The sequence below is a fragment of the Nocardia arseniciresistens genome (genome assembly GCF_046764875.1).
In the GTDB taxonomy this organism is placed as follows: domain Bacteria; phylum Actinomycetota; class Actinomycetes; order Mycobacteriales; family Mycobacteriaceae; genus Nocardia; species Nocardia arseniciresistens.
In genome coordinates this window covers 173,015-288,357 of the sequence record NZ_JBKORD010000003.1, presented here as the reverse complement: position 1 = coordinate 288,357, position 115,343 = coordinate 173,015, and the positions used below count along the sequence as shown (strand labels likewise).

The following is a 115,343-nucleotide window of genomic DNA, read 5'->3' as shown; positions in this document are numbered from 1 at the left end:
AGCGCGCCGAGGTCGGAGAGCTTGGCCATGAACCAATTGCTGTCCGGGCTCTTCTGATCCCATTGCTCGGTCAGCGCGGCGCGCAGGTTGGCCATCCAGCCGAGACCGGTGTAGAGGCCGGTGAGCAGCCCGAGGATGCCTACGGTGCCCCTGGAGCGGACCGCCTGATCGATGAGGTCGTTGAGTTGATCGCCGAGCGAGCCCGGCATGTTGTCCACGATCTTGCCCTGGAGTTCGGTGAGCAACTCCGGGTGGCTCGACAGCACGAATCCCGCGACCGCGAAGGCGACCATCAACAACGGAAACAGTGACAGCACCGTGAAATACGTGATCCCCGCCGCGTAGTAGTCACCCCGCTGCTGCTGGTATCGCCCGCCGGCGCGAACCAGATGGTCCAGCCAAGGGCGCCGGTGAATCCGCCGCTCGAGCCACGCCTTGACGTTGTCGATCACCTGCACCGTTTCGTCCCTTCACAGAGACCTCGTGTTGTTTCGACCGACCTGCGAGCAGTGTTGTTCCACCGACCTGCAAGCAGTCGCCAGCGGCGGACACCACGGCTCAGCGGGGCAGAAAGCCCACCCGGTCGTATACCTGCGCGAGGGTGTTGCCGGCGATCTCTCGCGCGTGCTCGGCACCGGCGGCGAGAATACGGTCGAGTTCGCCCTGATCCGACATGTACTCTCCCACCTTGGCCTGCAACGGCGTGACAAATTCGACCAGCGCGTCGGCGACATGGGACTTCAGGTCGCCGTAGCCCTTGCCCTCGTAGTCCTTTTCCAGCGTGACGATCGGCGTGCTGCTCAACGAACTCAGGATCACCAGCAGGTTGCTGACACCCGGCTTCAGCTCCGGGTCATAACGGATCTCGCGTTCGGTGTCGGTGACCGCGGAGCGGATCTTCTTGGCGGTGACCTTCGGGTCATCGAGCAGACCGATCAGCCCGGCGTCGGAGGAGGCCGACTTGCTCATCTTCGAGGTCGGGTCCTGCAAGTCGTAGATCTTGGCGGTGCCCTTGGTGATGTGCGCCTCCGGCACTACGAAGGTCTTCTTGAACCGAGTATTGAAGCGCTGGGCCAGGTTTCGGGTCAGTTCCAGATGCTGGCGCTGGTCCTCGCCGACCGGAACCTGATGCGGGCGGTAGAGCAGGATGTCGGCGGCCATCAGGACCGGGTAGGTGAACAGGCCGACGGTCGCGTTCTCCGCGCCCTGTTTGACCGACTTGTCCTTGAACTGGGTCATCCTGCTCGCCTCGCCGAACCCGGTGAGACAGCTGAGCACCCAGGTCAGCTCGGCGTGCTCGGGCACTTGGCTCTGCACGAACAGGGTGGAGCGCTTCGGGTCGATACCGAGCGCGAGCAGCTGCGCGGCGGCTCCCCTCGTACGTGCGCGTAGCTCCTTCGGCTCCTGCGGCACCGTGATCGCGTGCATATCGGGAATGAAGTACAGCGCGTCGTAATCGTCCTGCATGGTCACCCAGTACTGGAGCGCCCCAAGGTAGTTGCCGAGATGAAAGGAGGAGCTGGTCGGCTGGATCCCGGAAAGCACCCGCTGTTTGCGTTCGGCGGCCGGGGTCGTCTGCGCAGGACTGGACATACTCCGATCTTCGCACGCTGATCAAGCGGAATTTCGAGCCGCCCAGTTCCGCGGATCGACGCCGGGCATACTCGGGCGCCCGGTGCGCGCCAATTCGTGTTCGCGCCGGGAAACCAGCTTGTAGACCGGTGCGCTCGGCCCTGCCAGGGTGCCGCGCAATACCGGCGGCACCAGTGGCGGTGCGATATGCGCGGCACGGACGGCCTGGGCAAGCGTGCGGTAGGCGAGCTGCTCGGGTATCCCCCATCGCATGCCGTACATGTCGCGGATCCGCGGCGGCAGACTGCCCTGCACCAGCAGGAAGAACGCGGAGGTGACCTGCTGCAACGGCATTCGCTGCGGATACGGCACCCGCTGCCCGGCCAGATATGAGCCGACCAGCCTGGCCTCGTCGGTGAGGAACAGCTCATCGGAGCCGAGATAGGTGTCGAAGTATTTGCGGAACAGCGGGTAGCTACCCGGCGCAGCCTCGCGCGGCATGCCGAAAAGTTCGGCCCAGCGCACGTAGTCCTGGTAGAGCGCCTCGCGTTCGCCGTCGGTCAGCCGACGGACAAGCAGGTCGTACATGACCTCGGCGGAATCGAAGGTGAATGCCATCGTCATGAACATCAAATGCGGGTCGGCCGCGGAGTAGCCGGTGCCAGCAGGGTAGTGCGAACCCGCGTCTTCCGGCAGCGCCCCGCGCACCTTGCCATGCTTCTTGTGAGTGAAAGCCAGCGCCAGGTCCGCTTCGGCCTTGCTGCCGAGGAACACCGCCTCGAACAGTTTGCCGGTGAGCGCGAGCCGGGCGTATGGGGTCAGCCGGTGCTCGGTGTTCTCCGCGGTCCCGACGTAGAGCAGCGGGTGGACGGCACCGACAACGAGGGCCCGCTGCCCATAGGTGAGGCCGACCGCGCGCTTGCTCATGACCCGACGTGCCATGGAATTGTCGGCGAAATAACCGGGTGCGGACATTGGTGCCTCCTCGTCGAGCCATCTGGCAACAGCATCCACCAGAATGTCAATTCTGGCAATGCCCCATGCCAGAATTGTGACCGGGCAGATTCCCTACCGAAGCTCTGCCGATCCGGCACTGGTTGCCGCGCGACCGATCCGACACTGACAGAATCGAGCGGTGGCACAGCGGACCTACGGCGGCATCTCCGCGGACGAGCGGCGCGCGCAGCGGCGCGTGGCGCTGCTGGACGCCGCGCTCGAGATCATCGGCACCGACGGCCTCGCCAAACTCACCGTCTCAGGGCTGTGCGCGCAGGCCGGGCTCAACGAGCGGTACTACTACGAGAGCTTCGAAAGCCGCGACGCGGTTCTGACCGCGCTGATCGACGGGATCGCCGAGGAATTGGCGGGCGCGATCGTCACGGCGTTGCGGGCGGCGCCACCGGACACTCGCGGCAAAGCGCACGCCGCGATCACCGCGGGAATCCATCTACTCACCGATGACCCGCGCAAGGCCAAGGTCGCGCTCGTCGCGGGCATGGCGACACCGGAACTGCGCGCCAGGACCAACCACACGGTGCGCGTCTTCGCTCGACTCGTCGCCGCCGAGGGCATCGACTTCTACGGCGTCGCCGACCCGCCGGATCCGCTGATCGACTTCCGCGCGACCTATCTCGTCGGCGGACTCGTCCAAACCATGACCGCCTGGCTACAGGACGACCTGCCGCTGACTCGCGACGAGCTCATCGAGCACACAACCGATGTCTTCGTATTGCTCGGCGAAGACCTCGCGCGGCGACTGACATAGCCGAGACCTTTGCGGAGCTCGGGTCAGAGCATCAAAGGCACTGCCTGCGTAAACACCTGCTCGCCTTGGAGAATCACCCGAAAGGCGATGTCCCGTTTCGACCAGTAGTCGGCACAGTCGTTTACGGCCTCGACGAACCAATCGCGCTCAGCGGGCTGATCGACAAGTAGATCAGCCGAATCTCGGACCACCGCAACATATCCGGCCGCCTCGCCGACGAAATCATCCAAGTCGCGCAGACATTCGTCGAAGGCGTCCTTGTTCTCGCCGAAGTAGTAGGGGAACTGGAAAGCGGCGGCGAACTCGTCGAAGACACCACCGGTGGTAGTCATCTTCGGACCGCGCAGTTCGCGCACCACATAGCCCGACGGGGCACGATAACGCAGCGCGCTCAGCTCGGCGGAGTCGACGGCGAGCGCGCCGAGCGCGGGCAGGGACGCTCGACGTGCAGCCGGTCGGGCGGTGCGCCGGGATGTGCCGGATTCGGCGCTGCCCGGGCGGGCGAGAAACTGCGACAACGGGATCGGCTCGGTCATCAGCGCATCCTCGTGAAGGACTCGTAGTGGTCACCGGTGTACCAAGCGGAGCCGTCACTGCCGGTGACGATGCGCTCGGCGTCCCGAGATCGGTTGCGCTGCTTGGGGTTCACGTCCCATTCCTGGTAGGTGATCGACCTGCCCGCGGCGTCCTTGGCGGCCAGGGTGCCGCCACGGTTCATCCACCGATCACCGCCTTTGGTGCCCTGCGCGTTCGCCGAGCCGGGCCAGCGGCCAGCGTCGATCTCCACCAGGGTCACGTACGCGCGGTCGGGCACGCCAGGAGCGCGTGCGGCCACCGGTGCGGTGGTCCTGCCGAGCAGTGGTGTCGCGGTACTGCCGACCGGCGGTTCGGCCGCGGTCGCGCTGCGGGCCGTTGTGGTCGCCGAACCGAGAACCGAGCCACCGTCGCCGCCACGATTGAGCGCGATGAGCCCGACGACCGCCAGCAGCACGGCCAGAACGCCGAACACTGTGAAGCTGCTTCGCTTGCCCGCGATCATCGCCGCCACCCACCGGTCGAAACGGATTCGCGGCGCACACCGGGTCCATCCGCGAGAAAAGCGTCGAGGCACATGTTCCGGTCGCTCATCGGTACTGCACCGTGACCGGCGCGTGGTCGGACCAGCGCTGATCGTAGGCGGCGGCCCGCTCGACGACGGCTTGCTTGGCCCTTGCGGCCAGGTCGCCGCGGGCCAATTGGTAGTCGATGCGCCAGCCCGAGTCGTTGTCGAAGGCGCGGCCACGGTAGGACCACCAGCTGTAAGGCCCCTCTACTCCCGGATGCAGCCTGCGCACCACGTCGACATAGCCCGCGGCGAGCAGCTCGTCGATCCAGGCGCGCTCCTGCGGCAGGAATCCTGCCGACTTCAGATTTCCCTTCCAGTTCTTGATGTCGAGCTCCGACGGTGCGATGTTCCAGTCGCCGCTCACCACGAATTCACCGCCGCGGCCGGTCAGATACGCGCCGAGCTCGGCCATGAAGCGGTACTTCTCGTCCTGGCGCGGGGTACCGACATCACCGGAGTGCACATACACACTGGCCACGGTGACGTCGTCGAAGTCGGCCTCCAGATAGCGGCCGGAGGCATCGAATTCCTTGCTGCCGAAGCCGATTCGCACTTCCTGCGGCGCACGCCTCGACAGGATGCCGACACCGGCCCTGCCCTTGGCCTCCGGTTCGGCAAGGGCCAGCGACCAGCCGTCGGCAAGTGCGGGCGCCAGCGCCGCTCTGGTCTGCTCGTCGGTGGCGCGGGTCTCCTGTAGACAGACGATGTCGGCCTCGGTGGCCGCGAGCCAGGCGAGCATGCCTTTGCCCGCTGCGGCACGAACCCCATTGACGTTGACGGTTGCGATGATGGTCGGCACCTACCGACCGTACAATGCTGGTCAGATGAATTTCCCCGGACACTGCCGTCCAGGAAGGGGTGTCGACGATGACGTCTCACACCGCCACGTCCTCCGTCGCCAAGTCCGCGACCACTCCCCAGCCGATCAAAGCCCTGCACCTGGGTTCCGGCGACCCGGTGCTGTTGCTGCACGGCTTCCTGCTGTCGCCGCACTGTTGGGAACAGGTGGCCGTCCGGTTGTCCTCGAACTGTGAGGTGTTCGCGCCCGCGTTCGCCGGGCACTGGGGTGGCGGCCCGGTGGACGGCTGGTCGGTGGATGTGCACACCCTGGCCGACCGGATCGAAGACCAGCTCGACGAGCTCGGATGGCGCACCTGCCACATTGCGGGCAACTCACTCGGCGCCTGGGTCGGCTTCGAATTGGCCCGACGCGGCCGGGCGCGCACACTCACCGCGATCGCGCCCGCGGGCGGCTGGAACTCACCGTCGCTCACCCAATTGCGGGTCGGTTTGAAGTTCCTGTCACTGGTTCCGATCGTCGAAATCGGCAAACGCCTCGGCGACTTCGCGGTGCACAACATACTCACGCAACGATTCGCGCTGCTGGCACTGAGCAAGAACGCCTCGGCGGTTCCCCGCCGCGATATCGCCGCGATTATCGCGGCGGTGCTGCACTGCGACGCCATGCTGCCCTTCATTATCGGCAACCTGCGGGCCCCCGCGCTGGATAACCTCGCCACCCTCACCACCCCGGTGCGCCTGCTGATGGCCGAATACGACCGGGTGATCCCCAATCGCGTCTACGCCCGCCGCTTCCTGAGGGAACTCCCCGACTCCGCCGACCGCATCCTGGTCAACGGCGTCGGCCACGTCCCGATGCTGGAAGCCCCCGACCGCATCGCCACCCTCATCGCCGAACACATCTACGCCAGCCGCTCCCACCTGCGAGCGGTCTGAATCGGCAGATATTCACAGGTCAACGCCCGGGGGCGCGGCCGTGGTCACGCACCCGGGTCGAGATGCCTACTGGGCCAGCAGGCCCTTCGCGATGTGGGTCACCTGGATCTCGTTGCTGCCCGCGTAGATCATCAGCGACTTCGCGTCGCGGGCGAGCTGTTCCACGCGATATTCGGTCATGTAGCCGTTGCCGCCGAACAGCTGCACCGCTTCCATGGCCACCTCGGTGGCGGCCTCGGAGGCGTACAGCTTGATGGCAGAGGCCTCGGCGAGGGTGGGCGACTTGCCCGCCCTGCCCCGCTCCAGCGTGTTGAACACCATGTTCTGCACGTTCATTCGGGCGATCTCCATCTTGGCCAGCTTGAGCTGAACCAACTGGAAGCGTCCGATCTCCTGGCCCCACAGCTTGCGGTTCTTGGCGTAATCCAGGCACAGCCGATGGCATTCGTTGATGATGCCGAGTGCCATGAAGCCGACGCCGATGCGTTCGGCGGTGAAACTGGAGCGCGCGCTTTCCCTGCCGTCGCCACCCTTGTGCTCCTCGGTCTCGCCGAGCAATCGGTCCTTTGCCAGCCGGACGTTGTCGAAGAACAGCTCACCGGTCGGTGAGGCGTGCAGTCCCATCTTCTTGAACGGCTTGCCTTGGGTGAGACCATCCATGCCCGTGTCTAGGACAAAGGTGAGCACCTTGCGGTCGCGCTTGTCGACGCCTGCCCGCCCGTCGCCCGACCCCCACCCCTCATCGGATCGCTGCGCGATGCTGCGTTCGCCCTCATCGAGCTTCGCGTAGACAATCATCACATCGGCGAAGGGACCGTTGGTGATGAAGGTCTTCTGGCCGTTGAGGATGTAGTCCTCGCCGTCGCGCCGAACGTAGGTCTTCATGCCGCCGAAGGCATCCGAACCCGAGTCGGGCTCGGTAATCGCCCAGGCCGCAACCTTTTTCAAGGTCACGATGTCAGCGAGCCAACGCTCCTTCTGTGCCAGCGTGCCACGCGACATGATGGTCGTCGCACCGAGACCGATGCTGACACCGAGTGCGGTCACGATGCCCATGCAGACACCGGACAGCTCCCCGATCAGCACCGCCATCATCGATTCCTGACCAGCGAACGGGCTACCGCCGGAAGACTTCTCCGTCTTCTCCGGTAGCGGCTCGCCTGCCGCGATCGCGGCTTCGCGCGTGCGCTGCTTCGCGAGCAACTTCTCGATCGCTTCGCCGCCCATGGCGTCGATGCCGAAGGCGCTGAACAGCTTCCGGATGATGGGATACGGCGACATCGCACCGCTGTCGAGCGCGTCGAGGTTCGGCCGGACCTCCTTGTCGATGAAGGCGCGCACCGCCTCGCGGATCATCTCGTCGGTCTCGGACCATTCGAACATCGTCGTTCTCCTAATGTGATCAGCTGAGCGCAGTCCGTCCTCAGCCCGCGCACGGCCGGAGCGAAGGCGCAGGTGAGTTCCGTAAGTCAGGGCAGCCGGGCGGCGATATCGTCGATGAGCCATGGGCCCTCGGTCTCGATGGTCTTCACGTCATGCCAGCCTGCCAGTTCAGAGATGGCTTCGCCCTGAACCGCGAAAACCTTGCCGGTGACCTGGCACTTGTCCGAGGCTAGGTAGGCGACCAGCGGCGAGATATTGGCCGGGCTGAAGGAATCGAATTCGCCATCCTCGACCTCGACGCCAAGGATGGCGCCCATGCCGGGAGTGGCGAGAGTGAGCCGGGTGCGGGCGATCGGCGCGATCGCGTTGACGCGCACGCCGTAGCGTTCCAGCTCATCGGCGGCAACCAGGGTCAGCGCCGCGATCCCCGCTTTGGCGGCGCCGTAGTTGGCCTGACCGGCGTTCGGCACGGTGACACCCGAGGCGGACGCGGTGTTGACGACCGCGGCATTGGGCTGGTTGCCCGCCTTGGACTGCGCCTTCCAGTACGCGGCGGCGTGATGCAGCACCGCGGCATGACCCTTGAGATGCACGGCCACGACGGCATCCCACTGGGACTCCTCGAGACCGGCGATGAAGCCGTCACGCAGGATGCCCGCGTTGTTGATGACGATGTCGAGCCCACCGAGCTCCGAAACCGCCAGCTCAATGAGGTTCCTCGCGCCATCCCATGTCGCGACGTTGTCGGTGTTGGCGACGGCCTTACCGCCTGCGGCGACGATCTCGTTCGCGACGTCCTGCGCGGGGCCGACATCCGTGCCTTCACCGTCGTTGCTGCCGCCGAGATCGTTGACGACGACCGCCGCGCCCTCGCGGGCGAACAGCAGGGCGTGCTCACGGCCGATGCCGCGGCCCGCGCCGGTAATGACGGCGACCCGTCCTTCTAATGCACCCATGGAGTGCCTCCTGTCCTCGTCCCCCGCCATTCGGTATCCGCTTGTCCCCCAGCGATTCCGGTCGAAGCCGCAATCGCTTGGTCAGTCCGCGATTTCCGCCAGACCGTCGCTGAGCACGACGTCCTCGCCGCGCACGGTTTCGAAGGCGTAGGTGCTCATGCCGCCGGCCGAGCCGACCTTCCAGATCCGGGTCTCCAGATCGTCACCGGGGAAGACCATCTTGGCGAAGCGCACCGCGAATCGCCTCAGCCGGTGCGCATCCGAACCCGCGACCTCGGTGAGCACGGCCCACGAAGCGAAAGCCATGGTGCACAGGCCGTGCGCGATGATGCCGGGCAGCCCAGCGTCCTCGGCAACCTGCTTGTCCAGGTGCAGTGGCACCGGATCACCGGAGGCCGGTGCGTAGCGGAAGGTCTGGTCGAGGTCGACATGTTGCGGCACCACCGCGACCGGGTCCTGAGCCCGCAGGTTCTCGTCGAACTTGTGCGCGGGCGCCCCCGCACCGACCGTCTTACCGGCGTCGATATTGCGGAAGAAGGCGGTCAGATACTGCTCGTTGACCAACTCGCCTTCCTCGGTGCGGCATTCGACGAGGATGGTGATGGCGGTGCCGTTCGAGCGGCTGGTGTAGCCGGTCGCCTTGGCCCGTGAGACCAGCCGGTCTCCGGGCAGGATCGCGCGATGGAAGTGAAAATCCTGCTCCCCGTGCACGACTCGGCCGAAGATGTCCATCGGCGCCACGTCGATGACGGGCATCATCATGGCCTCGAAGACCGGCACGATGCCGAAGATCGGCGAGGCCACCTTCCCTGCCAGGTGTGCGTCGATCGGATCGTTGGTCGCGGCCGCGTACTGCGCGATCCGCTCCTGAACCACCTCGAATCGTTCATCGTCACACCATGTTTCGAGTCCGCTGTCGTCGAACTCCACCAACCGGGTCGCGGCGGCTTTCGCTGTCATCGCGCTCTCCTTCGTTCGGCTTGCCTCGCCTGGATTCGAGATCAGACCGAGGCCAGCGCGTCGAGCTGCTCGAGGGACTTGTCCAGCTGCTTCAGGCCGTCCTTCTCGACCGCCTTGCCGAGCGCGCCCTTGATCAGTGCGCCTTCGAAGTCACCGGAGACCAGGATGGTACTGCCCTCGCCCTTTGGCTGGATGTCGAAGGTGAATTCGGTCTTCACACCTGCCATTCCGGTGCCGCCGAGGGTGAGCCTGCTCGGCTGCTGCACAGAGACGACCGTCCATTCCAGCTTGTTCGCCATGCCTAGCATGACGATCTTCGCGACCAGCTTGGCGCCTTCGGTCAGGACGGCGGGCGGCTCCTCCATGAAGCGCTCGTGGATGGTGAACCACTTCTCCCAGCTGTTCGGGTCGGAGACGACGGCCCACAGTGCGTCGGGGGTGGCCTCGACATCCTTGGTTGCTTCGATGTGGCCCATGGTTTACTCCTCGTCGAGTGATGAAAGCTGTAGGTGTGCCCCGACTTTCGCGGGGCGAATGATCAGATCAGCGGTCGGCGCGCTGGTATGCGGTGACGACCGCGGCACCGCCGAGGCCGATGTTGTGCTGTAGCGCGGCGGTGATGTTGTCGACCTGACGCTTGGCGGCGGTGCCGCGCAGCTGCCAGGTGAGCTCGGAGCACTGCGCCAAACCCGTTGCGCCAAGGGGGTGTCCCTTGGAGATCAGACCACCGGAGGGGTTCACGACCCACTTGCCGCCGTAGGTGGTCTGGTCGTCGTCGATGAGCTTTCCCGCTTCGCCCTCGCCGCAGAGACCGAGTGCTTCGTAGAGCAGCAGCTCGTTGGCGGAGAAGCAGTCGTGCAGCTCGATGACCTGGAAGTCCTCGGCGCCGAGCCCGGCCTGTTCGTAAACCTTGCGCGCGGCTCGGACATTCATGTCGTAGCCGATCAGGTTCTTGGCGGTGTCGTCGAAGGTGGAGGCGAAGTCGGTGGTCATCGCCTGGCCGACGATCTCCACCGCCTGCGCGGCGAGATCGTGTTTGTTCACGAAGTCTTCGCTGGCCAAGATGACCGCGCCGGAACCGTCGGAGGTCGGCGAGCATTGCAGCTTGGTGAGCGGGGCGTAGATCATTCGCGAGCCGAGGATGTCGTCGAGCGAATACTCGTCCTGGAACTGTGAATACGGATTGTTCACCGAGTGCTTGTGGTTCTTGTACCCGATCTTCGCGAAATGCTCCGCGGTGGTGCCGTATTGCTTCATGTGCTCGCGGCCCGCGGCGCCGAACATCCACGGCGCGACGGGGAAGAGCACTTCGGAGATCTCGGCGAGCGCCATGATGTGCTTGGCCATCGGCTGCTCGCGGTCGTCCCATGTGGAACCGAGCGAACCGGGCTGCATCTTCTCGAATCCGAGTGCCAGCGCGCACTCCGCGAGCCCGCCCCGAATCGACTGTGCCGCAAGGTAGAGCGCGGTGGAGCCGGTCGAACAGTTGTTGTTGACGTTGACCACCGGGATACCGGTCATGCCGAGTTCGTAGACCGCGCGCTGCCCGGAGGTGGATTCGCCGTAGACGTACCCGACGTAGGCCTGCTCGACCTCGCGGTAGTCGATTCCGGCATCGGCGAGCGCCTTGGTGCCCGACTCGCGGGCCATGTCCGGGTAGTCCCAGTCGCTGCCGTCCTCGTTCTTGCGACGGCCCGGCTTCTCGAACTTCGTCATGCCGACGCCGACGACGTAGACCTTGTTCGCCATCGAACTCCTCACATAGTGTGCGCCTCGATCAAAAACAAACATACAGAGCTGTATGTAATGACGCAAGGCCGTCCGGTCGACCTGCGAATACATCCGCTCGACGAACTCCGACGGGATCGCCGCGGCGAAGGAAACCCTCGAGGACTACACGTTGCGCTTCGCGCCGCGTAGCTACCGGCTATCGGGCCGCACGCTCGGTGAGCGCGGCGGCCACCGCCGCGGAGGCGATCTGACGCAGGTGCACCGAGGCCCGCTGCCAACGACGGTGTGCCCGCTCGCGGTCCGGATCGATGAAGTTCGACACCAGGATGCCGCGCAGCGCGTCCATGGCGGTGTAGATGAAATCGCGAGTCTCCTTGCGGCGCATCTCATCCGGCACGAACCGTGCGACGGCCATCAGCACCGCGTTGTTGACGAACGGCTCGACCTTCTCCATCGCGGAGGCGAGCACCGAATCGGTCCGCCCCGCCACCCACAGCTCGACGGTCGCGATGAACAGCGGCCCCTGATGCAGCTCCCACAGGAACTCCAGCGCCACCGCGACCGGATCGTCGCCACCCTCGACCTTGACCATCTCCCGCATCGCCGTCTCCGCGCGCAGCTGGGCAAGGTGGCTGATGGCCGCGACGACCAGGTCGGTCTTGGATCCGAAATGATGAACCTGGGCGCCACGGGTAACACCCGCCCGCTCCGCGACGCGTGGTGTCGTCGTCCCCGCGTACCCGTATTCGACCAGGCAGTCGATCGTCGCATCGAGCAGGCGCGTGCGCATCTCACTGCTACGCTGCTCCTGCGTACGGCGCTGCTGTTTGGGCGCTACGGGGCTGGTCATTCCGGCGATTCTACACTTACATACAGATCTGTATGTTCAACCGATGCGACGAGCCCGCTTCTACCGACGTAGGCGAGCAACCGCAGGTGGGCGGCAGCCTCCGGTGCGGCGGCACATTCCGGCCCGAACATGCCGGGGCGGCGGAAATTATCGAAGTCCATCCCGTGCATGATCGCGAGCAATTCCTCGCAGAGTCGCTGGTCGAGGAGATCCTCCAGGCCCGAGGCGACAGCGATATCGAGGCCGTGCACGACGAGTTCGGTGAGGTGGATGATCGCGGCGAGCGAACCGGGAACCGCACCGAAGCCGAGGCGCACCGTCCGCTCGAGCGCGTCGGGGCGATGCCATGCCGCACGGTCGGTGATGGCGGCGTCGATATAGGCGCCATGGGGATCGGCCCCGAGCCAGTCGTCGTGATGATCGCGCCCCGGGTCAACGCCATGGAGTTGCGCCGCGAAGATGTTCATCCCACCGACCAGGTGATTGAGCAGCTCGCGCAGATCCCATTCCAGGCACGGCGTCGGCGCGTTCATACGGTCGGCGGGAACAGCTTCGACAATAACGGCCGTCATATCGATTGCCCGGTCGATGCGGTTGATCATGGCATTCATGTCTCGCTCCAGAAAGTGTTGGCGGCCAAGAGGATTGGTCCAGGACCGCCCAGGGAAGAAGAGCGGTTCATTGCGATCCTAAAAGCAGTTTGTAGCGGCGTTAATGCGAGATTAGCGCCCCGCCGCCATAAACGCAAGCGTGCGCTGCGTTAAGATGTTCGACATGGATGACCAATCCCGCGTCCGTCGCCCCGGCGGCCGCAGCGCCCGTGTCCGGGCGGCAGTGCACAAGGCCGTCACCGAGTTGGCCGCCGAACGTGGCTACGGAAACTTCACGGTCGCGGAGGTGGCGGCCAGGGCGGGTGTCGCCGATACGAGCATCTACCGCCGCTGGGGCAACCTGGAAGCGCTGGCCATGGACCTGGCCATCGACCGCCTGACCAGCCAATCCTCGATGCCCGACACCGGAACCCTCGACGGAGACCTGCGGGCCTACGCGGCAAAAGCCGCCGCCGACGTGAGCGGTCCCGATGGACTGGCCTTCCTTCGAACCATTCTGGCGCTCTTGGATACCGGCGAGGCTGGGGCACAAACGCGCGACCGCTTCCTTTCCGAACGCGGCGAGCAGATCCAGCGGATGCTCGCCAGCGCGGTCGCCCGCGACGAGAAGGTCCCTGAGGTCCTCGAAGTCGTCGACTTCATCCTGGCTCCGATGTACACCCGCACCTTGTTCGGAACCGGACCCCTCACGGCCGAGTATGTGGACACACTTGTCGATCGCCTGCTCACCGCGACGAACCGGCCGAATCACACCGGCTGACCGCTCGGGTGGCAAGCTTCCCGCGCTGCGTGCGGCCATGCCCAGCCGTCACGACGGAAGGCTCAGGAGGGCTGGGTGCGGCGGGAGGTCCAGACGGTGAAAGTGAACAGCACGACGCCTAGTACCGCGAGACCCGCGCCGACGGTGGCGGGAGCCGTGTAGCCGAGGCCCGCGGCGATGACGAGGCCGCCCAGCCAGGCGCCCGCGGCGTTGGCGATGTTGAGGGCGGCGTGATTGAGGGCGGCGGCGAGGGTTTGCGCGTCGGCGGCGACATCCATCAGGCGAGTTTGCAGGCCGGGGGCCAGTGCCGCGCCGGATGCGCCGATGAAGAAGGCACCGAGACCGGCGGTGTACGGATTGTGCGCGGCGGCAATGAATCCCGCGAGGATGACGACCATCGCAACGAGTGCGGCGAAGATGGCGAGGTCGACGCCACGGTCGGCGAGCACGCCGCCGATGATGTTGCCGACCACCATCCCGACGCCGAACAGCGCGAGCACCAGCGGGACCAGCCCCGCTTGCATACCGGAGACATCGGTGAGGGTGGTGGTGATGTAGGTGTAGACGGCGAACATGCCGCCGAAGCCGACCGCGCCGACGAGCAGGGTCAGCAGGACCTGCGGGCGACGCAGGGCGCCGAGTTCGGTCATCGGGTTGGTGGTCCGGAAGCCGGTGAGCTCCGGCACGTAGCGAATCAAGGCGGCCACGGTGGCCAATCCGATCACCGCGACCACGACGAAAGCGTTGCGCCAGCCGAGATGCTGGCCGAGCCAAGTGGCACTAGGAACGCCGACAACGTTGGCGGCGCTCAACCCCAGCATAACCGCGGCTACAGCTTTGGCCCGCTGCCCTACCGGGGCGAGGGTCGCGGCGGCCAGCGAGGCCACGCCGAAATATGCGCCGTGTGGCAGACCGGCAAGGAACCGCGCGACCACGAGGGTTTCGAAGCTCGGCGCGATTACGGTCAAAACATTTCCGATGGTGAACGCCACCATCAGCACGATAAGCAGTCGCTTGCGCGGCACCCGCGCGCACAATGCGGCGATCAGTGGAGCACCGACGACGACGCCGAGCGCGTATGCCGACACCGCATGCCCGGCCGTCGGCTCCGACACACCCATGGCACTCGCGATATCTGGCAGCAAACCCATCGTGACGAATTCGGTCGTCCCGATCCCGAACCCGCCGAGCGCGAGCGCGAGCATCGCCGGAATATGCCAATCCGTCCGCTCGGCCTCGACAAGTGCGGTGGGCGGCGCGGCTACGGTACTGGTCACGTATCCATGTAACCGTCGGCCACCAGGTTCCGCTTCCCGAGCCGACGTGAGTTCGCCCACGTCAGCACAAAGAAATCGAGTTCGGCATCCCGCAAGTACCCTATTCGGGCAGTCGCCGAGCGACTCCGGAAAACAGTGCGGGCACCCGTACCTCTGGCCGATTCCGGCGATCTGCAAGCAGTCGCCGACAGCAGGGTGCGGGTGCCCGTATGTCGCGCCGGCGCCGGAAGGTTCCGGCGCCGGTATCCACAGTCTCTAACGCAGTGCGCGGGCCAGGTTGGCGTCGAGCGCACCGAGGAATTCCTCAGTGGTGAGGTAGCCCTGGTCGCCGCCGACGAGCGCGGCCAGGTCCTTTGTCATCTGGCCGCCTTCGACGGTCTTGATGACGACGTCCTCGAGGGTCTGCGAGAAGCCGATCACCTCGGGGGTGTTGTCCAGCTTGCCACGATGCTCGAGGCCGCGGGTCCAGGCGAAGATCGACGCGATCGGGTTGGTCGAGGTCGGCTTGCCCTGCTGGTGCTGACGGTAGTGCCTGGTGACAGTGCCGTGTGCGGCCTCGGCCTCACAGGTGCGGCCGTCCGGGGTCAGCAGCACCGAGGTCATCAGGCCGAGCGAGCCGAAGCCCTGCGCGACCGTGTCGGACTGCACGTCGCCGTCGTAGTTCTTGCAGGCCCAGACGTAGCCGCCCTCCCATTTCATGGAGGAGGCGACCATGTCGTCGATCAGCCGGTGCTCGTAGGTGAGGCCCGCCGCGTCGAACTGGGTCTTGAACTCGGCGTCGAAGACCTCCTGGAAGGTGTCCTTGAACATGCCGTCGTAGGCCTTCAGGATGGTGTTCTTCGTGGAGAGATACACCGGATAGTTCTGCTGCAGGCCGTAGTTGAACGAGGCTCGCGCGAAATCGATGATCGACTCTTTGAAGTTGTACATCCCCATGATGACGCCGCCCGCTTCGGGCATCTTCACGACTTCGTGCTGGATCGGCTCGCTGCCGTCTTCCGGTGTGAAGGTCAGCGTGACGGTGCCCGCCTCATAGACCTTGAAGTCGGTGGCGCGGTACTGGTCACCGAAGGCGTGACGGCCGATGATGATCGGCTTGGTCCAGCCCGGCACCAGGCGCGGGACGTTCGAGATAATGATCGGGGCGCGGAAAATCGTGCCGCCGAGGATGTTGCGGATGGTGCCGTTGGGCGACCGCCACATCTTCTTCAGGCCGAACTCTTCGACGCGCGCCTCATCCGGGGTGATGGTGGCGCACTTGACGCCGACGCCGTGCTGCTTGATGGCGTTGGCGGCGTCGATGGTGACCTGGTCGTCTGTCTTGTCCCGGTACTCGATGCCGAGGTCGTAGTACTCGAGATTCAGGTCGAGATACGGATGGATCAGCTTGTCCTTGATGAACTGCCAGATGATCCGGGTCATCTCGTCGCCGTCGAGTTCGACGACAGTGCCTTCAACCTTGATTTTGGACATGGATCTTCGTGTCCTCCTAGGATGGTGCCCTCATTGCACGGCCAGGCGAAAACGCTTGTGAGCGGACCCCAGCTGTTTCAACAGACAACGTATATGCCCCGCGTTGTCCGCGAGACGTGTGGTGCAAACAAGACAAGCGTACTGCTGCTAATAATCTCGCCGCTCGGGCAGCCCCCCGATTTTGTGCGCCCGAAATAGTTACCGGCAAGTAGGTAATGAGTGGCTCGGGTCACTCGCACGCCGATGGCAACCGAGGCGTAGCGGCCGTCACCACGGCAAGCCGAAAAAAAGCCCGCGTACCCCACCCGAGCGGATGCGATACGCGGACTTCGTTTGTCGTGAGAGGAAGATCTCAGACCCCGACGTGGACCCGAGCCCCGTCCTCCGAGCCCTCGATCAGGTTCTCCGGCTTGTCCCTGATCATGAACGCGATCACGGGGACGGCGGCGAGGAAGAAACCCGCACCGACATAGAAGGCCACGTCGTAGCTGTGGATCGAGGCACGGGCGACCAGATTGTCGAGCGTCGAATTGCCCTCGGCGAACGACTTGGCCGTCTGCACCGAGATGGTGGTCAGCAGAGCGGTACCGACCGCGCCGCCGACCTGCTGCGCCGCGTTGAGCAACGCACTGGCCACACCCGAGTCCGCTTCCTCGACCTGATGCAGCGCGACGGTCTGCATGCCGACGAACAGCGGGCCCATGCCGAGCGCGATCAGCACCTGAGCGGGCAGCACACTCACCGCGTAGCTGTCGCCGAAGCTCAGCTGCGCGAGCCACAGCAGACCGAGGACGCCGAGCACCGAGCCGACGAGCATGAGCGGACGCGGGCCGATCTTCGGCAGCAGCGCACTGGTGACGCCCGCGCCGACCGCGATTCCGACGGGGAAGGGCAGGAAGGCGAATCCGGCCTTCAGCGACGAGTAGCCGAGCGTGACCTGGAAGTAGTAGCTCAGGAACAAGAACATCGCGAACATTGCGATCGGGACGAGCAGCGCGGCGAGGAATGCGCCACCACGGTTGATCTCACCCGGGATATGCAGCGGCAGCAATGGATTCGATGAGCGACGCTCGATCGCGACGAACGCGATCAGCAGTGCGACACCCACGACGAGCAGCCCGAGGGTGCTGCCCGCCAGCCAGCCGTCGTCGGCGGCGCGGCTGAAGCCGTACACGATGGCGATCAGTCCGAGGGTGACGGTGAACGCGCCCGGCACGTCGTAGCCGCCGGTGCGCGAAGTCGGTATGTCCTTCGCCACAAACGCCAGCGCGCCGAGCAGGGCCAGGATCGCGATCGGGGTGTTCACCAGCAGGCACCAACGCCAGGAGGCGTACTCGGTGAGTGCGCCACCCGCGATCAGGCCCAGTGCCGCTCCACCCGCCGAGATTCCGGCGAAGATACCGAACGCGGTCGCGCGCTCCTTGGCCTCGGTGAAGGTCACCGACAACAGCGAAAGTGCCGCGGGCGCAAGCAAAGCCGCGAACGCACCTTGAAGCGCGCGGCCCGCGAACAACTCGGCGCCGTTCTGCGCGAGCCCGGCAAGCGCGGAGGCCGCGGCGAATCCGATGAGGCCGACAATGAAGATCCGACGCCTGCCGAGGTAGTCGGCAAGGCGACCGCCGAGCAGCAACAGGCCACCGAAGATCAGCGTGTAGGCGGTCAGCATCCATTGCTTGTTGCCATCACTGATATCGAGATCACGTTGCGCGAATGGCAGCGAGATGGTGACGATGGTGGCATCCAGCACCACCATGAGCTGGGCCAATGCGATCACCCCCAGGGCCAACCAACGCGCCGAACTGCTCTGCTTTTCGGGAACGTCCACCGCTGTCGCAGTCTCGGTCATCGTGCTCTCCTCGTAACTCGAAGTAGTGCGATCATCTTGTCATCATCAGACATTTGTCGTCAAGGGAAAAATGTCGCAATACGACATTTGGCTGCTAACGACACAAAACGGCCCGATTGCGATAGAATGGCAGAATGCTCGAGTCATCAACGCCGACCGGCGCGAGCGCCGCAGCGGACTCCCCTGCCAGCGCCGAGGCGAACCAGGACCATGCCGCGAACCCGGTGCCCGCCGGCCTGCGTGAGCGCAAGAAGCAGCAGACGCGGCTGCGCATCATCGAGGTCGGACTCGACCTCTGCGACGCGCGCGGCTTCGATGCCACGACTGTCGAGCAGATCGCCAACGCCGCGGACATATCGCCGCGCACGATCAACCGCTACTTCGACAGCAAAGAGGACATCGTCCTCGGCCCGATCAAAGACTTCGGCGCCACTGTCGCCGAAACTCTGCGCGGACTCCCTGTGACCGGCAACGAGCTGGATACGCTGCGTCAAGCCTTCCTGCGGACCATCGACCGCGCGATCGACGGAAATGATGAGCTGGTCTCGTTCCGGCAGTTCCAGCAAATGCAGCGCATCCTGCGCAGCAGCCCGTCGGTCAGTGCGCGCAGCCTCGAACATGCCGACCACAAGTCCATCGCGATCGCCGAGGTGATCGCCGAACGACTCCACACCGAACCCGAATCGGTGCAGGTGCGGCTGATCGTCGGCGCCTGGCAGCTGATCGGGCAGCTCGGTATGGAGTGCTCGGTCGAGATGTTCGACGAGGGCGACCCGACGGCCGCGGCCATGGCGGGCCGCGCCGCGTTCCTCTCGACCTACGACGAGTTCGTGCGCATCGTCTGTATCCCCCAGGCCAGCGAAACCCACTGAGTTCGGCAGCAGATTCGATCATCGCCCGACCGCCAGCTATGATGCCGATCAGGTCATGAGTGCCAGCGCGAAGCCCCGGCTTGCTGGACGGCAACCCTCCAGCAGCGGTGGGGTGCTCCGGGTGATGACCGGGCTCTCGAAAGCCGAGAGCAAGCGCGCACTTCAGGAGGTACCCCCAATGTGTTGTTGTCCGTCGCCCCCACCCCGTTAGCAAGTAGTTCTGGCGAACAACCCTTTTGGAGCAAGACATGAGTGACCCCATCGCGTCCGCAGCCGATATCGATCCGACCGTTCCGTCCGATCCGGCTGCTCAGTCCGATCCGACGCAGTGGTCCTTCGAGACCAAGCAGGTCCACGCGGGACAGGCCCCCGACGAGACCACCGGCGCACGTGCCCTCCCGATCTACCAGACCACCTCCTACGCCTTCCGCGATACCGATCACGCGGCGGCGCTGTTCGGTCTCGCCGAGCCGGGCAACATCTACACCAGGATCATGAATCCGACCCAGGACGTGGTCGAGCAGCGCATCGCCGCCCTCGAGGGCGGTGTCGCCGCGCTGCTGCTCGCCTCAGGGCAGGCCGCGGAGACCTACGCGATCCTCAACCTGGCTTCGGCCGGTGATCACATCGTTTCCAGCCCGCACCTGTACGGCGGCACCTACAACCTCTTCCACTACACGCTGCCCAAGCTCGGCATCGAGGTCTCCTTCGTGGCCGACCCCGACGACCTGGCGCAGTGGCGAGCGGCCATCCGGCCGAACACCAAGGCGTTCTACGGCGAGACCATCGCCAACCCGAGCAGCGCCATTTTCGATATTCGCGGCATAGCGGACATCGCACACGCGGTCGGACTGCCGCTGATCGTGGACAACACCGTCGCGACCCCGTACCTGATCCAGCCGTTCGCGCACGGCGCGGACATCGTCGTGCACTCGGCGACGAAGTATCTCGGCGGCCACGGCACGGCGGTCGCGGGCGTGATCGTCGATGGCGGGGCGTTCGACTGGGCTGTCCGTGATGAGAACGGCCAGGCGCGGTTCCCCGGCTTCACCACCCCTGACCCGAGCTACCACGGTGTCGTGTTCGCCGATCTCGGCGCGCCCGCCTACGCGCTCAAGGCGCGCGTGCAGCTGCTGCGCGACCTCGGCGCTGCGGTATCGCCGTTCAACGCGTTCCTGATCAGCCAGGGCGTCGAGACGCTGAGCCTGCGCATCGAGCGGCATGTCGCCAACGCGCAGGCGGTGGCCGAGTTCCTGACCACGCAGCCCGGCGTCGAGTCGGTGGCCTACGCGGGCCTGCCGTCCTCACCGTGGCACGAGCGCGCCAAACAGCTCGCACCCAAGGGGCCCGGCGCGATCATCGCGTTCGAACTGAGCGGCGGTGTCGATGCGGGCAAGAAGTTCGTTGACGCATTAGCCCTGCACAGCCATGTCGCTAACATCGGTGATGTGCGTTCTCTCGTGATCCATCCCGCCTCGACCACGCACTCACAGCTGACACCCGAGGAGCAGTTGACCTCCGGTGTCACGCCGGGGCTGGTCCGGTTGGCGGTGGGCATCGAGGGAATCGACGACATCCTTGCCGATCTACGCGCCGGTTTCGCGGCGGTAGCGACGTGAGCGTGAGCGCCGAACCGAGTACCGTGCGATCCGCGTCGGCGGTGGCCCTGCCACCGCCGGACGGGCGCCTCGGCATGATCGCCATCGGGGAAGTGCGGCTGGAGAACGGCGCGGCTGTCCCCAACGTGCACCTTGCCGTGCAGCGCTGGGGTGAGCTCTCCCCGACGCTGGACAACGTCGTGCTCGTCGAACACGCGCTGACCGGCGACTCGCATGTGATCGGCCGTCCGGACGACATCCATCAGCTACCGGGTTGGTGGGACGGCATGGTCGGCCCGGGCGCGCCGCTCGATACCGACGAGTGGTGTGTCATCGCGACCAACGTGCTCGGCGGCTGTAAGGGCAGTACCGGTCCCACCTCGCTGGCTCCGGACGGAAAGCCTTGGGGTGCACGGTTTCCCGACGTTTCGATCCGAGATCAGGTGCATGCGGAAGTAGCACTGATGGACCTGCTCGGCATCGAAAGGCTCGCCGCCGTTGTCGGCGGGTCCATGGGCGGCATGCGGGTGCTGGAGTGGATGGTCGGCGCACCGGATCGGGTCGCTGCGGCACTGGTGCTCGCCGTCGGCGCGCGCGCGACCGCCGACCAGATCGGCACGCAGACAACGCAAATCGCCGCCATCAAGGCCGACCCCGACTGGCAGGGCGGCAACTATCACGACACCGATCGCGCGCCGATGGTCGGCATGGGCATCGCACGGCGCATCGCGCACCTGACGTATCGGACCGAGTCCGAGCTCGACCATCGGTTCGAGAACAGCGCACAGGGCGACGAGGATCCCAGGCGCGGCGGCCGTTACGCGGTGCAGAGTTATCTGGATCATCAGGCGAGCAAGCTCTGTAGCCGTTTCGATCCGGCTACCTATGTGCTGCTCACCGAGGCGATGAACAGGCACGACATCGGGCGGGGGCGCGGCGGCATCGAGGCCGCGCTCGCCGCGACGCCGGTGCCGTGCGTGGTGGGCGGCGTCGATTCCGATCGGCTGTATCCGCTGCGCACCCAGCAGGAGTTGGCCGACGGGCTGCCCGGCTGCGACGGGCTGGAGATCGTGCATTCACGTGACGGCCACGACGGCTTCCTCACCGAGGCGGCCGCGGTGTCGAAGCTGCTGACCGAGACGATGCGGCTTGCCAGGGTGCACCGCGAGGCCGACTGAGACCCACTCCTGGGAGCAGGGCGAACACCCTGCTCTCGAGGCCTGCCCTCAGCTCGCCGCGATACGCCTTGCCTGCTCAACGCGATTGATATTGGTCTCGATCCACTCGCGCAGCGCCGCGATCGGGGTGCGCAGGCTGTGGCCGAGCTCGGTCAGGTCGTAGTCGACGCGCGGCGGAATGGTGGGATGCACTGTGCGCGTGACAAATCCATCCGTTTCCAGCTGGCGCAACGTTTGCGTCAGCATCTTCTGCGAGACGCCATCGATGCGACGGTGCAAGTCGGTGTAGCGCATCGTCCCGTCGGCGAGCGCGTCGACGATCAGCACTGTCCACTTGCCCGCGACATGGTCGAGAAGTTGCCTGGTCGGGCATTTGGCCGAGTAGACATCGGCAGGCAGACCACTGGCCTCATGGATCGTACTCATTTTTCCGAGTGTAACGCACTTTTAAGTGCCGTCTTCCCATTGGAGAGTAACTCTCCGATAGTAAGAATTATGAAAGCACAGACACTTTCGGTTCCCGAAGCTATCCGGACCCGACGCACCACCCGCCATTACCGCCCCGATCAGGTCCCACAGGTACTGCTCGACGAACTGTTGGATCTGACCGTCGAGGCACCGACAGCCTGGAATATGCAGGACCGTTCGATCGTGGTGGTGACCAGCGAATCCGGGCGCCGCGACCTGTCGAACGCCGCCTTCGGCCAGCCGCAGCCACTGGAGGCGCCGGTCGTGCTCGTCTTCGTCGCCGAGACCGCGGCGTGGGAGTCGAGCAATGCCGACATCGCCGAACTCGCGGGCCGCAACGGCGCATGGGACGCGGAGTTCACTGCGATGTTCGACTCCCGCACCGAATTCCACTCGCTGCGACAGCGCGGACTGATCCGCGAGAACGCCGTGAAGAACGCGATGATCGCGGCGACCTACACCATGCTCGCCGCCACCAGCCTCGGCCTTTCCTCAGCGCCGATGAACGGCTGGGACCCGGACCTGGTCAAAAAAGCCATCGGCATCGACGATCGCCCCGACCTCGCCATCACGGTCATGGTCGCCGTCGGCTACAGCGACGCCGCCCCGCCGCACCCCGGTCGCCGCCCGCGCGAGCACACCGTATTCACCGAACGGTATCCCGCGGACCGGTGACATCGGCCGAGGAGCGCTCGCCCGCGCCACCACATCGGTGCGGGCGAGTACTTACGCGAGTTGATGCACCCGTCAGCCGACACCGAGGGTGTTGATCGTTGCGGCGATGAGGACGATCAAGGTGCCGAGCAGGCTCAAGGTGGCGACGTCGAAAGGCTTGCTGCGCACCGCGAGCAGGCCGACGCGCGCGGTCGGCAGGCATAGCCGGAAGGCCGCCGCGAGCAGGGCGGCACCGCCGAAGAACAGCGCACCGCGACGCCACCGGTCCGAGGCCACGAAGATCACCGCAAGCACGATCACCACGGCCACGATCACCATCGGCAGATGACAGCGCAGGAACTGCTTACCCCGGCTAGTACCGGACTGCCGTTCGGCGGCAGAGGCATCCACATCGGTCATGACTTCAATTCTAGAATGCAATCGATTGATTAGAATCTAGTCATGACCGCAGCGCACGACTACGACGATCTGCACAGCCTCGTCGACCGGCTCACTCCGGACCAAGCACATGCGCTACGTGCTGTCGCGCTGCAGTTGGTCGTCACCGACTCCGCCGGGCGGGGCGCGACGAGCGAACTGACCGGCGAACGGCGGAGGCGGCTTTCCTTCGCGGGTTTGATGCACGCCGAATCAGATCTGGCCGCCAGGTCGGAGGAAATCTTCCGCGAGGAGCGTAGTAGGAAAGCCGAGTGATCGTCTGCGACACAGGGCCACTCGTTGCCATACTCAATAGCAACGACGCGGACCATCGGCGTTGCTTGGACCTGCTCGAGCGACATCCCGGACCGCTGCTCATACCGAGCCCGGTGCTCGGAGAAGTCTGCTATTTCTTAGAGACCCGCGTCGGGCCCGAGGCCGAGGCCACATTCCTGGAGTCGATCGCAAACGACGAGATCAAGCTCGTTGATCTCACCCAGGCCGATCTCCTGCGGATGGCCGAGCTTGTCCGGAAATACGCGGACTTCCCACTGGGGGCCGTCGATGCGTCTGTCATCGCCGTCGCGGAGCGCCTCGACGTAGGCGAAGTCGCGACCCTGGACCGACGGCACTTCAGCGCCGTCCGCTGTCGCCGCCGGGAACCTTTCCGCTTGCTACCCGACTAACCGGACTCCGCTGATTCTGCGGCTGGCAACGGCGACGCCGACAACGCGGCTTTGCCAGCACCTGATTGACTGGCATGGTGTTCCGATTGATGTTCCATGAGCCCGCCATCCCGGGGAATACCGGCAACGCGATTCGGCTGGTCGCCGGGGCCGGGTGTGAGCTGCATCTGGTCGAACCGCTCGGGTTCGACCTTTCGGAGTCGAAGCTGCGGCGGGCCGGGTTGGATTACCACGATCTGGCTTCGGTGACCGTGCATGCGAATTTGGCGGCGGCATGGAAAGCACTGCGGCCCGAGCGGGTGTTCGCGTTCACCACGCATGCCGAGACGCATTACACCGATGTGGCGTACCGCGAAGGTGACGTGCTCTTGTTCGGCACCGAGCCGTCCGGCCTGCCCGACGAGGTGCTCGCCGACGCGCACATCACCGCGCAGTTGCGCATCCCGATGCTGCCGGGGCACCGGTCGATGAACTTGTCCAACGCGGCCGCGGTCACCGTGTACGAGGCTTGGCGGCAGCTCGGTTTTCCCGGGGGTGTGTGAACGCCTCGTCGGCGACACCCAGGCACATCGAGAAGTGCCGCACGGGAGCGTGTTTCAGAGGTCGACCTCGAAGCGCTCGAGGCGGGAGGTTGCGCCCGCGGCGAGGCGGACCGCGCTCTTGGGGACGCCGTAGTGGTCGGCGAGAAGTTCGATGGCGGCCTTGTTCGCCTTGCCTTCGACGGCGGGGGCGCGGACGTACAGCTGAAGGGTGCCGTCGTCGAGGGTCTCGACGAGCGGGCCTTTACGGCTGTTGGGTTTTATCGTCGCCCTTACCACTGTCGGCACCTGCCGCTCCCGTCCCGGCGGCCTTCGATGTGTCCGGCTCGGGTGCCGATTTCGTCTCGGCGGCCGATTCCTTCTGCGCAGCCGATTCTTCCGCGGTCGTGGCGCCCGCCGTAGTGGTAGCAGGTGTCGTACTCGCGGCACCTGTTTCCTTACGCGGCCGTCGCACGATGCGAACGATGCCCCAGACCACGGCAACGATCACCACGAGGAAGCCGAGCCACGGAACCGCCTTGCCGGTGAAGACGACCGCGTCCTTCAACCAATCCACCAGCGAGTGCCAACCCGAGACGATGCCATCCCAGAAATTGCTCGGGCCGTCGTCGGATTTCTTGTCCGCGGTGGTGATGTCGATGGTCAGTGTGGACAGCGCGACCTGATCGTCGAGGTGGCGCTTCTGCGCGGTCAGGCTGTCGAGTTCACCCTGACGGCTCGACAGCGCGTTTTCCGCGGCAATGAGATCGGCGGTATTGCTTGCTCCGGCGATGAGCGCGCGCAACCGGTCGACCGTGGTCTGCAGCGCCTTGATCCTGGCGTCCAGGTCCTGCCACTGCATCGTGACGTCGTCCCGGTTGGTGCTCACTTGGGTGATACGGCCGAGGTCGCCGAGGACATCGATGAACTTGTCGGTCTTGTCCGCAGGCACTCGCACGGTGAGTGTCGCGCTCGGGTCGATGTCGTCGGTCCCGGGCTGTTCACTGCGGCTATCGACGCGGCCGTCGAGCAGTCGCACCTGATCGGCGACCTTGCCCGCAACACCGACCGGGTCACCCGCGGTGAGGGAAACGCTGCCGGTGACAACTTCCTTCCGCAGCGTGATCGGCTCGCTGCCCTGACCTCGGTTGTCCTGCTTCGGAACTGGGGTCTGTTCGCGAAAACCCGGCGGCGCGATCGCGGGTGCGGCGGCGGTGGCCATGGACGAACCACCTCGGGCCGAGCTCCCGCTGTCGTCGTCACCGCACCCGACGAGCAACGTCAAACCCAGCAGGCCGGTCAACACGACAGCAAGCTTGCGCATGATCGAAAGAGTAGCCGCTGCGGTGAGATCGGTCACCGTGCTCGCTTGGCGGATTTTCTCATCGGTGCGACGCCGACCAGTTTGCCGAGGAACCGCTCGATCTGATCATCGAGCGGAGGCCACGGCTGGTCCGGCTGGTTGAGTCGCATAGATACCGCACCGTGGACCGCCGCGCGCAAATCGAGCGCGACCGAGTGCGCGTCGTCGTCGGGTGCCAGACCGGCATCCATGCAGCGTTGGATCACGGCGACAGTGCGTTCTGTCAGTTGCTGTTTGAACGGCATCGCCGTGCGCTGGTTCAGGGTGCTTTCGTGCAGCACCTTGTACAGGCCGGGATGGCGCTGGGCCCAGGCGCCGAGGACACGAATGCGCGCGCGCAGTTTGTCGACGGGGTCGTCCGAGGCGGCTTCCGCCGCATCGATCGCCCGCACGAGGTCTGCGTGGTACTGCTGGAGCGCGGCGAGCACCAGCGCGTCACGGTCGGCGAAGTGCAGATAGACCGATGTTGCGGCACTGCCGATTTCGCGAGAGACCGCGCGCATCGATAGCGCCTGGTCATCGCCGAGGGTGTCGAGAAGTCCTATCGCGGCGGCGACGATCTCTTCCCGCAGTCGGCCGCCTTGACCACGCGGGTTACGACCGCGCTGGGTCATCGATGGCGGGGTCGTCGAGTCGGCTTTCATCTCCGGATTGTACCCAGACGCACGTAGCGCTACAGTTGTAACGCTACAGCTGTTCACATAAGTGAGGATTACTCCATGACCAGCACTTCCTGAGTTCATAACGGCTCCGCCGACCCGACGCCGGAATCGAACAAACGAACCGTGCTCGCTTTCTACGAGGCCGCCTTCAACGCAAAGGATTTCGCGGCCGCGGCCGCATTGATCGGCGATCGGTACGTGCAGCACAACCCGGAGATCGCCGACGGGCTCGAGGGGCTGCTCGCTCGACTCACCCAACTGAAGCAGGTCGCGCCCGCACTGCGCGTCGAGGTGAAACGCCTTGTCGCGGAGGGTGATTACGTCTGCGCGCAGGTACACGGAGTGCGCGAGCCCGGAGAGCGCGGCCTGGCGATCATGGACATCTTCCGGCTCCACGACGGAAAACTCGTCGAACATTGGGATGTCATCCAGCCGGTCCCGGAAACGGCCGTCAATCAGAACGGGATGTTCTGAGTATCAACGGAAGTCGCGAGATTTTGCTTCTATGCGCAGGTCCATACGCTGCAAATGTTCGGCGACGACACTCACCGCGCCTTCGGCGTTTTGGACGCGGCCACGGATGAGGAGGGCGGGGGCGCTTTGCGCGAGGCGACGGTAGCGGGTCCACAGGCCCACCGAGCAGACCACGTTCACCATGCCGGTTTCGTCTTCCAGGTTGAGGAAGGTGACACCCGCGGCGGTGGCGGGACGCTGACGGTGGGTCACGGCACCGCCGACCAGGACTCGGGAGCCATCGGGGACGGCGAGTAGGCCGGAGGCCGGAATCACACCGAGGGCGTCGAGTCGAGGACGGAGGAATTCGGTGGGATAGCTGCCAGGGGAAACGCCGGTGGCCCAGACGTCGGCGGCGGCGAGTTCGAGCTCGCTCATGCCGGGCAGCGCGGGGGCGGTGGTGGCGGCACCGGTGCCGGGGAGGCGGTCCGAACGCTCACCGGCGGCGGCGCCCGCTGCCCAGAGTGCCTCGCGGCGGGTGCTGCCGAGGCTGCCGAGCGCGCCCGCGGTGGCGAGTGACTCCGCTTGGGCGACAGTCAGTTCCACGCGGCCGGTGAGGTCGACGAACGAGGTGTACGGTGCCGATCCGCGGGCCGCGACGATGCGTTCGGCGAGGTCGGCGCCGATGTGGCGGATCGTCGCGAGGCCGAGGCGCACCTGCGTGCCGTTGTCCTCGAGGTCGGGTTCGGCGCGACTGGCGTTGATGTCGGGGCCGTGGACCAGCACGCCGTGCCTGCGCGCGTCGGCGACAAGCGACTGCGGCGAATAGAAACCCATCGGCTGGGCGCGCAGCAGACCGGCGCAGAAGGCCGCCGGGTGGTGCAGTTTGAACCAGGAGGAATAGAACACGATCGAGGCGAAACTCTGCGAATGACTCTCCGGGAAACCGAAATTCGCGAAGGCATAGAGTTTTTCGTAGATGCGGTCGGCGACCTCGCCGGTGATGCCGTGCAGCTCGCGCATCCCCTGATACAGCCGATCCTTGAGCCGTTCCATGCGTTCCGGGGAACGTTTGGAGCCCATGGCACGGCGCAGCTGGTCGGCCTCGGCGGCGGTGAACCCGGCGACATCGACGGCCATCTGCATGAGCTGCTCCTGGAACAGTGGAACGCCGAGGGTGCGCTCGAGCGAATTCCGCAGGGACTCATGGTCGTAGGTCGCCTTTTCGAGCTTGTTGCGGCGGCGGATATAGGGGTGCACCGAGCCGCCCTGGATCGGACCCGGTCGAATCAACGCCACCTCCACGACCAGGTCATAGAAGTTCCTCGGCTTCAAACGAGGCAGCGTGGCCATCTGAGCGCGCGATTCCACCTGGAAGACGCCCACCGAGTCGGCGCGCGAGAGCATTTCGTAAACGGCGGCTTCCTTCAGGTCGAGCTTGTGCAGCTCGACCGTCTCCCCCTTGTGCTCGCGCACCATATCGATCATGTAGTGCAGCGCGGAGAGCATGCCGAGGCCGAGCAGATCGAATTTCACCAGATCGACCGCGGCGCAATCGTCCTTGTCCCACTGCAACACGCTGCGTCCCGGCATGCGCGCCCACTCCACCGGGCAGACATCGGCGATCGGTCGGTCACAGATCACCATGCCGCCGGAGTGGATGCCGAGATGCCTTGGCAAACCCTCGATTTCGGTGGCGAGCTCGAGTACTTCACCGGGGATTTCGGTGTCGGTCTCGGCGCCGACACCGGTCCAGCGGCTCACCTGTTTACTCCACGCGTCCTGCTGTCCCGGCGAAAAGCCGAGTGCGCGTGCGGCATCGCGCACTGCGGACTTACCTCGGTAGGTGATCACATTGGCCACCTGAGCGGCGTAGTCACGACCGTATTTGGTGTAGACGTGCTGGATCGCCTCCTCACGGCGATCGGACTCGATGTCGACATCGATATCGGGCGGGCCGTCGCGCGCCGGAGAGAGGAACCGTTCGAACAGCAGATTGTTGGCGACCGGGTCGACATTGGTGATGCCGATCGCGTAGCAGACCGCCGAGTTGGCCGCCGAGCCACGACCCTGGCACAGGATGTCGTTGTCCTTGCAGAAGGTGACGATGTCGTGCACCACCAGGAAGTAGCCGGGGAATTTCAGCGTGCCGATCACGGCGAGCTCGTGCTCGATCTGGCGGTACGCCTGCGGGTTTCCCGCGGGCGGGCCGTACCTGGCCGCGGCGCCCGCGAGCGTCAACTCGCGCAGCCACGACTCCTCGTCATGTCCCGATGGCACCTCGAACGGTGGTAGCTTCGGCGCGATCAACCGCAGATCGAAGGCGCATTCACGAGCCAGTGTCGCCGCGTTCGCCACCGCCTGCGGGCAGCTGGCGAACAGCTGCGCCATCTCCGCGCCGGAGCGCAGGTGCGCACCGCCCGCGGGGGCAAGCCAGCCCGCGATCTCGTCCAGACTCTTGCGCGATCTGATCGCCGCGAGCGCCATGGCGCGGCGACGCTGTGCCGGTCCGGCGAAATGCGCTCCGGTGGTGGCGAGTACGGGTAGGTCGAGCCGCTCGGCCAGCGTGACGAGGTGGGCGTTGCGCTCGTCGTCCTCCGGAATGCCGTGGTGGGTGAGTTCCACGCTCACCCGGTCGGCGCCGAACCGTGCCGCCAGGTCGCGCAGCGCCGCTTCCGCCCCGGCGAGGCGAGTGTCACCCGCACTCAGATCACGCTCGAGCGCTTGACGCACATGACCTTTGCGACAGCCGGTCAGAATGTGCCAGTGCCCGCCCGCGGCCGCGGTGAGCACGTCGAGGTCGTAGCGGAGGATGCCCTTCTCCCCCGCGGCCATGTGCGCGGCCGCGATCTCGCGCGATAGTCGCCGGTATCCCTCTTGTCCTCTGGCGAGTACGAGCAGATGCGGACCGGCCGGATCCGGCGAGCCGGTGCGCGGCGCCGAATCCGGGGCACCGGTCCCCTGCGGCTCCACCGACTGCGCACCGAGTGACAACTCCGCGCCGAACACCGTGAGCATCCCCCATTCCTTGGCCGCCTCCGCGAAGCGCACGGTCCCGTAGAAGCCGTCGTGGTCGGTGAGCGCGATCGCCGCCAGACCGAGCCGTACCGCCTCCTCCACCAGCTCCTCCGGCTGGCTCGCGCCGTCCAGGAAGCTGTAGGCCGAATGCGCGTGCAACTCCGCATACGGCACCACGGGCCCATCGGCGGCTTCGACAGATTCGGCCTGATAGGCGCCGCGCTTGCGCGACCACGCCGGACTGTCGCCACCGTCGCCGGGGTACATCGCGTCCGGGTTCGTCCTGCCCGGACGCCCGGAAAGCACGCGCTCCAGCTCTGTCCAGGTCGGCGGACCGTTGCTCCAACCCATGACACATCACCTCCTCGAATATCGAACATACATTCGAAAGATCAAGGAGTTGCAACGGGCCGGTGATATCGGGGATTTCCCCGCCATCGCAGGTCAGGCGGCCGGTAGCGGCTCCATCGACGCGACGGCGAGCGCGGTCTCGACATTGTCGAGCTTGGCTCGAATCAGGGCGCCGTAGGCGTCGTCGGCGAGGATGTCGAGATGGCCACGGGCGATAGCCAATTGCATACGGGCAGCGTCGAAGTCGCCGACTCGGCGATGACTGTCGGCCAGGCTGAGGTACAGCGCGGGAAGGAAACCGCGCAGACCCTCATCGAGCGGAACGCCGGGGCCGAACACCGCGGCGAGCGCGCGCTGATCCCACAGCAGCGCACCCTCGGCAGTGTCCTGCAGATCGGCGAGGTGATGCGCGATGAGGCAGCGATGCAACGGATCTCCGCTCGCACCGATCTCGACCCACAGCTCCTCTAGCAGGCGCCGGGCCGCCTCCGGATCCCCACCGCCGAGCCGCACCGCGGCAAATACTTCCGCCATCCGATCGTCCGCCATGCGCAGAGTATCGCACATATGTTCGAAGGATTCGAGCGCCGTTCGAACGCGAGCCCCGGCGTGGCGAGGCTCACTTGGCAGGTAAACTTACTGCAGAGTAAGTTCGTGCCAACTCGACCTGCAAAGGAGCAGCGATGACTCGAGCATCCGCTGACGACGCCGGCCAGCGTGGGCAGGCCCGGCGCAATCGCCGCGACCTCACCGGCCGGCACGTTCTCATCACCGGCGCTTCCTCCGGTATCGGCCGGGCGGCGGCGCTTGCCGTCGCGAACAAGGGCGCCATCGTGTTGCTGCTGGCGCGCCGCGGCGACGAACTCATATCCGTGGTCGAGGAGATCAAGGCCGAGGGCGCCCTCGCCTACGGATATCCGTGCGACATCACCGATTCCGAATCCGTCGACCAGACCGTCAAGGCCATCCTCGACGAGCACGGACACATCGACATGCTGGTGAACAACGCGGGCCGTTCCATCCGCCGCGCCATCCACCGCTCCACCGACCGGCTGCACGACTTCGAACGCACCATGGCGGTCAACTACTTCGGCGCGCTACGGCTGACGCTGGCCCTGCTACCGCAGATGCGGGAACGCAAGTTCGGCCACATCGTCAACATCAGCAGCGCGGGGGTGCAGGTAGCCACCCCACGCTTCGCCGCGTATCTCGCGAGCAAGGCGGCACTGGACAAGTTCGCCGAGGTAGCCGCGGTCGAAACCATGGCCGACGGTGTCACTTTCACCACCATTCACATGCCGCTGGTGCGTACCCCGATGATCATCCCGAGCGGCGATCAGGGTCCGTCCGAATCCCCCGAATGGGCCGCGGCCACCATCGTGCGCGCGCTCACCGAACGCCCGAAACGCATCGACGTGCCGCTCGGCACCTTCGCCGAATACGGCGCGCTGCTCACCCCGAAGATCCGCGACCGCATTCTGCATCGCTACTACCGTGCCCTCCCCGACTCTCCGGCGTCCAAGGGCGAGCAAACGGATCCCGATACCGATGAAGCACCGGAAACCCTTACACCCCAACGCGAACCGCGCTCCCGGTCGACGGCCCGCCGCGTCACCGGCACCGCCCTGCGCCGCGCCGCACGCTGGGTGCCGGGCACCCACTGGTGACCGCTCGCCCGCCATCGCGCAGGGGGCGATGGCGGGCGAGCGTTCAGCCGAGTACCAGGCGCGGTTCGGGGAGATAATTGCGTGCCTGCGAGCGGACACTGCCCCACATCGCGAGGCCCATGACCGGAGTATTGGCGGCGATGTGCAACTGCCTGCCCCCCAGGTCGACGACCGCGGGCACGACGATCGAGCCGTAACTCATCGGCTTATTGGTCAAGGCTTGTGCCGCACCGGGTTGCACGCGTTCCGACACCAACGCGGCGACGGCCATCGTGCCGCCCTTAACCCCGAACATGCTCCGTTTGCGCAGCGACCGCGCGAAATCGTCGACCCTGCGCGGAAAATCGGCCACCGCGGCGGGCGATATCTCGGCCACCGTGGCAACACAGACGGTGAGCTCGATCGGATTGAACGACGTCTTGACGGCCGATGTGACGCCGATCAGGCTCCACAGCGGACCGATCCAATTCTGTGAGATCTGCATCTGGCCACCGGCCATGTGGTGGGTTACTGCGGCGAGATATGCCCGCACGGCGGGACTCTCGGCCGCACCGGGGTCGGGTGCGGGCGGTTGCTGTGGCATGGACGCTTGCGGGGGCGCACCGTAGGGCATCGGCGGCGGCTGATACCCCGGCGAAGGCTGCTGATAACCGGGCTGTGGCGGATACCCCGGCGAAGGCTGATACCCCGGCGGCGGCTGCTGATAACCGGGCTGCGGGGGATACCCCGGCGGCGGCTGCTGATACCCCGGCGGAGGCTGATACCCGGGCGGCGGCGGCTGATACCCGGGCGGCGGCTGATAACCAGGCTGCGGCTGATACCCAGGCGGTATGGGGTCGCCACCGAGCTGCGGGTAGTGCCCACCCGGCGGAGGCGGTGCCCCTTGCGGATTCGACCCCCACGGCGGATTCGTCATCAAGCCCTCCCTCTAACACAATCCCAGCGTCCGTACGCTACCCGCCGAACGGGTATGCCGACACCGGCGTCCAAGGTTGAGCAGGCGAACTCCCCGCGGCATAGTGGGCTACCCGTTCGGCGAGTTCATGTCGGTATCCGGCGGGCTCGTCACCGATCTGGCGATCTTCCCGACCGGGGCATGCTCATCGGAACCCGACGGTGCCACGCAGGATCGCGCGAAGTTCCCATGTCGCCACGCGCCGCGAGAAAGCCCTGCCTGCAACGGATCCGATCGCGCGAATCCCTCAGTGCGCGGCGAGGAACGGCGCGACGGTTGCCTCGAAGTCGCGGTAGCGATCGCGGTGGATGCTGTGGCCGCTGGAGAAGACGCTGACCGAGCAGTTCGGGATGTCGGTGCGCATGATCTCGAGCTTCGCCGGGTCGACCATGCCGCCGGGGCCGCCGCGCAGCACCAGGGTAGGCGCGGTGATGTCGCGCAACCGATCCCACCATTCCGGGTTGGGTTTGCGGAATTGCTCCAGCGCGGTCCTGGTCATGGAGCGATCGAAGGCGAGCACCGCTCGTGGGTGCCGGATGAGGCTGGTTGTGGCGTGCCATAGTTCGGGCACCGACGGGAACCGGCGGGTCAGCGTCATTTCCTCGTCGCCGGAGCGCAGCGGCAGCGGGCATTCCTCGATGACGAGGCGGCGCACCAGCTTCGGCCGTTCCTGCGCGACGCAGGACACGGCGTAGCCGCCCAGCGAATGCCCGACGAGATCCACGGTGGTCAGACCCAGCCGATCACACAGCTCCAGCAGGTCGGCGCCGAATTCGTCGAAGAGATACGAGTCGGTGTGTGAGCTGCGGCCGTGCCCACGCAGATCGGGGATGATCACCCGACGGCCCGATTGCACCAGGGTGTGCGCGAATCGGTCCCAGGTATGCCCGTCACCGCCCATGCCGTGCACCAGTAGCACGGGAACCGTGTCGAGCGAGACCGCCCCCGAATCACGGTAGGCGATCCGTACGTCATCGAGCGCAGCTCGGCTCACGGTCAGATCCACGATTTCCGAGAATACCGAGGCTGCCACGGTCAGGCTCCTGACTTGTTGCGGGGATCACTCCCCGGCGCACCATCAACCACACCGGTTCCAGGGGCACCTTCGAATAGTCGAAAATGGGCTGGCGAACGCGGCGCGATCCACGCGATACTGCGACTCATGCCGTCCTTCGCGGATTTCGATCGCCGCAACTATGCCACCGTCGACGTCGCCACCGGATACGACGGGTGGGCGCCCACCTATGAGCAGACCGTCATGGACGAGATGGACCTGGCGCTGCTGGAGCGGCTGCACCATCCGGACTGGGCGCGGGTTCGGCGAGCCGCCGATCTGGGCTGCGGCACCGGCCGAACCGGCGCCTGGCTGCGCGGTCGTGGGATCACGAATATCGATGGCGTCGATGTGAGTGCGGGCATGTTGGCGCAGGCAAGGACCCGCGGTGCGCACACCACACTGGCCGAGGCAGACGTCCGCGATACCGGATTGTCCAGCGGTGCTTACGATCTGGTGATCTCCTCGCTGATCGACGAGCATCTGCCGAAGCTACAGCCCTACTACGCCGAGGCGTGGCGGCTTGCCGCGCCCGGTGCTCACTGCGTCATGGTCAGCTACCACCCGCAGTTCATGATGGTGACCGGGATGCCGACGCACTACACGGCTTCCTCGGGTGAGTCGGTCGCGATCAGCACTGAACTGCACCTGGTGAGCGAGCACATGTCCGCAGCGCTGGAGATGGGCTGGGTGCTCACCGAAATGGCGGAGGCGCTTGTCGAGGACGCCTGGATTGCGACGAAGCCCAAATGGGCGGACCTGCGCGGCCATCCGTTCACCATGGCCATGGTCTGGACACGGCCCGGTCAGTCGTAAAGACCTTCGGCGCGCCAGGTTTCGGAGTAGTAGATGAGAAGCAGGACCCGGACGTCGGCGGGCTCGCCCGCGAGTTGAGCTTGCGCGCGGGCAGCGACTCCGGCTGCGGCGGTGCGAGATTCGGGCGCCCACCACTGCTCGTCCACCGGCCATGGCCCAGCCCAGCCCGCCAACTGCCAGTCTCTGCTTCCCCAGCGCAGGCGGGCCGGAGTCGCGGTGAACAGGCCGCGATCGGTGACCTGGACCGGGGTGCCGTCGGCCGCTTCCAAGCGCACCCGTGGACGATTCACCAGGATGACCGCGGGTGCTGGCTGCGGCATTCTGCCCGGCCAGGGTAGGGCAGGGTCGGCGGCGGGCACCGGCTCGTCACCGAGGGCGACCATGGTGATGCGTTCCTCGGGGCCGCGGCCGCCGCTGAGCACACCGACCCGCACCGCCTCGCCGCCGAGCAGGCCCTGCACCCGGATCAGAGCGCGCCGTGCCCGCTCGTCCTGCGCTCCGACCCCGCCCCACAGTCCGAGCTGAAGCGCACCGGAGGCCACCACTTCGACAGGTTCCAGTCGCAGCAGCGTGATCGGCGCGGTGGGTCTCGCGCCGTCGCGGCGGGTGAGCCAGCCGTCCAGCTGCCAGCGCACCCGGTCCGCGGTACCCTCGGGAGTCAGCGGCTCCGCGCAGCGCCAGATACGTGAGAGTTGTTCGCCTGATTCGGTTTCCGCGAATACCGACAGCCGGGTGCAGGACACCGAGGCGGCGGCGAGCACGGTGTGCAGCTGGGTGGCGAGCATGCGGCCAGCGAAGGCGGCGGCATCGACCCGATCGATCGGCGGATCGCAGCGATACCGCACCGCCAGATCCGGCGGCGGACGGCGAGCCGATGGCGGGCGTTCCGGCACGGCGCGCGCGCTGCGGTGCGCGAGCACAGCGTCGGCGCCGAAGCGTGATCCGACCTCGATGGAGGTCAGCGCGGCGAAGTTACCGATCCGCCGTAACCCCAAGCGGTGCAACAGATCTACCAGAGCCGCGCGTTCCGGTGCGGCCAGGCTCGGCTCGACGGCGAGCTCCGCTATCGGCAGCGGAGCAAGATATCGCGCACCATCTCCCGGCGGCACGATCGCGCCGCGTCTTGCCGCGATCACCGCCGTGGACAATTCGTCGGCGATCCCGATCTGCGCTTCCACCCCGACCGCGGCCACCGCATCGACCAGTCGCTCCGCGGCCAACTCCTCGGACCCGAAGAACCTGGCCGCACCGCGCGCACCGAGCACCAGCAGCCCGGGCCGCAACACCTCCACCCCGGGCACCGTCGCATCGACGGCCGCGACCACCGGTTCGAACAACCGCGCATCCCGATCCGGATCTGCCTGCGCGATAAAAAGATTCGGACATCGCGCCTGCGCCTCACGCCGCCGCAGCCCGCGCCGCACCCCCTCGGCCCGCGCGATCGCCGAACACGCGATCACCTTGCCCGCCGCCAGCACCGCCACCGGCCCGGTCGCGGGAACCTGCGCCACAGCCGCCGCGGCAACGGCGGGCCAATCCAGGCACCACAGCGCAAGCACCCGCGAACCGCTGCGCACCCGGCCCGGCGCAATCACCGCGCCACCCCCCGTGATGCGGTCGCATAATCCGGCCCACCCACTCGCCCGCGCCGAAGCAGCACGGCACCCCGTCCACAGCGCGTAGGGCAGGAGCGCGGACCAGTTGCCGCGATGGGATTCCTGCTCGCTCCGACGACGGCATCGAGGGAACACCGGCCATCAGCACGACGACGAACCAACTCAAGGCCTACCGAGCCGGAGACGGTGACCGCCGAGGCAGCTCCCGACGCGGCCGGTTCGTGGCCATACGTAGCCGAGCGGGCTTCGGCGAGCAGCACCGCGGGCCCGCCATGATCACGGTGCCGCACCGCGCACATCGGAGGTCACTTCTACCGCCTCGTCGCACGCGCTCACGATGCCGCACCGCGCGTATCCGTCGTTTCGACTGCCGAGGCGGGAGTTTCGAGCGACACCCATTCCACTCGTCCCGCGCTCGACCGTAGAGCTATGTGGCCGCGACGGGACGGGCCCGCCTTGCCGCGAACGTCGACTTCCAGGCATACCGAGCGAAGTCGGCCGCGACCGGTGCCGAGGCCGACGTATCCGGCGACGCGGGTGTCGAGACGAAGGGACGGGTTGGCCCACCCGCCGTTGGTGACCACCAGGGTGGCGCCCTTGTTGCGGGTTCGGGCGGCGATCACGCGGGCGCGGGCGGGCGGCACGGCGACGCCGCCGAGGCCGAGCACCACCAGATCGAGGCCATCGAGCAACACTGCGGCCACCTCCAGAGGATCGGGACCCGGATCGGTCACAACGGCCAACCGCTGTAGCTGGGCGCCCATCTCGACCGCGGCGAGCAGGCCGAGCCGGGGCACCCCGACCACCACGGCGTGACCGCCGCTCTCCGTCACCGAGGCCAGCAATCCGGCCAGCAATGAACTCGCCCCGTTATAGGCCACGACCGAGCCCCTGACCAGGCCGCCGTCAGGCAATAACTCCGCAAGAGCAGGTGGTACCGCGAGCGATTCGCGGCGCAACTCGGCGGCGAGCGGGATCCGCTCGGCCACCACCTCGCCGCGGCCGGGTATCGCCGCCATCCGCCTGCGCAGCTCATCCAGCGTCGGCGCAGCGCTCGGTACTGTTCGATCCTGCCCGGCTCCCGTTCGGGATTCCGCATCCGCACCCATCCCTACCACCTACTTCCCACCATGGACCCGACGGCGAAGCATGCGGAGCGCTCCACTTCATGTCACCCGAAGTGAGGTCTAGCACCGATCCAGCTATCGATCAGTATCGAATATACGTTCGATACTCCCCTAGTAGAAACCCACCCCCGGGATCCGTCAAGGGCACCGCCGCGAGTACTGTCACGCGCACTGCGAGCCCGGTATATACGAGCGCTGCGATCACCGTCCGGGGCTGGCGGACTCTCGACTCGAATCAGGCCGTCTACCACCGAATTCGGATACCCTGCACCCATGATCGATCGCCCCCGCCCCATCGTCGGCCCGGATTATCTGGTTGCCGGCCGCTATCGCCTGCAATCGAAGCTGGGTGGTGGCGGCATGGGCGCAGTGTGGCTCGCGACCGACCGGCTGCTGAACCGGGATGTCGCCATCAAGCAGGTTCTCACCACCGCCGGGCTCGGCGAAGCGGAGGCGAACGCGATCCGCAGCCAGATCATGCACGAGGGGCGAGTCGCGGCGAAGCTCTCGCACGAGCACGCCATCGCCGTATACGACGTGGTGCTCGAAGCAGGCGAACCCTGGCTGGTGATGGAGCACCTGCCCTCGCGCAACGTCGCGAAGGCATTGGCGCTCGCCGACAGGCTGCCCCCGATCGAAGTGGCACAGATCGGCGCCCAGGTCGCCGACGCGTTGGCCGCCGCGCATGCCGCGGGCATCGTGCACCGCGACATCAAGCCCGGCAATATCCTGGTCGCCGACCGCGGTCCGATCTGCGGCATGGCCAAGCTCAGCGACTTCGGCATCTCACGCGGCGCGGGCGAAAACTCCGACGACCCCGACGGCGTGATCACCGGCACCCCCGCCTACCTGCCCCCCGAGGTGGCGCGTGGCGCACAGCCGACCGAGGCAAGCGATGTCTTCTCCCTCGGTGCCACGCTCTATACCGCGACCGAGGGGCATCCACCATTCGGCCTCGACGAGGACGCCAATGTTCTGGTCGAGCGCGCGGCCATGGCGCAGATCATTCCGCCGAGCCGCAGCGGCATGCTCACCAACGTCCTGCTGCACATGATGGAACCGGCCCCGCAGCGCAGGCCGACGATGGCGCAGGCGAGGGACGAAATCCTCGCCGCCGCATTCGGTCCGGGAACCGGGCCCTATATTCTCAACGCTCCAGTACGCACCGAGGACGGCACCATTCCGGCATGGGCGGCACGCAATGGTGCCTCGGGACTGCGCAGTCCGCATTCGACTCCGCTGCCGCGGCCGCACCGCACCCAAGCGGCGGGCACGATGCCGTCGGCGCCGCAGCGGGCCAAGCCCCCGCAGCCGAGCACCGCGCCGCTGGCTATCGCCGTCGGCCTGCTGATCGGCTTGATCATCATCATCGCCATCCTCATCGCGGTGATGTGAGGCGCGTTCAGTCGATGCGGCGGTGGTGCGCCCATCGCGTCAGCGCGTTGCGGTTGGACTGCTGAGTTTTGCGCAGCACGTTGGAGGCATGCGTCTCCACGGTTTTCACCGAGATGAACAGAGTTTCCGCGATTTCGCGATAGGTGTAGCCGCGCGCGAGCAGGCGCAGCACCTCCAGCTCGCGTGGCGTCAGCGAATCCAGTTCCGGATCCAGCGGCGGCTCGGGCACCTGTGACTTACCGGTGAACGAGTCGAGCACGAACCCGGCAAGCCGCGGACTGAACACCGCGTCACCACCGGCGACCCTGCGGATGCCGTCGGCGAGCTCGGATCCCGAAATCGTCTTGGTCACATAGCCGCGCGCGCCCGCCCTGATCACCGCGATCACATCCTCGGCGGCGTCGGACACACTCAGCGCCAAACACACAGGGCCGTCCTCGATTCCGGAGAGCACCGCGACCCCGCCGCCCTCGGGCATGTGCACATCGAGCAGCACGACATCGGGCTCGGCCCTATTGATCCCGGCGACCGCCTCGGCCACCCCACCGGCCTCCCCGACGACCTCCATATCGGGCTCCCGGCTCAGCTCCGCCCGCACACCCGAACGAAATACGGCGTGATCATCGACGAGATAGACCCGCACGGTCACCTACTTCTCCTCTATCTGTCGGTGGATCGACCACCCTGACCGCCGACCGCCCGTAGGCCGCCCGCACTCAATCGGTACCACAAGACTCACCAGAACCGTTGGGCCCGCTGCCCCATGCCGTTAGCTGGGGCGCGAACACGCGCCGACCGGCCGCGTCAATTTCCTGGACGGCACCGGTTACCGGACCCGGTCTGCCACCTCGGCAGCGGCCGCCATCGGTGCGTCGACCTCGTCATCCTGGTCGTCCTGACCACCGGAATCGGTGCGCGGCATGATGATCCGCACCTCGGTGCCTCGGCCAGGATTCGACAAGATCTCCACCTGACCGCCACGGCGTTCGATCCGGCCGCGGATGGATTTTGCCAGACCTTGCCGATCCTGCGGGATGGCCGCGATGTCGAACCCGGCGCCGCGGTCGCGCACGAACACACTCACCTGGTGTGATTCGGTCTCTGCGAACAGGTCGATCTCCGGGACTCCCGCGTGCTTGGCCGCGTTCACCAGGGCCTCCCGGCTCGCGCCGAGCAGCGCGGTGAAATGCTCCTTGGGCAGGCCCGCGCCGGTATCGCCGGGATCCATCGAAACATCCCCGACGGTCACCGGTGTGACCTTCACACCGTGCTGGTCCTCTACTTCACCCGCGATCGTGCGCAGGGCGGCGGCCAAACTCGACTGCGCTGGACTGGAATCCTCGAAGAGCCACCTACGCAGTTCGCGTTCCTGGCCGCGGGCCAGCCTGGTCACCTCCTGCGGATCGTCGGCCTGCCGCTGGATCAGCGCCAAGGTCTGCAGCACCGAATCGTGCAGGTGCGAGGCGATCTCCTCGCGTTCCTCATTGCGAATGCGTGCCGCGCGTTCGGCATTCAGCGCCCGCATCATGCGTAGCCACAGCGGCACCGTCAACAGACCGGCCCCGACCAACGTGACGGCCACCGCGATCAGCGCGGAGCCGAGCGAACTCAGATCGATCCTGGCAAGCACCACCACACCGAGTCCGAGCACGATCAGCGTGACCCCTGCGACGATGCGCGACCAGGTCACCACCGAGGGGCGTGCGGGCAGCCCGAGCAGCGACCGTGGACCGTCGGTGTCGTATTCGCGCCACACCAGCGCCGCGCCGACCGCGACCACGACGACCGGCATGATCACCTTCGCCGCGGTCCCGCTCAGCACCCACGACACCCCGACCGCCAACCCGATCCCGAGCAGCGCGAGCCCTATTCCCTGACGGCGCTCCGCACCGGAAGGACGGGCCGCGTCGGAGCCGCCCGGGGTGAATATCCACAACAACCCATAGGCGACGGTGCCCGCACCGGCCAGCACGGACAACAGCACGAATGCCATCCGCACCTTGAACACGTCGATTTCGAAATGATCGGCGATCCCACCCGCGACCCCGCCGATGATCCGCCCACCCGAGCGCCGCACCAACCGTGGATACGGCGGCCTCGCGGGATCGAACACCGGCACCGGCCCACCCGGCGCCCCGAACCCACGGGCAGCGTCGAACGCGGGCATGGACGGGTACATGCCTTCGATACTGGCACGCCCCACCGACACCGACCATCAGGAATCACCCTGATCTTCACCGGTTGTGCAGCATTTCGCCTGGAACCGGAGCCCGCGGGAGGGTTCGATCAGACGGCGCGTCGCCTATTCCACCACCGCTTCACCGCGTTCTCGATCGGCAACCGGGCCGAACACCGTGTCAGTTGCCGTGTCAGATCGGCGTCAGGTCGGTATCAGCCGGGCTGGCGACAGTATCCACGTGAACAGCACAGCAATTGCCGCTTCCGGGCCACGGAACGCATACGGGGACAACGCGATCCTCGATGGCATCGATCTGACTATCGGTACCGGCCACTACCCGATGCTGCGCACGAAATGGCTCGACCGAATCGCCCGCGTGACGCGGTATCTGCACGGTGATCATGTCTTCGCCCAGCTGATCCGCTTCGCCCTGGTCGGCGGCTCCAGCAATATTGCCTATGTGCTGCTGTTCGTGGCCATGAACGACAGCGGCCCGCTGGTCGCCAATGTCGCAGGCTCGATCGTGAGCACGGTGATCGCGAACGAACTGCACCGGCAGCTCACCTTCCACGCGGCCGACCGGGTCGGCTGGTTCACCGCACAGTGCGAAGGCGGCGGACTGGCGCTGATCGGCCTGCTGATCAGCACGGCGGCGCTGGCCGGTCTCGAGTTCTCGGCACCCGGCCTCGGCGAGATCGCACAGACGGGCGCCGTGGTCGTCATCATGGCGGCGGTCGGCGGTATGCGCTTCCTGGCACTGCGCGGCTTCGTGTTCTGAAGGGTCCGCGAGCCGCGATGCCGACCCTGCGAGGGGTGTGGGGCCTACAGCAGCTCGGCGTGCGGAGCCCGCCCACATGCCGTGAGCAGGGCATTCTCGGGCCCGGTCGGGCGCTGAGTACAGACCGGATGGTCCAAAAGGATCAGTGGTTTTTTCAGGGTTACCCCCGATGTGCCGAAGTGCTGGTCCGGCCCAATATGGGAACTATGACGAAAACGACCTTCGGCGATCAGCTCCAGCAGATGTGGCACACGCGGCCCGTCCGCTTGCCGCGGCAAGGTCCGATCGCGGGCGTCGCGGCGGGTTTCGGACAGCGCTACAACGTCGATCCGGTGTTGGTGCGGGTCGCGCTCGTGGTGTCGACCATCTTCGGTGGGGCCGGGATCGTGCTGTATCTGTTGGCCTGGCTGCTGCTGAGCGAGGACGGGGACCAGGCTTCGGCGGCCGAGTCGCTGTTCGGCAAGGGGCAGAGCTCCCAGTCTCAGACCAAGACCATCGTGTTGATCGTCGCGCTCGCTATCGCGGTCAGCACCATGGGACCGGCCGGGGTCGGGCTGGCGGGCTCCGGGCTGATCAGCATGGCGCTGATGCTGGCGGGCTGGTGGATGCTGCACATGCGGCAGCCGGCGCCGCCGCCGGGAACCAGCATGTTCGACGGTCTCGTCACCGATGGTGGTATCGCCGCGACCGGCTATCCCGGCACGGTGTTCCCACCTGGATACCCGCTGCGGACGAACACCGGTGACCTCCACTCCCCCGGTGCGCCGCAGACCGACATGTACACGCCGTACACCAAGCTGCCGGACGCTTACGTCCCGGAAGCGCCGGTTCAGTACGAAGATGCGGCCACGGTGCCGATCCAGCGCAGCGCGGGTGATCGACCACAGCATGCCGACACCGTCCCGCTCCACGAAGATGACACCGGCGCTGTCCCGCTCGACAAGAGCGACGCGGATACCGAAACAAGCACCGCACCCGAGACCAGCGGTCCGTCATCCGCCTCGAACGCAACGCCATCGCTCGAAAAGGACGGCACACCGTCGATGGACCGCACTTCGAACAGCGATGCGCCCGCCTCGGCGACCGAATCTCCCGGCTCCCACCCTGACGAATCCTCCTCCGGCACAAGGACTCCTGAGATCGTGACGCCGCCACTCCCGACCAGGACCACGAGTACGCCCACCCACGCGCCCCTCGACGGCCGGACCCCGCCGTCCTGGGATCCGCTCGGTGTCGCCCCGCTCGCCTGGGATCTGCCGGAACCGACCCCGGCCGGCACCATCGTCGCGCCACCCCCGAAGCGCCCCCGCTCTCGACTGACTCCGATGGTGCTCGGTCTCGCCATCCTCGCCGCAGCGGGCGCAGGTGCGGCGGCCGCCTCCGGCGCGGACTGGATGACCCCGGGCCGGATCGCCGCGGTGGCGCTCGCCGTGATCGGTATCGGCATGGTGCTCGGCGCGTTCCTGCGGCGCGGCTACGGGCTGCTCGTGGTGACCGCACCGCTGGCAGGCTTCGTAGTGCTGGCTTCGCTCATCGGCCCGATCGAGTTCGACAGCGCCACAATGGGCGATCGCACTTGGGCGCCGACCGCGATCACCGACCTGGATTCGACCTACGAGATGACCATGGGGTCCGGCACGCTGGACCTGCGGTCGCTGAACCTGACCGAGAATCGCAGCGTCGAACTCTCGGTCCATGTGGGCGACGCCCGGGTGCTGCTGCCCGCGGGCATGACGGTGCGCGCCGAGTGCATCGTCAACCTGGGGGATGTCAACTGCCCCACCGGAATTACCGGCCCGAACACACCCGGCGCACCCGTGCTCGATCTGAAGGTCAACGTCCGGGCAGGCAACGTGGAGGTGCATCGTGGCTGACAAAACCGAAACCAATGAGTCGACCACCCGCCGCGGACCGTCCGCCGCACTGTTGATCGTCGGACTGCTCGCACTCGCGGTCAGCGTCTGGGCGTTCATCGGCCCGACCTCGATGCCTTCGACCGGTGTGATCCCGCTCGGCTGGATCGTAGTGATCGCCGCCATCTTCATCGGCATCGTGCTCGTGGTCTCGCCACGCAAAAGTCGCTGATCGACAACCGAATACGACCGACAAAAATGGCCCGTCCGAGTGACGGGCCATTTTCGTAGAACTACAAGGAGAGAGCTTTGACCGCGGAACCATTCGACGCCCCCGATGCCGACGAAGACCCGAGCAGCACGGGAACCCCGGTGGGACAGCTGATTCCGCTGACACCCACCAGGTCCTACCTCGGCGGCGGCGCGCTGCTCGGACAATTCATCCTCGGCAGGCCACCCGGGTCCGCTGTCATCGAGTAACGGCGGGCGGATCGCAACTGCCGGACCACAAGACGTCACCGGAACTGCCGACCCGACCGACACCGCCGCAGACACAAGATTGCGGCGACCCGACTCGCCGGAAAGCTTGTCAGCCTGCGTCGCGCGACGAATCCCGTTGGCGACCTGCCGCGATCAGACCCTCGTCACTCCCACTCGATAGTGCCCGGCGGCTTGCTCGTCACATCGAGCACGACGCGGTTGACTTCCGCCACCTCATTGGTGATCCGAGTGGAGATCCGCTCGAGCACCTCATAGGGCAGCCGAGTCCAGTCCGCGGTCATGGCATCTTCGCTGGAAACCGGGCGCAGCACGATCGGGTGACCGTAGGTGCGGCCGTCGCCCTGCACGCCGACCGAGCGCACATCGGCGAGCAGCACAACGGGGCACTGCCAGATCTGCCGATCCAGGCCTGCGGCCGTAAGTTCTTCGCGGGCAATCGCATCGGCCTGACGCAAGGTGTCGAGCCGGTCCGCGGTGACCTCACCGACGATGCGGATGGCAAGACCGGGACCGGGGAACGGCTGGCGCGCAACGATTTCCTCGGGCAGCCCGAGCTCACGACCGACCGCACGCACCTCGTCCTTGAACAGCAGCCGCAGCGGCTCGACGAGGTCGAACTCCAGATCATCCGGCAGGCCACCGACATTGTGATGGCTCTTGATGTTCGCGGTACCGGTACCGCCGCCGGACTCGACGACATCCGGGTACAGCGTGCCCTGCACCAGGAACTCGACCGAGGGACCCGCGCCGTCCGATACCGCGCCGCCCTCGGCGATCACCACCTCCGACACCGCGTCCTCGAACGACCGGATGAACTCACGGCCGATGATCTTGCGCTTCTCCTCGGGATCGGTGACGCCCCTCAGCTCGCCGAGGAACTTGTCCACCGCGTCGACGGTCACCAGCTTGGCGCCGGTCGCGGCGACGAAGTCCTGCTGCACCTGCTCTCGCTCCCCCGCCCTCAGCAGGCCGTGGTCGACGAACACACAGGTCAGCCGTTCCCCGATGGCGCGCTGCACCAGGGCGGCAGCGACCGCGCTGTCCACGCCGCCGGACAGGCCGCAGATCGCATGGCCGGCACCGATCTGCTCACGCACCGAGGTGATCAGCGAATCGGCGATATTGGCGGGGGTCCAGTTGGCCGGGATACCGGCCAACTCGTGCAGGAAGCGGCTGAGCACCTGCTGGCCGTGCGGCGAGTGCATCACCTCCGGGTGGTACTGCACGCCTGCCAGCTTGCGAACCCGATCCTCGAACGCGGCGACCGGGGCGCCCGCACTGGTTCCGGTGACCTCGAAGCCCTCCGGCGCGTCGGTGACCGCGTCGCCGTGGCTCATCCACACCGGCTGAATGGTCGGCAGGCCACCGTGCAGCAGACCACCATCGATATTGAGTTCGGTGCGACCGTATTCGCGGGTGCCGGTGTGCGAGACCGTGCCGCCGAGCGCCTGCGCCATGGCCTGGAAGCCGTAGCAGATGCCGAAAACCGGAATGCCGAGATCGAACAGCCTGGCGTCCAACTGCGGCGCACCCTCGGCGTACACGCTCGACGGACCACCGGACAGGATTACCGCGAGCGGCTGTTTCTCGGCGATCTCCTCGACCGTGGTGGTGTGCGGGATCACCTCGGAGAAAACACTCGATTCGCGGACCCGCCTTGCGATCAGCTGGGCGTACTGCGCACCGAAGTCGACGACAAGGACCGGTCTCTGAGTAGCTGCCACCGTCACAGTTTAATGAGGGCGCAAATCGTCCCGCGCACCCCCGCACCGCTGGTTATCCTCATGCTCGTGCCATTCGCCCGCGCGATCGACGCCGACATCCACTACGAGGACAGCGGCGGACACGGTCCGGTGGTGCTATTGGCACACGAATTCTTCATGGACCGAACGATGTTCGCGTCGCAAATGGCCGCGCTGGCACCGGAATTCCGCATCGTGTCCTGGGATGCGCGCGGGCACGGTCGCACCAAGGACGAGGGGCTGCCGTTCACCTATTGGACCGCCGCCCGCGACGCGCTGACGGTCCTCGACCACCTCGGCGCCGAACGCGCCGTGGTCGGCGGGACCGCGCAAGGGGGCTTCACGGCATTGCGCACGGCGCTCATCGCACCCGAACGGGTGTCGGCGCTGATCCTCATCAGCACCGACGCGCACGGCCCGACTCCCGAGCAGTCGACGGCGACCCGGAAATTCCTCGACGAGTGGTACGACGACAGCTCGCGGCAGGACGCCGTCGACCAGCTGGCGCACTGGTTGATCGGCGACGACGAGTGGTACCGGTCGATCTGGACCAAACGCTGGCTGGTGCGCGACCGCCGCGGCATCGAGGTCGCGGCGGGCTGCCTGCTCGGCAGGGATTCGGTGCTGGACCGATTGCCCGAAATCGCGAGCCCCGCCTTGGTGATTCACGCCGCCGACAGCGGCATCGCCCGCGACCGTACGCGGCAACTGGCGCACGGGCTGATCGGATCGACCTACGTCGAGATCCCCGGCGCGCGATTGGCCGTCACCATGACCCATCCGGAGCCGGTGAATCATGCGATCCAGCAGTTCCTGCGCGAGCGCATGGTTCCGACGCGAGTTCGTTGAACCCCACAGGAATTCGTCGCGCTCGATGCCGGGCCCCGACCGCCTGCTCAGACCGGAGCCCGGCGCGAGCCGACTCGATCAAGCGCGAACGCTGAGCCCGACCTTCTGGAACTCCTTGAGATCGGAATACCCGGCCTTCGCCATCGAGCGGCGCAATCCACCGACGAGATTCAGTGAACCGAACGGATCGTCGGAGGGACCGAAGAGCACCCGTTCCAGGCTCGGCCGCACCACGTCACCGTCTGCGCTGTCGACCCAGCTCTCGTCCACCGGCAGCAGCGCACCGCGCGGCACCGAAGGATGCGCGGCCGCGGACGGCCAGTACCAGCCGCGACCGGGGGCCTCGGCGGCGACGGACAGCGGAACCCCGAGCATCGCGGCATCGGCGCCGCACGCGATGGTCTTGGCCAGCTGACCGGAGGTCGCCACGTCACCATCGGCGATGACGTGCACGTAGCGGCCGCCGGTCTCGTCGAGATAATCGCGACGCGCGGCGGCGGCATCGGCGATCGCGGTGGCCATCGGCACCCCGATACCGAGCACCTCGCCGGTGGTCGTCGCGCCGGGGAAGGAGCCGTAGCCGACGATCACACCGGCGGCGCCGGTGCGCATCAGGTGCAGCGCGGTCCGGTGGTCGCTCACGCCACCGGCGACCACCGGCACGTCGAGCTCGGAGATGAAGGTCTTGAGGTTCAGCGGCCCACCATCGACGCCGGCGACCGCATGCGGCTCGCTCGAAACGGCAGCGCCGACATGCTCGGCGGAGATGATGGTGCCGTGCACGACGAGCAGGTCGACGCCCGCCTGCACCAGCGCGGGGGTCAGCGCGCGAGCGTTCTGCGGGCTCACACGCACCGCTACGGTGACACCCGCGGCACGCACCTGCGCGACCGCCGCGGCCAGGAGATCCGGCTGCATCGGCGCGGCATGGAGTTCCTGCAACAGCGCGACGGCGCGCTCGTAGCCGCCCTTGCCGACGAGTTCGACCAGCTGATCGATCTTCGCGGAGACATCGGCGTGCCTGGCCCACAGGCCCTCACCGTTGATAACACCGAGCCCGCCGAGGCGGCCGAGCTCGATGGCGAACTCCGGCGACACCAGTGCGTCGGTCGGGTGTGCGAGGAACGGGATCTCGAACCGGTAGGCGTCCAACTGCCAAGCCAGCGATACCTGCTTCGACGAACGAGTCCGTCGCGACGGGACGATGTCGACATCGTCCAGCTCGTAGGTACGCCGGGCGGTCCGGCCCATACCGATCTCGACCATGTCGCGCACTGGTGTTCTCCTTGTTTGTTTTGCAGCGCCTGCGGCGCTGCGTGTTCGCGGCCCCCTTGGCCTCGCTTCCGAGCGGGCGAGACTCGCGCCTGCGGCGCATGCGCTTCGCCCGCTCGGACGCGAGACGGGCCGCGAACTCTAGTGCTCGGTCTCGCTTCGCTCGGAAGACGGGGTCGTGCCGGAGTGGGCGCGTCAGTGGGGAAGGTCGCGACTTTGTCGGCTGCTCGTCGGCAGTGGGTGGGTGTCTTGTCGACTACTTGTTGGTAGTTGGTCGGTGGGCGTCCTGTCGACTAACTATTGGCAGTGGTGGGGCGTCTTTGTCCCGACCCGCTGCTTCGCTCGGGTGTCGGCTCGGTACTGCGGGGGCACGTGAGCCAGGTCCATCATGCACGGACCGACCGGTCCAGTACAGAACCGTCGATCCGACTAGCCGCGGCCCGTGTAGTTAGGGGCCTCGACGGTCATCGTGATGTCGTGTGGATGGCTCTCTTTGAGACCCGCGGCGGTGATCTGCACGAACTGGGCTTCCTGCAGGTGCGCGATGGACTGCGACCCGGTGTAGCCCATCGCGGCGCGCAGGCCGCCGACGAGCTGATGGATCACCTGGTTGACCGGTCCGCGGAACGGCACCCTGCCCTCGATGCCCTCGGGCACCAGCTTGTCCTCGGCCAGCACATCGTCCTGGAAGTAGCGGTCCTTCGAGTAGGACTTCACCTGCCCCCGACCCTGCATGGCGCCGAGCGAACCCATGCCGCGGTAGCTCTTGAACTGCTTGCCGCCAACCAGGATCAGCTCGCCGGGCGATTCGGCGGTGCCTGCCAGCACCGAGCCGAGCATCACGGTGGACGCGCCCGCGGCGATCGCCTTGGCGATGTCACCGGAGAACTGGATGCCACCGTCGGCGATCACCGGCACGCCGTGCGGCTTGCAGGCGGCGACGGCTTCGAGGATCGCGGTGATCTGCGGCGCGCCGACACCGGCGACGACACGGGTTGTGCAGATGGAGCCGGGACCGACACCCACCTTCACCGCGTCCGCACCCGCCTCGACCAACGCCAAGGCGCCAGCCCTTGTCGCGACATTGCCGCCGACGATCTGGATCCGATCGCCGACCTCGGCCTTGACCTTCGTGACCATCTGGAGCACCTGCGCCTGATGGCCGTGCGCTGTATCGACGATCAGCACGTCCACCCCGGCGTCGCCCAGCGTCATCGCACGCGACCACGCGTCGTCGCCGACCCCGATCGCTGCCCCGACGAGCAGGCGACCGTCGCGGTCCTTCGTCGCGTTCGGGTACTGATCGGTCTTGACGAAGTCCTTGACCGTGATCAGCCCGCGCAGCCGGCCCCCACCGTCGACGATCGGCAGCTTCTCGATCTTGTGCCTGCGCAGCAGGCCGAGCGCGGCCTCCGCTGTGACGCCCTCCTGCGCGGTGATCAACGGCGCTCGTGTCATCACATCGGCGACCTTGCGGTCCTGGTCCACCTCGAAGCGCATATCACGGTTGGTGATGATGCCCACAAGTTCGCCGGTCTCGTCGACGACGGGCAAGCCGGAAATACGGAAGCGCGCGCACATCGCGTCGACCTCGGCGAGGGTGTCGTTCGGGCGACAGGTCACCGGGTCGGTCACCATGCCTGCCTCGGACCGCTTCACGGTCTCCACCTGGGCAGCCTGATCGGCGCCCGCCAGGTTACGGTGCAGCACACCCATGCCACCCGCCCGCGCCATCGATATGGCCATCCTGGCTTCGGTCACGGTGTCCATGGCGGAACTGACGAGCGGGGTACGCAGCCGGATTTCGCGGGTGAGCTGGCTGGAAGTCTCCACCGAGCTGGGGATGAGGTCCGAAGCGGCCGGTAGCAACAGCACATCGTCGAACGTGAGGCCGAGCATGGCGATCTTGTTCGGATTGTCGCCACCCGTATGGGGGCGGACTCCGATACGTTCGCCCGGTACGGGATTACTCATTCGGATCGACCCCTCCTGGACGTCGAAAGCGACCGACACCGAACGACCGGCGTCGCGCAGAACTGATGGGATGGACGGTGACGGCTCCGCCAATGGACGGGTCTGGCCGGCGCCTGTCACCCATGGTATCTGCCCCGCAAACTCGCCAACGACCGCGTCTGGCTGACGCCCGGCTTCATCGCGCGAACTGAGCCCGATGACGAAACTGGCGGGCCGCATAGCTGGCGAAGACCCCACTGTTCTGCGTACCGTGGGGGTGTGCGTGACCATCTACCACCTGGCTTGCCGCCGGATCCCTTTGCCGGAGACCCCTCCGACCCGTCCGCCGCGCTCGACGCCATCGAGCCCGGCGAGCCGCTGGATCCCCACGAGCGCCTTGCGGTCGAGGAGGATCTCGCCGATCTCGCAGTGTATGAAGCACTTCTAGCGCATCGTGGTATCCGCGGGCTGGTGGTCAGCTGCGAAGACTGCAGGCAGGACCACTATCACGACTGGGACATGCTGCGCGCCAATCTGCTTCAGCTGCTGGTCGACGGCACCGTGCGCCCGCACGAACCCGCCTACGATCCGACGCCGGAAGCGTATGTCACCTGGGACTATTGCAGAGGCTACGCGGACGCCTCGATGAACGAGGCGTTCCACGGCGACGGCTTCGACGGCTTCGACAACTGACCCTTCCCACACCTCGACGTCCTTCGTGCCCACCGTGCGAACAGCACGGGATTCGCACAGACGTCCCGTAGGCAACGCGACAGACTAAAAACCGACCGCCGCTCGGCGATCGGTTGATGTCTTATCTATTGGTCTATTGGCGTGCCCGGTCCTAGGTCGCGGGGCCCGACCCGATCGATCCGGTGGGAATGACCATGGATCCGGGGTTGTCGTCCGGCACGGTGGGCACGGTCGGCACCGTCGGCAAGTTCGGCACCGTCGGCTGGCCGGTATTCGCGGTCGGCACGACCACCGTGGACGTTGCCACGGTGGTCGGCGGGGCCTGGGTCGTCGGCTGCTGCGTCGGCTGCTGCGTCGGCGGCGTCGTCGGCTCCAGCGTGGTCTGCGGCGGCGTCGTCGGCGCTGTCGTCGGCGGCGTGCCAGGAGTGGTTGTCTCCTCGCCCGTCGGCAGCTTGGTGCCACTGGTACCCGGCGACTGCAGAATGGTCTGCTGCGGAGCACCGGTCGTGGGCTTCGTCCCGCTCGTGTCGGTACTCGGCTTCGGATCGGCGGGCCGCGATGGCGTCGCCGTGATCGAGCTCGCGACATCCGGCGCGACCCTGCGTAGCTCGGCAAGGATCAAATCCCAGCGGGCCGCAAGATCGTTCTGCTTGCCGGTGTCGTTGACCTGAGTCACGTTCTGCCTGGCGCCATCGAGCTTGGCCTTTGCCATTTCGGGATTACCCGAAGTGAGTAGGGCCTGCGCCTCGTCCAGCGCGACGTCGGCACGCTGAACCACGGTGGTCTGGGCCTGTTCGCTGAACACGACCTCCTTGACCCGCCACAACGGATCACCGGGCTCCGCGTTATAGGAGAACGCCGTCATCCCGCCGATGACAAGTGCCAGTGCGGCAGCCGTCCCGGCGATCGGCCGAAGAAGTCGTAGTCGCCCACCGGTATGTGCACCGATGCGAACCTGTCGAGCACCGATCTCCTGGTTTACCGCGGCCACGATTTCATCGAGGCTGGGTTCCCCCGGCATCGGCTCCGCGGTCAACTCGGCCCGCCAATCGGCCAACAACGTCGCGAGCTGATATTCCTCCGCGCTGTCGGTCCGTACCGGACCGTTGCTCGCGATGGCGTCGATCAGCGCATCGTCGCGGCGTACCGCGGCGATATCCACCGGACCCGTATCACCACCACCGACGCCGTCGGCGTAGGGACTGCTATTTCGCGATCCAAGCCGCGCTTTCCAGTCGCCCCGACCGCGCTCGCCATCCCTAGCCATACATTTCACCTGCCCTCGCCACTTGTGACTTCAGTTTTGCGAGTGCCCTGTGCTGGGCAACCCGTATCGCACCCGCCGTACTGCCCACGGCGACTGCGGTTTCTTCTGCTGACAAACCCATGACCAATCGCAGGATCAGAATCTCTCGATGCTTCTCCGGAAGTGTCGCGAGCAGAGTGTTCATCTGCCTGCTCGTTTCCGATTCGAGAGCTCGCTGTTCCGGACCATGGTCGGTGGATATGACATCTGGTACTTCGGCCATCGCCTCCGCCTTGTTACGGGCGGCGTTTCGATGAGCGTCTGCGACCTTGTGCGAAGCGATTCCGTATACGAAGGCCATGAAGGGCCTGCCCTGGTCTTGATACCTGGGCAAGGCAGTCATCACAGCCAGACATACCTCCTGCGCAACGTCGTCCGCAGAGAGTTGTCCTCGCTCCGCGGCGCCGATCCGCGCGCGGCAGTAGCGCACCACCAACGGGCGGACCATTTCCAGTACCTGAGCTAAAGCGGATCTGTCGCCCTGCGCAGCCGCAGTGACGGCGAGGTCCAACTCTTCGCCCATGTTCGTCATCGTCAGAGAATTTCCTGGCGTTACAAGTGGCACGGTCGGTGACGACCAGTGCTCCCGCCGGAGGGGGCGGAACGGTCTAACAATAGCGACACAACCGAGGAGACCGGGCAACACGGGTCGCCTCCCATGGAGACCTAGGCGGCGCCCGAGGGCCGGAACCGTCCGCCACGTCGCAAGATCGCCGCGGCACACTCGGCAGCTTCCGTGGCGGCGGCGGTCGCGGCGACGTCTACGGACACCCCCGCGCGCAGCATGGCGCAGGCCCAGCGAAGCGGAAGCAGCCCGTATTCGCGGCATTCGGCGGCGACGGCCTCGGCGACAACTCGCGCCCGCTGCGCATCACCGGCGACCGCCGCCGCCGCCGCGACCAAGAGCCTGGACTTGACCCGATGACGGATCGAGGGGCCACGCTCGGCCAATTCCAGAGCGGCCTCGGCATGGGTGCGCGCGGGGTCGGCGCGCCCAGCGGCGAGCGCGGTCTCCGCCGAAACCCAATGCCAGCGCACCCAGGGCCGCCAGCGCACCTGTTCCGGGTCGAGTGCGTCATGGCCGCGCCCAAGCAAGCGAGCGGCCAATGCGAGCCGGCCGGTGCCGAGCGCGTCGGCGGCGAGGCCGGTCAGCGCATCACAGACGGCATCGACTCGGTCCGGGCCGACCAGGCCCTCGCCCTCGTCGCGCACGGGGATGATGAGCGCCGCGGCCCGCCCATCGGCGACCGCCGCGCGGGCGTGCCAGCCGAGCTGACGCAGCAGCGAGCCTTCGGTGCTCGCGGCCAGCGAAAGCATTACCGGATCGGTGCTGCTCGCACGGATCAGCCGGAGTTCGGCGCGGGCCGCGGCGTAGTGCCCCCCGCCGCCGAGAACCACCGCCCGATGCCATGAATCCAACGGACTTCGCGGGACCGGCAACTCAGCAGCGCCGAGGGTTGGGCGGTCACCGAAAGCAGCGGCGGAGAGCAGTGCGGATTCGCTATATATACGGAGAGCTGGCTCGGACACGGCCGAACTCTATCCTGGGTCGTTCACATGCCGGCTCGGCGAGAAACGTTGGTGACATCCCGGCAACCTCACAGCATTTCGAATGCCGAGATCATGTTTCCATCAGGTAAATCTCCTGCGGCAATCAGCGGGCTCGTGCGCGAGGAATTCATATGCGTTTTGCGCAATTAACCTCAGCGCCCCGCTACCGCCATCTCCGACAGGGAGCGACCATCGGTCCCGATCGACACTGTGACGGCCCCCACGCGGCGGCCGACTCCCCAGACATGGGGAGTCGGCCGCCAAAAACACGTCCACCTGCAGATACACTCGCGGATCCAGCCAGATGGTTCAATGCGGACCGTCGATCAACCGACCAGTATCACTGAGAGCAATGCAAAAAGTAAACACCGTAGAGGTTAAATTTCGCAGCCCAACATTTGGAAAACTACTGCGTCGAACTATTGACGGAATTTCGCGGCTGGACCTAACGTAACTCATCGCCACGGTCGGCGCCGCGCGAAATTGCAGCGACCGCGAAGGGCGAGCCAAGAGACTCGCCGCCGACCCAGCGCCGTGGCCACAACTGTTTGCCAGAACAACCGCTCGACAACGCTGACGAGCTCGCACCACGAGGAGTTCACCATGCCCATGCCGACCCACCTTCCCGGACCGAACGCCGATGTCTGGGACTGGCAGATGCGAGGATCTTGCCGCGGGCAGGATTCCGCGGTGTTCTTCCATCCCGACGGTGAACGCGGCCGTGCAAGAACCGCACGGGAAATGCGTGCCAAGGAGATATGCCGGAGCTGCCCGGTACTGATGCAATGCCGCAGTCATGCGCTCAAAGTCAGCGAGCCGTATGGCATCTGGGGCGGGATGTCGGAAACCGAGCGCGAGATGCACGCTCGCCGCAACCGTCGTCGCATGGCGGTATAGGCCGCCATTGGGGAATCCAGTCCCATCCGCAGGACGCTGTGCGCCGAATCCCTAGCAAACAACCGGCCGATACAACAAGCCTGGTCGTACAGTTGGTTCGGCGTTTCGCGGCGACTGTCGGCGTGTCACGGCGTGTCCTCAACGGAAATGCCCCAGCGTGTCGACGTCCTCCGCAAAGTTGCTGAGCCACAGGCGGTTTGCTGCCACCCCACCGAAGGGGAGGTCATAGCGGCCCGCTACGGTAGTGACCGATGACACAGAATGGAGCGTTGTGACAACGCGGCCGAAGGCCGCAGAGGGCGACTCGTTCCGAAGAGAAGCCATCCCACCTCGTGTGGAATCTGCGGTATCGGCACGCGCAGCTGAAAGTATCGAGCTCGCCGCCCTTCTCGAACGCTGCGGCGGATCCGACCAGGAAGCTTTCGCCGAGCTCTACGACCGAACGTGCGCGCGCGTATTCGGCCTGGTGCTCCGCGTTTTGCATGATCCCGGATATGCGGAGGAAACAACCCAGGAGGTTTTCCTACAGATCTGGCGGACCGCGGCGAATTTCGACTCGGCGAAGGGGTCGGCGGTGACGTGGTTGATGACGCTCGCCCATCGACGAGCCGTCGACCGGGTTCGCGCCGAACAAGCCCATACCCAACGCGAAGTCGCTTACGGGATAAGGGTTCTCGGCAACGAATTCGACGAGGTCACCGAGGAAGTCGAGCGAAGGCTCGAACAACAGGCCGTACTAGAGGGTCTCGCCACATTGACGCCGACCCAACGAGAAGCCATCTCGCTCGCCTATTACGGCGGGCGAACCTACGCTGAAGTAGCAACCTATCTCGGCGTAGGGCTACCGACCGTTAAGTCCCGCATTCGGGACGGACTGACACGACTGAAGAAAAGTTTGGGGGTGACGTGAGATGAACGAAGTCCAGATCGATCTTGCGCACACCGTCGCGCTCGCATCGATCGACGACGAAGATCATCACGCGGTACAAGACCTGCTCGACAGTGAGGACCCCGCGCTACTCGCGGCGTTCCTCGCTGAAGTACAAGAGACCGAAGACGTCCTCGCGGCGCTCGCGGCAGTGACGGCGGTAACGCCGCCCGCCGCCTTGCGCGGGCGATTGCTCACCGCGATCGCTGCCGAGCAGCCGCCCGTCACCTCATGAACATTGAAATCTACGAACGATATCCATTGTTCTGTTCATAAAGTTCATATGACAAGGCCCCCCGAATTGCTCCGGGGGGCCTTGTTGTTTCGAGCCGAACTCAGTGACTGTGTCCGTGTCCGTGACCGTGATCGGCAGCCTCTTCGACAGGCTTCTCCGCAATAGCGCTCTCGGTGGTCAGGATCATCCTGGCCACCGACGCCGCGTTCACGACGGCGGAGCGGGTCACCTTCACCGGATCGACGACACCGTCGGTGAGCAGGTCGCCGTAGGTGAGGGTGGCTGCGTTGAAGCCCTCCTTGCCGTCGGCGACCTTGCTGACCACCACGGAGCCGTCGGCACCCGCGTTGGTGGCGATCCAGAACAGCGGCGCGGACAGTGCGGAACGCACGACCTCGACACCGACCGCCTCGTCGCCGGAGAGCGAATCGCGCAGTTCGGCGAGCTTGGCGCCCGCCAGTATGAGCGCGGTGCCACCACCGGGGACGATGCCCTCCTCGACCGCGGCCTTTGCCGCGCTGACCGCATCCTCGACCCGGTACTTGCGCTCCTTGAGCGCGGTCTCGGTTGCCGCGCCGACCTTGATCACCGCGACACCACCGGACAGCTTCGCAAGCCGCTCTTCGAGCTTCTCGCGGTCCCAATCGGAGTCGGTGGCCTCGATCTCGCGACGCAGCTGTGCGCTGCGGCCCGCGATGTCCTCGGCGGTGCCCGCACCGTCGACGATCGTGGTGTCGTCCTTGGTGACGACGACGCGACGCGCCTTGCCGAGCACCTCGATGCCCGCCTCACGCAGCGTGATGCCAAGATCCGGGTTCACGACGGTGCCTGCGGTCACGACGGCCAGGTCATCGAGGAACGCCTTGCGACGGTCACCGAAGAACGGAGCCTTCACCGCGACGGCCTTGATGGTCTTGCGGATCGAGTTCACGACCAGGGTCGAGAGCGCTTCGCCGTCGATATCCTCGGCGATGATCAGCACCGGCTTGCCGGATTCGGCGATCTTCTCCAGCAGCGGGAGCAGATCGGGCAGCGAGCTGACCTTCTCCCGGTTCAGCAGGATGTAGGCGTCCTCGAGCACGGCCTGCTGGCTGTCGATATCGGTGACGAAGTAGGGCGAGAGGTAGCCCTTGTCGAACTGGACGCCCTCGGTGACGACGAGTTCGGTCTGCAACGTCGAGGACTCCTCGACGGTGACGACGCCGTCCTTACCTACGACGGTCAGCGCCTTGCCGACCATGGCGCCGATTTCCTCGTCGCGCGAGGACACGGTGGCAACCTGCGCGATGGCTTCCTCGCCGGAAACCGGGGTGGCAAGGGCAAGCAATGCCTCCGAGACCGCGTCGGCGGCCTTGGCGATGCCCGAACCGAGCGAGATGGGGTTGGCGCCCGCGGCAACGTTCTTCAGGCCGGCGCGGACCAGCGCCTGGGCCAGCACGGTGGCGGTGGTCGTACCGTCGCCCGCGACATCGTTCGTCTTGGTGGCGACGCTCTTGACCAGCTGCGCGCCCATGTTCTCGAAGGGGTCTTCGAGGTCGATCTCGCGCGCGATGGTGACACCGTCGTTGGTGACGGTCGGGCCACCGAAGGCCTTCGCGAGCACCACGTGGCGGCCACGCGGCCCGAGGGTGACCTTCACGGCGTCGGCGAGCTTGTCGACACCGCGCTCCAGAGCCCGGCGAGCCTTCTCGTCGAACTCGATCTGCTTTGCCATAAGTCCTATTCCTTAGGGTTCCAGTGCTGAAACGACACTGCCCCGGCCCCCGCTCAGGGGAACCGGGGCAGTGTCGTGACGACTCGATCCCGGCAATGGCCGGGCAACACGGTCAGCAGACCGTGCGGAGCTCGGTCACTTGGTGACGACGGCCAGCACGTCGCGCGCCGACAGGATGAGGTATTCCTCGCCCTGGTACTTGATCTCGGTGCCGCCGTACTTGCTGTAGATGACGGTGTCGCCTTCCTTGACGTCAACCGGGATGCGGTCACCCTTATCGGTGACGCGCCCCTGGCCGACGGCGATGACGGTGCCCTCCTGCGGCTTTTCCTTCGCCGTGTCGGGGATGACCAGGCCGGAGGCGGTCGTCGTCTCGGCCTCGTTGGCCTGGACGAGGATCTTGTCCTCGAGCGGCTTGATGTTCACGCTCGCCACGTTGAGCCCTCCACTTTCAGGGGATATACGGTCGTCCGGAACTGTTGTTCCGGACCATCGGTGTCTTGTTGTCGACCCCTGCGCATAGCCCCGTCGTCGCGGTGCCGGGACACCTGCTCAGTGGTCGAACTGGCACTTAGCACAACATTCAGCGCCGACTAGCACTCTATACATGAGAGTGCCAGCGCTCAAGGTTGGGTTGTGCCAATTTATCGTCGTGTCGGATCCGTGGCCGGTCTCACGCCATGCCGAAGTGTCTGAGGACTTCCCAAGAGATCGGCGAATCTGTAACGTTCGGGTAACGGATTGTGACACTATGGACGACGATCGTTCTCCGCACGCTGCGTTCATCACGAACCGGCATCGTCAGGGGCGGACGGAGAGTTACGAAACAACCAGCGCCACAGGGTAAGCCGAGCGGTGCGCGGCGGTCCCAGCAGTCACAGTACAAGCGTCTCAGAGAACCAGCTTCACCAGAGGGCAAGACCACACGAGATCTATGGCCGGTCCCCGCAACCCATCCGGTACAACGGGTCGGCCGGATCCCGAGTCCGAATCGCTCGCCGGCCGCGCGAGAGGTTCGGCAGTCCATTCGAGATGGTCGGCGACACCAGGACCATCCGCTCGAAGGGAGGTGACATGCGAACATCACTCGGCATCTCAGCCGGGAACGAGGTTGTCTGCTCGGCACTGGTCGCGACCGCATCCAACGGCGCGCAGAGTTTCGACTACCGCGTCGTCTCCGCTGACGCGGCACATTCCGATCTCGGCGATCTGGTGGCGTCCTCGATCGAGCTCATGACGACCCAGCTACCGACAACGCAGCTGCCACGCGACGTTGCGCACCCCGTGGGTGCACGGTTCGCCGGCGCGCATTCGATCGGGCTGCAATCGGGCTCCGGCCGGCCGCCGACCAGTGTCGCCGTCGCCTACCGCAGCAAAGAGCAGGCCCAGCTGATCCGCGCGGCCACCGGCAAACAGCGCGATCTGAAGCTGATCCCGGAGGCTACCGCGGCGCTGACCTACCTGCGCCACACCGGCCTGCTCGACCGCTACGACACCGTCGCAATCGTCGACCTCGGCGCGTCCGGGCTCACGGTCACCGTCGCCGACCAGGCCGACGGCACTGTGCTCCGCACCGAACGCACGACCGCGATCAGCGGCAACGCCATCGACGAGCTCATCTACCACCATCTGGTCGACCTGCACTACGCCCGGCGCGGTACCCGCCCCAACCGCGGGATGCTCACCAACCGCGGACGCGCGGCCAAGGAACATCTGTCCATCGCGCCCGCGGTCACCATCGACCATGTGGCAGGGCAGCCGCTCAAGCTGACAAGGGCCGACTTCGAAGAGCTGATCGCCGAGCTGCTGCGCGAGACGGCCTTCTTCGCCGCGGCGGTCTTCGGGCGGGCACCCAAGTTCCCACAGGCGGTGACGGTGATCGGCGGCGGCGCCAATATCCCTGCCGTGGTGTCCAAGCTCCGCGACCAGCTCGATGTACCGGTGCACACCGTCCCGGATCCAGAAGCCGCGATCGCCAAGGGCGCCGCGCTGGTCGCCGACGCGGCGCAGCCCGCGGTGTTCCCGGTGGCCGCGCTCACCTCCGACGCACCGGTCGGCACCTTCACCAAGGTCGTCGGCACCCTTGCCGGTGCGATCGTGGTGGTCGGGCTGATCATCGGCTACGGCGTGAAGACCTTCACCCCGACCTCCGACGACGAGATCTCCCCCGCGGGTACGACGAGCAGCACCCAGATGCCCTCGGCGTCGGTGTCCACGTCGACGATTCCTGGAACGCCCACCGGCCAGAACCAGGAGAGCACCAACCGGCCCAGCGGCGGCAACATCCCGTCTATCACCCAGGATCGCGGCCAGCCGACCACCCACACGAGCTCTCCGCCGATGCCCACCGCGAGCACGACCCCGACGCAGCCCACCTTGCGCCCGGATCCGAACCTGCCGCCGATCCCGTTCCCGGAACTGCTCGGCCCGCTGTTCGGCACCCCGCTCAGCCCGCAGGCCGGCTCCGCCTCGAACCCGCCCGATCCCGACAATGCGGGAGCGGAAACGACCGCCCCGGGGATCGCGCTGACGCCCGCGACACCGACCCAGGCACCTGCGAAATCGCGAGTGCCACTGTTCCCGCGAGCGAATTCCGGTTCCTCGGGCGGCGGCTCACCACGACAATTGGTTCCAGCTCAGTAGCAACGAGCCGCGAGCTCGGCACCGCTAGCGACTGCTTGCAGGTCGCTCGAAACGGTCCGCTAGCGACTGCTTGCAGGTCGCTCGAAACGGTCCGCTAGCGACTGCTTGCATGACCGGCCGCCACGCATGATGCAGTGGTTCAACAGACCTGACTGACCGACACCGGCAGGCCGGGATCGGTCGCCACCGTCAGCGGCGAAGGCTTCGCGCCACCTGCGATCACATGGGCGCCGAGCGCGGCGATCATCACGCCGTTATCGGTGCACAACCGGGGTTTCGGCACTCGAAGCGTCAATCCCGCTGCCGCGCAACGTTCCTCGGCGAGCGAACGGATTCGGGAATTCGCGGTCGCGCCACCGCCGAGAACCAGTGTGTCGACGCCGACATCCTGTGCCGCGCGCACCGCCTTCATGGTGAGCACGTCGGCGACCGACTCCTGGAAGGACGCCGCGATGTCGGGGATCGGCAGCTCCGCAGCTGTGAAACCGTTGCGCTGGGCCGCCTCCACATAGCGGGCGACCGCCGTTTTCACGCCGGAGAAAGAGAAGTCGTAGCGTGAATCGCGCGGACCTGTCATACCGCGCGGAAACGCGATCGCCTTCGGATCACCGCTTGCCGCCGCCGCGTCGAGCGCGGGGCCGCCGGGGAAGCCGAGCCCGAGCAGCCTGGCGACCTTGTCGAATGCCTCACCTGCCGCGTCGTCGATGGTGCTGCCGAGCTCGACGATCGGCTCGGCCAGATCGGTGACGTGCAGTAGGTGGGTGTGCCCGCCGGACACCAGCAGCGCGACGCACGGCGGCATCGGCCCGTGTTCGAGGGTGTCGACCGCGACATGTCCGCCGAGATGGTTCAACGCGTAGAACGGCACATCCCACGCCGCCGCATAGGCTTTCGCCGCGGCCGCACCGACCAACAGCGCACCGGCGAGCCCCGGTCCGATGGTCACCGACAGCGCGTCGGGCTTCGCGATGCCCGCGGCAGCCAGTGCCCTGCGCATCGCGGGCACGATGGCCTCGAGATGCGCGCGCGAAGCGATCTCCGGGACAACGCCGCCGAAGCGCGCATGCTGTTCGACGCTGGAGGCGACCTCGTCGGCGAGCAGTTCACAGCTGCCGCCGTCGTGCCAGCGGACGATGCCGACTCCGGTTTCGTCGCAAGAGCTTTCGATACCCATGACGATCACGACAGCACCTCCCCCCTTGCCGCGTCCCAGGCCGCGCCCGCGCCCATCAGCTCGGGCCTTCGCATGGTGTAGGCGTCGGCACCGCTCGGGTGGTAGTAGTTCTTGCGCAATCCGATGATGTGGAAACCGTGCTTGGCGTACATGGCGATCGCGGGGGCATTGTCGGTGCGCACCTCGAGGAACACCGGTCCGCCACGCTTACCTGCCTCGGCGAGCAATGCCTCGAGCAGCCCTGTGCCGATGCCCGCGCGATGGCAGAGCGGGTCGACACCGATGGTGTGCACCTCTGCCTCTGGGTGTTCGGTATCACCGAGCAGCGCGAGGCCCGCGTAGCCGACCATTCGCCCGTCGTCGTCGCGGGCGACGATGTACAGATTGTGCGACGCGGCCAGTTCCGACTGGAACGACACCGCCTGCCACGGATCGTCCTCGGGGAACAGCAGTTGTTCGAGTTCGACACAGCGCTCGATGTCGGCGCCGTCCATCGGCTCGATTCGGATCGATACCACTGCTCAGGCTCCTGTCCGGTCGAGGGCGCGGTAGCTGCGCTCGACCGCGTCGGGCCTGCGCAGGTACAGCGGCACCAGCTGTTCCGGAACGGCGTGCGCGAGCAGATCCGCGGCCGCGACCTGCACGAGCCCTGCCGGTGACGGGGTCTCCACCGGCAGCACCGGGAGGTCGAAGAAGTCCACGTGCGAAGCGGATCCGGCAATCACTGTGGCGTGCGCCGCATCCAGATCGCCCGGCTTGCTCACGTCTGGTTCTGCGATCCGGACGCCGTCGCGGTATCGAGCCCAGTACACCTCGCGCCGACGCGCGTCGGTGACGACCAACAGCTCGCTGCCCGGCGCCAGGTCGGCCGCGGCGTCGGCGGCGATCGCGTCGAGGCTGCACACCCCGTAGACGGGCAGCCCGAGCGCATCCGCGAATGCGGCGGCCGTGGCCATCCCCACTCGGAGTCCGGTGAACGGACCAGGACCGATGCCGACAACTACGGCGACGATATCGGACCTGGAACGGGCTGCCTCGGTGAGACATTCGAGGATTTGCGGGGTGAGCACCTCGGCGTGTGCGCGGGGATCGACCCGGACCCGGGAGGCGAGGGTACGCACAGACACACGGTTGGTGTTGTTTCGAGCGACCTGCGAGCAGTCGTCAGCGGCCTGCTCCAGTTCCACCAATCCCGCTGTAACGGCAGGTGTCGCGGTGTCGACGGCTAGTACAAGCATGATTGACCTAACGATACCGGTTGGTAGGTGCGGCCGGTGCGGAGCTACTCGTGGGCAATTTCGACCGCGGCCATTTTCTAGTGCACCCATTCCCAGATCGCCGTGCGCACCTCGGAATCCGGTTCGCGCGACAGCAGCACGTACAGGTGATGCTCGGCCAAGTGTTCCACGACACCACTGCCCCACTCCACAACCACGACGGCTTGATGCAGATCTGTGTCGAGATCCAAGGCATCCAGTTCGTCCAGGTCGCCGCCGAGCCGGTACGCGTCCACATGCACGAGTGGGACGGCGGGTGCGCCGTCGCGCTGCCCGGCCCGGTGCTGCCTCGCGATGATGAAGGTGGGCGAACTGACTCGGCCCTGCACGCCGAGTCCGGCGGCGATGCCACGGGTCAGCGCTGTTTTGCCGGCACCGAGCGGACCATCGAGCACCACCAGGTCGCCCGCGCCGAGCTCGGCGGCGAGTTCGCGGCCGAACGCCTCGGTATCGGCGACGGTCGGCAGGATGCGCTGTTGCCGTTCAGCCACCTAGAACCTCCGATTCGGGTGCGGGTTGCTCGATAACACCGGCGCGCACGAGCAACCGGTCGAGTGCGGCGTTGACGATATCCGGGTATTGCAGATGCGCCATATGTGCGGCGTCATCCAGCCGGACGAGCTCACTATTGGGCAGTGCGTCGACGAGTGCACGGGAGTTTCGGAACGGGATCACCACATCGTGGGCACCGCCGAGTACGAGCACCGGTAGATCCGCCAGCGTGGGCAGTGCGTCCGATTCGTCGTGCAGTTCGATCGCTTTCAGGAATTTCACGATGGTCTCGACCGGGGTCCGATCGATCATCATCGTGGTGAACCGCGACAGCGTCGGGCTCACTGGACCGTGATACGAGCTGACATGCAGGATCGGGGCGATCACATGTCGTACGGTCGCGCGGCCTGCCTGCACCAGCGCCGGCGCGGTATGCACGGCCAGTCGAAATCCGTCGACGGCCGGGTTGCGCAGCAACTGGAGGATTCCCGCGGAGGTGACCTCCGCCGCCGCGGTCGAGAGCAGCCCGACGCCGAGCACGCGCGCCGCGAACAGATCCGGGAATTGCGCGGCCGCCGCGAGCACCGCCATCCCGCCGAGCGAATGGCCGACCAAGGCCACGGGACCGGTCGGCGCGCGAGACTCGATGACTCGCGCCAGATCACGGCCGAGCTGGGCGACGGTGCAGCTCTCGGTGGCCGGGGTGCCGGAGCCGCCGTGGCCGCGTAGATCGAAGAACACCATGCGGACCCTTGCGCCCCAATGCTTTTCCAGATCGCGGCGTTGGAAATGGAAGGAATCCATGGTGTTGCAGAAGCCGTGCACGAAGATCACCGTGACCGGCGCGTCCTCGGGACCGCATTCCCGGATGGCAAGCCGCACACCGTCTTCGGTGAGTACAGCGCCGGCGCGGTCCTGCTCGAGCAGTGCGAAGTTCTCGTCGCGGTATTCGTCGCGCAGCGCGGGCCACAGCACCCTGGCGCCCATCCGGCGCAGCGCGTGCACACCGGCGAGTGCGCCGACCGCGCCCGCGGTCGCCAGCCCGCCGCGCAACACGGTGGTGCCATAACCCGCAGGCTTGCGCTGCCTCACCCGAGGCCACCGACGTGCCTGCGGACCACTCGACCGCGTGGCGAACACACGACCTCGTAGTGAATGGTCCCGAGCACATCCGCCCAGTCCTGGGCCCGGGGTTCGTCCTCGCCCGCGCCGAACAGGATCGCGGTGTCACCCTCCGTGATACCCGCCGCGTTGGCGCCGAGGTCGACGACGATCTGGTCCATGCACACTCGCCCGACATTGGGATACCGCGCACCGCCGAGCGTGACCTCCATGCGACCGCCGAGGTTGCGGAACACGCCATCGGCGTAACCGGCCGGGATGAGCGCGACGGTGGTGTCCTCCGGCGCGGTCCACTCGTGCCCGTAGGAGACACCCTCGCCGGCGGCGACCGCTTTCACCAATACGACCCTGGCCTGGAAAGTCATCGCGGGACGCAACCCGAAATCGGAGATCTCCCGCACCGGTGTCAGGCCGTACACCGCGATACCGGGGCGCACCATGTCGAAGGCCAGGTCGGGGCGGGTCAGCGCGGCCGCCGAGTTCGCCAGGTGCACCAGTTCAGGTTCCAGGCCGTGATCCTTGGCGGCCGCGATCGCCTCGAGGAAGCGGTCGCGCTGCACATCGATCATCGGATGCTGCGGTTCGTCGGCGTGCGCGAGGTGGGAGAAGATCGCACGCAACCGCACAACCCGCTCGTCGACAAGTGCGCGCAGCGCCGCGAGCACCTGCGGATATTCCAGCGCCGAGACACCGTTGCGGTTGAGACCGGTATCGACCTTCAAGCTGACGGTCGCGGATCGGCCGGTGACGCGCGCCGCCCTCTCAACCGCCCGAAGGTGGGCAAGAGAGGAGACGCCGATCTCGATGTCGGCGATGACGGCAGCGCCGAAGTCGGCGTCGGAGTTGTTGAGCCAGCACAGAATTGGCGCGGCGATACCCGCCGCGCGTAGCCGCAGGGCCTCATCGATCGTGGTGACACCCAGTTCGGCGGCCCCTGCCGCCAATGCGGCGCGCCCGACCTCGACCGCACCGTGGTTGTAGCCGTCGGCCTTGACCACCGCCATCACCGCGGCGCCACCGGCACGCTCGCGCAGGATCCGCACGTTGTTGGCAATGGCACCCAGGTCGACAACCGTCTCCACTTGCGCATTCACGCTTGTCCGCCTCTCCTGCCGGTCGTGGTGTGCATCGATCGTGCCATTGCGGGGCCACGGTCGAGCAGTTGGCCGAGATCCTGGCGCATCCCGTGGGCGTTCCCGAGCTCGTGCAGCAGTTGTCATCTTGGTGACCTGCGCCGATACTTCGGTCGCGGTGACGAGGGAGCGGAAAGTCGTCCGTCCAGGGACAGACACCGAGCATGCGGACACCCGGTCGAACGTGCGGTGGCGGTCAGGAATCGCCGAAGGCGAAGGCGCGGAGCGTGCGGATAGCCGGTCGGACATGGTGCAGTAGCGGGGTTGCCGAGATCGGGGTTCCTGCCAGGTGGTGCTCGTGTGCGGCTAGGTTGGCGGCGAGAGAGTGCGCGCGGGCTGCTGCGGCGGCGGACCAGGCCGGGTCTCGGCCCGCGGCGAGCAGGGCGCCGATGAGGCCGGAGAGGACATCGCCCGCGCCCGCTGTCGCGGCCCATGAGCCGCCTGCCTCGTTGACAAGTACCGGGGCGCCCGGGGTGGCGATGAGGGTGGCTCGACCCTTCAGCAGGACGGTGACCTGCCAGGAATCCGCGAGGTCTCGGACCGCGGCGACTCGGTCATTGCCCACCTCGTGTCCGGTCAGCCGCGCGAATTCGCCTGCGTGCGGGGTTAATACGGTCGGTGCGCAGCGGTCGCGAAGCAGATCGGGGTCGGCGGCGAGCAGGGTGAGACCGTCGGCGTCGACGACGACGGGAAGGTTGGTGGCGAGGACTTCGGCGAGTCGTTTGTGTGCGTCGGCATCGGTGCCCGCACCGGGTCCGAATACCCAGGACTGGACTCGGCCGGTGTCCGCGATGCTTTGGGCGGCAACCACTTCCGGGAAATGGGCGAGAACATCGGCCGCACCGGTACCCGCGTAGCGGACCATGCCCGACGTCGCGGCGATCGCAGCACCGGTGCACAGCACGGCCGCACCAGGATAGGTCGCGCTACCCGCGCATACGCCCGTGACACCCTGCGTGTACTTGTCGTCCAAGGGGCCGGGTACCGGCCACAGCGCGCCGATCGACGCAGGATCGAGTGCCGCGAGGTTCGGATCCGGCAGCCGTAAACCGATGGGCACCAGTTCGATTCGGCCGCAGTACGGCGCTGCCAGGACATGTACCGGTTTGTAGGCGCCGAAGGCGACGGTGACATCCGCGCGGACCGCGGGGCCGGAGACGGCACCGGTGTCCGGGTCGATACCGCTCGGCAGATCCGCGGCGACTATCGGCACCTCCAGCGCGGCAACGAGTTCCGCCGCGTTCGGGCGCAGCGGACCACGGCCGGAGATCCCGACGATCCCATCGATCACCAGATCCGGCGTACCGACCTCGGCACCGACCCGACTACCTGCCTTACGCAGCGCGGCCAGGCCCTTCGCATGCGCCCGTTCGGGATTCAGCAATACGGCCGTGACAGCCACGCCGCGACGTCGCAGCATCGAGCCCGCCCACAGCGCGTCGCCGCCGTTGTCACCGGACCCGACAAGCAGCGTCACCGACCGCCCCGCGATGCCCCCGGTCCGTGCCCGCAACTCCCCTGCGACCACGGTCGCGAGTCCGTGCGCGGCACGGCGCATCGGCACGCCGTCGCGCACCCGGGTGAACAGTTCGGCTTCGGCCGCCCGCACTTGGTCGGCGGTGAAGAATCCCCGCTGGGTGGACATGAATGCTCGCCTCCGCTGCGTCGATCGGGCCGCTATTGCGTCGATTGGGCCAAGTGCCGAATAGGCACCACGCAGGCCCGCACGGTCAGCAGACTACGCTTGGCGGTCATGCCGATGCTCAGCCGCGCGAGGTCCTTTCAGGTCGGAGTGGGGCTCGGCCTCGCCGCGTCGATACTGCTGTCCGGCTGCGGCTCGGACAAGCCGAAATCCGCCGCCACGATCACGACATCTCACGCTGCGACGTCGAGCACCGCCGCACCGGGTGAAAAGAAATCCGCCGCGGTCACCGTCGATGTCGACAACATGAAGTTCGCCCCGGCCGAGGTCACCATCAAGGTCGGCGACACCGTGACCTGGAAATTCAGCGACAGCGTTCCGCACTCCGTACAGGGCATCGGAGACCGGGCGATGGGCATCAACAGCCCCATCTTCAACAAGGGCGAATGGAGTTACACCTTCACCGCCCCCGGCAATTACCGCTACCTCTGCTCGTTGCACCCGCAGATGCGCGGCAGCGTCACCGTCGAATAAACGACGCGACGCTCGGGAAAGTCCGCGACAACTCCGCCTCTTACGCCCCGACCGGCCGACGTCCGGCCGACGCTGTGTTCATCGCCTCCACGGCGGCAACCAGTGGTGTGAGCCCCGGGTCGGCCGCAGCTTGACCCAACGCGGTCGACAAGGCCGCGTCGTGGGTGGGGCGCGCCTGCTCGAGCAGTTCCAGGCCGGGGGGTGTGACATCGGTGTAGATGCCACGGCGGTCGTCGACGCACAGGTAGCGCGTGAGCAGGCCGCGGTCCTCGAGGCGGGACACCAGGCGAGTCGTGGCGCTCTGGCTGAGCACGACGGCGTCGGCGACCTGGTTCATGCGCAGGTGGCCGCCCGGACCGTCGTGCTGGCGGCTGAGCACGACGAGCAGTGAGTATTCGCGCACGCTCAGGTCGTGGCCGGATTGCAGGGCGCGCTCGATGTGCGCCTCGATCCGATCGTGCAGCAACGACAGTGCGTACCAGCCATCTGCCAGGCCGGTCAGAGCGGCATCCGCGGTCATGGTTCCTCCTGCGTCGGGGTCGCACTCCCAGAATAGACGAGTTCCGCAATAGCCCGCGCTTGCAATCAACACGCGTCTGCAACTATTGTTACCGCCTGTAAAGCTCAGGCGCAACAACATGTGGAGGCTTCACCCCATGCCGCTAGCACTTCTGGCCCTGACACTCGGGGCCTTCGGAATCGGCACCACCGAATTCGTCATCGTCGGGCTACTCCCCGACATCGCCGACACCTACGCGGTGACGATCCCCACCGCGGGCCTGCTGGTCACCGGATACGCCCTCGGGGTCGTGGCCGGTGCGCCGCTGATGACCGGGCTCGGCACGCGTATTTCGCGAAAGCGCATGCTCCTCGGTATGTTGCTGCTACTGGTCGCAGGCAACGTATTGTCGGCCGTCGCACCGACTTTCGGACTGATGATGACCGGCCGGATCGTCGCCTCGCTGGCACACGGCGCTTTCTTCGGGATCGGCGCGGTCGTCGCGGGCACCCTGGTGAAACCGGACCGCAAAGCGGGTGCGATCGCGACCATGTTCACCGGACTCACCGTCGCCACCGTCATCGGCGTGCCGCTCGGCACCCTGCTCAGCCAGCACTTCGGCTGGCGGCTCACCTTCCTGGCCGTCGCACTTGTCGGCCTGATCGGCCTGATCGGCGTCGCCACGCTGGTCCCCGAGCAGCCCGCGCCCCAGGACGCCCGCCTGCGCACCGAACTGGCGGTCTTCCGCAATCCGCAGGTACTGCTCGCGATGGCGATGACGGTGCTCGGCTTCGGCGGTGTCTTCGCCGCGATCACCTACCTCGCCCCGATGATGACCGAGGTCACCGGGTACGCCGACACCTCCGTCACCTGGTTGCTCGTGCTCTTCGGTCTCGGCATGTTCGCGGGCAATCTGATCGGCGGCCGCTACGCCGACCGCCACCTGATGCCGATGCTCTACATCGCACTCGGCGCACTGGCGGCCGTGCTCGCCCTGTTCACACTCACCGCACACAGCAAGCCGGCCGCCGCGGTCACCGTGGTACTGATCGGCGCGCTCGGCTTCGCGACCGTCGCGCCGCTACAGAAACGCGTCCTCGATAACGCCGCGGGCGCACCGACCCTGGCATCGGCGGTCAACATCGGCGCCTTCAACCTCGGCAACGCGCTCTCGGCATGGCTGGGCGGCATGGTCATCGCAGCAGGCTACGGCTACACAGCCCCCAACTGGATCGGCGCGATCCTCGCCCTCAGCGCCCTCGCGCTCGCCGTGCTGTCGGGCGCGATGGAACGCGCCGCCCACCGGAACACCCCGGAACCGGCTGGAGCGCTCGCCTCGGTCGGCCAATCCTGACGCGACCCAACCGAATCCGGCGGCGATCCTCAAGCGCGGCCGGATTCGTCTGTCCGACAACCGAACCCGTGTGGCCTATTCGACGGTGACGGATTTGGCCAAGTTGCGGGGTTTGTCGACGTCGTAACCACGGGCTTGGGCGATCTCGGCGGCGAAGATCTGGAGTGGGACGGTCGAGAGCAGCGGCTGGAACAGCGTTGGCGCCGAGGGGATCTCGATGAGGTCGTCGGCGAACGGGCGGACCGTGTCGTCACCCTCCTCGGCGATCACGATGGTGCGTGCGCCACGTGCCTGGATCTCCCGAATGTTGCTGAGCAGCTTGGAGTGCAGTACCGCTCGCCCCTTCGGCGACGGCATCACCACGATCACCGGAAGCCCGTCCTCGATCAACGCGATCGGGCCGTGCTTGAGCTCGCCGGCGGCGAAGCCCTCGGCGTGCATGTAGGCCAACTCCTTGAGCTTGAGCGCGCCCTCCAGCGCCACCGGGTACCCGACGTGACGACCGAGGAAAAGCACCGTCGGCACGTGCGCGAGCTGCCTGGCGAGGGCCCGGACCTGCGGCCCCGTCTCCAGCACTCGCTCAACCAGCTTCGGCATCGCCTCGAGCTCGGCGAACTCGCGAGCCACCTCATCGGGGTACTTGGTGCCGCGCGCCTGCGCAAGGGCGAGGCCGACCAGATAGTTCGCGGCCACCTGCGCAAGGAACGCCTTGGTAGACGCGACACCGATCTCGGGCCCGGTCCTGGTGTAGAGCACCGCATCGGACTCGCGGGGAATCTGCGCGCCGTTGGTGTTGCAGATCGCGAGCACCCGCGCCTTCTGCTCCTTCGCGTGCCGCACCGCCTCGAGCGTGTCGGCGGTCTCCCCCGATTGCGAGATCGCCACCACCAGCGTCGAGCGATCCAAAACCGGGTCGCGGTAACGGAATTCGCTGGCCAGTTCCACCTCGACCGGCAGCCGGGTCCAGTGCTCGATCGCATACTTGGCCAGCAGACCCGCATGGTAGGAGCTGCCGCAGGCGACGACGAAGACCTTGTCGAAGTCGCGCAGTTCCTGATCGGCGAGGCGCTGCTCGTCGAGCACGATCCGGCCGGAACCGGTCTCGTCGAGGGTGAAATGCCCGATCAAGGTGTCAGCGACGGCCCTCGGCTGCTCCTCGATCTCCTTGAGCATGAAGTAGTCGTGGCCGCCCTTTTCCGCGGCGGCCAGATCCCAGTCGATCGTGAACGGGCGGGTGCGATCGTTCGCGTCGTTGCCGTCGAAGTCGGTGACTCGGTAGCCGTCGGCGGTGATCACCACGACCTGGTCCTGGCCGAGCTCGACTGCCTCACGGGTGTGCTCGATGAACGCGGTGACATCGGAGGCGATGAACATCTCGCCCTTGCCGACACCCACAACCAGCGGGGTGGACCGGCGCGCGGCGACGATCTGGTCCGGATGGTCCGCGTGCGTGAAGACCAGCGTGAACGCGCCCTCCAGCCGCCGCAGCACCACGAGTGCGCTCGCCACGAAATCACCGGCGGTCGGGCCCGCGGCATATGCGCGAGCGACCAGGTGCACGGCGACCTCGGTGTCGGTGTCGCTGTGCAGCTCTACGGACGCTTCTTCCAGCTCATGGCGCAGCGGCGCGAAGTTCTCGATGATGCCGTTGTGCACCACCGCGATCTTGCCGCTGTCATCGCGGTGCGGGTGCGCGTTACGGTCGGTCGGCGCGCCGTGCGTCGCCCAGCGGGTGTGCCCCATCCCAGCGGTCCCCGCGAAGCGCGCCGCGCCGGCCTCAGCCAGTTCCGCCTCGAGATTCGCAAGCCGACCGGCCTTGCGTTCCACCGCGATCGCGCCTGCGCCACCGAGGATCGCGACGCCCGCAGAGTCGTACCCGCGATATTCCATGCGGCGCAACGCGTCAACGACAACGCCGAGAGCGTCCCGGTACCCGACGTACCCCACGATTCCGCACATGGCTCACCAGAGTACTTATCGGATAACGTTCTCGTCGTGTCGGCGTCTGTGAAAGCACTTCTGAGCACCTTGACCAGCAAAGGCCCACATCGGGTGCTGCGCGGCAATCTGGCGATCGCAGGCCAGCCCGGGGTGGTGTACACGCCCGAGTCGGGACTGAGCCTGCCCGCTGTCGCGTTCGGCCACAGCTGGCTGACCAGCACTTCCAACTATCGCGGCCTACTGGAGCACCTCGCGTCCTGGGGCTTCGTGGTGGCGGCCCCCAACACCGAGCGCGGTCCGATTCCGTCACACCTCGGCCTCGCCACCGATCTGCTCACCACCCTCGACATCTGCACCGGTGTCCGGCTCGGTGACGGCACGATCAGCGTGCACCCCGACCGCCTCGCGCTGGCCGGTCACGCGATGGGCGCGGGCGCCGCGGTGATCGCCGCCGCGCAGCGTCCGGTCGCCGCGGTCGCCGCCCTCTTCCCCGCGCCGACCGCGCCCGCCGCCGAAACCCTCGCCACCGACATCGACACCCCCGCCCTGATCCTCACGGGCTCCGATATCGAGTCCGTCAGCTCCAATGCCATCCCCCTCGCCACCGCCTGGGCAGGCCCCGCGATCCTGCGCCAACTCGACGGCGCCTCCAACAACGGCATCATCGAAGGCCGCCGCGCCCTCGCCGCCCTCGGCGCGGGCAAGCACGAGTCCAAAACCGCCCGCACCACCCGCGCCCTACTGACCGGCTACCTGCTCCACAAACTCCTCAACGACAAGACCTACGCCCCCTTCGCCGACCCCGAAGCGGTGATCCGCCACACCACCGTCATCGATCCCGACGCGCCCCGCGACGAGGAGAAGCCGAAACTCTCTATCGGTCAGATCAGCCAGCTCTTGCGACGGTAGTACTCGCCCTCAGGGTCGTCGTCGTCCACGGGGGTGACGGTGCCATGAGCTTTGCGGGCAGCGATCGATCGTGCGATGGCCTCGCGCTGCTCGCGAGCCTCCGTCTCGAGACGCTCTTTTTCTTCCGCCTCTTTCTCTGCCTGTTCGGTCGCCGGCGCCTGTTCTTCCCAGAACTGGTTCATTTCGGCGGCCGCTTGGGCGGCGAACTCGCGACCATTTTTGGCGGTGTCCTCCTGGACCTCCTGAAACTCACCGAGGAGGATCGACATCCGCCGCTGATTCTCTTCGGCAAGACGCCTGGCTTCTTCGACGTAATTCACCATGCTCGAACTCCTCGATGGTCACCCGATAGTCGTCGGTTGTGGACTCACAACGGACCGGCCTCTGCCAATTCGGCGCCGCTATCAAAGGGCTCCCCGGGATCACCGGGGATCGGCGACGGCTTGTGTTCGCCGTCCTCCGTGCGTCGCGCGGGCGGCACGCCGGGCATCGAACCGGGTGAGCCTGGGGCCTGATCGTCTGGTGGCGGTACGTCTTCGGATGCAGGTGGCTTGTGTTCGCCATCTTGCGGCGGCGGCCCGGTCGGCGCACCGGGCTGCCCCGGGTTCTGATTGCCCGGCGGCGTCCCCTCAGCCGCAGGCGGTTTTCCATCCTCGTCCTTGGGGTCTTCGCCCTTCGGGTCATCAGTGGAAATGACCGGGTTGCCTTTCTCATCGAGCTCGAGGCCGTACTCGTGAGTCTTCCCGTCCGCGTCGGTCACCACAGCTTTGAGCTGACCGTCCGGCCCCATCTCGAACTTCAGGTGCTTCCCGGCCAGGTCGAACTCGGCTCCAGGCTTGCCGTCCTTCTTCTCGTCAGGCTTGCCGTCCTGCTTCTCATCGGGCTTGCCGTCGCCGTCTTTGTCTTCGGCTTTCGTCGGGTCTATGACCTTCTCGATCTGCTGCAATGCCTCATCGAGACCTTCCTTGATGGTGCTGGTCAGCGACGTCAGCCCTTGACTCGCAGCTGTGGCGAGCTGTGTACCGACCTGGCTCAGGGAAGCGAGGCCCGTCAGCGCGCTCGAAATCGGGTTGGTACTGGCGGGGGTTGCGCTCGGGGTACTGGGCGTACTGGGTGTACTTGGGGTACTGGGCGTACTCGGAGTACTAGGCGTACTCGGAGTACTCGGAGTACTAGGAGTACTAGGAGTGCTGGGCGTACTCGGAGTAACCGGCTTGGGCTGCCCGGCAGGTCTCGGGTACGCCTTTTCTGACACCTGTGCCATTGCGTCGGTCAGATTCTTGTACTGTCCCTTGAAGAATCTGTCGACTTCCGCACAGGTGTCGATATATAAAGCAAGTTTGCGGTCGAAATCCGCCTTGAACGTTTTCTGGAGCCAATCCCCGGTCACTGTCGCGACTTTCTTTCCATACTCCCCAGTGAGCATGTTCTGACTATCGGAGTTTATAAATCCGAGGTGGCTCTTGTTTATCTTGTCTTCCGGGACCGCGAGTTGCGGAAACACATGCCCCAACTCACGAACCTGATCGGCACTGATCCACTCACGCGCCTTGTAGACGTCGATGATCAGTTTCACATCATCAGGAGTCTTGCCATCGATCTTCACAACCTTGCTGCCACCGAGCGGACCCTCGAGCAACTCCCGCGCGTTGAAGGCCTTGGCCGCGACCGAAGTTCGCAAGGCTCCCCCCATCTCGGTCATCACCTTCATCGCCGCGCGCGCGTGCTGCCGGTCCTCATCGGCTTGTGCCAGTTGCTTCCCGATCATGTCGAGCGCTGAGTTCGCCGCCGTTCCCTGCCACAGCGTAGGAAGCTGACGCGCCAGGCCCTGTTGCGCATCCCATTGCGTGTCGACCTCGGCCAACGCGGTCTTCAGGGACTCACCCGACTCTTCGAGCTTGGAGACTTTCATGCCCTTCTGCTCGTCGTACAGAGCCAGAAGTTTGTTGACGTCCCCACGTCCCCCATTGCCGCCGAACGCCAACTCATAGAGCGGCATGAACTTGGTCCAGTACTGGAGACCGTCGCGGCCTTCATCAAGAAGGGTATCGATCTCTTTCCCCTGCCAAGGAACCGTCATGAGTCCGACCCCTCACATACTCGGAATGACCTGCACAGGCACCAGACAACTCGGGTACTCACTTCTTGTCCGTTTCCGACGCCCTGTCTTCGTCGAGCTCCGTATAGACAACGACTGATGCGCCGATTGCGTCACCCGTGGCTGTGGTGGCGGTGCTCCAGTGCCCGAGCCAGGCCTCGATCCGCTCCAGTCCGCGGTGCACCGCGATTCCTTCTTGCGAGTAGTTCCTTCCGGCCTCGTCATTACCGACGCCGAACATATGTTCCGTCACACGCTTGCGCTGGTCCTGCACCGCGGTCGCGGACCGCCGGAAGTCACTGCCCAACGCCCCCAATTCCCCAGTCTTGACGCCAACTCTGTCCTCGCCTGCCACAGCGACCCCTCCCTCTGCCTAATCGACATCGATCCAAAGCACGCCGAATATTGCCCTACTACATTCGACGCGCTCGATCCGTTTTCGGTTCCATCGATCTACGGCCGTGCCGTCTCGAGTCGTAGGCGAGAATCTACTGGGCATGGCCATGCGCCTCAATCGACACCTGACACGCGCAGGATCCGCGCGAATGGTACGTGCTCCCCGCGACTACTGCCCGATCTTCCCCTGATCGGTACGCACCCACCCCGAGGTCCCGTCGGGATTGTGGTGGAACTCCCACGCCGCGTAGTCGCCATCTTTTTCCACGACGGTGACCTGATCGGCGACGCCGTCATGGTCGTAGTCGGACCAGACCTGCATGGCTTCGGGGCCGGAGGTGGTGACGGTGTCGAGGGTGCCGTCGCCGTCGATGTCCTGTGTGGGGTCATGCAGCTCGACCGGGCCCAAACCTTCGAGCGAGGAGGACGCGTCGACGCCTGGTAGATCCAGGCCGGGGAATTCGCCCGAGGTGACCATGACTCCTCCTCATCGGGACTCGCGTGACAGTGCGGCATTTCACCCGAGTACCGGGTAGCCGCTCCCATCCTGTCATCCGCGAGTCCCTGACGCAGCCCCTTACTCGTCGAGGACTGTTATTTCTTCGGGATGATCAGCCACAGCACCAGGTAGACGATGAACTGGGGGCCGGGGAGCAGGCAGGACAGCACGAAAAGGAGTCGGACGACGTTGGCGTTCCAGCCGAAGTATTCGGCGATGCCGCCGCAGACGCCTGCGAACCAGCTGTCGGAGGTGGAGCGGGTGAGGCGGCGAGCGGGTGCGGTCATGATCTTCTCTCTCCTGTGTTGATCTCGGTAATCTCCACTCTCCGTGGAAACGCCCGTCGGCACATCGGTCCCACGACCTATGCCGACCCTGATTTCTCCGTGGCTCGTACTCAGGGTCCAGCCCCCATAAGCCCGAAAAAGCGAGCACGGCAGACTATGCAGGTGAGCACCACTCTTCATGCGCGCGGATTGTCCGCAGGCCACGGCGAACGCACCCTTTTCGAGGACCTGGATCTCACGCTGGCCCCCGGCGACGTGATCGGTTTGGTCGGGGTGAACGGCGCGGGTAAGTCGACGCTGCTGCGCATGCTCGCCGATCGCGACAGTGCCACCGGCAGCATCACGCTGAGCCCGCCTGACGCCACCATCGGATATCTGGCGCAGGAACCGGAGCGCGTGCACGGCGAGACCGTCCTCGAATACCTCGGCCGCCGTACCGGTGTCACCGCGGCGCAGCAGACAATGGACACCGCCGCGGAAGGCCTCGCCGACGGCGGCGAGGACGACTACACCCCCGCCCTGGAGCGGTGGCTGGCCCTCGGCGGCGCGGACCTCGATCAGCGTGCCGGGGAAGTCGCGGCCGACCTCGGCCTTGCCGACAGCCTCGCCAGCGGTTTGGACACCCCGATGACCGGGCTCTCCGGCGGCCAGGCGGCCCGCGCGGGACTCGCCTCGGTGCTGTTGTCCCGCTTCGACATTCTGCTGCTCGACGAACCGACCAACGACCTGGATCTGGACGGCCTCGCACGCCTCGAACAGTTCGTGACCGGCGTGCGGGAACCACTGATGGTGATCAGCCACGACCGGGAGTTCTTGGCGCGCACGGTGAATCGGATCGTCGAGCTCGATCTCGCGCAGCAGCAGGTCGGCGTCTACGACGGCAGCTACGACTCGTACCTGATGGAGCGCGAGATCGCCCGCCAGCACGCCCGCGAGGCCTATGACGATTTCGCGGACACCAAGTCCGGCCTCGAGGCGCGGGCCCAGATGCAGCGCAACTGGCTCGAGCACGGCGTCCGCAACGCCCGCCGCAAAACCCGCGACCCGAAGAAGGTCGACTCCGACAAAGCGGGTCGCAAGATGCGTGCCGAATCCACCGAGAAGCAGGCCGCCAAGGCTCGCCAAACCCAGCGCCGCATCGAACGACTCGACGTAGTGGAGGAGCCACGCAAAGAGTGGGATCTGCGGATGGAGATCGCCGCGGCACCCCGCAGCGGTTCGGTGGTCGCCACCGTGTCGAACGCGACCATCACCCGCGGTGATTTCACACTCGGTCCGATTACCACGCAGGTGGATTGGGCCGACCGCATCGTGCTGACCGGCGCGAACGGATCCGGCAAGTCGACGTTGCTCGCGCTGCTATTGGGAAAGATGCAGCCGGACAACGGAACTGCCGCGCTCGGGTCCGGCGTCGAAATCGGCGAGGTCGATCAGGCTCGCGGCCTGTTCCGCGGAAGTACCGCGCTGGCAGCAACTTTCGGCGCGGAAATGCCCGACTGGCCGGACGCGGAGGTCCGCACCCTGCTCGCCAAGTTCGGCCTGCGCGGCGCACACGTGACGCGCGCCTGCGAAACCCTCTCCCCCGGCGAACGCACCCGCGCCGCATTGGCCCTGCTCCAGGCCCGCGGCGTCAACCTGCTCGTCCTCGACGAACCGACCAACCACCTCGACCTGCCCGCCATCGAACAACTGGAGCAAGCCGTCGAATCCTTCACCGGCACAATGCTGCTCGTCACCCACGACCGCCGCATGCTGGACTCCGTGCACTCCACCCGCCGCTGGCGGATGGACAACGGCCACCTCACCGAGGACTAGATCGACGCCACTCGCTTAGCGAGATCGTCGGCCAACTGCTGGGCCTGGACCGGGTCGGTGGCTTCGACCATCACCCGGACAAGCGATTCGGTTCCGCTGGGGCGCAAGAGCACTCGCCCCGAGTCGCCGAGCACTCGTTCGGCCTCGACGACCGCCTCGCGGATCTCGGTAGCGGTCGCGACGAGCGACTTGTCGGAGACCGGGACATTGATCAAAACCTGTGGCACCGTCGTGATCACCGACGCCAGGTCGGCAAGGGTGCGACGGGTCCGCGCCATCCGCGCCATCAGCTTCAAGCCGGTGAGGATACCGTCGCCGGTGGTGCCGAAGTCCGGGAAGACCACGTGGCCGGACTGCTCACCGCCGAGGTTGAACCCGCCACGGCGCAGGTCCTCCAGAACATAGCGGTCCCCGACCGCGGTGGTGCGCAAGGTGATTCCGGCCTCGCGCATGGCGATGTGCAGGCCGAGATTGCTCATGACGGTTGCGACCAAGGTGTCCTCGACCAGCTCACCGGCCTCATGCATGGCGATGGCGAGGATCGCCAGGATGGCGTCTCCGTCCACGATCGCGCCATCGGCATCGACGGCGAGGGTGCGGTCGGCGTCGCCGTCGTGTGCGATGCCGAGATCGGCGCCGTGCTCGCGCACCGCGCGGCTGACCTGATCGAGGTGCGTCGATCCGCAACGGTCGTTGATGTTCATACCGTCGGGTTCGGCGTTGATGGCGATCACCGTCGCTCCCGCCTCACGGTAGGCGGCGGGACCCACTTCGGAGGCCGCACCGTGTGCGCAGTCCACGACCACGGTCAGCCCGGTCAGATCCTGACCTGCTGCCTCGACCAGATGTTCGACGTAGCGTTCGTGTGTGCCCGCCACGCTGTACTGATCGGGAGTGACCAGCCCGTGATCGCGGGCGCCGGAGGCATTGAGGACCCGTCCGATGGCGGCGCCGGTCGGGCGCAATGGCGCACCCTCGGCGATCAGCGCTTCGATCCGGTCCTCGATCGCGTCGTCGAGCTTGTGCCCGCCCGCGGCGAAAATCTTGATGCCGTTGTCCGGCATGGGATTGTGCGAGGCGGAGATCATTACGCCGAGGCACGCGTCGTAGAGGCCGGTGAGGTAGGCGACGGCGGGCGTCGGAAGTACCCCTACCGACAGCACATTGACGCCTGCGGCGGTCAGGCCCGCGGTTACCGCGGCTTCCAGCATCTCGCCGCTGGCTCGCGGATCGCGGCCGACCACCGCGAGCGCACGCTTCTTGCCGCGACTCAGGATCTGCGCGGCCGCGCCGGAAATCTGAAGTGCCAGTTCCGGACTCAACGACTCATTGGCAAGTCCGCGGACTCCGTCGGTGCCGAACAAACGTCCCATACCTCGCCCCTCATGGGTAGCTCCGCTGCGTGCGCGACGGGCCCGGAGGCGGCGGGTACACAGCCTGAGGACCGTCGATGTGGCCCTGGCAAGGTATACGCGCACAGGCTGGGCCCCGCAAACGCCGCAAGTTGTCGATACAGCACGAGAGCAGGCGCCCAGCCGTGCTGGAAGCCTGCTCTCGCACAGGTGCCGCGTCGACCGCAGACGTCTCCGACATAACCAGGATGCCGGAAGACTGCGGCCGACGTGGCCAAAATCAGCGCTTCGAGTACTGAGGCGCCTTACGGGCCTTCTTCAGGCCGTACTTCTTACGCTCGACGGCACGCGGGTCACGGGTGAGGAAGCCGGCGCGCTTGAGGGCGGGACGGTCGTCCGGGGTGACCTCGATCAGGGCACGCGCGATCGCCAGGCGCAGTGCGCCTGCCTGACCGGACGGGCCGCCGCCGTGCAGGCGGGCGAAGATATCGAAGGACTCGGCCCGCTCGACGGTCACCAGCGGCGACTTGACCAGCTGCTGGTGCACCTTGTTCGGGAAGTAATCCTCGATGGTGCGGCCGTTGAGCACGAACTTGCCGGAGCCGGGCACCAGGCGGACGCGGACGACAGCCTCTTTACGGCGGCCGACGGTCTGCACCGGACGCTCGATCAGGACCGGGGCGAAGGTGTCGGGCTCGGCGTCGGCTTCGTAGCCGTACTCCTCCTCGACGACCTCGACGGTGCCGTCGGCGTCGACAGCCTCTGCCGCCTCAGCGGTCTCATCGACGAACTCTTCGGTGTATTCCTCGGGCGCGGTCACTGGGCCACCTGCTTGATCTCGAACGGAATGGGCTGCTGAGCGGCATGCGGGTGCGTCGGGCCTGCGTAGACCTTCAGCTTGCTCGCGATGGCGTTACCGAGCTTGTTCTTCGGGATCATGCCCTTGATGGCCTTCTCCACGAGACGGTCGGGGCGGGTGTCCAACACCTGACCGACAGTGCGCGACGTGAGACCACCCGGGTACCCGGAGTGGTGGTGGATCAGCTTGTCCGCCTTCTTGTTACCGGAGATGGCAACCTTCTCGGCGTTGATGATGATGACGAAGTCGCCACCATCGAAGTTCGGTGCGTAGGTCGGCTTCGTCTTGCCACGCAGCAGATTCGCTGCCTGGACCGAAAGACGGCCGAGCACTACGTCAGTGGCATCGATGACGTACCACTTGCGGGTCACGTCACCAGCCTTGGGGCTGTACGTAGGCACAGTGCTTCCCTGTCTGTAGTCGGTGTTGCCGGCCAAGCATGCGGTCGAGGCGGTTCCGGCGGCCGGTGGAGACCCGGACCTCGACGAACGTTCCACACGCCAACGGGCCACGATACCAGTCGGGCTACGACGAACCGAAACCGGTCAGATCGCGATGGGCGGACCCGGATCGACGGACCCGGGCGAGCCAGGGACCACGTAACGCAGGGTGTCGATGCTCGGCTGCACGCAGTCCGGCCCGTCGGCATCGCTCTGCGAGCCAATGGGCTCGAACCCGTCGGCCTGGAATCCGTGCGCCGAGGTCAGGCCTTGCCGGTGCTCGCCGATGACCTGCGGTGTGACCGCGCACGACACCGAGGCGAGTGCCACCGAACCGGCCGGCTCGCTGTCGGACGGCATGGCCGCGATGGCGAGCGCCACCGCACCGATCACCACGTTCGCGCCGAACAGGTTGTCCTTGAGCTTGTTCCACCGCTTGCCCTTGCGCGGCTTGTCATCGTCGTCGTCCGATTCGGGCGGCTGTTGCTGCCACTGACCGTGCCGTGCCTGCTCCGGACCGCCCTGCGGCGGCCCATACGTGGTTCGCGGACCGAGCGGCGGCACCTGACCGCTCGGAACCGGACCTTGCTGCGGTGCGGGCGGGGCCGGTGGCCGCTGTTCGTCGGGCTGCTGGCCGGGCGGCCTGGTGAAGCGGCTGCCCAGCTCGGCCAATCCCGGCGGCAGGCCGCGTGGAACCTCGTCGTGCGTGCCCCTGGCCGTCGCCTCTTGGCTCGGGTCCTGCGGTCCGACCGTCGGGTACCCGGCGCCGTACTGCACGACCGTTTCCCCTCGTGGCCGCGACGGATCGGGGCGGCCCTGTGCCGCGTCGGTCTGATGTTGTTCTACCTGACGCTGCCCGGTCTCGGCCGGTGACGGCCCCGTTGGGTGCGGCGGCGCGGCCGCCGATCGTTGCGGCGCGGGTTCCGCGTGCCTGCCCGCCGATTCCGGTTCGCCGTTTTCGTTGTCGGTGGCCAGCAGATGCGCGGCACCCAGCACCAGCGCATGCATCGGATGATCGGCCACCTGCAACCGGTGCCCGAGATGATTCTGGAAGGCCAATCGCAGCGCGTCGTTGAAGCACACGTTGCCCGACAGCAGCACCGTCGAGGTGTCCGCGCCGATCGAACGGGCCGCGGCCATCACCTCGATCACCACATTGTCGGCGGATCGGGCGTCACGCATGGACTCCGCGTTGACCGTGACGTCGACCGATTCGGTCGGATGCTCGTCATCGCCGTGAACCGCGACAACCAGCATGGTCCTGCCGTCGGAGTAAACACCGGTGGCGCCGATACCCCTCGGGTTGCGCTCGTCGGGCCCGCGGACCAGCCCGAGCGCACGCACATACCCCGACAGCGCGACGCTCTCCGGCAGCGGCTCGACGGCGACATCCAGCTGTTCGACCAGCTCGGCGAACACTTCGACCTTCTCGTCCGGCCAGCCGTCGGGAAAGGGAAGGGCCACCACATCGGGCTTACCGCGCAGATATTTGCCGACGGACGCGAGCGGGTTGTACATGCGCGCCCGCATCACCAGTTCCGCGGGCCAGGTCGCGCCCGCGATCACGATCTGCTGATGTCCGAGAATGTCGCGCACGTCGGCGATGGCCATCCCGAGGTCCGGTCGCTGCCGCTCCACCCCGGCGGTATGCAGCCGCCCCGACGCATCCGCAAGCAGATACGCCGGTGGCGTATATGTACCTTCCACCTGAACCGGGCGGATCGGCGTCCCGCCGCCACCCGCAGCCACGGACACCACATCCCAACCGAGATGTACTGCCCCTACTCGCACCGTCACAGTCATCAGTCTGCCTGGTGTGCGTCCGACACGCGCAGCGCGCCGGGTCGATCACCGGTACCACACGGGTTCACGCCGCGGACTTCTTCAGCCGTAACTTGCTCCAAGTGAAGATCGCGAGGATCAACGTGATCACCACGAGCATCACGATGTCCAGCGTCCAGATATCCGACTTGTGCTGCCAGAGGGTGTCCGGTTGCGCAGTGACGAAGACCTCGCGAATGTTCACCGTCGACGCCCCGGAGGCGTATCCCCAGCGGGCCGGAAAAAGCCATGACAACTGCTCGAGTACAACACGGCCGGTCACCGGGATCAACCCGCCCGCCATCACCAACTGGGCCATGATCATCACCACGAGCATCGGCATCACCTGCTCGTTCGACTTCGCCAGGCTGGAAAGCAGCAGACCGAAGACCACACAGCAGACCGCGGTCAACGAGATATCGAGGTACAGCTCGACACTGCCGTTCCCGATCACCGACCCGCTGGCGGGCGCCTTCTTACCCGCGAGCGTGATACCGACGAGCACCGCCGATTGCAGGAACGCCGTGACGCTGAAGACCGCGATCTTCGCCATCAGATAGGCAGAGGGCTTCAGCCCGACCGCACGCTCGCGGAAGAAGATGGTGCGCTCACCGACCAGGTCACGCACGCTGAGCGTGGAACCCATGAAGCAGGCGCCGAGGATGAGCACCACCAACAGCTGTTGGGTCTCGCTGCCGCCGGTCGGGGCGAAGGTGCCATCGGGTAGCGCGGCGAGTGCGCCGCGCTGGAAGCCGTTCGTGCCGGGCACCACCAGTGACAGCACGCCGAGAATGAACGGCAGGATCACCAGGAATGCCAGGTATCCGCGATCGGCGAAGATCAGCCGGACCTGCCGTCGGGCCAGGGTGGAGAACTGTTTGCCACCGCCGGACTGTGGCGGATTGCCCACCGGCCCTGTCTGCGCGGGCGGCGGAGGTGGCGCGACGGAGGCCTGTCTGGAGCGATAAGCGGCGAACGCCTGGTCCGGATTCGCGGCGACCTTGGCGAAGATCTCCGCCCAATCGTTGGTACCGAGCGCGCCGCCGACTCCGGCCGGGTGGCCGCAGAAGGCCGTCTTGCCGCCCGGCGCGAGCAGCAGCACCTGATCGCACATGTCCAGGCAGGCCACCGAGTGCGTGACGACGATGACAACGCGCCCCGCGTCGGCCAACTCGCGCAGCATCACCATTACCTGGCGATCCAGCGCCGGGTCGAGACCCGAGGTCGGCTCGTCCAGGATCAGCAGCGACGGACCCGTCAGCAGTTCCAGCGCCACCGAGGCGCGCTTGCGCTGCCCGCCGGAAAGCCGGTCGACCCTGGTGTCGGCGTGCTCGGTGAGTGAAAGTTCCTTCAGCACACCGTCGATCACCTGCTGACGATCGGCCTTGCTGTTGTCCGGTGGCAGGCGAAGTTCCGCGGCGTAGCCGAGGGCCTGGCGCACGGTGAGTTGCCGATGCAGCACGTCATCCTGCGGCACCATGCCGATGCGCGAACGCAGCGCCTCGTATTCGGCGTGCAGATTGCGGCCCTCGAAGGTGACGACACCGCCGGAAGGCTGGGTGGTGCCCGCGATCAGTTTGGACAACGTCGACTTGCCCGCGCCGGAGGGACCGATCAGCGCGGTCAGCGTGCCGCGACCCGCCTGCATATTGACGTCGACAAGCAGTTGCTTGTTGCCCTCGACGGTGAACCCGACACCGTGCACGTGCAGGCCCTGCTCGGCGACCGGCTTCTGCCGATGCACCAAAGTGCCCTGCTGGACGACGAAGTCGATATTGCCGATGGTGATGATGTCGCGCTCGCGCAGCACCGACCGCTGCTCACGGCGCCCATTGACGAAGGTGCCGTTCGCCGAACCGAGGTCCTCGATCGTCAGGCCCTCCGTGGCGGCGACGAGGCGGGCATGTTTGCGCGAGGCCAGCGGATCGTTGACGACGATCTGGTTGTCGGTGGTGCGGCCGATGTCGAGCCCGCCGGGTGGCAGGCGGTCGCCGCGGGCGATGGCCGCGGTGGACGTCCGGGCCCGGCGGGGCGGCAGCGCCGAGGTGTCGGCCCTTGTCGTCATGTTGATATTGAGCTGTTGTGACGGGACGTTCTGCGGTGGCTGCACGGGTGGCAGCGGCGCGGACTGCGGCGGCCGACGCTGCTGCTGCTGGGCCGGCGGCGGAGTCGAGTGGGTACGTGCCTGCCTCGGCTGCGGTACAGCGGGGAGCAGATGCAGCAGTGGCCCAGTGATCGCATCGCCGAGCCGAACCTGTATCGGGCGATCGATGGATACGGGGTGGCCGAGCCTGCGCGCATCCACGAAAACACCGTTGGTACTTCCATTGTCGGTCAGTACCCAGGCGCTCCCCTGCCAGGTCAACGTCGCATGCACCCGTGAGACGAGTGGGCTGTCGACAAACAGGGTCACTTCCGGCGCGCGGCCCATGGTGATCTGTGTGCTCGAATCGAAGACCCGTTCGGTTCCATCATGGCGCACGGTGATGGTCTGCGCCCCCGGTGAAGACATGCAGCGGATACTATTCCATCACCCGGACATCGGCGGTGCCCCCGATGCGCCATCAACCCCGATCCGGTGACCGATGTGAACGCCTTTCCGGCCGACCAGGGGGAGCCTTGCCGAAAATCACAGCGACCACGGTCATTACAGTCGTACTGTGCGCGGTCACCCTGTTGACGGGCTGCACACGGGCGGTGGACGGCCGAGCGGTATCGGTCTACGACGATCCGTTCAAAGTGGCGGGGCTGCCGACAACCAGCGGACCGAGCGGGCCGCGATCCGATGTCCCCGACGCCGACCTCACCGCGATCAATGGCGACCGCAGCGCGACCGATACCCTCGCACTCAACGCTGTCGACGATATCCAGACCTATTGGCGCACCGAGTTCGGCAAGGAATTCGAGGGCGATTTCAAGCCGGTCGACAAACTCATCTCCTGGAGCGCGAAGGCGCCGAAGAGTCAGGCGCTCGAGTTCTGCAAGGAAACCACTTACCACCTGGTGAACGCCGCGTACTGCCGACTGGACAACTCCATCGGCTGGGATCGCTCGGTGCTGCTGCCGACGATGGAGGAAACCTTCGGCAAGATGTCGGTGGTGATGGTGCTCGCCCACGAATACGGGCACGCCATCCAGAGCATGGCGAAAATCGTCGGCCCCAAGGACCCGGTGATCGTCAAGGAGCAGCAGGCCGACTGCTTCGCTGGTGCGTTCATGCGGCATGTGGCCGAGGGCGGCGCCGCGCATTTCACCATCAACACCTCCGACGGCCTCAACTCGGTACTCGCCGCGACGGTCGCGATCCGCGACTCCAACCCCGACGATCCCGAGAGCGTGCACGGCTCGGCCTTCGAACGGGTCACCGCCGTGCAGATCGGTTTCACCGATGGCCCCAAGGCGTGCAAGACCATCGACTTCAATGAGATCGCGGGGCGGCGCGGCAATCTGCCGCAGAGCTTCACCGGCGACGAGGGCCGCGGCGAATTCGAGATCACCAAGGACAACCTGATCGAGCTGAGCAAGGCGCTCGCCGCGATCCTGCCGATCACCCAGGCCCCGACCTACGACTACGCGGGCGCGAAGATCGACTGCCGCAACGGCGTAACCACCGAACCCGTCTCCTACTGTCCTGCGAAGAACACCATCGCGACCGACATCCCCGAACTCGCGCAGCGCGGCACCTCCAACCTCGACGTGGACAATCCGCTGCCGTTGAAGGTGACCGGCGACTACAACGGCTACGTCGTATTCATTTCCCGATATACCCTCGCCGTCCAGCAGAGCAACGGTCAGCCGCTGGTCGGTGCGAAGACCGGACTGCGCGCGGCGTGTCTGTCCGGGGTCGTCACCGGCAAGCTCGCTCAGGCGGGGCGGCCGGTCTCTGAGGGCGACATCACCCTCGCCGCAGGCGATCTCGACGAGGCTGTGTCCGGGCTGCTCACCGATGGGCTCGCGGCCAGCGACGCGCAGGGCAGGACGGTACCGAGCGGGTTCTCCCGGGTGGACGCGTTCCGCGCGGGCGTTCTCAACGGCGAGACCACCTGCACGTCGCGGTATTCATAGGCATCCCGCTGGCGACTGCTTTGCAGGTCGCTCGAAACAGCACCGCTCGAACAGTTCAGCCGAACGGCGGTGGCGCGGCGGGCTCGAAGCGCAGCACCCGATTACCGATCATCAGCTCGGCGCCCGGCACCAGCATCATCGGCTGGTTGGGGCCGAGCCGGACCCAGTCGCGGTAACCGGGCATCCTCGTGCGTGTCCCGTTGGTCGAGCCCCGATCCACCACCGACACATCCCAATTCACCAGCATGATTTCCGCGTGCGCACGCGACATTCCGCCGGAGGAATCGTCGACCTTGAGCGGAATCATGCCGCGCCGCGCTTGCTCCGAATGCTCGGGATCGCGCCCGAGCACCGCGTCCGCGGCCAGCAAGTAGGTTATGCCGTCGTCGAGGATCAGCATGCCGAGCGGTGGGCGCACCACCTCGATCAACTGCTGGGTCTGGTCGACCGGCATGCCGCACACGGTGCAGAATGCCGACCGCGGGTCGCTGGGATGCGCACGCGCACACTTGAATCCGAGCACCTTGACGGTGAGGAAGGTCGCCTTTGCCGTCGCTTCCAGCCTGCGCTGTAGATCCGGATCCGGTTGCGGCACAGGGTTGGTGCCACCCAGTTGGGTCGGCGCGTGATGCGGGTCGAGAGCATGCTGATCCTGATCGGAATCGAGCATCGCGGTCGCGGCCTGCGTACCGGTCGGGTACAGGTCCGCGTCCGGATCGACGCTCGGCACCAAATCCGGATCTGCACTCGGCACCGGGTTCGGATCGATACTCGGCGCCACGTCCGGATCAGCACTCGCCACTACGTCCGGTCCGACGCGCGCCGTCGGCGGAATGTGCCGATGCGGGTCGCTGTGCTCGACCACACCGGACCGGCCGCGCACCGGATCGGACCAGACGATCGCCCCGCCGGCCTGCGCGATGCCCTCGACCAGCCAGCCGATCCCACGCTCCGCGGGCAGTTCGGGAATACGCCCACGCGCATCGTCGACGAACAACGCGACGGCACGCGCGGGGACGCTCGCGACGCGATCGACGGTGAAGGCCGCGTCGCGGCCGCGGTACTGCTCGAACGTGCCGTCCCCGGCCAATACCGCGGTAACCGAACCGTGCAGGAAGATCGCGACGCCACCGCTCTCGGCCGCGCTGAGCACACCGAAATCGATCGGCTGCCCCGGGCTGATCTGTTCGGCGTGCTTCATCAGCCAGCGAGTCGCCTGCCGCGCCACCAGCGCACCCGGTCCGGTCGGCTGCTGCTCGGACACCTCGCGAATCAACTCGGCAAGCGATTCCAGGGCGAGTACGGCAGGTGATTGCGGCGTCAGCCTGCCGAGCCCGCGATTGGCGACGACCACGAGGGCACCGTCGATCCTGGCGACGGCATGACCTCCGGTGACAACCTCGACCTGCCGATCCTTCAACGGTATCGGCCCCCGACAGATGTGGAGTTCGGGTTCGTCGTCACGACACCAGAGTATGGCAATACCAGCAACTTGCGACTGCTTGCAGGTCGCTCGAACAACCGTGAACTTTCTCCACGCCATTCCGGTAACTTCAGATGCACAACCGGGAGGAATGAGGGGCCTGTCATGGTTCGGATCTCGCGCATCGCGCTTGCCGTGGCCTGTATCGGAGTTGCGGGTGTTCTGACCGGATGCAGCGTGCCGGGAACACCGGCCGCCGGGGAGCTGGATGTCCGAAAGCTGGAGGTCGGGACGTATCCGGTCGACCACCACAAGTACTCCCAGGAGGCGGGCGCCAACGGTGCACTACTCGAGGGCATGCGCATGTCCGAGGTCGTTGTCCCTGCGGTTCGGGTCGACCCGGTGCTGAACTATGGGCGGGGCAGCACCCTGATCGCCAACGCCGACGATGCCATTGATTTCCTCGCCAACGCGTCCAAGCCGATCCTGGAGAACCGCAAGATGGTCGTCGGCTACGCGGCCGTCGGCGCGGACCGGGCCGATCCGCCCGGCCAGAACAAGCCCGCACCGGAGGCGACCTCCATCACCGATGTCGTGCTCCGCTTCCCCGACGCGGCCGCCGCGAAGCTCGCCGCCAAGGAGCTGGAGGACGCCGATCTCGCCATCTCCCCCGACAACCGCAAACTCCAGTCGACGAAATATCCCGACTCCTATAACCATTGGCGTCCTGGCATTCCCACCATCGGCACCTTCATGCCATACAAGGAATTCGTCATCTCGCTGTTCGTCCAGCGTCCGAAGGCCGACGGCGCCGACCTGGTGAGCTGGGTAGACAAGACCCTCGCCGCCCAGATCCCCGCGCTGGACAAATTCCAGCCCACCCCGCAGAACAAGCTCGCCACGCTGAAGGTCGATCCTGAAGGCTTGCTGGCAAGGGTCGCGGTCAACAACCGCGCGGGGCACATCCCCGACGGCACCGGCTTCGCCGTCTACGGCCCGAATTTCATGATCAGCGCCTCCGACGACGAAGTCGTCCGCGAACGCCTGATGGAGGAGACCGGCGTCGACCGTGTCGCCATCGTCGATGCCAGTTCCGTTACCCGGGTCCGCGATTTCGCCGCCGCCCAGAAGCTCATCACCGGACTCATCAGCAGCGTCGGCAACCAATTCGACCCGATCAGCGCCCCCAACGACGTGCCGAACGCAAAGTGCCTGGAGCTCAACAGCACCGGCGATACCGACCGTGACTACAAGTATCGGTGTTATGTGCCGTACAAGCAGTACGTCGGCGTGGTGACCAGTGACAAAGAGCCCGACGTCCGGCAGAAGGTCGCCGCGCAGTACGCACTGCTCGCCAATAGTCTCTGACCGCGCGGAACAGATCCTGCTCGGATCGAGCTGAGCCCCGTGCGGCACGCCGCGGTGAAGTAATATCCCGCGAGAACTACGCCGAACACGGGGGCGGTTGTGAGGCTTGCCGTCGTCCCGTAGAGAAGGGACGGTGGCGAGCGGCCGCCGGGACGGGGAAGAATGAGGTTCAGAGGCGGGCTGGCGATGCTGATCGCAGCGGCGGCCGTGGCAAGCGTGAGCTGTTCGAGCAACGTTTCAGGCCATCCGCAGCCGGGCTCGGCGCCGGTGGATGTGGCGTCATTGAAGGTGGGGGCCTTCACCCCGGAGCCGACGGCCTTCCGGCCGAGCATCTCCAGTGCGTCGGATGTCCGGCTGATCGAGGCGCGACGGATGCTCAATTACCTGGCGCACCCGTTCGAGATTGATGGCGACATCACCGACGCGGGCAATCTGAAATTCGCCTACGACGCCGGGTCGATGATCGGAACGAACTACATTCCCGAGAAGTTTCGACCGGCCATGGAGGACAACAACCTGCTCGCCGGCGTGTACATGTCGGCGATCAACACCAACCTGCGCAGTCGGAAAAAGCTGATCATCTCGATCATGCGCTTTCCGACCGATGCCGCGGCCGGACGGGCAGCCGATCAGTTCGATCAGCTCGCCAACACCGAACCCGGGCGTCATGGCATCCCGATCGAGGGCCACCCGGACGCGAGGGCATCCTCGGGCACCGACATCTCGGCCTTCTCGTTCATCTCGCACGGGCCGTACCTGATTCTGACGAACGCCGGTGTCCCGCAACCGAATCAAGGCGCGCTCGCGGAAGTCATCGGAAAGACCATCAACCGGCAGATCGAGCTGTTGGACACTCAACAGCCGACGCCGCTCGATGATGTCCTCGATCTGCCGCTCGACCCGGACGGCATTATGCGGCTGGCGCTGCCCAAGTCGCCGGACTACTCCGATCCGTTCCTCACCGACGACGACTTCGGCGCCTACCAACCCTCCGGTCAGCTGCATTTCGAGCGAAGCCCGCGCGAAACGAAAGAGGCATTCGAGCGCAGCGGCGTCGATCTGGTCGGCCGCCGCGGCGGGATCGTCTATCGCACACGCGATCTCACCACCGCGTTCGGTCTCCAGTCGGCGCTGGTCAAGACCGGGAAGAATGACGAGGTACTCGACCCACCGCCCGGGCTGCCCGACGCACGGTGCATAAAGCTCGACATCACCGACGTCATCAGGAATTTCGATCAGCTCTGCGCCGTGGTCTACGGACGGTATGTCGGCGTCGTTGTCACGAAGGCGCCGTTGGCCTCTCGCCTGAACACGGCGCTGTATCAGCGGGCCGCCGCGCAGTACGCGGTGCTGGCGAAGGGGGCGTGAACCGGTGATGCGAACGCGAATCCTGTGCCTGGCCATTGCCGCGACGCTCGGCGCATTGACCGGTTGCGGTGACTCCGGCGGTAGCGCCGACTCCCCCGATTACGATGTCGCCGCACTCGATGTCGGCAACTATCCGACCGCGCCACGTGATATCGAAGCGTCCCGAACAGCGGCGTCCGGTCCACGCTTGGAGGCGGCCAGGATCGGTGCGGCGACACCGCTCCCGATGGAGGTCGACGGAAGGCTGATCTACAAGCCGACCCTGTATTGGGAGCGGCGGATCACGCCCGCGAGCTCGAAAGAGCTGCCCTCCATAGACAACACGGAGTTCAAGGATCTGACAGCGGGCCTGGTCGCGGGCTGGTTCACCCGTGGACAGCGTCGCGAATCCTATGGCCTCGGTCGCGCATTGGAAATGTATGCACTGCGTTTCACCGACGCCACTGCGGCAGCGACGGCCGCCACCCGAATCGCGGGCAGACAGCAGCAGGTACTGCCCGGTGCGCCGATAGCAATTCCCGGCATTCCGGCGGCCACGGCGAAATGGTCTGTGACAAAGCGCTATCTCGATGCCCAGCTCACCAAGGACACCATGCTCCTGATGGTCCGCGTCGAAGACCCGATCACCGAACCCGTCGACACCGCACCGCTGGCGGAGCTGGCGCGGCGCGCGTTCGACAAGCAACTCGAAGGACTGAAGAGCTACACCCCGACTCCGGTCGACCAGCTCGGGTCGCTGCCGATCGACGTCGACGGGATGCTGAGCCGCACGTTGCAGTTGGAACGCAACGCCTCGGAGAAGGACAATGGCGATCTGTCCATGGTCCTGGCGAAACAGGCTGCGCTGCACGCCGAGTTCTATCCCGATCTCGCAAGAGCCGCCTTCGCGGACACCGGCGTCGATCTGGTCACCTATTCCGACGACCGGGTGTATCGCACCAAGGACAACAATGCCGCAGAGCGCTTGATCGCGGCATTCATCGATCAAGAAGCCGAGGGCTACAAAACAATTGACAGCCCACCCCATATGCCCGGCGTCGAATGCTTCGATCTGAAAGACCCGAAAGGCAACACCTTTCGTTATCCGCCGGTGTGTTATGTAGCAGTCGACCGCTACGTCGCGCGCATAGAGAACAAGAATGTGCAGCAGCTCTATCAACAGGTCGCCGCGCAATACAAGCTATTGATTCAGGGGCGATAGGCAGTGTGGACTACGCGAACGAAAGGGCCAGGCATGCGGCTCGCGGTAAAATCGACGCCGATTCGAGCCGCGTGGGCTCTACTCCTCGCCGGTGCGCTGACGCTGGGTGCCGCCGCCTGCGGTTCAGCGGTGTCCGGGACCCCCACCCGGACCCAGCCCGACATATCCAACTGGGATGTCGGCAACTATCAGACCAAGCCGCGCGTTATCGGTAATGCCAAGAGCGAGCGCCAAGCTCGCGCGCGTGAGGCACAGCGGCTCGCCGACTTCGTAGCCCTGCCCTTCGAGGCCGATCCGTCCTACGTCGAGGACGCGTGGCACATCCGTCCGCACATCGTGCTGAACCGGAAAACCATCGACAACATCGTCATCAACGACACCTTCGACGAGGTCGCGAAGGACTTGGTCGCCGGCTGGGTCAATGCCTGGCAGACCGGCGGCGAAATCCAGGCCCCACGACGCACATTGAACATCGCGGCGCTGATGTTCCCCGACGCGAAGACCGCATCCGCGGTCGGCCCCGCACTCGAACACGACGACTTCACCTACAGCAGCGACAACCAGCCGGTTCCCGTCACCAAACATCCGAACACCACGGCCCATTGGCGACCCGATATCTCCTCGATCGGTTCGTGGACCGTGCACGATCGGTATGTCATCTTCATCAAAGTCGTCGACGACACCTCCGCGCCCGACCTGCCCGCCCTGACGAATCAGGTCGAGCGGATGCTCGACGTGCAGCTCCCGCTCATCGACAAATTCCAGCCGACGCCCGCGGGCGAATTACAGCGCGTCGCCCTCGATCCACAAGGACAGCTCGGACGCACGCTGCCGAGCAGTCCGGAATTACCGCTACGCCCCGATCCCGACGGCCTCTATACCGGCCGTGGCGCGCTGTCTTTGTTGCAGGCCACCGCGAAGTCACTGACGAGATTCGAGGAGGCCGAGGTCGACCTCGTCTCGTTCGGCGACGCCGTCGTGCTCCGAAGCAAAACCGAGAAAGGCGCGCGCGCCATGTGGAAGGAGTGGCAGCCCTCGACCACCCTGGAGCCGAATCAAAAGATGATCGCCTCGCCGTCCGGGCTCACACAGATCGAATGCTATGCGGATCTGGTCGGATCGGGCGATAAGCAGACCGTGGCCATGAACGTCTGTACCTTTCAGGTCGACCGATACACCGTGCAGGCGGTCGCGCGGCAACTGCAAGATCTCCATCAGAAGATCACCGCGCAGTACGCCCTGATCACAAGTAGCTGAGGTCGGTGCGAGCTCCCCGGATTGCGGTGACTTGCTAGATTTCTCCGGAAGGCTCGCGTTTCCGGGCGTTCGACATCGTTGAGGGAGGACCGAATGGCGTTGCGGCCCGGTGCAATCGTCGGCGGCTACCGGGTACTTCATGTCCTCGGCGCCGGCGGAATGGGCACCGTGTATCTGGCGCAGAACCCGATACTGCCCCGCCGCGACGCGCTGAAAGTGCTCAGCGCCGATCTGTCCACCGACGACGAGTTCCGCGCCAGGTTCGAGCGCGAGGCGAATCTGGCCGCCGGGCTCGACCATCCCAATATCGTCGCGGTCTACAACCGTGGCGAAGAGGCCGGTCAGCTGTGGATCGCCATGCAATACGTCGAGGGCACCGACGCCTCGGAGGAGGCCAAGAAGGGGCCGGGAGCGATGACACCGCAGCGAGCGCTGCGGATCGTGACCGAGGTCGGCAAGGGGCTCGACTACGCCCATCGGCGCGGGCTGCTGCACCGCGATGTGAAGCCGGCCAATTTCTTGCTGTCGGCCGCGGAGGGCGACGACGAGGAACGGGTCCTGCTGACCGACTTCGGCGTCGCGAAGTCCGCGGATGACGGCCAAGACCTCACCGCGACCGGCAATTTCATGGCCACCGTCGCCTACGCGCCGCCCGAGCAACTGGTCGGCACGAATCTGAACCACCGCGCCGACATCTACAGCCTCGGCTGCTCCTTCTTCAAGCTGCTGACCGGGCAGAACCCCTACCCTTCGACGATGCCCGCGGTGGTCATGATGGGTCACCTGCACGAGCCGCCGCCGAAATTGAGTGCGGTACGCCCCGGTCTGCCCGCCGCGCTCGACGGCGTGATCGAGAAGGTGATGGCCAAGGATCCCGCACAGCGCTACGCCACCTGCCGCGAATTCGTCCAGGCGGCCGGAGCGGCGTTGTACGGCAACCAGTTCCATGCGCCCGAGACCGGCTTCGTGACCGATCATCGGGTACCGCTCGCCGCGCCCGTCACCGGTCAAGGCATTCCCACCGCCGCGCCGATGACCGGCCACCATGCGCCCAACGCGGGATACCCGTCGCAGCAGCGCGAGGACACCGACCAACGCCTCGTCGCGACCGCGCGAAACGGCAACGGGCGCTCACGTTCCCGCAGATTCATGGTGCCCGCGATCCTGGCCGTCGTTGTCGCCGCTGTCGCGGCGGGCACCTTCTACATAACGAGCCGCGGGTCGGATTCCGGCGGTGGCGGTGACCAGTTGGCCCAGGTCCGCAACGATAATCCACAATTCTCGGGAAAGTCGGTTGTCGCCTTCAATTTCGGCAACGCCACACTGTCGGCCGTGCTGAACCCGAGCGAACAAGCCAAATTCCTGCAAAGCATCGGCTTCCAATACAGCCCGAAGTACAAAACGGCGGGCGATGAAAAATCACCACGTTCCTTGTCGGTCAATGGTTTTACTTCGGATATCGATTCCGATGTCGTCATCGTGCTCAGATCCGACAACGACGCGGGAAAGGGCGGCCTGCGCGGCCTGCCGAGTTCCATCATGCGGACCACGGGCACCATCGTGGTGGTGGACGATCCGTCTGCGGTGCAGGCTTTCCAAGTCTGGACCGATCAATCGCAGGCCGTTCTCATCGACAAGATGATCCCTACCATCGCGGCGAAGGTCGCCAAGTAGCGGAATCCTGGCGTCACGGCACGCCATTGGGTAGGGTGATGCGCAGCCAGCCCACTCGCGAGTTCAGGTGGTAGCGAGCACAGGGGGAAGGAGGGGAGCGGAGCGCTGGCAGCGACCGACGCGGCGGCACCGCGTTACGAGACGTCCGGGGGGATCTCATCCAGGCCTTCCGTCCACGATGCAGCCGGTCGACAACGCGCACGCGACGAGACGAACATCCAGCGGATTTTTTCCGAAACTGGATGGAACCGATCAGGTCTACAACACGTCCAAACATATGAACAGGTCAGCTCGCACCTGCAATGTTGACCAACATTAGAAAGAGGAGGAGCCGCAATGGCAGGGCAACTTGACGCGAGTCCCGAGTTGATCGCCCAGAAGGCGAAGGAGTTCCAGGAGCAGCACAACAGCCTGATGATCGCCATCAGGACGTTGAAGGCTGACGAGGACGCCGTCACCAATGGCGCCAACTGGCAGGGCCAGGCGCGCGATGCGTTCAACTCCTTCATGGAGCGCTACTACGTCCAGGCCGACAAGCTGAACGACAAGCTGATGGAGACCTCGGAGAAGCTGATCAAGGCCGGTTCGTCGTTCGAGTCCCAGGACACCGACTTCGCCCAGCAGGTGCAAGCTCAGGTTTCCAGCCTCGACCTGCCCCCGGTCTAATCCCTCAAACTCGCACGAAAGGAACCTGAAAATGGCCGGTGGATCGCAGAATATCTCCGCTAACTTCGAGGGTGTCGCCGACGGCGCGCGCCAGATCATCAAGCGGGCCGAAGGCATCAAGGACGAACTCGAGTCCTTCCACAAGAAGGTCGAAGAATTCGTCACCCAGAACTGGAAGGGTGCGACCAACGACTCCTTCACCGAGCTCCAGCGCGGCTGGCAGCAGCACGTCGTTCAGCTGAACACGACACTGCACGGCGCCGGCACGCTGATCGACAAGGGCAACTCCGAGCTTCAGGGCACGGACTCCGCTCTCGCGGGACTCTTCTGAGACGACGTCCACTCAGACCATTCGTGCCCCCGGCAGATTTGCCGGGGGCACGAATTTTTGAGAGGAGAAAGCCGCGAAAGCCCGAAGCAGAGAAGTTCAGGGCGATTCGCCGACGTCCTGAACTCGCGGTCTGCGAGCGCTTACCACTGTTACGGTGGGCCGATGTTTGCACTCGTGGTGAAGTTCGACCTATTCGATGCCGACAAGGAAGCGGGATTCGACCAGCTCGTCACCGAGACCGTTGAGAGCATTACCGAGAACGAGCCCGGCACGCTGGTCTACGCGGTCAATGCTGTAGAGGGCGAGCCGCTTTCGCGGATATTCTATGAGGTGTACCGCGACCGTGAGGCATTCGACGAGCATGAACGTCAGCCACACACACGACAGTTTCTCGACCAGCGAAGCGAATACATCGAGTCGTTTCGAGTCGAATTCTTGTCGCCGCTCATGGCGAAGGGCCTGCCCGAGGCGGGCTGATCTACAGACGGTCGGTGATCCCACACCACACCGCGAACCCATGCACGGCTTCCGTACTGCGTGCCTGAGCGCGCGCCAGAGTGCGAACCGTCTCAGCAAGATCATGAATCTTGCCTGTGACCTGCGTCCTTATCGGCGGAGATAGGGGAACTGAATTCCCGTAGGGGCACAATGTTTTACGGCAGCACCTGCTCCGAAGCCGCGAACTGTTCGCAGGTCGCCGCGAGCGGCTCCCATTCGCCGAGATACTGGCATCCGGTGCTGACCTGGAGTCCGTGCTCCACCAGCACGTGCCAGCGCACCGTGGAACCGTCACCGGGCCGTTCGGTATAGGCCAGGCCCGACTTTCCACCGAACACCTGGTCATGTTTCAGATCGGCCAGTGCGCCATTGGGCTTCTGCTGCATTTGGGCCTCGAGGTTCCTGGCAACCTGTTCGTATCCGACCCCGGCGGCGACCGGCGTCTGGGTCACGGTGATGCGCATGCGGCTGCCGTCCTGCGGCACCAGGTCGAAACGCGGCTTGCTCGGGTCGGGGGGCTGCGCGAACCGCCAGCCCTCCGGGATCTGGAAACCCACGCGCCCAACAGGTTCCGGCGGCTGGGCTCCCGGAGCTGGGGCGGGCCTGGCATTGCCAGTCGATTGCGCCGTGGTCGTGACCGGCGCCGAGGTTTCCGCCGACACCGCTGGGCTGTCTTCCGAGCCGCCGAGCACCACCGCGGTGCCCACCGCGGCCGCGGCGACAACCAGAACGCCCGCTACCCCGGCGACGATGTATCCGATGCGGCGACGGTCGGGGGCCGCGGCGGCGGCCGCGCGCTGTCGAAGCGGCTGCATCCATTCCGTGGCAGGCAGCGCCGGTACCACCTCGGTCCGCCGGTCGGGGTCCGGTGTCGGCCCACGCACCAGGTCGGCACCGCCGATCGGCCGGAGTTCGATGGCGGGTCCACAGATCTGCTGAACCAGCGAGCGGATCATCTCGAGTTTCGCCGAGTCCGAAACACCCACGACCTGAACAACATCGGCGGGCCTGTCGTCGAGCAGCCTGGCGATGAGCGCGGCAAGGTCGTCGATGCCCTGTGGGTCGGGGCCGATGTCGGCGAGTGCGAGATTCGGTTCGTACTCACATGATTCGAGGTGGATGCCCTGATGGCTGCGCACCACGGCGGTGGCGGTGGTGGCGAGCGGGCCGAATTCCAGCACGACGGTGCGTCTGCTGCGGTCGGTACCCTCATCCGCTGACACCGCGCGAACGGCCATGTCCTCGAACAACACATCGCTGGCGACGCGACGAAGGGCGGCCTCCAGTACCCCACGTCGACGCGAACCCCACTCCGTTGGACACACGACGGTGACCTGATCACACGGGGTGGCGACACCGAGATTGCGCAGCACCGTCTCGACGATCGCCGTCATCGCCTCGGAGACCGCGGGAACTCGAGGCAGCAGCGCGAGCCGCGCGCCCGCGATGAACTGAACGGCGGAGCTGACCTGTGTCGGTGGCGTCAACGACTCACCGATCACCAGGTCCCCGTCGCTGCCGAGCACGACCGAGGGCGGCACCGCCCAGTGGGTGGCCGGGCCGCGCGCCCAGATCCGCGTGTCGGTGACAACCAGATCGACGACGGCCATCACTCGGCCGCCGGCATCCATGCCAGCTGAACCAGATCCTCACTGTTTCGCGTGACGTAGGTACCGCGGCCCGGTGGCTTGATGCTCGGGCGCGTGGTGCCCATCAGGATGCCTTCGTCCTTGTTGCAGCTCATGATCAGACCGGCGGAGCCGAGGTCCTTCATTCTGGCCAGCGTCGCCTCGTACATCGCGCGGCTCGCGCCGCCGGAGCGGCGGGCGATGATCAGGTGAAAGCCGAGGTCGCGGGCGTGCGGCAGGTGCTCGACCAGCACCGACACCGGATTGCCCATCGAGGTGGCGACAAGGTCGTAGTCGTCGATGATGACGAACAACTCCGGCCCGCTCCACCACGAGCGATCGCGCAGCTGCTGCGGTGTGACGTCCTGACCCGGTGTCCGCTGGCTGACGTAAGCGGCGAGATCGGCCATGTTCTGGGTGAACTGCGGTCCGGTCGACCCGTAGCCCGCGAGGTAGCCGTCGGGCACCAGGCCGAGCATCGTGCGCCGGTAGTCGCCGAGAATGAAGCGCGCCTGATTCGGGGTGTTCGACGCGGCGATGCCCTCGACGATCGAGCGCAACAGCGCCGTCTTACCCGACTCGGTATCACCGATGACGATGAAGTGCGGGCTCTCGTTGAAGTCGATATAGACCGGCGCGAGCTCGGATTCGTTGATACCGAGGGGAATACGCATGTTCTTGCGGTCGGTATCGACCTGCGATGGCCAGTTTCCCGCCATTTGCAGCAGCTGCTCGCGCGCAAGTACTTCCGGAAGCATGCGCGCCGCCGGGGCGTGCCTGCCCGGTGTGAGGCGGGCGATCGTCGCCACCGCATCACCGACCGCCGCACCGAGATTGGTGGGGTCGGAGCTGGTGTCGATGCGCGGCAGCGCGGTAAGCATGTGCAGGCATTCGGGCGTCATACCGCGACCGGGCCGACCCTGTGGGACAAGGGCGGCGAACTTGCGGCCGAGGTCGGAGTCCATCGGGTCACCGAGGCGCAGCTCGATCCTGGTGCCGATCTGGTCCTTGAGCGCGGGACGCGCCTCCGCCCACCGCGCCAGCGCGATGACGACGTGCACGCCGTACGAAAGCCCCTGCACCGCAAGGTTCATGATCGGCTGCTCGAGCGGATCGAAGTCCTGGCGGATGGAGCCGAAACCGTCGATCACCAGGAAAACGTCACCGAAGGGGTCCTCGTGCGCACCTGCGGCGGCCGGGCTGCTGGAGGGGTCCATGGACCGCAACCTGCGGAACTCGGTCATGGACTCGATGCCGAGTTGACGGAAACGCGCCTCGCGGGACCGGACGATGGTGTTCATCTCGGCGACGGTGCGACGGACCTTGTCATCGTCCAATCGGCTTGCCACCGAACCGACATGCGGCAGCCCCTGCAAGCTGGCCATGGTGCCACCACCGAAGTCGAGGCAGTAGAACTGCACCTGCTCGGCGGTGTGGGTGAGCGAAAGCGCCATGATCATGGTGCGCAGCGCGGTCGATTTGCCGGACTGCGGACCGCCGACGATCGCGACGTTTCCCCGGGAACCCGACAGGTCGACGACCAGTGGGTCGCGGCGCTGGTCGTAGGGCTTGTCGACAAGGCCCATCGGCGCGCGCAGTGTCGCGACCGCCGAGTACTCGCCGGTGAGGATGGAGCGCGGGATGAGCTGATCGAGGGTCGGCGCCTCATCCAGCGGCGGCAGCCAGATCTCGTGCGCGGGGCGGCCGTGGCCGCGGATGCGCGAGACGAGCATGTTCACATTGGAGATCTGCTCGCCGTCGTCGGACTGCTCGGGCTCGTCGGAAGGCGTCGGCTGCAACGGGATCCGGTCGGCGGCGCGGAAACCGACATGGGTCGCGGCGAACGGGCGTGCCTTCACGTCGATTTCGCCGCCCGCGATGCCCGCGCTGGTGACCTCGCGCTGCGAACCGCCGCCGATGTAGGGGCCGGAAACGTAGGAAGCCTGGAACCGCTGGATCTCGCCGGAGTCCGACTTCAGGTACCCGCCACCGGGAATGCCCGGCAGATTGTAGGCATCGGGAACACCGAGCACCTGGCGAGATTCATTGGCGGAGAAGGTCTTCAGACCGATCCGGTAGGACAGGTGACTCTCCAGGCCCTTCAACTTGCCTTCTTCGAGGCGCTGCGAGGCCAGCAGCAGATGTACGTGCAGCGAGCGGCCGAGGCGACCGATCATCACGAACAGTTCGGCGAAATCCGGGTGCTGGGTGAGCAATTCGGAGAACTCGTCGAGCACGACGAACAGCGCGGGCAACGGGTCGAGGTCGGCACCGGCGGCGCGGGCCTTCTCGTACTCGGAGACATTGGCGAAGTTGCCCGCCTGGCGCAGCACTTCCTGGCGACGGTTCATCTCGCCCGCCAGCGCGTCCTTCATCCGGTCGACGAGGTCTGCCTCGTCCTCGAGGTTGGTGATGACCGCGGCGACGTGCGGCACGCCATCGAGACCGAGGAAGGTCGCGCCACCCTTGAAGTCGACGAGCACCAGGTTCAATTGGTCCGGTGAGTGGGTGGCGAGCAGGCTGAGCACCAGCGTGCGCAGGAACTCGGACTTACCGGAACCGGTCGCGCCGATGCACAGGCCGTGCGGGCCCATGCCGCTCTCGGCAGCTTCCTTGATGTCGAGTTCGACCGGCAGGCCGTCCGCGCCGACACCGAACGCGACGCGCAACCGCTCACGGCCGTAGCGGGGCCGCCAGGCATGCTCGGGATTGAACGTGCCGATATCGCCGAGGCTCATCAGCTGCGACCACGACGAGATCACCTCGGAGTCGTCGACCTCGACATCGCTGCTGCGCTGGGTCGCCGCGCGATACGGCGCGAGCCTGCGCGCGACCTGCTGGGCCTGCTGCGGGGAGATCCGGTCGATCAGCGCGAAACGTTCCTGGTTGCCGGTGGCGCCGCGGCCGACGCACTCGCCGTTCTCCACCACCATCTTGATGCCGCGCGAAACCGCCAAACGTGGTGCGTACCCACACAAGTCGATGAGGGTGACGCCTTCGTAGCCGGATTCACGCAGCTGGTCGTCCTCGGCCTCCAGCAGACCGCCGTCGACCACGATGACGATGTGCACGAGGTTGACGTTGGCGGGCTGGTTACGCGAGTAGCGAACCCTGTTGGCCAGCAACGGATGCAGGCCCGCCATCGCCTCGCGGATCGAGCCGTAGAACATGCGCTGGGTGCCGATGCCGTCCTGCGAATCGGGGTGCTGGGTATGCGGCAGCCACTTGGTCCACTCCCACTCCCGTGCGGTGTCTGGTCCGCAGACCACGGCGACGAGCACCTGGTCGGGAGCCTGGAACATGCACAGCTGCAACAACATCGCGCGGGTCATTTCCCTGGCCTCGATGCGGTCGCCGTCGAGGGCGATGGTCGCGAAGCCCTTCACCGCGATCGCGGTGGGCAGATCGGGAACCGTCGAGTGGGCGCGCACGAAACGGCGCAGCGACACCGCGGCGATCGGCTCCAACTCTTCGACAGGACCGGTCTCCGGCGCGACCAGGCGAGTGGCAAGGCGCTGGCCGCCGATACCGATGCGGGCGTGGCAGAAGTCCTTGTCCCCCGCGCGCCGCTCCCACATCCGGCTGGTGCCCGCGAGCATCCAGATCAGGCCGGGCTCGGGGTGGCTCCATTCGACCGAAGCGCGCTGCTGTCGGGCGGTGTCGTCGACATCCCTTCGCACCTGGTCGAGATACCGCAGATAGTCCTTGCGGTCCTCGTTCGCCTCAGCGGCCTTGGCCCCCTTGCCACCGCCCTGACCAGCGAACATGCCGACCATGGAGAAGACCATCATCATCGGGAACATCATGGTCATCGGGTTCGCCGAGATGCCACCGCCCTGCGTGAACATCAGGGCCATCATCCCGACCATGCCGACGACCATCACGACGGGCATCAGCTTGCCGAGCAGACTGCCCGGCGTTACCCGTGGGATCTCGGGCGGCGGCTGCAACGTGACCTCGCCACCTGGCGAACGCGGCATCTCTCGTCGCGCACGGCGCTGGAACCTGACGGTACTCATCGCTGTGCCTCGCTGTCGCTACGCTCGCTCATCAGACGAGAAATCCCCCTTACGCAGCTGTACTTCGGCCTCAGTGTAGAGCCGGCAGCTGACATGTCGTACAGTTCGACCAGCATTCTGCTGCCCGAACCGTGGGTTCGCAAGCTCGGCCCTTGGGTATGCCGATTGCGGAAACACGAGGTAGAGAACGAGTTGGGGGAAGCTTGACGCACGCGCGCCTTGACCACATCGATGAAGAATCCTCGCGCGGTATCGTCCGCGCACCGGACTTGGCCCGGGTGACGATTCTCGCGAAACACACTCAGGTCGATATGGCGATTCCGGTCGACGTGCCCGTCGCCCTGGTGATCCCGAGTGTTGTCGACATGGTCGCACAGCACAGTCGCACCAACGATTTCGACAACGAGGGCGAGCGCTTCGAGCCCGCCGAGTGGGTGCTCGCCCGCATCGGTCATCCCCCGTTCTCCAATTCCCTGAGTCTCGGCGAACACGGCGTCCGCGACGGCGAACTGCTGATGCTGGAGAGCGCATCGCACACCGCGCCGACCCCGCTGTTCGACGACATCATGTACAACGTCGCGATCGCGGACACCGACCACTACCGCAGTTGGACACCGAAGGTCGCGAGGATCACCGGTTCCGTCCTCGCCGCGCTCACCATGATCGTCGGCTGTCTCGGCCTGCTGCTTTCGAAGGACGCACTGCCCGGCTACGTGAGCGGGTCGATGGCGCTGGCCGTCGCGATCCTGCTGGTGGTCGCGGGCATGGTGCTCAGTCGCATGTACGGGGACACCGCAACCGCGCTCGTCCTCGGTGGCTGTGCGCTGCCCCCGGCGTTCGCCGCGGGCATGCTGCTTGTGCCCGACGACTACAACTGGGCGCACGTGCTGCTCGGCTCGGTCCTCGTCGGGGCCACCGCGATCCTCGCGTGGCGCGTGACAGGTGTCGGGCTCGCGCTGTTCATCGGCGCGAGCACCCTTGCGGTGTACGCGGTTCCGGCCGCGTTGATCGGCCTGCTCACCGAGCAGTCGGTGCGCGCCGTCGGCGCGATCGCCGCCGCGCTCGGACTCGGCGGGCTCTCGCTCGCACCTCGGGTTTCGATGCTGCTCGCCAAACTGCCGCTGCCGCCGGTGCCTTCGCCCGGCACCCCGATCGACCCGACCGAGGACGACCCGGACGATCACCGCGCGCTGCCGACCATGGACGCGTTGCGGGTCAAGTCGGAACGGGCCCGCATGTATCTCGGCGGACTCGTCGCGGCTACCACACTCGTCACTGTCGCGGGTGCGCTTGCCGCCGCCGACCCGAACGCCGAGGACCCCTACTGGCAGGGCATCGCGCTCGCGCTGGTCTGCGCGGTGGTGCTGATGTTCCGCAGCCGCACCTACGCGGGCGCCGAACAGGCCGTTGTGCTGATCGCGGGCGGCGCGAGCATCGTGTTGATGATGCTGGTCGGCGCGGGCATCGGCATGGAACAGCCGCTGGTGGTCTTCGGTGCCGCGATGGCCATCCTGGTCGCCGCGCTCATTCTCGGCATCATCGTCCCGAATCAGTCGGCGACGCCGCCGATGCGCCGCGGCGTCGAACTGCTGGAGTACGCGTTCGTCGCGGCCGTACTGCCGCTGGTGTTCTGGGTGGCCTCGCTCTACTCGCTCGTTCGCGGGCTGTGAAGATCATGCTGCGCGTAGCGGCCGTTGCCGTAACGCTCGGCCTGAGCTCGTCTTTCGGGCTCGGCGCCGGACAGGGAGTCGCGCACGCCGACCGGCCACCACCGGTGAATCCGAGCCTGCTGCCCGCAGGCGATCCGGCGGCACCGCCCGAAAAGACCGAGCGGCCACCGAATTCCGATTGCTCGAACACCGTGTCGGGCGGCGACGGACCGAGTATCCCCGCCGCGCAGCGCTCACTCGACTTACAGAGCGCCTGGCGGTTCTCGCGTGGCGAAGGCCAGCTGATCGCGGTCATCGACACCGGCGTCGTGCGCCATCCCCGGCTGCCGGGGATGGAGGCCGAAGGCGACTTCGTTGCCAATTCCGGCGACGGCACCGAGGACTGCGACGCACACGGAACCTTCGTCGCGGGCCTCATCGCCGCGACAAAGGTTGAGGGTCAAGGCTTTTCCGGGGTCGCTCCCGATGCGCGCATCATGAGCATCCGGCAGACGAGCAAGATGTATCAGAAGGAAGGCCGGGCACGAGAGCGTAATCCCGACGACCTGCCCGAGGGCTACGGAAACCTGCCCACCATGGCCTCGGCGATCCGGAGGGCCGCGGACAAGGGCGCCTCGGTCATCAATGTCTCCGAGGTCTGGTGCGGGCCGGAGAAGGACCGCGACGGATCCATCGGTGCCGCACTGCAATACGCCACCCTGGTGAAAGACGTAGTCGTCGTGGTCGCCGCGGGAAACAAGGACGGCGCGTGCAAAACGGATCAGGAGGTGATCGATCCGTTCGATCCCACCGCGGACCCGTGGAGCAAGGTCCAGGTCAATGTGGTCCCGGCCCGCTGGGACGACTACGTGCTGGCGGTCGGCTCGATCGATGCCAACGGCGCGCCGTCCAAGTTCAGCGTGCCGGGTCCGTGGCTGAGCGTGGCCGCGCCGGGCGAGAACATGATCTCCCTCGATCCGCGCGGCTCCGGGACGGCGACCGGAACCATCAACACCCGCGGCGAACAGCAGACGATGAACGGCACCAGCTTCGCGACGCCGCTGGTGTCCGGCGTCGTCGCGCTGGTGCGTGCTCGCTTCCCCGAGCTCAGCGCGCAGGAAGTGATCAAACGGGTGCAGGCCACCGCGCACGCGCCCGCCGAGGGTTGGAATCAGTACGTCGGCTACGGCGCGGTCGACCCGATCGCCGCGCTGACCAACGAGGTGACCGGGGGGCTGCCGCCCAAGCGCCCGAGCCCGGCCATGAGCACCCAGCTGGCGGTGCCCGCTCCGGCTCCCGCACCCGATCATCGGGCCCGCAATATCGCACTGATCGGCACCGGAATCATCGCGGTCGCATTGATTCTCGGCTACCTCGCGTCGTTCCCGATCCGCCGCAGGTTCGGAATCACCTCCGACGACATGTGAACCATCCAGGGCACGAAAGAGGAGATCGGAGGTTGTCGCGGGATAGGCTCGCGCTGTGGACAACCCGTTGCGGCTCGAAGTCATCGTGGCCAGTGTGCGGCCGGAGCGTTTCGCCCCGGTCGTCGCCGATTGGTTTCTGCGTACGGTGCGGACAAGTCCCGAATTCGATACGGGCGTAATCGATCTCAGCGAAACTCCGCTACCGGTCGACCTCACCGACAATCCGGCGGTCGAGGCATATCGCGCCAGGCTGGCCGCAGCCGACGCCTTCGTGGCGATCACCTCCGAGTACAACCACGGCTATCCGGCCTCGCTGAAAACCGCCTTCGATACGGCGAAACGGGAATGGCGGGCCAAACCGATCGGATTCGTGTCCTATGGCGGTCTGTCCGGCGGGCTACGCGCTGTCGAGCAGTTGCGGCAAGTGGTCGCCGAAATCCACATGGTCTCCATACGCGAGACGGTCAGCTTCCATCAGGCGAAGAAGCGTTTCGATTCGGCGGGAGACACCCAGGACGGTGCCGCGATCGACGCCGCCGACCGTCTGATCAGCCAATTGGCTTGGTGGGCACGAACATTGCGGACCGCACGCGCCGTCGACCCGTATCCGGGCTAGTTGCTGTTCGCCATCGCGCGGCGCCCGCGCGGATGGCCGATGTAGGTGGCCTCGCGGGGGATGGAGACCAGGGTGAGGTCGACCTGGGCGGTGCCGGTGCGCAAAATGACGTGGTTGCCGATGGCGCCGGGCTGGTGGAACGACAGGTCGGGGCGGGTGGCGGGCCAGCCCATCGGGTCGCCGGTCACATAGATCGTCGTGACACCGGCGTGTGGTGCGGGTGCGAGCACTCCGTCGACGACGGTGGCCGTGAAACCCGCATCGGATTGGTGGGTTTCGACCGCGAGGGTGAGCCGTTCCGGGTTCGAGATGGTGTTCACCAGGTTTTCCCAGGCGTGCGCGCGATCGGTGCGGACCAGTACCCGCTCGCCGACCGCCAGCGCGCGGAACACCAACTGCTGCGCCAGATAGAGCTCGCCCGCGACGTAGACGGTCGAGATGCCGGTGCCGACGATTCGCACCGCGACACCCTGCCCCTCGTCGTCCGAGCCGATCAGCTGGCCGCAGCCCGACGACGGCAGATGCAGCGCCCCGATCACGTCGATCGGATACTCGGCCACCGGGACGGTGTCGTCGACGGACGGGATGGCGAGCGGCAAGTGCGCGAGCAACCCGTCGCGGTGGCGTCCTGCCATCGAGATCAGGCCCTTGAGCTTGGTTCGCTCCGGCAGTTCGCGTGCGGTCAGCCGCCAGGCCGCGCCGATGCTCACCGACTCGGCCGAACTGCCCGGCCGCAGCCGCACCGCGACTGTGGTGCCGCGCGATGGCGCCACCCACAATTGCGCGAGCAGGTCCGAGCCGAGCCGGGTCGGGTCGACCGCGCTGCCGATGTTCACGTTGTTGCCGATCTCCGCGTAGCGCCAGCGGTGGGTCAGCGTGCGTGGATCGAAACCGGCGGTGATCTGCAGGACCGCCTTGCGGATTTCCGGCGCGGTGAGGATGCGGGCATTGCAGTCGGCGTCTTCGAGCGCGCGCATAATGCGTTGTGTCGCAATGGTTACCGTGCGTGAGGCGCCCTCGCTGCCGCCGCCGCGCCTTGCCGCGGCCTCCGGGCAGGCGATCGCGTCGAAGCTGATGGCGAGCCACACCGTGCGATGGGCGGTGGCGGGCAACGGCCCGAGCAGTGATTCGTAGATCTTGCCCGCGGGCGTGCCGGAGCGGCTGCGGTGGCCATGGCTGATGATGTCGATGCCGCTGAGCAGGATGTCGTGCTGGTTGAGGCATTTGGCGAGCTCGGGAAGCGGCAGCAGGTGCGAGGCGTGCACCGTGGTGCGGGCGATGCGAGTGAGGCCGCCCTTCGGCGCGAGCACCTCGACGACGGTGACGACCCGGGTCCCATCCCAGTACAAACCGAGCGAACGACCATCGGGGCCACGGAAATCGACGGTGTTGCCGAGCTGGTAGTCATCGCGCGTGGCATAACGCCACCAGGTGCCGACCCAGTCGAGCAGCGTCCGTTTGGCAATGGGAACAAGCGGCACCGATGCGGCGACGATGGCGATGCCGAGCGCGAGGAAGGCCGCGAGCCCGACGAGCAGCGCGGCCAGACCGGCGAAAAGCCCGATCACCTGCGCCACCAGCAGATTCTGCAGCGAAATGCGCCCGAGCAGCGGGCGTGGTCCCGCCCCGGCGGATTCGGCCATCGTCGTCCCCCAAGTACCCGATATCGGCCGTTTACTACCGGCCGAGCTGAACAACAGTCCTCGGGAACTGTACTGTGTTCCGCGAACGAGAGCACTGTTCGGGGGAGGAAACATGCCTTCAAAACCCACTACTCGCTGGCAGGTCAGTGGCTACCGCTTCCTGGTCCGGCGGATGGAGCACGCACTGGTCCGCAGGGATGTGCGGATGCTGCACGACCCGATGCGCTCGCAGTCGCGCGCGTACGCGGCCGGGCTGGTGTTGGCCATCGTCGTACTTGCGGGCTGCGGCGTACTCGCGCTGCTTCGCCCGCAGGACAAGATCGGCAGCAACAAGATTCTGATCGGCAAGGAATCCGGCGGCGTCTACGTAGTTCTCGACGACGTCGTGTATCCCACGTTGAACCTGGCCTCGGCCAGGCTTGCCGCGGGTGAGCCGTCCAAGCCCGCGGTCGTCAAGGACTCCGAGCTCGGTAAGAAGCCGCGTGGCCAGCTGATCGGCATCCCCGGTGCGCCCGCCTCGCTGCGCTTCGAGAAGGACGGCAAGGGCCGCGTCTGGACCGTGTGCGATCAGCTGAAGAACGACGGCAGTAAGGATCTCACCACCTCGGTGCTCGCCGGCGCCCCCGAACTCGGGGAGAAGGCGTCGGTCATGGGCAACGACAGGGCCATGCTCGTGCAGGGCAAGGACGCGACGTATCTGGTGTACGACAACCGGCGAGCCCGGGTCGACATGACAGACCGTGCCGTCACCGACGCGCTGAACATCACCGGCGCCACCGCACGGCCGATCGGTGAGGGCCTGCTCAACACGATTCCCGAAGTGCTGCCGATCATTCCGCCCAAGATCGATGACCCGGGCGGCTCGGTGTCCTACCCGGTCGCCAACCATCGGATCGGCGATGTGGTGGAGGTCCTCACCGTGCCGGGCATCCACTATGTGGTGCTGCAAGACGGGCTGCAACAGATTTCCCCGTTGACCGCCAACATCATTCGCAACCGATACCGGTCCACGGCGGCGAACACCACCATCGATCAGACCGATAAAACCAATGCGAACGTGTCGCACACGTTGCGCGTCGAGCACTATCCGCAGGCCGCGCCATCGATCATCCAGGCAAGGGATCAGCCGGTCGGATGCCTGTCCTGGAAGCCGATCGCCGCGGCGGCGGAAAACAAGGACGGCAATCGGGCAGAGCTTTCGGTGATCACCGGTGTGACCCTGCCGATTCCGGACAAGTCGAAACTGGTGCCGCTGGCGCAGGCGGACGGTTCCGGGGCCAACGCCGACTCGGTGTACATCAAGCCGGGCACCGGCGCGTTCATCCAGAGCACCGGCATCGAGCAGGACAGCCGCCGCAAGGACAGCATGTTCTACATCGCCGACACCGGAGTCCGCTACGGCGTCAAGAACGCTGAGGCGTCCAAGGCGCTCGGGATGGATACCGAGGCAGGCGTGAAGCCGGAACCCGCGCCGTGGCCGATCGTCGGGCTGCTCGCGTCGGGTCCGAGCCTCGGCAGGGAAGAGGCGATGGTCGCGCACGACGGGGTCGCGCCGGACCCTTCACCCGCGAAACAGCCTGTCGCCTCGGTGAAATAGTTTCGACGAGCCACTCGAACAAATCCGCCCCTGTGGCCCCAGCGAATAGCGGGACCACAGGGGCGGATTCACGTCCGGAACAGGCGGGCCGCCGACCTGTTCGAACACCACACCGATAGCTGGGATCCGTTATACCGGCGGCAGGTAGGCAATCTGAACCATCTCGGGCTCACCACGGGATACGAGCGTGCCTCGACCGGCAGGCAGCTTTGTTGAACGGATATCACCGAGGAACTTGCCTTCGTCCTTCGGCGCGCTCATGAGCAGCGCGTCGACCGACAGGTCCTTCATCCGGCCGAGAACCTTGTCATACAAGGCACGGGATGCGCCGCCGGAGCGGCGGGCCACGATCAGATGCATACCGATATCGCGGGCCTGCGGCAGGTATTCCAGCAGCGGCTCCAACGGATTGTCGCCGGTGGCGACCATGTCGTAGTCATCGACGACGATGTAGATTTCCGGCCCGCTCCACCAACTGCGCTCGCGCAGCTCCTTCGGGGTGATGTCCGAGCCGGGAATCCGTTTGGCCAGGTAGCCGGCGACCTCTCGGATCATGCCGGCGGAGGTTTGCGAGGAGGTCGAGTATCCGGCCAGCTGGTCGCCCTCGATGATGCCGAGCATGGTGCGCCGGTAGTCGATCAGGATGACCCGCGCTTGATCGGCATTCGAATTCTCGACCAGCCCCATGACAATGTTGCGCAGCAATGTCGTCTTGCCGGACTCGACGTCGGCGAAGACCATGAAGTGCGGCTGGGCGGCGAAATTCAGGACGAGCGGCTGCAATTCGGATTCACCGATCCCGACCGCGACGCGAGTCGGCCCGAGTTCTATGCCGTGCCGACGGACAGTGTCGAGCACCTGTTCGCGTGGAATCTCCAGCGGCAGCATGCGCACCTCCGGTGCGCGCCTGCTGCCATAGAGCTCGTTGAGCTGCCGCTTGGCTTCGCCCGCTCCCTCCGGGAGTGTGCGTGCGTTGGAGTCGGAATCCAGCCGAGGTAGCGCGATGAGCATGTGCAGGCGGTCGGGTGTCAACCCGCGACCGGGACGGCCGAGCGGGACGAGCACGGCCGCGCGTCGATCCATCTCGGAGTCGGACGGATCGCCGAGGCGCAACTCCAGCCTGGTGCCGATGAGATCCTTGATGGCGGGCCGAATCTCGGCCCATCGGCTGGCCGAGAGCATGAGATGGATGCCGTAGGACAGACCTTGAGCGGCCAGCGAATTGAAGGCCTGTTCGAGTACGTCGAACTCGGCGCGGATAGTCGGCCACCCGTCCACCACGAGAAACACATCGCCGAATTGGTCCTCGGAGAGCGGATCGGCGGCACGTTCGGCCTCAGGGAGCTCGCTGAGTACTGCCTTACGCCGACGGAATTCGGCGATCGACTCGATACCGAGCTCACGGAAGCGTTCCTCGCGCTGATGCAGCAAGGTGTTCATCTCTGCGATGGTGCGGCGAACCCGATCGACCTCGAGGCGCCCCGCCACCGAACCGACATGCGGCAGATCGGCGAGCCCGGCCAGGGTGCCACCACCGAAGTCCAGGCAGTAGAACTGGATCTGTTCGGGGGTGTGCGTGGCCGCGGCGGCCATGATGACGGTGCGCATCGCGGTCGATTTACCGGACTGCGGGCCACCGACCACGGCCAGATTGCCCTGTGCGCCGGACAGATCGATCATCAGCACGTCGCGACGCTGTTCGTAGGGCTTGTCGATCACACCGATCGGCATCCACAGCTGACCGTGCCGATTGACCGGAGACTTCCAGTCCGGATCGGGCAGCAACATATCCACCGACGGCGATTCGTCCAACGGTGGCAGCCATACTTCGTGCGCGGGCCGTCCATGCCCATTCAGCTGCGCTACGACCACCTGAAGCAGGGTCGCGGGCACACCTTCGTTCGGCCGTGCGGTCACGTCCGGCTCGGCATCCAGTTCGAGGGCGCCTGGCGGGGGCGGCAATTCCAGTCCGCCTGGCGCGGGCGGCAGTTCGGGTAGACCACGCGGCCGCGACGGCGTCGTACCGCGCGGTACCTCGGGTGCTTCGACCTCCGCCGCGGTGAAGACCAGCGGCATCTGTCCACCGACCGAACGTCCACCGACCTGTTGGCTACCCCGCGGCGAAACATACGGTCCCGACACGTAGGACGCGGTGAAACGCAGTGGGTCGTCCGCGTCGCTCTTGAGGTAGGCGGAGCCGGGCACGCTCGGCAGGTGGTAGGCATCGGTGATACCGAGCACCGCGCGCGACTCGTTGGCCGAGAAGGTGCGCAGACCGATGCGGTAGGACAGGTGGCTGTCCAGTCCGCGCAGTTTGTTCTCCTCCAGACGCTGTGAGGCGAGCAGTAGGTGCACGCGCAACGAGCGGCCGAGTCGGCCGATCATCACGAACAGGTCGGCGAAATCCGGTTTCTGGGACAAGAGTTCGGAGAACTCGTCGACTACGACGAACAGCGCGGGTAGCGGATCGAGTTGCGCACCCGCGGCGCGCGCCTTCTCGTACTCGGTGACATTGGCGAAATTTCCTGCCGAGCGCAGCAATTCCTGACGGCGGTTCATCTCGCCCGACAGCGCGTCCTTCATCCGGTCGACCATCGAGAGTTCTTCCTCGAGGTTGGTGATGACCGCGGCGACATGCGGCAGCGAATCGAGTCCGAGGAAGGTCGCGCCGCCCTTGAAGTCGACAAGCACCAGATTCAACAGGTCCGGTGAATGCGAGGTCACCAGCGAAAGCACCAATGTCCGGAGGAACTCCGACTTCCCGGAACCGGTTGCGCCGATGCACAATCCGTGCGGTCCCATGCCGTTCTCGGCGGACTCCTTGATGTCGATCTCGACCGGGGTTCCGTCCGGAGTGACACCGATCGGCACCCGCAGGCGCTCACGGTCACTGCGCGGACGCCACACCACCGTCGGATTGATCTGCGCGGCATCGGGCACCTTCAGCAGCGACATCAGGCCCGTGACCGCACGTGTTTCGTCACCGAGGCTGACGATCTGCGCGGCCGTCGCGACCCGGTAGCGGGCGAGGTCCCTGGCCAGTGCGGCCCCCTCCGCGACGGTGACCACATCCGCGGTGGCGAACTTCTCGGTGCCCGCGGCCGATTTGGCCGCGACCATGCCGTCGTTGACCACCAGTTGCAGACCTCGGCGCACCGCGAGACCGGCCTGCGGCGCGGACAGATCCAGGACAGTGACCGAATCGAGGCCCGCGTCGCTGACGATGCGTTCGGTACCGCTGACGAACCCGTCATCGATGATGATCAACAGGTGGATTCGCCCGGCTGTCGGCTGGGCGTTGCGCATGAAACGGCCGCGCTCGAGCAGTTCGGCGGCCATGGCGGTCTCTAGTTCAGCCAGCGATTGGTACATCATGCGCCGAGAGCCGAGGCCGTCCCGGTCGATCGGATGCTGTAGGTGCGGTAGCCATTTGGCCCATGCCCATGCCGCACCGTCGGGGTCGGCGCAGATGATGGCGACCGCGGTGTGGTCGGGTCCGTGCGAGACGGCGAACTCCATCAGCATCGACCGAACCAGCATTCTGGCCTCGGCGGATTTGCCTTCGATATTGATGGCGGGGAAGGCGCGCAACGAAAGCGCGGTGGGCAGATGGTGCACCACCGAATGGGTGCGGACGAACCGGCGCAGCGCGACCGTCGACACCGGTTCCAAGTCCTCCAGCGGACCGGTCTCGGGTCGGGCCAGCTTGGTCGCCAGCCGATGGCTTCCCACTCCGACGCGCACATGTCCGAAATCCGGGTCGTTGGGCCGGCGTTCCCACATCCGCCGGGTTCCGACGATCGATTGCAGATCCGCAGGCTCCGGATGACTCCAGACCAACGCTTCCAGCTGGGAACGGCCGGTCTTGCGCACGTCCCTGCGCACCTGGTCGAGATAGCGGAAGTAGTCCTTACGCTCCTCGTTGAGTTCGGCGGCCTTCTTCGTGCCGCCGCCACCCCGGAAACCCGCAACCATGCCGACCATCGACATGAGCATCATCATCGGGAACATCATCATGAACGGATTGGCCAACAGGCTCTTGCCCATCATGACCATCATCGCGATCATGCCGACGACGGCGACGACCATCACCACCGGCATCAGTTTCATCAACAACCCGGTCGGCACCGGCCGGGGAATTTCCGGCGGCGCGGAGAGGGCCACTTCGCCGCCTGGCGGCCGGGGCGGCGCGATGCGAGGCCGACGCACGAATCCTTCGGTAGCCATGTCCTACAGTCCTTCTCGGGTTTCTTCCGCCGGATCGACACCGACCCGCTGTCGACGGAACGGAATGGACAACGCGTAGCCGATGACGAGCAGGGCCAGCAGGGCAACTGTCCCGATAGTCGCGACCCTGCGTGGCATGGGATCGACATACGGCGGTGGCGGCGGTGGCGGTAGTGCTCGCGCCACATCGGCTCCGGCACCGATCGGTTGCGCTGGCAGTTGCGCGGTGAGCGCGGCGAGTGGGTCGACCAGCCCGGCGCCGATCCGATCGTCGCGGCCGGCGCCGGGCTGCATCGCCGTGCGGATGATCCGATCCATCACCTGCCCGGCCGACAGTTCCGGAAACCTGGCCCGCACCAATGCGGCCAGCCCGGCGACGTAGGCGCTGGAAAAGCTTGTCCCGTTGATAGGTCCGATGCCCTCGCTGGTCTGCACAGAATCGACTACGCCGACCGCGCCCGGCTTGCTGTTGAGCGAGACGATGCCGCGCCCCGGCGCCGCGACGCCGACCCACGGACCATGAATCGAGAAATCCGATGCCTTCCCGTCCGGCTCCACCGAGGCCACCGATAGCACGTAGGGCGTGAACCACGCCGGGCTCACCACAGTCCGTACCGCACCCCACCCGCCGCCATCGTTCTGGGCGCTGCACGCACCGCCCTGTTGAATGTTGCCCGCCGCCGTCACCACGACCACATTTCGATCGTAGGCAAATTTCACCGCGGCGCCGAGGGCCGCGTCCGCGGGATCGGATCCACCTGCCGCACAGGCGACTTCGGAAACATTGATCACGGTCGAACCGAGATCGACCGCGCGCACGATGGCGGCGGCCAAGGTCAGTACATTGCCGTAACCGGCGGAGGAGATCTTGCCCGGTTCGTCGCTGCGACCGCGGTCTTTCGATTCGAAGGCCAAGCTCACCTGTCGGATCGCGAGGATCTCCGCGTCCGGCGCCACACCGGCGAAACCGTCCTCGGCGCTCGGCCGCGCGGCGATCAAGCCCGCGACCAGGGTGCCGTGGCCATCGCAGTCGGAGGTGCCATTCGAATTCGACACGAAATCCCCACCCGGTTGTAGCGCGGGCAGACGTGGGTGCGGATTCACGCCGGTGTCGATCACCGCGACCTTCTGGCCGGCGCCTCGGCTGAACTGCCACGCCGAGGGAAGATCCAGAAGTCGCTGCGACAGTGGCGGATCCTGCGGCGGGGCGCCTGCGAGCGTCGGTTCGGCACAGACCGAGCGCTGCTCGGTCGCGTCAGGTGGCCCGCCCGAGCTGGCCGCTATCGCCGCGCCGAGCGCACCGTCGTCGATGCCGGGCGGCCCGATGGCGAAAGCTGGGCCGGGAAAGCCGATCGCGGTGAGGCCGAGCACCAACATCACCCCTGCCAGCCTCAGCGGAATACTCACAGGCGCGCCTCGATCACAGGTTTCGAGCGGCCGAGTAGAGATCCATGATCCACAACACCAGTGGGATGATGGTGACGATCAGCAGATATTCGGTGAGCTCTCCCATCCTGCGCACCACCGGCGAAACCTCGACATGCGGCGCGATCACCCCGAAGGCGACCATCGCCGTCGAGACCGCGAGCAATATCCCGGCAATCGGTAGCGCGGAAGAGGGTTGACCGAGACCGACGGTGATCAGCACCGCGAGCAGTGTGGTGGCACCGCCACCGATCAGCGTGCTCGCCTGGACCAGGTCCGCGAAGGACCGGCCACGCAGGCACAGGATCAGCCCGACAACCACCGCGAGCGCAATGCCCTGCCAGCGCGCGGTACCCAGCTGATCGGCCGCGAGTACGGCCCCGAACACGGCCGCGAGCGTACTACCGAGCAGCATGCCGGATTGGTATTGGTTCGCGGCACTGGCCCGCAACTCCAGACCCACCGCCGACGGCAGTGCGGTGGCGCCGATAGCGCCGATGTCCTCGATCGTCGGCCTCGGCTCGTGATCGGCCGGGTCGATCGCACCACCAGCGGTGGGAACCGGCGGAACCGGCAGCCGCGCGGCCGCGACCGCGATCCGTGGCGCCATCGTGATGATGATCAGCGCCACGACAAGAGCACCGGCGGCGATCTTCGGGGTGCCGACATCCCACACCATGCGGACCAGGGCCGCGAACCCGCCGAACAACACGACGGTGATCATCGTCGCGCAGTTCATGGCGCCGACGCCGGTGAGGCTGTAGACGACCACAGCGACGACAAGGGCTGTGGCGCAAGCCAACAGCAGGTGCGGACTACCGAGCTCGCCCGGCACGAACAATCCGGCGGCCGCGAAGCACAGCAGTGTCGCGAACAGCGACAACATCATCGCGGTCAGCAGGGCCACGTACTTCCTGGTCGCGATCACCGCCGCGGCGATGGCGGCGATACCGGCGCCGAGCGCGAGGAAGCCGAGGTAGCCGCCGCCATCGTCCTGCTTCGCCACCGCGAGCAGGACGATGGCCGCCAGCACCCCGCCCAGCGCCGAGATCAGGCCCATCCAGCGGGCCGCGACCGGTGACCAACTTCGGAACGACTCCGCGGTCAGCCGCGACACCGCGTCGATGACATCGTCGAACAGCGCCGGGGATTCCTTCGCCGTCACCGAACGCAGAACAAGCAGTTCACCGTCGAAAACCTCAGCGTCGGTCAAGGTCTGGTTCGGCGGGATCGGGTCGCGACCGACCCTGGCCAAGGTCCAATGCTCGGTGCGTAGTGGCGCACCATCTTCGTGTTCGGTGAGATCCGGGGTACGTGATTCGATGAGACCGACCACATCGGTGATGAAGGTGGCGATCGGAATGGTCGCGGGCAACCCCAGATCGAGCTGAGTATTGCCTCCGATAATCGACACTCGACACAATTCCGGATCAGCGGCCACCATGCCACCGGTCAAAGACTCGCTCACGACTCCACCTCGCTGGCGCTCGACTCCATCGTGCCCGATGGCGCGCTGCGCCTATGGTTCACTCGCTGACGCTCGCTCACGACTCCACCTCGCTAGCGCTCGACTCCATCGTGCCCGATCGCGCGCTGCGCCCTTGGTTC

General features: G+C 66.2%; 104 protein-coding genes and 1 riboswitch (1 of these 105 cut by a window edge). Of the genes, 41 read left to right on the top strand and 63 right to left on the bottom strand.

The features are described from left to right. The 3 genes from yhjD to ACLMAJ_RS06840 all read right to left on the bottom strand — a co-directional run. On the bottom strand, positions 1-458 hold the 5' portion of the coding sequence (gene yhjD / locus ACLMAJ_RS06850) for an inner membrane protein YhjD (protein WP_412012657.1). It extends 577 nt beyond the left edge of the window; only the first 458 of its 1,035 coding nucleotides appear in the window; the start codon lies at positions 456-458; its stop codon lies off the left edge, out of view. Between the two features lie 100 nt (positions 459-558). Then, positions 559-1,593 (bottom strand): tryptophan--tRNA ligase, encoded by a 1,035-nt coding sequence (trpS, locus tag ACLMAJ_RS06845; RefSeq protein WP_412012656.1) that lies wholly within the window; start codon positions 1,591-1,593, stop codon positions 559-561. A gap of 21 nt (positions 1,594-1,614) precedes the next feature. Continuing rightward, positions 1,615-2,547: an oxygenase MpaB family protein gene (locus tag ACLMAJ_RS06840; protein ID WP_412012655.1), complete on the bottom strand. Its 933-nt coding sequence runs from the start codon at positions 2,545-2,547 to the stop codon at positions 1,615-1,617. A 160-nt stretch (positions 2,548-2,707) separates the two neighbouring features. Here ACLMAJ_RS06840 and ACLMAJ_RS06835 point away from each other — a divergent pair, with 160 nt between their 5' ends. Next, a complete protein-coding gene (locus ACLMAJ_RS06835; RefSeq protein WP_412012654.1) occupies positions 2,708-3,337 on the top strand; it encodes a TetR/AcrR family transcriptional regulator in 630 nt (209 codons plus the stop codon). A 23-nt stretch (positions 3,338-3,360) separates the two neighbouring features. Here ACLMAJ_RS06835 and ACLMAJ_RS06830 read toward each other — a convergent pair whose 3' ends face one another. From ACLMAJ_RS06830 to ACLMAJ_RS06820, 3 genes are all read right to left on the bottom strand, one after another. Then, entirely contained in the window at positions 3,361-3,873 is a 513-nt protein-coding gene (locus tag ACLMAJ_RS06830) for a barstar family protein (RefSeq protein WP_412012653.1), read from the bottom strand. After that, positions 3,873-4,376: a ribonuclease domain-containing protein gene (locus ACLMAJ_RS06825; protein WP_412012652.1), complete on the bottom strand. Its 504-nt coding sequence runs from the start codon at positions 4,374-4,376 to the stop codon at positions 3,873-3,875. The genes ACLMAJ_RS06830 and ACLMAJ_RS06825 overlap by 1 nt, the downstream gene beginning before the upstream one ends. A gap of 85 nt (positions 4,377-4,461) precedes the next feature. After that, positions 4,462-5,241, bottom strand: a complete 780-nt coding sequence (locus tag ACLMAJ_RS06820) for an exodeoxyribonuclease III (RefSeq protein WP_412012651.1) — start codon at positions 5,239-5,241, stop codon at positions 4,462-4,464. A gap of 68 nt (positions 5,242-5,309) precedes the next feature. On the opposite strand from ACLMAJ_RS06820, the gene ACLMAJ_RS06815 reads away from it, so the two are divergent. After that, positions 5,310-6,179, top strand: a complete 870-nt coding sequence (locus ACLMAJ_RS06815; protein WP_412012650.1) for an alpha/beta fold hydrolase — start codon at positions 5,310-5,312, stop codon at positions 6,177-6,179. A 66-nt stretch (positions 6,180-6,245) separates the two neighbouring features. On the opposite strand, the gene ACLMAJ_RS06810 is transcribed toward ACLMAJ_RS06815, so the two are convergent. The 7 genes from ACLMAJ_RS06810 to ACLMAJ_RS06780 all read right to left on the bottom strand — a co-directional run bounded on the left by ACLMAJ_RS06810 (position 6,246) and on the right by ACLMAJ_RS06780 (position 12,670). Next, positions 6,246-7,562 carry an acyl-CoA dehydrogenase family protein gene (locus ACLMAJ_RS06810; RefSeq protein ID WP_412012649.1) on the bottom strand — a complete coding sequence of 439 codons (1,317 nt, stop codon included), beginning with the start codon at positions 7,560-7,562 and terminating at the stop codon, positions 6,246-6,248. 86 nt (positions 7,563-7,648) lie between these two features. Continuing rightward, a complete protein-coding gene (locus tag ACLMAJ_RS06805) occupies positions 7,649-8,518 on the bottom strand; it encodes an SDR family oxidoreductase (protein ID WP_412012648.1) in 870 nt (289 codons plus the stop codon). A gap of 81 nt (positions 8,519-8,599) precedes the next feature. After that, positions 8,600-9,478 carry a MaoC/PaaZ C-terminal domain-containing protein gene (locus ACLMAJ_RS06800; RefSeq protein ID WP_412012647.1) on the bottom strand — a complete coding sequence of 293 codons (879 nt, stop codon included), beginning with the start codon at positions 9,476-9,478 and terminating at the stop codon, positions 8,600-8,602. A gap of 41 nt (positions 9,479-9,519) precedes the next feature. Further along, the gene (locus ACLMAJ_RS06795) at positions 9,520-9,954 is read right to left on the bottom strand and encodes a type II toxin-antitoxin system Rv0910 family toxin (protein ID WP_412012646.1); all 435 of its coding nucleotides are present in this window, start codon (positions 9,952-9,954) and stop codon (positions 9,520-9,522) included. Positions 9,955-10,021: 67 nt separating this feature from the next. Next, on the bottom strand, positions 10,022-11,227 hold the full coding sequence (locus ACLMAJ_RS06790) for a lipid-transfer protein (protein ID WP_412012645.1): 1,206 nt from the start codon (positions 11,225-11,227) through the stop codon (positions 10,022-10,024). A 178-nt stretch (positions 11,228-11,405) separates the two neighbouring features. Further along, positions 11,406-12,059: a TetR/AcrR family transcriptional regulator gene (locus ACLMAJ_RS06785; RefSeq protein ID WP_412012644.1), complete on the bottom strand. Its 654-nt coding sequence runs from the start codon at positions 12,057-12,059 to the stop codon at positions 11,406-11,408. Next, complete coding sequence (locus tag ACLMAJ_RS06780; protein WP_412012643.1) at positions 12,056-12,670, bottom strand: TIGR03086 family metal-binding protein; 615 nt, start codon at positions 12,668-12,670, stop codon at positions 12,056-12,058. The genes ACLMAJ_RS06785 and ACLMAJ_RS06780 overlap by 4 nt, the downstream gene beginning before the upstream one ends. Before the next feature lie 163 nt (positions 12,671-12,833). Here ACLMAJ_RS06780 and ACLMAJ_RS06775 point away from each other — a divergent pair, with 163 nt between their 5' ends. Next, positions 12,834-13,430, top strand: a complete 597-nt coding sequence (locus ACLMAJ_RS06775) for a TetR/AcrR family transcriptional regulator (RefSeq protein ID WP_412012642.1) — start codon at positions 12,834-12,836, stop codon at positions 13,428-13,430. Positions 13,431-13,492: 62 nt separating this feature from the next. Here ACLMAJ_RS06775 and ACLMAJ_RS06770 read toward each other — a convergent pair whose 3' ends face one another. The 3 genes from ACLMAJ_RS06770 to ACLMAJ_RS06760 form a co-directional block, all read right to left on the bottom strand. Next, complete coding sequence (locus ACLMAJ_RS06770; RefSeq protein WP_412012841.1) at positions 13,493-14,635, bottom strand: MFS transporter; 1,143 nt, start codon at positions 14,633-14,635, stop codon at positions 13,493-13,495. Positions 14,636-14,962: 327 nt separating this feature from the next. Continuing rightward, positions 14,963-16,180: an NADP-dependent isocitrate dehydrogenase gene (locus ACLMAJ_RS06765; RefSeq protein WP_412012641.1), complete on the bottom strand. Its 1,218-nt coding sequence runs from the start codon at positions 16,178-16,180 to the stop codon at positions 14,963-14,965. A 352-nt stretch (positions 16,181-16,532) separates the two neighbouring features. Next, positions 16,533-18,026, bottom strand: coding sequence for an MFS transporter (locus ACLMAJ_RS06760; protein ID WP_412012640.1), 1,494 nt, complete (start codon positions 18,024-18,026; stop codon positions 16,533-16,535). A gap of 134 nt (positions 18,027-18,160) precedes the next feature. On the opposite strand from ACLMAJ_RS06760, the gene ACLMAJ_RS06755 reads away from it, so the two are divergent. The 3 genes from ACLMAJ_RS06755 (at position 18,161) to metX (ending at position 21,674) form a co-directional block, all read left to right on the top strand. Beyond that, complete coding sequence (locus tag ACLMAJ_RS06755) at positions 18,161-18,898, top strand: TetR family transcriptional regulator (protein ID WP_412012639.1); 738 nt, start codon at positions 18,161-18,163, stop codon at positions 18,896-18,898. A 51-nt stretch (positions 18,899-18,949) separates the two neighbouring features. After that, positions 18,950-19,060: riboswitch (SAM riboswitch) on the top strand. Between the two features lie 86 nt (positions 19,061-19,146). Next, positions 19,147-20,517, top strand: coding sequence for a bifunctional o-acetylhomoserine/o-acetylserine sulfhydrylase (locus ACLMAJ_RS06750; RefSeq protein WP_412012638.1), 1,371 nt, complete (start codon positions 19,147-19,149; stop codon positions 20,515-20,517). Between the two features lie 41 nt (positions 20,518-20,558). Then, positions 20,559-21,674, top strand: a complete 1,116-nt coding sequence (gene metX / locus ACLMAJ_RS06745; protein ID WP_412012840.1) for a homoserine O-acetyltransferase MetX — start codon at positions 20,559-20,561, stop codon at positions 21,672-21,674. 48 nt (positions 21,675-21,722) lie between these two features. On the opposite strand, the gene ACLMAJ_RS06740 is transcribed toward metX, so the two are convergent. Beyond that, entirely contained in the window at positions 21,723-22,100 is a 378-nt protein-coding gene (locus ACLMAJ_RS06740; RefSeq protein ID WP_412012637.1) for a winged helix-turn-helix transcriptional regulator, read from the bottom strand. A gap of 69 nt (positions 22,101-22,169) precedes the next feature. Here ACLMAJ_RS06740 and ACLMAJ_RS06735 point away from each other — a divergent pair, with 69 nt between their 5' ends. Beyond that, a complete protein-coding gene (locus tag ACLMAJ_RS06735; protein WP_412012636.1) occupies positions 22,170-22,817 on the top strand; it encodes a nitroreductase family protein in 648 nt (215 codons plus the stop codon). Positions 22,818-22,889: 72 nt separating this feature from the next. Here the strand turns inward: ACLMAJ_RS06735 and ACLMAJ_RS06730 are convergent, their stop codons facing one another. Next, positions 22,890-23,216, bottom strand: a complete 327-nt coding sequence (locus ACLMAJ_RS06730) for a DUF3017 domain-containing protein (protein WP_412012635.1) — start codon at positions 23,214-23,216, stop codon at positions 22,890-22,892. Between the two features lie 42 nt (positions 23,217-23,258). On the opposite strand from ACLMAJ_RS06730, the gene ACLMAJ_RS06725 reads away from it, so the two are divergent. From ACLMAJ_RS06725 to ACLMAJ_RS06715, 3 genes are all read left to right on the top strand, one after another. After that, on the top strand, positions 23,259-23,510 hold the full coding sequence (locus tag ACLMAJ_RS06725; RefSeq protein WP_412012634.1) for a hypothetical protein: 252 nt from the start codon (positions 23,259-23,261) through the stop codon (positions 23,508-23,510). Continuing rightward, positions 23,507-23,920 (top strand): type II toxin-antitoxin system VapC family toxin, encoded by a 414-nt coding sequence (locus ACLMAJ_RS06720; RefSeq protein WP_412012633.1) that lies wholly within the window; start codon positions 23,507-23,509, stop codon positions 23,918-23,920. The genes ACLMAJ_RS06725 and ACLMAJ_RS06720 overlap by 4 nt, the downstream gene beginning before the upstream one ends. A gap of 77 nt (positions 23,921-23,997) precedes the next feature. After that, the gene (locus tag ACLMAJ_RS06715) at positions 23,998-24,462 is read left to right on the top strand and encodes a tRNA (cytidine(34)-2'-O)-methyltransferase (protein ID WP_412012839.1); all 465 of its coding nucleotides are present in this window, start codon (positions 23,998-24,000) and stop codon (positions 24,460-24,462) included. Positions 24,463-24,516: 54 nt separating this feature from the next. On the opposite strand, the gene ACLMAJ_RS06710 is transcribed toward ACLMAJ_RS06715, so the two are convergent. The 3 genes from ACLMAJ_RS06710 to ACLMAJ_RS06700 are packed head-to-tail and all read right to left on the bottom strand — an operon-like array spanning position 24,517 to position 26,445. Continuing rightward, positions 24,517-24,747, bottom strand: coding sequence for a DUF167 domain-containing protein (locus ACLMAJ_RS06710; RefSeq protein ID WP_412012632.1), 231 nt, complete (start codon positions 24,745-24,747; stop codon positions 24,517-24,519). Beyond that, on the bottom strand, positions 24,704-25,762 hold the full coding sequence (locus ACLMAJ_RS06705; RefSeq protein WP_412012631.1) for a DUF4349 domain-containing protein: 1,059 nt from the start codon (positions 25,760-25,762) through the stop codon (positions 24,704-24,706). The genes ACLMAJ_RS06710 and ACLMAJ_RS06705 overlap by 44 nt, the downstream gene beginning before the upstream one ends. A gap of 32 nt (positions 25,763-25,794) precedes the next feature. Beyond that, the gene (locus ACLMAJ_RS06700; protein WP_412012630.1) at positions 25,795-26,445 is read right to left on the bottom strand and encodes a TetR/AcrR family transcriptional regulator; all 651 of its coding nucleotides are present in this window, start codon (positions 26,443-26,445) and stop codon (positions 25,795-25,797) included. 141 nt (positions 26,446-26,586) lie between these two features. On the opposite strand from ACLMAJ_RS06700, the gene ACLMAJ_RS06695 reads away from it, so the two are divergent. Next, positions 26,587-26,937: a nuclear transport factor 2 family protein gene (locus ACLMAJ_RS06695; RefSeq protein WP_412012629.1), complete on the top strand. Its 351-nt coding sequence runs from the start codon at positions 26,587-26,589 to the stop codon at positions 26,935-26,937. Positions 26,938-26,940: 3 nt separating this feature from the next. On the opposite strand, the gene ACLMAJ_RS06690 is transcribed toward ACLMAJ_RS06695, so the two are convergent. Both ACLMAJ_RS06690 and ACLMAJ_RS06685 read right to left on the bottom strand, forming a co-directional pair. Continuing rightward, the gene (locus ACLMAJ_RS06690; RefSeq protein WP_412012628.1) at positions 26,941-30,285 is read right to left on the bottom strand and encodes an error-prone DNA polymerase; all 3,345 of its coding nucleotides are present in this window, start codon (positions 30,283-30,285) and stop codon (positions 26,941-26,943) included. Between the two features lie 93 nt (positions 30,286-30,378). After that, entirely contained in the window at positions 30,379-30,834 is a 456-nt protein-coding gene (locus tag ACLMAJ_RS06685) for a hypothetical protein (protein ID WP_412012627.1), read from the bottom strand. A gap of 134 nt (positions 30,835-30,968) precedes the next feature. On the opposite strand from ACLMAJ_RS06685, the gene ACLMAJ_RS06680 reads away from it, so the two are divergent. Then, positions 30,969-31,952: an SDR family NAD(P)-dependent oxidoreductase gene (locus ACLMAJ_RS06680; protein ID WP_412012626.1), complete on the top strand. Its 984-nt coding sequence runs from the start codon at positions 30,969-30,971 to the stop codon at positions 31,950-31,952. A gap of 43 nt (positions 31,953-31,995) precedes the next feature. Here ACLMAJ_RS06680 and ACLMAJ_RS06675 read toward each other — a convergent pair whose 3' ends face one another. After that, complete coding sequence (locus ACLMAJ_RS06675; RefSeq protein WP_412012625.1) at positions 31,996-32,868, bottom strand: hypothetical protein; 873 nt, start codon at positions 32,866-32,868, stop codon at positions 31,996-31,998. A gap of 286 nt (positions 32,869-33,154) precedes the next feature. Next, positions 33,155-33,913: an alpha/beta fold hydrolase gene (locus tag ACLMAJ_RS06670; protein WP_412012838.1), complete on the bottom strand. Its 759-nt coding sequence runs from the start codon at positions 33,911-33,913 to the stop codon at positions 33,155-33,157. A gap of 156 nt (positions 33,914-34,069) precedes the next feature. Between ACLMAJ_RS06670 and ACLMAJ_RS06665 the strand changes: the two genes are divergently transcribed. Continuing rightward, positions 34,070-34,777, top strand: coding sequence for a class I SAM-dependent DNA methyltransferase (locus ACLMAJ_RS06665; RefSeq protein WP_412012624.1), 708 nt, complete (start codon positions 34,070-34,072; stop codon positions 34,775-34,777). On the opposite strand, the gene ACLMAJ_RS06660 is transcribed toward ACLMAJ_RS06665, so the two are convergent. After that, positions 34,768-36,372 carry a DNA polymerase Y family protein gene (locus tag ACLMAJ_RS06660; RefSeq protein WP_412012623.1) on the bottom strand — a complete coding sequence of 535 codons (1,605 nt, stop codon included), beginning with the start codon at positions 36,370-36,372 and terminating at the stop codon, positions 34,768-34,770. The two genes, ACLMAJ_RS06665 and ACLMAJ_RS06660, sit on opposite strands and share 10 nt — an antisense overlap. A gap of 353 nt (positions 36,373-36,725) precedes the next feature. Further along, positions 36,726-37,502 carry a hypothetical protein gene (locus ACLMAJ_RS06655; RefSeq protein WP_412012622.1) on the bottom strand — a complete coding sequence of 259 codons (777 nt, stop codon included), beginning with the start codon at positions 37,500-37,502 and terminating at the stop codon, positions 36,726-36,728. Between the two features lie 291 nt (positions 37,503-37,793). Here ACLMAJ_RS06655 and ACLMAJ_RS06650 point away from each other — a divergent pair, with 291 nt between their 5' ends. Continuing rightward, positions 37,794-38,915, top strand: coding sequence for a serine/threonine-protein kinase (locus tag ACLMAJ_RS06650; protein ID WP_412012621.1), 1,122 nt, complete (start codon positions 37,794-37,796; stop codon positions 38,913-38,915). Positions 38,916-38,922: 7 nt separating this feature from the next. On the opposite strand, the gene ACLMAJ_RS06645 is transcribed toward ACLMAJ_RS06650, so the two are convergent. Together ACLMAJ_RS06645 and ACLMAJ_RS06640 are read right to left on the bottom strand one after the other, a co-directional pair. Next, entirely contained in the window at positions 38,923-39,558 is a 636-nt protein-coding gene (locus ACLMAJ_RS06645) for a response regulator (RefSeq protein WP_412012837.1), read from the bottom strand. 183 nt (positions 39,559-39,741) lie between these two features. After that, positions 39,742-41,094, bottom strand: coding sequence for an ATP-binding protein (locus ACLMAJ_RS06640; protein WP_412012836.1), 1,353 nt, complete (start codon positions 41,092-41,094; stop codon positions 39,742-39,744). Positions 41,095-41,434: 340 nt separating this feature from the next. Here ACLMAJ_RS06640 and ACLMAJ_RS06635 point away from each other — a divergent pair, with 340 nt between their 5' ends. The 4 genes from ACLMAJ_RS06635 to ACLMAJ_RS06620 all read left to right on the top strand — a co-directional run bounded on the left by ACLMAJ_RS06635 (position 41,435) and on the right by ACLMAJ_RS06620 (position 44,205). Further along, a complete protein-coding gene (locus ACLMAJ_RS06635) occupies positions 41,435-41,872 on the top strand; it encodes a GtrA family protein (protein ID WP_412012835.1) in 438 nt (145 codons plus the stop codon). A gap of 206 nt (positions 41,873-42,078) precedes the next feature. After that, positions 42,079-43,746: a PspC domain-containing protein gene (locus tag ACLMAJ_RS06630; protein WP_412012620.1), complete on the top strand. Its 1,668-nt coding sequence runs from the start codon at positions 42,079-42,081 to the stop codon at positions 43,744-43,746. Next, the gene (locus ACLMAJ_RS06625; protein WP_412012619.1) at positions 43,739-43,957 is read left to right on the top strand and encodes a hypothetical protein; all 219 of its coding nucleotides are present in this window, start codon (positions 43,739-43,741) and stop codon (positions 43,955-43,957) included. The genes ACLMAJ_RS06630 and ACLMAJ_RS06625 overlap by 8 nt, the downstream gene beginning before the upstream one ends. Positions 43,958-44,034: 77 nt before the next feature. Then, positions 44,035-44,205: a hypothetical protein gene (locus tag ACLMAJ_RS06620; protein WP_412012618.1), complete on the top strand. Its 171-nt coding sequence runs from the start codon at positions 44,035-44,037 to the stop codon at positions 44,203-44,205. Positions 44,206-44,369: 164 nt separating this feature from the next. On the opposite strand, the gene guaA is transcribed toward ACLMAJ_RS06620, so the two are convergent. Then, positions 44,370-45,950 carry a glutamine-hydrolyzing GMP synthase gene (guaA, locus tag ACLMAJ_RS06615; RefSeq protein ID WP_412012617.1) on the bottom strand — a complete coding sequence of 527 codons (1,581 nt, stop codon included), beginning with the start codon at positions 45,948-45,950 and terminating at the stop codon, positions 44,370-44,372. 12 nt (positions 45,951-45,962) lie between these two features. Here guaA and ACLMAJ_RS06610 point away from each other — a divergent pair, with 12 nt between their 5' ends. Then, positions 45,963-46,817 (top strand): alpha/beta fold hydrolase, encoded by an 855-nt coding sequence (locus tag ACLMAJ_RS06610; protein WP_412012616.1) that lies wholly within the window; start codon positions 45,963-45,965, stop codon positions 46,815-46,817. A gap of 78 nt (positions 46,818-46,895) precedes the next feature. On the opposite strand, the gene ACLMAJ_RS06605 is transcribed toward ACLMAJ_RS06610, so the two are convergent. Together ACLMAJ_RS06605 and guaB are read right to left on the bottom strand one after the other, a co-directional pair. After that, entirely contained in the window at positions 46,896-48,092 is a 1,197-nt protein-coding gene (locus ACLMAJ_RS06605; protein WP_412012615.1) for a GuaB3 family IMP dehydrogenase-related protein, read from the bottom strand. A 426-nt stretch (positions 48,093-48,518) separates the two neighbouring features. Next, positions 48,519-50,063, bottom strand: a complete 1,545-nt coding sequence (guaB, locus tag ACLMAJ_RS06600) for an IMP dehydrogenase (protein WP_412012614.1) — start codon at positions 50,061-50,063, stop codon at positions 48,519-48,521. A 258-nt stretch (positions 50,064-50,321) separates the two neighbouring features. On the opposite strand from guaB, the gene ACLMAJ_RS06595 reads away from it, so the two are divergent. Beyond that, positions 50,322-50,735 carry a DUF5319 domain-containing protein gene (locus ACLMAJ_RS06595; RefSeq protein WP_022567296.1) on the top strand — a complete coding sequence of 138 codons (414 nt, stop codon included), beginning with the start codon at positions 50,322-50,324 and terminating at the stop codon, positions 50,733-50,735. 151 nt (positions 50,736-50,886) lie between these two features. Here the strand turns inward: ACLMAJ_RS06595 and ACLMAJ_RS06590 are convergent, their stop codons facing one another. The 3 genes from ACLMAJ_RS06590 to ACLMAJ_RS06580 all read right to left on the bottom strand — a co-directional run bounded on the left by ACLMAJ_RS06590 (position 50,887) and on the right by ACLMAJ_RS06580 (position 53,571). Next, a complete protein-coding gene (locus tag ACLMAJ_RS06590; RefSeq protein WP_412012613.1) occupies positions 50,887-52,002 on the bottom strand; it encodes an anti-sigma-D factor RsdA in 1,116 nt (371 codons plus the stop codon). After that, a complete protein-coding gene (locus ACLMAJ_RS06585; RefSeq protein ID WP_412012612.1) occupies positions 51,995-52,573 on the bottom strand; it encodes a sigma-70 family RNA polymerase sigma factor in 579 nt (192 codons plus the stop codon). The genes ACLMAJ_RS06590 and ACLMAJ_RS06585 overlap by 8 nt, the downstream gene beginning before the upstream one ends. Positions 52,574-52,707: 134 nt before the next feature. Next, entirely contained in the window at positions 52,708-53,571 is an 864-nt protein-coding gene (locus tag ACLMAJ_RS06580; protein ID WP_412012611.1) for a hypothetical protein, read from the bottom strand. A 624-nt stretch (positions 53,572-54,195) separates the two neighbouring features. On the opposite strand from ACLMAJ_RS06580, the gene ACLMAJ_RS06575 reads away from it, so the two are divergent. The 3 genes from ACLMAJ_RS06575 (at position 54,196) to ACLMAJ_RS06565 (ending at position 55,652) form a co-directional block, all read left to right on the top strand. Further along, complete coding sequence (locus tag ACLMAJ_RS06575; protein WP_040704593.1) at positions 54,196-54,489, top strand: WhiB family transcriptional regulator; 294 nt, start codon at positions 54,196-54,198, stop codon at positions 54,487-54,489. 334 nt (positions 54,490-54,823) lie between these two features. Further along, complete coding sequence (locus ACLMAJ_RS06570; protein ID WP_412012834.1) at positions 54,824-55,399, top strand: sigma-70 family RNA polymerase sigma factor; 576 nt, start codon at positions 54,824-54,826, stop codon at positions 55,397-55,399. A 1-nt stretch (position 55,400) separates the two neighbouring features. Then, positions 55,401-55,652: an RskA family anti-sigma factor gene (locus tag ACLMAJ_RS06565; protein WP_412012610.1), complete on the top strand. Its 252-nt coding sequence runs from the start codon at positions 55,401-55,403 to the stop codon at positions 55,650-55,652. Between the two features lie 100 nt (positions 55,653-55,752). Here ACLMAJ_RS06565 and groL read toward each other — a convergent pair whose 3' ends face one another. Both groL and groES read right to left on the bottom strand, forming a co-directional pair. Then, on the bottom strand, positions 55,753-57,366 hold the full coding sequence (gene groL / locus ACLMAJ_RS06560) for a chaperonin GroEL (RefSeq protein ID WP_412012609.1): 1,614 nt from the start codon (positions 57,364-57,366) through the stop codon (positions 55,753-55,755). A gap of 135 nt (positions 57,367-57,501) precedes the next feature. Then, positions 57,502-57,801 carry a co-chaperone GroES gene (gene groES, locus ACLMAJ_RS06555; RefSeq protein WP_194817442.1) on the bottom strand — a complete coding sequence of 100 codons (300 nt, stop codon included), beginning with the start codon at positions 57,799-57,801 and terminating at the stop codon, positions 57,502-57,504. A 639-nt stretch (positions 57,802-58,440) separates the two neighbouring features. Here groES and ACLMAJ_RS06550 point away from each other — a divergent pair. Then, positions 58,441-60,009, top strand: a complete 1,569-nt coding sequence (locus ACLMAJ_RS06550; protein WP_412012608.1) for a DUF7159 family protein — start codon at positions 58,441-58,443, stop codon at positions 60,007-60,009. 139 nt (positions 60,010-60,148) lie between these two features. Here the strand turns inward: ACLMAJ_RS06550 and tsaD are convergent, their stop codons facing one another. From tsaD to ACLMAJ_RS06515, 7 genes are all read right to left on the bottom strand, one after another. Further along, positions 60,149-61,192: a tRNA (adenosine(37)-N6)-threonylcarbamoyltransferase complex transferase subunit TsaD gene (gene tsaD, locus ACLMAJ_RS06545; RefSeq protein WP_412012607.1), complete on the bottom strand. Its 1,044-nt coding sequence runs from the start codon at positions 61,190-61,192 to the stop codon at positions 60,149-60,151. Beyond that, entirely contained in the window at positions 61,189-61,677 is a 489-nt protein-coding gene (rimI, locus tag ACLMAJ_RS06540; RefSeq protein WP_412012833.1) for a ribosomal protein S18-alanine N-acetyltransferase, read from the bottom strand. Before rimI ends, tsaD begins: the two co-directional genes overlap by 4 nt. A gap of 27 nt (positions 61,678-61,704) precedes the next feature. Then, the gene (gene tsaB, locus ACLMAJ_RS06535) at positions 61,705-62,421 is read right to left on the bottom strand and encodes a tRNA (adenosine(37)-N6)-threonylcarbamoyltransferase complex dimerization subunit type 1 TsaB (protein WP_412012606.1); all 717 of its coding nucleotides are present in this window, start codon (positions 62,419-62,421) and stop codon (positions 61,705-61,707) included. 77 nt (positions 62,422-62,498) lie between these two features. Next, positions 62,499-62,951: a tRNA (adenosine(37)-N6)-threonylcarbamoyltransferase complex ATPase subunit type 1 TsaE gene (gene tsaE / locus ACLMAJ_RS06530; RefSeq protein WP_412012605.1), complete on the bottom strand. Its 453-nt coding sequence runs from the start codon at positions 62,949-62,951 to the stop codon at positions 62,499-62,501. Beyond that, positions 62,944-64,044, bottom strand: coding sequence for an alpha/beta fold hydrolase (locus ACLMAJ_RS06525; RefSeq protein WP_412012604.1), 1,101 nt, complete (start codon positions 64,042-64,044; stop codon positions 62,944-62,946). The genes tsaE and ACLMAJ_RS06525 overlap by 8 nt, the downstream gene beginning before the upstream one ends. After that, a complete protein-coding gene (alr, locus tag ACLMAJ_RS06520; protein ID WP_412012603.1) occupies positions 64,041-65,294 on the bottom strand; it encodes an alanine racemase in 1,254 nt (417 codons plus the stop codon). The genes ACLMAJ_RS06525 and alr overlap by 4 nt, the downstream gene beginning before the upstream one ends. 109 nt (positions 65,295-65,403) lie before the next feature. After that, complete coding sequence (locus ACLMAJ_RS06515; protein ID WP_412012602.1) at positions 65,404-66,852, bottom strand: NAD(P)H-hydrate dehydratase; 1,449 nt, start codon at positions 66,850-66,852, stop codon at positions 65,404-65,406. Positions 66,853-66,960: 108 nt separating this feature from the next. Between ACLMAJ_RS06515 and ACLMAJ_RS06510 the strand changes: the two genes are divergently transcribed. Continuing rightward, positions 66,961-67,383 carry a cupredoxin domain-containing protein gene (locus ACLMAJ_RS06510; RefSeq protein WP_412012601.1) on the top strand — a complete coding sequence of 141 codons (423 nt, stop codon included), beginning with the start codon at positions 66,961-66,963 and terminating at the stop codon, positions 67,381-67,383. 40 nt (positions 67,384-67,423) lie between these two features. Here the strand turns inward: ACLMAJ_RS06510 and ACLMAJ_RS06505 are convergent, their stop codons facing one another. Beyond that, positions 67,424-67,903 (bottom strand): MarR family winged helix-turn-helix transcriptional regulator, encoded by a 480-nt coding sequence (locus tag ACLMAJ_RS06505; RefSeq protein ID WP_412012600.1) that lies wholly within the window; start codon positions 67,901-67,903, stop codon positions 67,424-67,426. A 136-nt stretch (positions 67,904-68,039) separates the two neighbouring features. Here ACLMAJ_RS06505 and ACLMAJ_RS06500 point away from each other — a divergent pair, with 136 nt between their 5' ends. Next, positions 68,040-69,236 carry an MFS transporter gene (locus ACLMAJ_RS06500; RefSeq protein ID WP_412012599.1) on the top strand — a complete coding sequence of 399 codons (1,197 nt, stop codon included), beginning with the start codon at positions 68,040-68,042 and terminating at the stop codon, positions 69,234-69,236. 75 nt (positions 69,237-69,311) lie between these two features. On the opposite strand, the gene glmS is transcribed toward ACLMAJ_RS06500, so the two are convergent. After that, a complete protein-coding gene (gene glmS / locus ACLMAJ_RS06495) occupies positions 69,312-71,195 on the bottom strand; it encodes a glutamine--fructose-6-phosphate transaminase (isomerizing) (RefSeq protein ID WP_412012598.1) in 1,884 nt (627 codons plus the stop codon). Positions 71,196-71,231: 36 nt separating this feature from the next. Between glmS and ACLMAJ_RS06490 the strand changes: the two genes are divergently transcribed. After that, positions 71,232-72,086: a poly(ethylene terephthalate) hydrolase family protein gene (locus ACLMAJ_RS06490; RefSeq protein ID WP_412012596.1), complete on the top strand. Its 855-nt coding sequence runs from the start codon at positions 71,232-71,234 to the stop codon at positions 72,084-72,086. Here the strand turns inward: ACLMAJ_RS06490 and ACLMAJ_RS06485 are convergent. The 5 genes from ACLMAJ_RS06485 to ACLMAJ_RS06465 form a co-directional block, all read right to left on the bottom strand. Then, positions 72,059-72,409, bottom strand: coding sequence for a hypothetical protein (locus tag ACLMAJ_RS06485; RefSeq protein WP_412012594.1), 351 nt, complete (start codon positions 72,407-72,409; stop codon positions 72,059-72,061). The genes ACLMAJ_RS06490 and ACLMAJ_RS06485 overlap by 28 nt on opposite strands. 44 nt (positions 72,410-72,453) lie before the next feature. Then, a complete protein-coding gene (locus tag ACLMAJ_RS06480; protein WP_412012593.1) occupies positions 72,454-74,166 on the bottom strand; it encodes a hypothetical protein in 1,713 nt (570 codons plus the stop codon). Between the two features lie 58 nt (positions 74,167-74,224). After that, positions 74,225-74,539 carry a hypothetical protein gene (locus tag ACLMAJ_RS06475; protein WP_412012592.1) on the bottom strand — a complete coding sequence of 105 codons (315 nt, stop codon included), beginning with the start codon at positions 74,537-74,539 and terminating at the stop codon, positions 74,225-74,227. Between the two features lie 210 nt (positions 74,540-74,749). Beyond that, positions 74,750-75,058, bottom strand: coding sequence for a DUF6802 family protein (locus ACLMAJ_RS06470; protein WP_412012591.1), 309 nt, complete (start codon positions 75,056-75,058; stop codon positions 74,750-74,752). A 116-nt stretch (positions 75,059-75,174) separates the two neighbouring features. Beyond that, complete coding sequence (locus tag ACLMAJ_RS06465) at positions 75,175-75,366, bottom strand: PspC domain-containing protein (protein ID WP_412012590.1); 192 nt, start codon at positions 75,364-75,366, stop codon at positions 75,175-75,177. A gap of 156 nt (positions 75,367-75,522) precedes the next feature. On the opposite strand from ACLMAJ_RS06465, the gene ACLMAJ_RS06460 reads away from it, so the two are divergent. After that, complete coding sequence (locus ACLMAJ_RS06460; RefSeq protein ID WP_412012589.1) at positions 75,523-77,181, top strand: ABC-F family ATP-binding cassette domain-containing protein; 1,659 nt, start codon at positions 75,523-75,525, stop codon at positions 77,179-77,181. Here ACLMAJ_RS06460 and glmM read toward each other — a convergent pair. The 5 genes from glmM to ACLMAJ_RS06435 form a co-directional block, all read right to left on the bottom strand. Further along, positions 77,178-78,554 (bottom strand): phosphoglucosamine mutase, encoded by a 1,377-nt coding sequence (gene glmM, locus ACLMAJ_RS06455; protein WP_412012588.1) that lies wholly within the window; start codon positions 78,552-78,554, stop codon positions 77,178-77,180. The genes ACLMAJ_RS06460 and glmM overlap by 4 nt on opposite strands. 259 nt (positions 78,555-78,813) lie before the next feature. Continuing rightward, positions 78,814-79,353 (bottom strand): 30S ribosomal protein S9, encoded by a 540-nt coding sequence (gene rpsI / locus ACLMAJ_RS06450; RefSeq protein ID WP_412012587.1) that lies wholly within the window; start codon positions 79,351-79,353, stop codon positions 78,814-78,816. After that, on the bottom strand, positions 79,350-79,793 hold the full coding sequence (gene rplM, locus ACLMAJ_RS06445) for a 50S ribosomal protein L13 (protein ID WP_412012586.1): 444 nt from the start codon (positions 79,791-79,793) through the stop codon (positions 79,350-79,352). The genes rpsI and rplM overlap by 4 nt, the downstream gene beginning before the upstream one ends. 144 nt (positions 79,794-79,937) lie before the next feature. Next, positions 79,938-81,635, bottom strand: a complete 1,698-nt coding sequence (locus ACLMAJ_RS06440; RefSeq protein WP_412012585.1) for a hypothetical protein — start codon at positions 81,633-81,635, stop codon at positions 79,938-79,940. A 64-nt stretch (positions 81,636-81,699) separates the two neighbouring features. Then, positions 81,700-84,165: an FHA domain-containing protein gene (locus ACLMAJ_RS06435; protein ID WP_412012584.1), complete on the bottom strand. Its 2,466-nt coding sequence runs from the start codon at positions 84,163-84,165 to the stop codon at positions 81,700-81,702. Between the two features lie 107 nt (positions 84,166-84,272). Between ACLMAJ_RS06435 and ACLMAJ_RS06430 the strand changes: the two genes are divergently transcribed. Beyond that, entirely contained in the window at positions 84,273-85,718 is a 1,446-nt protein-coding gene (locus ACLMAJ_RS06430; protein WP_412012583.1) for a neutral zinc metallopeptidase, read from the top strand. A gap of 55 nt (positions 85,719-85,773) precedes the next feature. Here the strand turns inward: ACLMAJ_RS06430 and ACLMAJ_RS06425 are convergent, their stop codons facing one another. Continuing rightward, the gene (locus tag ACLMAJ_RS06425; protein ID WP_412012582.1) at positions 85,774-87,138 is read right to left on the bottom strand and encodes an FHA domain-containing protein; all 1,365 of its coding nucleotides are present in this window, start codon (positions 87,136-87,138) and stop codon (positions 85,774-85,776) included. 168 nt (positions 87,139-87,306) lie between these two features. Between ACLMAJ_RS06425 and ACLMAJ_RS06420 the strand changes: the two genes are divergently transcribed. The 8 genes from ACLMAJ_RS06420 to ACLMAJ_RS06385 all read left to right on the top strand — a co-directional run bounded on the left by ACLMAJ_RS06420 (position 87,307) and on the right by ACLMAJ_RS06385 (position 95,483). Then, positions 87,307-88,509, top strand: a complete 1,203-nt coding sequence (locus tag ACLMAJ_RS06420; protein WP_412012581.1) for a DUF7373 family lipoprotein — start codon at positions 87,307-87,309, stop codon at positions 88,507-88,509. 186 nt (positions 88,510-88,695) lie between these two features. Further along, positions 88,696-89,877 (top strand): DUF7373 family lipoprotein, encoded by a 1,182-nt coding sequence (locus tag ACLMAJ_RS06415; protein ID WP_412012580.1) that lies wholly within the window; start codon positions 88,696-88,698, stop codon positions 89,875-89,877. A 7-nt stretch (positions 89,878-89,884) separates the two neighbouring features. Continuing rightward, complete coding sequence (locus ACLMAJ_RS06410) at positions 89,885-91,078, top strand: DUF7373 family lipoprotein (RefSeq protein ID WP_423246475.1); 1,194 nt, start codon at positions 89,885-89,887, stop codon at positions 91,076-91,078. A 33-nt stretch (positions 91,079-91,111) separates the two neighbouring features. Beyond that, positions 91,112-92,335, top strand: coding sequence for a DUF7373 family lipoprotein (locus ACLMAJ_RS06405; RefSeq protein WP_412012578.1), 1,224 nt, complete (start codon positions 91,112-91,114; stop codon positions 92,333-92,335). 93 nt (positions 92,336-92,428) lie between these two features. After that, positions 92,429-94,009 carry a serine/threonine-protein kinase gene (locus tag ACLMAJ_RS06400; RefSeq protein ID WP_412012577.1) on the top strand — a complete coding sequence of 527 codons (1,581 nt, stop codon included), beginning with the start codon at positions 92,429-92,431 and terminating at the stop codon, positions 94,007-94,009. A gap of 336 nt (positions 94,010-94,345) precedes the next feature. Next, entirely contained in the window at positions 94,346-94,675 is a 330-nt protein-coding gene (locus ACLMAJ_RS06395) for a WXG100 family type VII secretion target (RefSeq protein WP_412012576.1), read from the top strand. A 31-nt stretch (positions 94,676-94,706) separates the two neighbouring features. Then, entirely contained in the window at positions 94,707-95,006 is a 300-nt protein-coding gene (locus ACLMAJ_RS06390) for a WXG100 family type VII secretion target (protein WP_412012575.1), read from the top strand. 162 nt (positions 95,007-95,168) lie between these two features. Next, positions 95,169-95,483 (top strand): putative quinol monooxygenase, encoded by a 315-nt coding sequence (locus ACLMAJ_RS06385; RefSeq protein WP_412012574.1) that lies wholly within the window; start codon positions 95,169-95,171, stop codon positions 95,481-95,483. A 176-nt stretch (positions 95,484-95,659) separates the two neighbouring features. Here the strand turns inward: ACLMAJ_RS06385 and ACLMAJ_RS06380 are convergent, their stop codons facing one another. Together ACLMAJ_RS06380 and eccCa (ACLMAJ_RS06375) are read right to left on the bottom strand one after the other, a co-directional pair. Then, the gene (locus ACLMAJ_RS06380; protein ID WP_412012573.1) at positions 95,660-97,135 is read right to left on the bottom strand and encodes a type VII secretion-associated protein; all 1,476 of its coding nucleotides are present in this window, start codon (positions 97,133-97,135) and stop codon (positions 95,660-95,662) included. After that, complete coding sequence (gene eccCa / locus ACLMAJ_RS06375; RefSeq protein WP_412012572.1) at positions 97,114-101,151, bottom strand: type VII secretion protein EccCa; 4,038 nt, start codon at positions 101,149-101,151, stop codon at positions 97,114-97,116. The genes ACLMAJ_RS06380 and eccCa (ACLMAJ_RS06375) overlap by 22 nt, the downstream gene beginning before the upstream one ends. Before the next feature lie 203 nt (positions 101,152-101,354). On the opposite strand from eccCa (ACLMAJ_RS06375), the gene eccD (ACLMAJ_RS06370) reads away from it, so the two are divergent. The 3 genes from eccD (ACLMAJ_RS06370) to ACLMAJ_RS06360 are packed head-to-tail and all read left to right on the top strand — an operon-like array spanning position 101,355 to position 104,843. Then, positions 101,355-102,821: a type VII secretion integral membrane protein EccD gene (eccD, locus tag ACLMAJ_RS06370; protein ID WP_412012571.1), complete on the top strand. Its 1,467-nt coding sequence runs from the start codon at positions 101,355-101,357 to the stop codon at positions 102,819-102,821. A 5-nt stretch (positions 102,822-102,826) separates the two neighbouring features. Further along, positions 102,827-104,227: a type VII secretion-associated serine protease mycosin gene (gene mycP, locus ACLMAJ_RS06365; protein ID WP_412012570.1), complete on the top strand. Its 1,401-nt coding sequence runs from the start codon at positions 102,827-102,829 to the stop codon at positions 104,225-104,227. A 55-nt stretch (positions 104,228-104,282) separates the two neighbouring features. Further along, positions 104,283-104,843, top strand: coding sequence for an NADPH-dependent FMN reductase (locus ACLMAJ_RS06360; RefSeq protein ID WP_412012569.1), 561 nt, complete (start codon positions 104,283-104,285; stop codon positions 104,841-104,843). On the opposite strand, the gene eccE is transcribed toward ACLMAJ_RS06360, so the two are convergent. Continuing rightward, the gene (gene eccE / locus ACLMAJ_RS06355) at positions 104,840-106,486 is read right to left on the bottom strand and encodes a type VII secretion protein EccE (RefSeq protein ID WP_412012568.1); all 1,647 of its coding nucleotides are present in this window, start codon (positions 106,484-106,486) and stop codon (positions 104,840-104,842) included. The genes ACLMAJ_RS06360 and eccE overlap by 4 nt on opposite strands. 112 nt (positions 106,487-106,598) lie before the next feature. Here eccE and eccB point away from each other — a divergent pair, with 112 nt between their 5' ends. Further along, a complete protein-coding gene (gene eccB / locus ACLMAJ_RS06350; RefSeq protein ID WP_412012567.1) occupies positions 106,599-108,083 on the top strand; it encodes a type VII secretion protein EccB in 1,485 nt (494 codons plus the stop codon). A gap of 129 nt (positions 108,084-108,212) precedes the next feature. Here the strand turns inward: eccB and eccCa (ACLMAJ_RS06345) are convergent, their stop codons facing one another. The 3 genes from eccCa (ACLMAJ_RS06345) to eccD (ACLMAJ_RS06335) are packed head-to-tail and all read right to left on the bottom strand — an operon-like array spanning position 108,213 to position 115,203. Continuing rightward, the gene (gene eccCa / locus ACLMAJ_RS06345) at positions 108,213-112,310 is read right to left on the bottom strand and encodes a type VII secretion protein EccCa (protein WP_412012566.1); all 4,098 of its coding nucleotides are present in this window, start codon (positions 112,308-112,310) and stop codon (positions 108,213-108,215) included. Positions 112,311-112,313: 3 nt separating this feature from the next. Beyond that, positions 112,314-113,687 carry a type VII secretion-associated serine protease mycosin gene (mycP, locus tag ACLMAJ_RS06340; protein ID WP_412012832.1) on the bottom strand — a complete coding sequence of 458 codons (1,374 nt, stop codon included), beginning with the start codon at positions 113,685-113,687 and terminating at the stop codon, positions 112,314-112,316. Between the two features lie 43 nt (positions 113,688-113,730). Further along, on the bottom strand, positions 113,731-115,203 hold the full coding sequence (eccD, locus tag ACLMAJ_RS06335; RefSeq protein ID WP_412012565.1) for a type VII secretion integral membrane protein EccD: 1,473 nt from the start codon (positions 115,201-115,203) through the stop codon (positions 113,731-113,733). Positions 115,204-115,343: the final 140 nt, after the last annotated feature.

Coding starts and splice junctions, on each gene's coding strand:
- ACLMAJ_RS06420 (WP_412012581.1), top strand. CDS start 87,307: ATGGTTCGGATCTCGCGCATCGCGCTTGCCGTGGCCTGTATCGGAGTT.
- ACLMAJ_RS06685 (WP_412012627.1), bottom strand. CDS start 30,834: ATGGCGGACGATCGGATGGCGGAAGTATTTGCCGCGGTGCGGCTCGGC.
- ACLMAJ_RS06585 (WP_412012612.1), bottom strand. CDS start 52,573: ATGACGAACATGGGCGAAGAGTTGGACCTCGCCGTCACTGCGGCTGCG.
- ACLMAJ_RS06630 (WP_412012620.1), top strand. CDS start 42,079: ATGACGAAAACGACCTTCGGCGATCAGCTCCAGCAGATGTGGCACACG.
- ACLMAJ_RS06690 (WP_412012628.1), bottom strand. CDS start 30,285: ATGGGTTGGAGCAACGGTCCGCCGACCTGGACAGAGCTGGAGCGCGTG.
- ACLMAJ_RS06460 (WP_412012589.1), top strand. CDS start 75,523: ATGCAGGTGAGCACCACTCTTCATGCGCGCGGATTGTCCGCAGGCCAC.
- ACLMAJ_RS06575 (WP_040704593.1), top strand. CDS start 54,196: ATGCCCATGCCGACCCACCTTCCCGGACCGAACGCCGATGTCTGGGAC.
- ACLMAJ_RS06500 (WP_412012599.1), top strand. CDS start 68,040: ATGCCGCTAGCACTTCTGGCCCTGACACTCGGGGCCTTCGGAATCGGC.
- ACLMAJ_RS06385 (WP_412012574.1), top strand. CDS start 95,169: ATGTTTGCACTCGTGGTGAAGTTCGACCTATTCGATGCCGACAAGGAA.
- ACLMAJ_RS06415 (WP_412012580.1), top strand. CDS start 88,696: ATGCTGATCGCAGCGGCGGCCGTGGCAAGCGTGAGCTGTTCGAGCAAC.
- eccCa (WP_412012572.1), bottom strand. CDS start 101,151: ATGAGTACCGTCAGGTTCCAGCGCCGTGCGCGACGAGAGATGCCGCGT.
- ACLMAJ_RS06815 (WP_412012650.1), top strand. CDS start 5,310: ATGACGTCTCACACCGCCACGTCCTCCGTCGCCAAGTCCGCGACCACT.
- ACLMAJ_RS06465 (WP_412012590.1), bottom strand. CDS start 75,366: ATGACCGCACCCGCTCGCCGCCTCACCCGCTCCACCTCCGACAGCTGG.
- ACLMAJ_RS06795 (WP_412012646.1), bottom strand. CDS start 9,954: ATGGGCCACATCGAAGCAACCAAGGATGTCGAGGCCACCCCCGACGCA.
- guaB (WP_412012614.1), bottom strand. CDS start 50,063: ATGAGTAATCCCGTACCGGGCGAACGTATCGGAGTCCGCCCCCATACG.
- ACLMAJ_RS06675 (WP_412012625.1), bottom strand. CDS start 32,868: ATGACGAATCCGCCGTGGGGGTCGAATCCGCAAGGGGCACCGCCTCCG.
- ACLMAJ_RS06610 (WP_412012616.1), top strand. CDS start 45,963: ATGAGGGCGCAAATCGTCCCGCGCACCCCCGCACCGCTGGTTATCCTC.
- ACLMAJ_RS06380 (WP_412012573.1), bottom strand. CDS start 97,135: ATGGATGCCGGCGGCCGAGTGATGGCCGTCGTCGATCTGGTTGTCACC.
- ACLMAJ_RS06735 (WP_412012636.1), top strand. CDS start 22,170: ATGAAAGCACAGACACTTTCGGTTCCCGAAGCTATCCGGACCCGACGC.
- ACLMAJ_RS06480 (WP_412012593.1), bottom strand. CDS start 74,166: ATGACGGTTCCTTGGCAGGGGAAAGAGATCGATACCCTTCTTGATGAA.
- ACLMAJ_RS06440 (WP_412012585.1), bottom strand. CDS start 81,635: ATGACTGTGACGGTGCGAGTAGGGGCAGTACATCTCGGTTGGGATGTG.
- glmS (WP_412012598.1), bottom strand. CDS start 71,195: ATGTGCGGAATCGTGGGGTACGTCGGGTACCGGGACGCTCTCGGCGTT.
- ACLMAJ_RS06680 (WP_412012626.1), top strand. CDS start 30,969: ATGACTCGAGCATCCGCTGACGACGCCGGCCAGCGTGGGCAGGCCCGG.
- ACLMAJ_RS06395 (WP_412012576.1), top strand. CDS start 94,346: ATGGCAGGGCAACTTGACGCGAGTCCCGAGTTGATCGCCCAGAAGGCG.
- ACLMAJ_RS06790 (WP_412012645.1), bottom strand. CDS start 11,227: ATGGCGAACAAGGTCTACGTCGTCGGCGTCGGCATGACGAAGTTCGAG.
- ACLMAJ_RS06550 (WP_412012608.1), top strand. CDS start 58,441: ATGCGAACATCACTCGGCATCTCAGCCGGGAACGAGGTTGTCTGCTCG.
- ACLMAJ_RS06470 (WP_412012591.1), bottom strand. CDS start 75,058: ATGGTCACCTCGGGCGAATTCCCCGGCCTGGATCTACCAGGCGTCGAC.
- ACLMAJ_RS06635 (WP_412012835.1), top strand. CDS start 41,435: ATGCTGCGCACGAAATGGCTCGACCGAATCGCCCGCGTGACGCGGTAT.
- tsaB (WP_412012606.1), bottom strand. CDS start 62,421: ATGCTTGTACTAGCCGTCGACACCGCGACACCTGCCGTTACAGCGGGA.
- ACLMAJ_RS06400 (WP_412012577.1), top strand. CDS start 92,429: ATGGCGTTGCGGCCCGGTGCAATCGTCGGCGGCTACCGGGTACTTCAT.
- ACLMAJ_RS06800 (WP_412012647.1), bottom strand. CDS start 9,478: ATGACAGCGAAAGCCGCCGCGACCCGGTTGGTGGAGTTCGACGACAGC.
- ACLMAJ_RS06785 (WP_412012644.1), bottom strand. CDS start 12,059: ATGACCAGCCCCGTAGCGCCCAAACAGCAGCGCCGTACGCAGGAGCAG.
- ACLMAJ_RS06435 (WP_412012584.1), bottom strand. CDS start 84,165: ATGTCTTCACCGGGGGCGCAGACCATCACCGTGCGCCATGATGGAACC.
- ACLMAJ_RS06390 (WP_412012575.1), top strand. CDS start 94,707: ATGGCCGGTGGATCGCAGAATATCTCCGCTAACTTCGAGGGTGTCGCC.
- ACLMAJ_RS06665 (WP_412012624.1), top strand. CDS start 34,070: ATGCCGTCCTTCGCGGATTTCGATCGCCGCAACTATGCCACCGTCGAC.
- glmM (WP_412012588.1), bottom strand. CDS start 78,554: ATGGGACGTTTGTTCGGCACCGACGGAGTCCGCGGACTTGCCAATGAG.
- ACLMAJ_RS06825 (WP_412012652.1), bottom strand. CDS start 4,376: ATGATCGCGGGCAAGCGAAGCAGCTTCACAGTGTTCGGCGTTCTGGCC.
- ACLMAJ_RS06505 (WP_412012600.1), bottom strand. CDS start 67,903: ATGACCGCGGATGCCGCTCTGACCGGCCTGGCAGATGGCTGGTACGCA.
- ACLMAJ_RS06700 (WP_412012630.1), bottom strand. CDS start 26,445: ATGAAAGCCGACTCGACGACCCCGCCATCGATGACCCAGCGCGGTCGT.
- ACLMAJ_RS06765 (WP_412012641.1), bottom strand. CDS start 16,180: ATGTCCAAAATCAAGGTTGAAGGCACTGTCGTCGAACTCGACGGCGAC.
- ACLMAJ_RS06755 (WP_412012639.1), top strand. CDS start 18,161: ATGCTCGAGTCATCAACGCCGACCGGCGCGAGCGCCGCAGCGGACTCC.
- groL (WP_412012609.1), bottom strand. CDS start 57,366: ATGGCAAAGCAGATCGAGTTCGACGAGAAGGCTCGCCGGGCTCTGGAG.
- ACLMAJ_RS06565 (WP_412012610.1), top strand. CDS start 55,401: ATGAACGAAGTCCAGATCGATCTTGCGCACACCGTCGCGCTCGCATCG.
- ACLMAJ_RS06770 (WP_412012841.1), bottom strand. CDS start 14,635: ATGCTCGCGCTCGCGCTCGGCGGGTTCGGGATCGGGACGACCGAATTC.
- ACLMAJ_RS06640 (WP_412012836.1), bottom strand. CDS start 41,094: ATGTACCCGTCCATGCCCGCGTTCGACGCTGCCCGTGGGTTCGGGGCG.
- ACLMAJ_RS06485 (WP_412012594.1), bottom strand. CDS start 72,409: ATGGTGAATTACGTCGAAGAAGCCAGGCGTCTTGCCGAAGAGAATCAG.
- rimI (WP_412012833.1), bottom strand. CDS start 61,677: ATGGACGGCGCCGACATCGAGCGCTGTGTCGAACTCGAACAACTGCTG.
- ACLMAJ_RS06740 (WP_412012637.1), bottom strand. CDS start 22,100: ATGAGTACGATCCATGAGGCCAGTGGTCTGCCTGCCGATGTCTACTCG.
- ACLMAJ_RS06705 (WP_412012631.1), bottom strand. CDS start 25,762: ATGCGCAAGCTTGCTGTCGTGTTGACCGGCCTGCTGGGTTTGACGTTG.
- ACLMAJ_RS06810 (WP_412012649.1), bottom strand. CDS start 7,562: ATGTTCGAATGGTCCGAGACCGACGAGATGATCCGCGAGGCGGTGCGC.
- ACLMAJ_RS06780 (WP_412012643.1), bottom strand. CDS start 12,670: ATGAATGCCATGATCAACCGCATCGACCGGGCAATCGATATGACGGCC.
- ACLMAJ_RS06760 (WP_412012640.1), bottom strand. CDS start 18,026: ATGACCGAGACTGCGACAGCGGTGGACGTTCCCGAAAAGCAGAGCAGT.
- trpS (WP_412012656.1), bottom strand. CDS start 1,593: ATGTCCAGTCCTGCGCAGACGACCCCGGCCGCCGAACGCAAACAGCGG.
- ACLMAJ_RS06655 (WP_412012622.1), bottom strand. CDS start 37,502: ATGGGTGCGGATGCGGAATCCCGAACGGGAGCCGGGCAGGATCGAACA.
- ACLMAJ_RS06750 (WP_412012638.1), top strand. CDS start 19,147: ATGAGTGACCCCATCGCGTCCGCAGCCGATATCGATCCGACCGTTCCG.
- ACLMAJ_RS06725 (WP_412012634.1), top strand. CDS start 23,259: ATGACCGCAGCGCACGACTACGACGATCTGCACAGCCTCGTCGACCGG.
- mycP (WP_412012832.1), bottom strand. CDS start 113,687: ATGTTGGTGCTCGGCCTCACCGCGATCGGCTTTCCCGGCCCAGCTTTC.
- ACLMAJ_RS06830 (WP_412012653.1), bottom strand. CDS start 3,873: ATGACCGAGCCGATCCCGTTGTCGCAGTTTCTCGCCCGCCCGGGCAGC.
- ACLMAJ_RS06650 (WP_412012621.1), top strand. CDS start 37,794: ATGATCGATCGCCCCCGCCCCATCGTCGGCCCGGATTATCTGGTTGCC.
- ACLMAJ_RS06840 (WP_412012655.1), bottom strand. CDS start 2,547: ATGTCCGCACCCGGTTATTTCGCCGACAATTCCATGGCACGTCGGGTC.
- ACLMAJ_RS06775 (WP_412012642.1), top strand. CDS start 12,834: ATGGATGACCAATCCCGCGTCCGTCGCCCCGGCGGCCGCAGCGCCCGT.
- alr (WP_412012603.1), bottom strand. CDS start 65,294: ATGACAACTGCTGCACGAGCTCGGGAACGCCCACGGGATGCGCCAGGA.
- ACLMAJ_RS06515 (WP_412012602.1), bottom strand. CDS start 66,852: ATGTCCACCCAGCGGGGATTCTTCACCGCCGACCAAGTGCGGGCGGCC.
- ACLMAJ_RS06730 (WP_412012635.1), bottom strand. CDS start 23,216: ATGACCGATGTGGATGCCTCTGCCGCCGAACGGCAGTCCGGTACTAGC.
- ACLMAJ_RS06410 (WP_423246475.1), top strand. CDS start 89,885: ATGCGAACGCGAATCCTGTGCCTGGCCATTGCCGCGACGCTCGGCGCA.
- eccE (WP_412012568.1), bottom strand. CDS start 106,486: ATGGCCGAATCCGCCGGGGCGGGACCACGCCCGCTGCTCGGGCGCATT.
- ACLMAJ_RS06510 (WP_412012601.1), top strand. CDS start 66,961: ATGCCGATGCTCAGCCGCGCGAGGTCCTTTCAGGTCGGAGTGGGGCTC.
- ACLMAJ_RS06405 (WP_412012578.1), top strand. CDS start 91,112: ATGCGGCTCGCGGTAAAATCGACGCCGATTCGAGCCGCGTGGGCTCTA.
- mycP (WP_412012570.1), top strand. CDS start 102,827: ATGCTGCGCGTAGCGGCCGTTGCCGTAACGCTCGGCCTGAGCTCGTCT.
- ACLMAJ_RS06590 (WP_412012613.1), bottom strand. CDS start 52,002: ATGGCTAGGGATGGCGAGCGCGGTCGGGGCGACTGGAAAGCGCGGCTT.
- eccCa (WP_412012566.1), bottom strand. CDS start 112,310: ATGGCTACCGAAGGATTCGTGCGTCGGCCTCGCATCGCGCCGCCCCGG.
- ACLMAJ_RS06805 (WP_412012648.1), bottom strand. CDS start 8,518: ATGGGTGCATTAGAAGGACGGGTCGCCGTCATTACCGGCGCGGGCCGC.
- eccB (WP_412012567.1), top strand. CDS start 106,599: ATGCCTTCAAAACCCACTACTCGCTGGCAGGTCAGTGGCTACCGCTTC.